Raw genomic sequence first — 113,065 nt, 5'->3', positions numbered from 1 at the left:
GAGATCTTGGTGTTGTCGTCGATGTCGAAACCGAAGTTGCCCTCGTGCGGATGGTTGATCCCGCCCGCCTGGTGCGGGGGAGTGAGCGTGTAGAGCTGCGAGTGCCACATGCCCGCACCGCGGATTGTGACATCGCGGATGCCCACCTGGTTGAACTGCCCCCGGTTGAGCGGGTCGTCGGTCAGGATCTTCTGCTCCTGACGCCACTGCCCCGCCGGAATCCACACGCAGGAGATGTCACCGTTCTGGTCGGCGGTCACCGCCTTCTGGATCGCGGTGGTGTCGTCGATCCCGTCGTTCGGGATCGCGCCGTACTCGGTGATCGAGGTGCACTCCGCGGGCTTGGACGCGGCCGGCGCCACCTGCTCGAGATCGATCAGGTCGACGATGTAGTACGCGGCGTCGTCACCGGCGTCGCGTTGGAGCCGGAACTTGGTGCCCGCGGGGTAGGTGTTCGCGAGCAGCGCGTGCGACTCGTCGAAGAGCCGGCGCGCGTCACCGCCCGGGGTGTTGGTCAGACCCTCCGGCTGGTCGGTGTTCCCGTACAGCCAGCTGTGCTTGGAGGAGAGCTTCACCTTCTGCACGAACTGGCCGTCCGCGTACAGGCTGAGCGTCTTCTCCTGGCCACCGCCACCGGGCGCGTCCGGGATCGCGTTCCGTACGACGATCGAGTTGGACGCGCTGGTGGAGGTGAACTCCACGTACTGACCGGTCGAGTTGAGCCGTACCGACTTGCGGCCGGAGGACTCCGAGGCGAAGTTGGTGTGGCCGAAGGTGCGCTCCGCGTCCGCTTCGAGCAGCGTGCCCTCGTAGCGGCCCTCCTCCGCCTCGTACTCGGCGTACGGGACGGCGGCGCCGCGGCCGACGACGATGGAGCGGGCGAAGACGTTGTTGTCCTCGTTGGTCTCGTCCACCGTGTCCGTGGCGTCGGCGGTCGCCGTGAGCGTGGCGCCGCCGCTGGTCGCGGTCCAGGTGCCGGTCAGTTCCACGGTCTCGGTGGCGCCCGCGGCGATGGCCGGTGCGGTCCCGTTCAAGGTCTTGTCGCCCACGGTCAGGCGGGTGACCGAACCCGCGCTCACGGCCGAGGTGCCGCGGTTGTGGACCTTCACGGAGAAGGAGACGTTCGAACCGACGGCGGGAGACGACGGGTTGGAGCTGATCCCGGTGACCTCCAGATCGGGGCCCGGGGTCTGTCCGACGGTGAGCTTGCCTTCGGCGGTGATGCTGTTGTTGTCGTTGTCCTGCTCGGCAACTGTGTCCAGCGGGTCGACCACCGCCGACACCGTGTAGCTGCCCTGCGCCCGCTTGCCGAGCGCGACATCGACCGGCGCGGACTCACCGGCGCCGAGCGCGGGCACCTGGGCGGTTCCGGCCACGGTGCCGCCGAGGCTCACGTCGACGGTGGTCGCCGTGGCGGCCGCGTTGCCGGTGTTGCGTACCGTCGCCTTCGCGGTGATCGCGTCGCTCTCGCTGGGAGCGGTGGGCGACCAGGTCAGACCGGAGACGGAGAGGTCCGGGTTGGGCGCGGGCTCACCGTTGACCTGGAACTCCGCGATCTGGCCGGCGTATCCGGAGGTGTTTCCGGTGATCTTCAGCTGGACGTCGGCGTAGCGCCCGGAGACCGGGATGCTGACGGAGTTCTGGTTCGCGGCGGGATCGAAGACATAGTCGGCCGCCGCCTTGACCGAGGTGAAGCTCTGCTCGCCCTGCTTGCGGGCGAGGACCTCGATGGTCTGGGTGCGCTTGGACCAGGCCGGGTCGGGGTTGAGCTTGAGGACCACGGAGGAGAGCTCGGCGTCCGCACCGAGCTTCACGGTCAGCGTCGACGGGTGAGCGCCCGCTTCCCAGTACGTGCTCGTGGAGTCGTCGTTGGCGTTGGTCGCGAAGTAGTTCTGGATCGAGGACGAGGCCTCGATCGGCTTGCCGACGGCGAGATTGGTGACCGCCGCGGCCTTCGCGGAGTGTGGGGCCTTCGCGGCGTGCGCGGCCTTGGGGGGAGCGGCCGCTGCCACGGCCGTCGGGGCGAGTGCGCCGGCTATCAGCCCGGCGCCGAGACATGCTGCAAGCAGCCGTCTGTTGCGTTGTCTTGCTCGCGTCATCTGCGGGTGCGCCTTCCTGATGGGGGGTTGGGGGAGGGGCGGCCCGGGCTCCTACGGCCGCACACTCAAGCAGCGCGGCCAGAGGAGCACAAGATGTCGGCGAGATATTGCAAATATTCGACAGCTCTCTGGAACATCGGATCACCGTGTGGAGCGGGCGTGATCTGTATGCCGCCGGCCGGGGATCCCTGCGGCGCCTTGCCGTCCGGTCATCCGAAGTGGCCTCGCAACTTGCGGGGCCGCCCACGCAATGACGCGACGGGGCTCGGTGCGAGAATTGCCTGATGGGGTGGCGATGGGGTGGATCAACTGGCCTGAAACAGGCCTTCGGCGGCGCGAACCTTGCCAAGGGTCAGGTCTGACGGCTCGTCACAGCGAGCGGCTCGTGACGCAGTCGTAATCTTGCAATCTTGGATCGAAATCTTGCGTACCCCTGCTCGTCGTCCTAATGTGACGCACCGATCAGGGCAGTGCCCTGGGCGTCACCCAGAGGAGCCGTAATGAAGCCCCGTAACCTCGCGATCTTCCTGATCTCATCAGGCCTTGTTCTCACCGCCACGGCTTGCGGCGGCGACTCGGAGTCCGATGCGGGAGGCGGAGTCACCATCACCGTCGCCTGCCAGCCGGCGAAGACCGCGCCGAAGACGCGCAAGGCGTGGGACGACGACGTCGCCGCGTTCGAGAAGGCGCACCCGGGCGTGAAGGTCAAGAGCACCGACCAGCAGCCGTGTTACGACCCGAAGACCTTCGCCGCGAAGATCGCCGGCGGTCAGATGGAGACCGTGTTCGTCGTGCCGGTCACCAACTACGCGGATGTCATAGCCAAGAAGCAGGCGAAGGACATCACGGGCGTCACCAACCTCGTGAAGAACTACGGTGACATCAAGCAGGAAGCCCGCGACATGGTCACCGAGGGCGGCAAGGTCTACGGCGTCCCCAACGTGAACTACAGCGTCGGACTCGTCTACAACCGGGCGCTCTTCGAGAAGGCCGGTCTCGACCCCGAGACCCCGCCGCAGACCTGGGACGAGGTCCGCGCCGCCGCGAAGAAGATCGCGGACCTGGGCGACGGCCACGTCGGATTCGGCGAGTACGGCGGCGGCAACACCGGCGGCTGGCACTTCGCGCAGTCCATCTTCAGCCGCGGCGGCGAGATGGTCGTCGACGGCAAGGCGGCGTTCAACAGCCCCGAGGGCAAGGCCGTGCTGCAGACCCTGCACGACATGCGCTGGGAGGACAACAGCACCGGCTCCAAGGTCCTCATCGGCTGGGAGTCGCTGATGCAGCAGATGGGCGCGGGCAAGACCGGCATGATGCTCGGCGCGCCCGATGTCGTCACCGACGTGGTGCAGAAGTTCCAGGGCAAGGTCGAGGACTACGGCATCACCGGCATCCCCGAGGGCAAGGCGTCGCTGACCGGCGGCGAGGCCTACATGATCAACCCCAAGGCGAACGCCGCCGAGACCAAGGCGGCCATGCAGTGGATCGACTTCCAGTTCAACACCCCGGGCAAGGGCCGGCACGACTACGCGCGCGGCAAGGCCAACGGTGACCCGGTGGGCGTGCCCAACAACGACTACATGGGCGACTCGCCGACCGGCAAGGAGATCATCAAGCTCCGCAACGACAACGCGAGCCTCCCGGTCGAGAACTACCAGACGTACATCGACAAGGCGACGAGCGTCACCCCGAAGCTCGAGCCGCCGAAGGCGCAGGAGCTGTACGCGGTGCTCGACGTGGCCATGTCGGCGGTCCTCACCCGTGAGAACGCGGACATCGACAAGTTGCTCTCGGACGCCGAGACCAAGGCCAACAAGATTCTTGCGCAGGGCTGACGTCGCGGATCAGGGGTGCCGCATCCGCTGTCGGCGGAGCGCGGCACCCCGCACCACGGGCGGGAACGGGAGATCACCATGGACACAATGACCCTGCAGGCGAAACGGCCGGCGAGGCCGCCACGTCGCAGGCCACCCTCGAAGCGGAAACGGGCGGTACGGACCAACATCACCGCGTACGGATTCCTGTGTGCGGCGCTGTTCTGCTTCGCGTTGTTCGCGTGGTGGCCGATGATCCGGCAGATCATCATGAGCTTCCAGGAGACCAATCTGGTCGACGAACCCAAGTGGGTGGGCCTGGACAACTTCCGTACGGTCGTGGAGGACCCGGCGTTCGGACAGGCCTGGAAGAACACCGTCGCCTTCACGTTCCTCGCCCTGGTCTGCGGCTATGTGATCCCGTTCGCGGTGGCGATCGTGCTCAACGAACTGCGGCACGCCCGCGGCTACCTGCGCTTCGTGGTCTATCTGCCGGTGATGCTGCCGCCGATCGTCTCGGTGCTGCTCTTCAAGTGGTTCTACGATCCCGGTCCGGGCCTGTTCAACTATGTGCTCGACGCCGTGGGCCTGCCGACGCTCGCGTGGCTCGACTCCACGGACACCGCGCTCATCTCCCTGGTGCTGGTCTCCACCTGGATGAACATGGGCGCCGGCGTACTGATCTACCTCGCCGCGCTGCAGAACATCCCCGGTGATCTCTACGAGGCCGCCGAACTCGACGGCGCCGGGATCTTCAAGCGGATCTGGAACGTCACCGTCCCGCAGACCCGCCTGATCCTGCTGCTCATGCTGATGCTCCAGATCGTCGCCACGATGCAGGTCTTCATCGAGCCCTACCAGCTCACCGGCGGCGGACCCGAGAACGCGACGGTCACCGTCGCCTTCCTGATGTACCAGTACGCCTTCGTCTACGGCGGCAACTACGGCGCCGGCAGCGCGCTCGGCGTGATGCTCATGATCGTTCTCCTTGCGGTCGCCGCAGTCCAGCTCCGGCTGACCCGCGACGAGAAGAGGTAGCCCCGTGGCCAACACAGCCGACACAGCCCGCACCTTGCACACGACAGCACAGCCCGAGGCGCCGGAAGGGCCCCGCAAGGCGACACCGCCCAGTGCCCACCGCAGGAAGAGGCGGCGCCGCGCCGCCTGGGCCGACGGGCACGCGCGCACGATCGTCTCGCCGCTGGAACTCAAGTCCCGTTGGGGGGCGAGGATCTACTGGGCCGTGCTCGCGGCCGTCCTCACCGTCTTCACCCTGGTCTTCGTCTTCCCGCTGTACTGGATGGTCACCGGCGCGATGAAGTCCGGCGAGGAGATCGCCCAGATGCCGCCGACGCTCTGGCCCGAGAACCCGGACTACTCCGTGTTCTCGGACGCCTGGGAGCTCTTCGACATCGGCACGCTCCTGCAGAACACCCTGTACTACGCGGTCGGCGCCTGGCTCTTCGCCCTGGCCGTCGACGTCACCGCCGCGTACGCCCTGTCCAAGCTCCGGCCGATGTTCGGCAATATGATCCTCGGCGCGATGCTGGCCACGCTGATGATCCCGCCGATCGTCGTGATGATCCCCGCGTACGTCACCGTCACCGATGTGCCGATCTTCGGCTGGCAGCTGCTCAACTCGCCCTGGGCGATCTGGTTCCCGGTGGCCGCCAACGGCTTCAACATCTTCCTGCTCAAGCGGTTCTTCGACTCGATTCCCGACGAGATCCTCGAAGCCGCCGAGATCGACGGCGTACCGCCCTGGCGGGTGCTCGTCTCGATCATCCTGCCGATCTCGCGGCCCATCCTCGGTGTGGTCTCCATCTTCACCATCGTGATGGTCTTCAAGGACTTCCTCTGGCCGCTGCTCGTCCTGCCGGACAGCGAGAAGCTGACGCTCAGCGTGGGTCTGTCGCAGACCGCGGGAGCCGTCTCGCAGAATCAGATCATGGCCGGTCTGGTGATCGCGAGCATCCCGATGATCATCGTGTTCTTCTTCTTCCAGCGCAGCATCATGGCGGGCCTCACGGCCGGCAGCCTCAAGGGCTGACCCGCACCGGCCGGCCCGTACCCTTCACCGCCCTGCCTCCATCGATAGAGCACTCCGCCGCCGGTCAGCACTTCCATGCCCCCGCTATGACCGGCGGCGGAGTCCCCACCTGCCCGAAAGGACCTCCCGTGGCAGTTGTTGAATCGTCCCGCACCGACGATGGGCCGTCCCGTACCGACGACTGGTGGCGAGACGCCGTCATCTACCAGGTCTATCCACGCAGCTTCGCGGACGGCGACGGCGACGGTACGGGGGACCTCGCGGGTGTCCGTGCGAACCTGCCGTATCTCGCCCAACTCGGCGTGGACGCCGTGTGGTTCACGCCCTGGTATCTCTCGCCTCTCGTCGACGGCGGCTACGACGTGGCCGACTACCGCACCATCGACCCCGCCTTCGGCACCCTCGACGAGGCCGAGAAGCTGATCTCGGAGGCCGCCGAGTTCGGGATCAGGACGATCGTCGACATCGTCCCCAACCACCTCTCCGACCAGCACCCCTGGTTCCAGGCCGCCCTCGCGGCGGGCCCCGGCAGCGCGGAGCGGGAGCGCTTCCACTTCCGGCCGGGACGCGGCGAGAACGGTGAACTGCCGCCCAACAACTGGCCGTCCCAGTTCTCCGGCGACACCTGGACCCGGGTGCCCGACGGCGAGTGGTACCTGCACCTGTTCGCGCCCGAGCAGCCCGACCTCAACTGGTCGCACCCCGAGGTCCGCCGCGAACACGAGGACGTGCTGCGCTTCTGGTTCGAGCGCGGCGTCGCCGGCGTCCGTATCGACTCGGCGGCCCTGCTCACCAAGCACCCGGACCTGCCCGACTTCACCGAGGGCGTCGACCCGCACCCGTACATCGACCAGGACGAGATCCATGACATCTACCGCTCCTGGCGGGCGATAGCCGACGAGTACGACGGCATCTTCGTCGGCGAGGTCTGGCTCCCCGACAGCGAGCGCTTCGCCCGCTATCTGCGCCCCGACGAGCTGCACACCGCCTTCAACTTCAACTTCCTCGCCTGCCCCTGGGACGCCGGCCGGCTGCGCCGCACCATCGACGACACCCTCGCCGAGCACGCGCCGGTCAAGGCCCCGGCCACCTGGGTCCTGTGCAACCACGACGTGACGCGCACGGTCACCCGCTACGGCCGCGAGGACACCGCGTTCGACTTCGACACGAAGGCCTTCGGCACCCCCACCGACCTGGAGCTCGGCACCCGTCGCGCCCGCGCCGCGGCGCTGCTCACGCTGGCCCTGCCCGGCTCCGTATACCTGTACCAGGGCGAGGAGTTGGGCCTGCCCGAGGCCGACATCCCACTGAGCCGCATCGAGGACCCGATGCACTTCCGCTCCGGCGGCACCGACCCGGGCCGCGACGGCTGCCGGGTGCCGCTGCCCTGGGTGTCCACCGAACCGCACAGCGGATTCGGCTCGGATACGGAGCCGTGGCTGCCGCAGCCCGCGTACTGGCCGCAGTACGCGGTGGACCGCCAGAGCGCCGACCCGGACTCGATTCTCAGCCTGTACCGCACGGCGCTCCGGCTGCGCCGCTCGGTGCCCGGTTTCGGCGACGGCCCGATGACCTGGCTGCCCGCCGACAACGGTGTCCTCGCCTTCGCCCGTACCGATGCGCTGGTGTGCGTGGTGAACCTCTCCGCCGCCCCCGCCGCCTTGCCGTCGCACGAGGAACTCCTGCTCGCCAGCGGCCCGTTGGACGCCGAAGGGCGACTGCCGGTCGATACGGCCGTATGGCTCCGCCGGTGACCTGACACCGGCGGAACGAGCCCGCCCCCTGCGCCTGGTGAAGAAGGGGCGCAGGGGGCGGGGCTCGCCGTATCCTTGTGCCGCTCTCGTAAAGCCCCTTCTGCAAGGCCCCTTCTGCAAGGCCCCTTCGAGCCCAGGCGGACCTCCATGAGCAGAGCTATCGAGTTGCGAGAAGTCAGCAAGAGATACGGCGAGGCCTACGCCGTGCGCCGGGTCTCGCTGACCGTGGAGCCCGGTGAGTTCCTGGTGCTCCTCGGCCCTTCGGGGTGCGGGAAGTCCACCGTGCTCCGCATGATCGCGGGTCTGGAGGACATCACCGAGGGCGAGTTGCTGCTCGGCGGCGAACCCGCGAGCGACATGGTGCCGCGCGAGCGGGACATCGCCATGGTCTTCCAGAACTTCGCGCTGTACCCGTCCATGACCACCCGCCAGAACATCGCGTTCCCGCTGCGCCTCAGGGACCCCTCGACCGACCACGACCAGGACGTACGGGCGACCGCGCGGATGCTCGCCATCGAGGACCTCCTGGAGCGCCTGCCCGCCCAGATGTCCGGAGGCGAACGTCAGCGCGTGGCAATGGGCCGGGCCATCTCGCGCCGGCCCTCCGTCTTCCTCCTGGACGAGCCGCTGTCCAGCCTCGACGCCAAGCTGCGCAGCCATCTGCGTGCCGAGATCGCCCGTATCGTCGCCGAACTCGGCGTCACCACCGTCTATGTGACGCATGATCAGGCGGAGGCGATGTCGCTCGGCGACCGGGTGGCGGTGATGCGGGACGGCGTGCTCCAGCAGGCGAGCGCGCCCCGTGACCTGTACGCCCGCCCGGCCAATGTCTTCGTGGCGGCCTTCGTCGGCACCCCGCGGATCAACCTCCTCGAGGGCGTGGTCAACGCCCCGCTGGACGGCCCCATGGCCCTCGACCTCGGCCGTCAACGCCTGCGTCTGCCGCAGCCGTTGACCACCGACCACCAACTGCTCCGTATCCAGCAAGGGCGTCCGGTGATCGTGGGCCTGCGCCCCGAGGCCGTACGGATCGGGCCGCCGAGCCAGGCGCGGCCGGGCGAGGCCGCGCTCGGCGGGATCGTGGAGCATGTGGAGTATCTGGGGCACGAGGTGCTCGTTCATCTGAACACCGGCTCGCGGCGGGCCGTCGTTCCCGACCTGGAATCCTCCCGGCCCGCCGCGGACGGCGGCGCGGTGCGCCCGTCCCGCAGACCCTGGCTCGACCGGGCGCTGCACCGGGTGAGCTCGCTCGCCGCCGCCCGGGGGTCGGCTTCAGCCGCACGGCCGGCGTCGGTGCCGGGGCAGGTCCCTGGCTGGGGCCCGGGCCGGGTCCCCGGTTCAGTGCCTGGGCCGGTCCCGGGCCCGGTGCCCGGTTCGATCCCGCCGGAGCACCGTACGACGGCGGCAGGCGATCTGGTCCTGCGGTCCGGCCCCGAACACCGCGTACGCGTCGGCGGCCACATCCCGCTCCTGGTGGACCTGGAACGGCTCTACGTGTTCGACCACACGGGGATGCGCATCTGCCCGGCCCCGGACCGGATGCCGGCGCTGCACACCTGAGACGGACTCAGCGCGCGGACCCCTGCGCCCCGATGAGCTCCGACACCCGTACGAACCGGTAGCCCTGCTTGCGCAGCGCGGGCACGATCGTGCGGAGCGCCTTCTCGGTCGCGGGCGCCGCGCTGCGCGTGCAGTGCATGACGACCACCGAACCCGGCTTGACCCCGCCGAGCACATCCGCGGCGACGGCGTCCGCGTCGGTCGCGAACGCGTCCCCGCTCACCACGTCCCACTGCACCGCGGTCACCCCGCCGGCCGCGAGGGCGCGCAGCGCGGTGCGGTCGTAACACCCGCCGGGGAAGCGGAAGTACGGCACCGCATCGTTCACCCCTGCCTTCTCGAAGGCCTTGAACGCCCGCTCCACATCGGCCTTCATGTCCTTCGGCGCGAGGGTCGGCAGCCCGTAGCAGTCCTTGGTGAAGGCGTAATGGCTGTACGAGTGATTGGCGACCTCGAAGAGCGGATCCGCGCCGATGGCCTTGGCCTGCGCCGGGTACTCCTCGGCCCAGCGGCCCGTCATGAACACGGTCGCCGGCACCTTGTACCGCTTGAGCGCGCGGATCAGCTCCGGATTGTCGAACCGCTCCCCGCGCGCCGCCCGCGCCCCCTGGTCCGCCGTCATATCGGCGTCGAAGGTCAGCGCGACCACCTTCTCGCGCCGCTCCCCGTTCTTGAACACCGGAGCGAGCCCCTGCGGACCGGGCGCGAGCGTAGGCGGCCGCGAGGTACCCGTCCCCGTCTCGGGGGAGGGTGTGGGGGCGGCCTTCTTCGGTCCGGCCTGCGAGCCGCAGCCGGCGACGGCGGTGGCGGTCGTGGTGGCGAGCAGGGCGCAGACGGCGAGCGTGCGTACGCGAGCGGTGAGGGTCGTCACGCGCAGACGTTAACCCGGAAAATCCGACAAACCGCTCATTTCGCCAATGGTGTCAGGCGGGCATCAACGGGTGCCGGACCGCCACCAAGGAGCCGCCGACCGCGCGATCACTCCGAGGCCAGCAGCCGCGCGCGACACTCCTCCACGTCGAAATCGCCCTTCGGGTACTGCGGGTCCAGGGCCTCGAGGTGTTCCAGGAGGAGCTTGCTGACGGCCCAGTTGCGGTACCACTTGCGGTCCGCGGGGATCACGAACCACGGCGCCGCCTCCGTCGAGCAGCGCTCCAGGGCGATCTCGTACGCCTCCTGGTACGCGGGCCACAGGGCGCGCTCCTCGATATCGCCCACGTTGAACTTCCAGTGCTTGTCCGGACGGTCGAGGCGTTCGAGCAGCCGGTCGCGCTGCTCCTCGTTGCCGATGTGCAGGAAGCACTTGATGACCGTGACGCCGTCGTGCGTCAGGGACTTCTCGAAGCGGTTGATCTGGCCGTAGCGCCGGCCGAGCTGGCTGCGCGGGACAAGCTCGCGGACGCGGGCGATGAGCACGTCCTCGTAGTGCGAGCGGTCGAAGATTCCGATCTCGCCGCGCTCGGGCAGCGCCTTCATGATCCGCCACAGGAACGGGTGGTTCTGCTCCTCGGGCGTGGGTGTCTTGAAGGCCTTGATCCGGCAGCCGGACGGGTTGAACAGGCCGATCACATGCTTGACCGTGCCGCCCTTGCCGCTGGTGTCCATGCCCTGCAGGACGAGCAGCACGCGGCGCCGGTCGCCCGCGGTGCTCGCCGCGTAGAGCCGCTCCTGGAGGTCGGCGAGACGTTCACCCATACGGGCCAGATCGGCGAGGGCCTCGGCCTTGTTCGCCGGTCCCGCGGGGGTGGCGCGGGTGTCGTACGTGGAGAGGTCGAGGCGTTCGCCCTCGGGGACGCGCAGCAGCTCGGAGAGCGCGGCCGTGGTCCTGGATCCACCGGCCTTGCCTGCCTTCGCCTTCGTGGGCTTGTCGGCCTTCGCGGAATTGTCGGCCTTCACAGACTTGTCAGTCTGCGCGGGCTTGTCCGCCTTCGCCTTCGCCTTCGCGGCCTTGACCTTGGCCTTCCCGGCACCGCTTGTCGCCTTGCCGGGCTTCCGGTCCGGCTTGTCCGACTTGGTCTTCGTCTTGGCCACGGCCTACCCCTTACGTCAGTCCACTCGATCCTGCGCCGGATCGGCGACGGCCGCGACCGCTGCGCACCCACCGCCCCGAAGGGCGGGCTGTCGTCCACAGCCCGCCCACGCCGGCGGCTACGAGTGCCAGGGCCCCGTCACCGCGAAGGTCGTGCCGGGGTTGTAGCAGTTGACGTACATCGTGTCCCAGTCCGGCGAGAACGTGCAGCCCGCGAACTCGCCCCACTCCGGGGCCTCGGGCGTCCCGATGTTCTGCCGGTTGCCGGCCATCGGATAGACCTCGCCGCGCCGGGTCAGGCCGTACACGTGCTGTGCGCCCTCACCGTCCTCGCACACCATCAGGCCGCCGCTCGGGGCGAGGCAGATGTTGTCCGGCTCCTCGCCGGGCAGCTGGATGTCCGTGTCAGGACCGAAGACGATCACCAGCGTGAGACGGCGCGACGAGGGGTCGTACCGCCAGATCTGGCCATAGTGGTCACCGGCCGAACCCTCGCGGCTGCGTGCGTAGCTGGACACGAAGTAGACCGACTTGCCGCCCCAGTAGCAGCCCTCCAGCTTCTGCGCGTGCGTGATGCCCTTCGGGCCGAAGTCCTGCAGCCGGATGGGGGTTTCCTTGGCCAGCGGGTCCGGGACGTCCACCCACTCGACGCCGTCGAAGCTCGCGCCCGTCTCCTGGACGGACGCCAGATCCGGTACGCCGGGCACGCGCATCGCCTGCAGCCGGCCGCCCGCGCGCAGCGAACCGCGGCCGCCCTCGGGCTTGTTGGGCAGGAAGCGGTAGAAGAGGCCGAACGGCTTCTGGAACGCGTCCTCCGTCTCGTAGACGATGCCGCGCTTCGGGTCGACCGCGATCGCCTCGTGCTGGAAGCGGCCCATCGCGGTGAGCGGCACGGCGCCCGTACGGCGCGGATCCACCGGGTCGACCTCGAAGATGAAGCCGTGGTCCTTGGTGTAGCCGTTGGTGCCGGCCTTGTCCTCGTTCTCCTCGCAGGTGAGCCAGGTGCCCCAAGGGGTGGGCCCGCCCGCGCAGTTGACGGCGGTGCCGGCGATGCCGACCCGCTCGTCCACGACATTGCCGCGGCGGTCGAGCGTGACGTTCGTACAGCCGCCCTTCGCGGCCGGGTCGTACGTCAGACCCTCGACGACCGGCACACCGATCTTGCCGTTGTGCCGGTTCTCGTGGTTGCGGACGAGGTGTGTGCCGCCGCGCTTTCCGGCGAAGGCGGCCATGCCGTCGAAGTTCGTGGGCACCTTCCCCTCGCCCGAGCGCAGCGGCTCGCCTTCGCGGGAAAGCACCTTGTACGTAAAGCCCTTGGGTAGATCGAGCAGACCGGCCGGGTCGGGCACCAGCGGCCCGTAACCGCCTCTGCCGTGCGCGGCGGCGGACCCTGCGAAGAGTTCGCTGAGCGAGCCGGCGAAGGCGATCCCGACCCCCAAGGCCCCGCCTCCGGCGAGGACTTGGCGGCGGGACGCGGACATACGTGTGTCGGTCATTCGGGCAACTCCCTGTTGGCGGACAGGAATGTGACCCGCCTGTGTGTACCACCTGATCCACGGCGCGGGAACCACGCGCGTAGCGTCGGCTCCCGCGTGTCCCCCTCGGAACCCGTGGTTCAGGCGCCTTCGACCAGCCGCTTCCCGTCCCGCGCAAGTGCGGTGAGGCGCGAGATCGCGCGGAAGTACTTCTTGCGGTAGCCGCCCTTCAGCATGTCCTCGCCGAAGATCCGGTCGAAGGGGAGGCCGGAGGCCACCACCGGCACCTCGCGGTCGTAGAGCCGGTCCGCGAGCACCACGAGCCTGAGCGCCGTCGACTGGTCGGGCACGGCGTCGACCCCGGTCAGGCAGACGGCCGACAGATCGTCGGTGAGCGCGCCGTACCGGCTCGGGTGCACCTTGGCGAGGTGGTCGAGCAGATGCGGGAAGTCGTCGAGGCTCGAGCCCTGAGTGGCGTACGCGGTCTTCGCGACCTGCTCGTCGCTGTACGGCGCGGGCGCCTCGGGCAGCCCGCGGTGCCGGTAGTCCTCGCCGTCGATCCGCAGCGCCTTGAAGTGCGCGGACAGACCCTGGATCTCGCGCAGGAAGTCGGCCGCCGCGAACCGGCCCTCGCCGAGCTTGCCGGGCAGCGTGTTCGAGGTCGCCGCGAGCGCCACGCCCGCGTCGACCAGCTTGCCGAGCAGGGTGGAGACGAGCACGGTGTCGCCCGGATCGTCGAGCTCGAACTCGTCGATGCACAGCAGGCGGTGGCCGCTGAGCGTGGTGACGGTCTGCTGGAAACCGAGCGCGCCCACGAGGTTCGTCAGCTCGACGAAGGTGCCGAAGGCCTTGAGCGAGGGTTCGGCCGGTGTCGCGTGCCACAGGGAGGCGAGCAGATGCGTCTTGCCGACGCCGTAGCCGCCGTCCAGGTACACGCCGCGCGGACCGGCCGGAGCCTGGACCTTCTTCTGGAACCAGCGCCGCTTGCCCGCCCCACTGGCGTGCGCCCCGCCGAGCGTGCCCGCGAACGTGCTCAGGACCTGCACGGCCTGCGCCTGCGACGGCTGGGAAGCGTCCGGTACGTACGTCTCGAAGCGCGCCTTCTGGAAGCGCGGCGGCGGCACCATCTCGGCGACAAGACGCTCGGCCGGGACGTGCGGCTCGCGCGCGCAGAGGGACTGGGGGGCCGGATCGGCTATCGGATGGCGGCCGGCGGCAGCAGGAGAAGGCGACACAGGTCCCCACTTTACGGGCCGTGGAAGACTGCGGGACATGCGCAGTCTTTTCCCTGTGACCGATGAGACAGCAGCCGGCGGCTCGGCCCAGGCCCGTCAGTGGAGCCTCGACGAACTCGCCGAGCGGTACGCGTATCCACCCGGGGGCACCCCGTGGCTGCGCGCCAACATGGTCTCCACGCTGGACGGAGCCGCCCAGCACGACGGCCGATCCCAGCCCATCTCGTGCGACACCGACATGCGGATCTTCGGCACCCTGCGGGCGCTCGCCGATGTCGTGCTCGTCGGTGCGGAAACGGTACGCCTGGAGGGCTACCGCCCGGCCCGCGCCCGCGAGGCGTTCGCCGCGCGCAGGCAGGCGGCCGGGCAGGGCCCGGCGCCGGCGATCGCCATCGTGAGCGGCAGCCTGGACCTGGACTTCTCGCTGCCCCTGTTCACCGAGCCCCTCGTGCCGACCCTGATCGTCACCGGCGCCGAGGCACCCGCCCACCGGATGAAGGCCGCCGAGCAGGCCGGTGCGCGGATCGTGGTGGCCGGGGACAGCGCACGGGTGGACCCGGCCATGGCCGTACGGGGTCTCGCGGACCTCGGCTTCACCCGGCTGCTCACCGAGGGCGGACCGCGGCTGCTCGGCCAGCTGGTCGCGGCCGGCGTCCTGGACGAGCTGTGTCTGACGGTTTCGCCCATGCTTGCGGCGGGTGACGCCCAGCGGATCGCGGGGGGACCGTACCTGCCGGTGCCCGAGCGGCTGGAACTCGCATCGCTGCTGGAAGAGGACGGGTTCCTGTTCTGCCGCTACCGTCGAACCTGACAATCAGCGGAATCTGTCGTTCCGTTTCCCGCTCCGGTGGGCACACTAAGACACGCAGACCCCGTGCGAACACGGGGAAGGATGGTTTCCGCAGGGGCCCTGGGCCCCGAGGATCCGCAGGTTCCGCAGGGGCCGGTAGGGCTCCAAAGGAGAAGGGCGCCGGACGTGTTCACGAGCGTATTGATGATCGAGAAGGCCCTGTCGGCCATCGACGTGGAGTTCGTCACGACCCTGCACGGAGACGACACGGTCTCCTTCGTCGTCCTCATGCAGCCGCGTGGTGACCAGGACCGGCTCCTTCGTGCGGTCGACGACGTGGCGCTCGGCGAACTGGAAGAGGCCGTCCACGAGGGCGACGTACCCGAAGGCGAGGACGCCGTGGGCCCCGCGCAGCAGGCGCTCGACCACTCGCTGGCCGCGCTGCGCGAGGCCGGCTGCGAGGCCGTCGGGCATCTGGTCGAGGACCACCCCCTGGACGTCCTGTCCTCGATCACCGAGCAGACCGGCGCGGACGAGGTGATCGTCCTGACGGCCCCGCACTATGTCGAGGAGTTCTTCCACCGGGACTGGGCCTCGCGGGCGCGGCACAAGGTCGGGGTGCCGGTCCTCAAGCTGTACGCGCACAGCGAGTAGGTTGCGGCTCGGCCCGGTGCACCGACGCCGGGCCCGCCGGGCTGACCGCCCGGTGCTCAAAGGGGCCCCGCACAGCACTTAGGCTGGGTCCCCGCCCCAGCACGCGACCCTCGGGAGACCTCGTATGACGCCCGGCATCCCCCCTGCCCTGGACCGACCGCACTTCATCGGCATCGGCGGCGCCGGAATGTCGGGCATCGCGAAGATCCTCACGCAGCGCGGCGCACAGGTGGCCGGCAGCGACTCCAAGGCCTCCCCGACCACCGACGCCTTGCGTGCCCTCGGCGCCACCGTGCACCTGGGCCACGACGCCGCCCACCTGGCCGAGGACGCCAGCGCGATCGTGGTCTCGTCCGCGATCCGCGCCGACAACCCGGAGCTGGCCGCCGCCAAGGAGCGCGGCATCCCGGTCGTGCACCGCTCAGACGCGCTCGCCGCGCTGATGGACAACCTGCGCCCGATCGCGGTGGCCGGCACCCACGGCAAGACGACCACGACCTCGATGCTCGCGGTCGCGCTCTCCAGCCTCGGCCTGAACCCCTCGTACGCGATCGGCGGCGACCTCGACGCCCCCGGTTCCAACGCCGAGCACGGCAGCGGCGAGATCTTCGTCGCCGAGGCGGACGAGTCGGACCGCAGCTTCCACAAGTACGCGCCCGAGGTCGCGATCGTCCTCAACGTCGAGCTCGACCATCACGCCAACTACGCCTCGATGGACGAGATCTACGACTCCTTCGAGACCTTCGCCGGCAAGATCGTGCCGGGCGGCACGCTCGTCATCGCCGCCGACCAGTCGGGCGCCGTGGAACTCACCCGCCGGCTGCGCGACGTCTCCTCCCTCAACGTCGTCACGTACGGCGAGTCCGAGGGCTCGGACGTCCGTATCCACAAGATCACCCCGCGCGGGCTGTCCAGCGAGGTCACCGTCCTCATCGGCGGCAAGCTGCTGACCTTCATGGTCTCGGTCCCGGGCCGCCACTACGCGCACAACGCGGTGGCCGCCCTCGCCGCGGGCGTCGCGATGGGTATCCCGGCGCACAACCTGGCCGGTGCGATCAAGTCGTACACGGGCGTCAAGCGCCGCCTCCAGCTCAAGGGCGAGGCGGCCGGCGTCCAGGTCATCGACTCCTACGCGCACCACCCCACGGAGATGACCGCCGACCTGGAAGCCATGCGCGCGGCCGCCGCGGACGCGCGCATCCTGGTGCTCTACCAGCCGCACCTGTTCTCCCGTACGCAGGAGCTCGGCACCGAGATGGGTCAGGCCCTGGCGCTCGCCGACTCCTCCGTGGTCCTCGACATCTACCCCGCCCGCGAGGACCCGATCCCCGGCGTGACCAGCGAACTCATCCTCGACGCCGCGCGCGCCGCGGGCGCGGACGTGACCGCCGAGCACGACAAGGACAAGGCCCCCGCCGTCATCGCGGGAATGGCGAAGCCCGGCGATCTGGTTCTCACCATGGGCGCGGGCGATGTGACGGACCTCGGTCCGCGCATCCTGGAGCACCTGTCCGCGCACACCGCCGAGTGAGGAGCTGAGGATCATGTCGTACGAGGTCGAAAAGCCGGACGAGCAGTGGCGTGCGGAGCTGACCCCGGCCGAGTACAAGGTCCTGCGCGAGGCGGGCACGGAGCCCGCCTTCGTCGGCGAGTACACGGACACGAAGACCAAGGGCGTGTACTCCTGTCGCGCCTGCGGCGCCGAACTCTTCACGTCGGGCGAGAAGTTCGAGTCGCACTGCGGGTGGCCGAGCTTCTTCGACCCGAAGGACACGGACGCGGTCGAGCTCCTGTCCGACACCTCGCACGGCATGGTCCGCACCGAGGTCCGCTGCGCGAAGTGCGGCTCGCACCTGGGCCATGTCTTCGAGGGCGAGGGGTATCCGACGCCTACGGATCAGCGGTACTGCATCAACTCGATCTCGCTGCGCTTGGAGCCGGATCAGCATTGAGTTGGCCGGGTTGGGTGAGTAAGGGGTCCGCGCGTACGTTGCGGACCCCTTACTTCCAGCCGCACGGAATGCCGTCATCGTTGCCCCGGGAACCCCCACGGCACATGGGGAGATGAGGCCGCTCGAGCCCGGCCCCGCACTGTGCCTTCCTCCGATTACGCGCCCCTCGTCCGGCAGCGGCTTTGGCCTGAAGCACATTGCGTTCGCAAGGACACTCGGTCCAGGATGATCGATACGGGTGGTTCGTATGTGCTGCATGCACCACATTGGGTGCGGGCGAGGTGAGTTCGCGCAGCTGTCGAGTGACGGGGTGGATTCACGCATGAAGTTCGACATGGGCGCCACGGTTCTGTCGAATCTGCGGTTGCAGTCGCAGGGTTCGAGTGATGATCTCGGGTCGTTGATCCGGCAGTTGATCGCTGCCGCGCAGCCGTTGGAGGGTCGTTTCAACGGCTCGGGCAAGGCGGCTTTCGATGCGTTCAAGAACAACTCGGACGAGATCACGGCAGCGTTGAACGGATCCCTGTCGGCGATCCTGGGCGGACAGTCCGGGATGGACTCGTCGTTCGCGACGGGTGATCAGGAGTCGGCGGACAATGCCCGCTCGAACATGGCTGCCGCGAACTTCGACGCCGCCCGCTTCGGCGGACGCTGACCCGGCCGACCTGCGGGGACTGGGGACTTCTGATGGCTTCGAATGCTGATCGTCGCTCGTACGACGTGGCCGCGTCCTCGGACGCGCAGGGCAACATCCAGGGCGTCATTGCCCGCCTGGAGCAGGTGATCACGGATCGGGATCGTGCGGTGAAGGCGGCCCTGGCCGACTTCCAGGCCGACGGCGTCTCGGACTCGTACCACGACAAGGAACTGCGCTGGAACCGCGCCTCCAACGAGGTCCGCACGATCATCCAGCTCCTGAAGACCACCTTGGAGAAGAACGACGGCACCGCGCAGCAGACCCTGTCGCGCGCGAAGGCCGCCGTCGACGCCGTCGGCTGAACAGAGCGTCGCAGGACAGCACGGGTGCACGTACAGGGCAGTTGCGGGGGTTGATCAATGTCGGGCTGGGACGTCTCGCCCAGCGGGGTGGAATCGATTCTGTCGCTTGTGGGGCTTGCGGCGGACGATCTGCAGAAGGACCTCACGGCGTACGGGAAGAGCGTGGAGAGTGCCGCGCTGTCGGCCGGCACGATCAGCGGCCCGTACTGCGGTACGTCGGCTCCGGTCGGGCCGGTGGGGATCGCGATCTCGAACTTCGCGAACGACACCCAACAGAAGATCCTTTTCATGGCCGCACGGACGAAGAAGACGATGGAGGGCACGGTCAAGGCCACCGTCGAGTACGTCGAGGGGGATCTGGCCATGGCCGCTGATGCGCAGCGTGAGGCCGCGAAGGCGCCGACGCCTGAGGAGCTGAAGGCGGCCGCCGGCAAGCCGGAGCAGGGCGGGGAGCAACCGCGATGATCGAACCGGGGATGATCCCGCAGTACCTGGGCAGCTTCGAGCAGTTGGGCAAGGACGCCTCCGCACTGCGCACCCAGGCGACCGGGATCCGCAACGGAAGCTTCGGACATCCACTCCCGCTTCCAGGCCGTCGGCGCCTACTACAAGGCGCCGGAAGACGAGCAACTGCTCTCTAGCACCCAGCCGGTGGCGGACACTGGCGACGAGTTCGCCGCGAACCTCGAGACCCTGGCTGATGCCCTGGACACGTTCATCGCCGAGGCCAAGCCGCATGCGGACCGCCTCAAGCAGCTGCGCGAGGACGCGTTCGCTTTCGTCGACAGCGTCAAGGGCGATGACGACTGGACCGACGACGAGGACAAGTCGAACGCCCACCAGGCGTTGATGGACGGTGTCGCCGCCGCGCAGGCCGGGTTCCAGGAGGCGGAGCGGAACGCCGCCAACAAGATCGACGCGATCAACAAGCTGGTGTGCCGCCCCAAGTGGGTTGTGGATGACGGCAGTCACGGTGCGGGCATGTACGGATACAGCGCCGACATGCTGGGCCAGGCCGAGGAGTTGCCCTGGGGCACGCCGGAGGAGCGCACGTATGAGACGTGGAGCCTGGACTGGTGGGGGCACGGCGCCAAGAGCTATGTGTGGGACGGCATCGTCGTCGACAACATCTGGGGTGGCATCCGCGGTCTGGGGACCTTCGTCGGCGTCGACGGCGCGGACGCCGCCGGCGAGGCGTGGGACCAGCTCGGCAAGACGTTCTCCGGGCTCAGCTACTACCTGATGACGCCGTACGACTGGGTCATGGACAAGACCCTCGGCCCCGAGCCGGAGACCACTCACGAGAAGGAGTCGAAGCAGGCCCTCCGCGACTTCCTCAAAGGTGCAGTCGCCTGGGACATGTGGGACGAGAACCCCGACCGCGCGGCCGGCACCGTCACGGTCACGGTCGGCACCCTCGGTCTCGGCGGGATCGCCGCAGGCGCGCGCGGCACCGGCGCCATGGCACGCGGTGCGGCCACCGCCGCGAAGGTCCTGGACTTCACCGACCCGATCAGCGCCACGCTCCGGGCCGGTAGGACGGTGGCGGGGATGCCGAAGATGTCCGAGGTCATCGCCGCGGCCGGCTCCCAGCTCGACACGTTCCGCCGGGCCGACAGTCCCCACACCCTGTGGCGCCTGGACAACGGCGCCGCCGTCCGCATCGAGGACGGCGAGTTCCACATCCTCGACTCCGATGGCAACCCCATCAACGACAAGCCCAAGCAGGAGAACGCCGACACCGACGCATCCGAGAACGCCACGAGTCGCGACCAGGAGCTCGTCGGCGTCGGGGGCCGCGGCGCAGAGTCTCATATCAACGGTAGCGATGGGCAACTGCCCCCACATGGTGATTCGGGCAGACGCACCGGTGGCAGCGACTTCACGTCGGCGCATGCCGCAGACTCGGACGCCGCATCGGGACGCGGGTCGGCTGGGGGCACTGGCACCGCTGACGGGAACGACACCGGCGCCGCAGCGCACGGTTCGGCGGACGGCGGCACGGGCGCGCCATCCGGTGGCGGTAGTGGTGCGGACGGCGGTGACGGGTCCGGTGGAGGCGCCGGCGATTCCGGCTCGGAATCACCTGGTGGCGAAGCTCAGCCCATGGTGCGCGGCAGCGACACTGAGCAGCAGATCCGCGACGCGATCAAGGGAATGCCCGGGAAGCAGAGGCCGAAGCCCGATGTCCTTGAGCGTGCCTTCGACCGGCTCGCGCAGGAGCCGAACGGCCGGCAGATGGCCGAGATCATCGCCTCTGGCCGCCTCAATCAGAGTGACCAATTCGGGAAAGTGGTTTCGGACCTGGGGGCCAGGAAGGTGGCCATGTACCAGCCTGCCTGCGACCAGATCATGTTCGCCGACGACCTTGTCCGGGCCGGCATACCCGCGGAGAACATCGATTTCGAAGTGAAGCATCCACCGGGGTCCGATATCGATGTGCGCGTCAGGGATGAGTCCGGGGTGTACGGCTACCAGCAGAAGCGCCTGAACGATCCGCAGGATCCCGTTTCTGAGATCACCCGGGGCAAGTACCTCCTCCAGCTCGCGCGGGGTGAGGCCGACCACAGGATCCTTCTGGTCGACGGCGCGAAGGGGACTCGCGACGACTGGATGGCCAACGGCTCCTTCGATGCCCTGATGGACACCAACCGAGGAGGAAGCGGGCCGAAGGGTGAGGGCATCACATTCGTCATCCGCCTGGAGGATGGAACACTTGTGATTCCGCCAGGCAGCAAGACCGACCCCAGGGACATGTTGTGATCACCACCGACCCCATCGGCGATTGGACATGGGAAGTCCAGACCGAAAACGCGCCTCCACTTCGTGGGGCGGAATACGCCGCCACCATCTGGAAGATTCTTGCTGACCTGGCGCTGGCGACTCCCACGACGGCCAGCTTTTCCGTCCGGTCGTCCCGTGACACGCGCAACGTATTCATGGACGTGCGCGATATCCCGGTGGGTCACGAAGCGCAGGCCGGTGCTCAACTGTCTGACGTTGCCGGGCGCGCGGCAACGCACGACGGCGACGTCGTGGTCGGCATCCGGATCCGGTGCCCTGGCTACTGGTGGGAATCCGGTGTTCGGCACCGTGCGGAACAGCTCTTCGTCATCCAGGTCGATATCTGGAAGGGCGCCCTCATGGCCGTCACGCTGGAAACGTATTCCGACGCGTGGCTGACCCTGGACACCCGGGAGCGCGAACAGCGCGCCGTGTATGAGGTGAATGCGCCCCGCCTCGCCAGCGCGCTGGAAGGGATTTCCGCCCTGCTGGGAATGAAGCCGACGCCAGGTGACGCCAACCGCTACGCGACCCCCACCGAGACGGGCTTCGAGGACGAGCGGGCCGAGGGGCCCGCCTTCGCCGATGCCTGGGGGACTTTCGAAGTACCGGCTCGCTCCCGCCGGCTGCGGGAGGGACTGCCTTCCTCCGAGGATGAGTACGAAGAGATCACTGATCACCCTGTCCGCTACTTCACCGTGCGCCGCGACGGCCAGGTCGTCGGATATGTCTGGGCATCCGTCGGCGACGATGCGGCGTGCTTCGAACCGCGCACCGCAGTCGGTGACATCGCCTTCGAAACCGGCCGGCAGTGGCTGCTGCGTCTGCGCAAGGCCCACGGCCGCGGACTCGCGCCTCTCGCTGCGCTGGACTGGCTTTCTCACCTGCCGCCGGAACCGGAGACGGGCGAGTTCAGCGAGGACACACCCAAGGAGTCTTCGACGCTCGACGCTCTGGAGGAGCTGTCAGGTCGGTACTGACCGCTCTCGGGTCGCAGCACCCACCGACCGGTCGTTTCGGCCTTCCCCCGGACAGAGTCAACGCGGCGGCGAGTTCCCACTTTCGCCTGAGAGGTAACACCGGTGCCCCAGGACATCATCGCCCTCACCCCGAAGATGCCCGACCAGCAGACGCTCCTGGCGAGCCTGTACGCCGGCGGCCCGGAGGCGATCCTCACCCAGGACCCGGATGGTGCGCACCTGCAGTTGCGGTCCCCGGAGGGGCAGGTCGTGGTCTCGCTGGAGGCTCCGCTGTACGTCCAAGTGCCCGGTGAGGTCGAGCGATTGCTCGGCATCGGGGCCGAGGCGGATGCGCCGGTGTGGTGGACGGAGATCCGCGCCACCGCCGGTGTCGAGGAGGCCCGGCAGCTCGCTGCTTCCGTGGCCGGGCGCCTGAAGGCGGTTCTCGGAGGTGCGAGTTGGCCGCCGGAGGTGACGCAGGTCGACGTCGTGCCGCCACGGACGGACACGTCGCGCGCGGACGACACAGTGCTGGATGTCGACATCCTCACCGAGGCAGCGGCGGTCGTCATCCAGAACCGGCCCGTCGTAGCCGCCACCACCTGGCTCATCGACGCCCTGCAGACCGCGGCCCGCAGCGGGCGCGAACTCCAACTCGTCACCCCGGCCGACGTCCGCCTGACCTTGCCGATGCGCTCCCTGCTGGGCCGTACGCCGTCACGATGGGTCGTACGCGATACCGCGTCCGGCTACTACGACGGTCTCACCGGCCTGGCCCTGGACTGGCAGGGAGAGATGTTCACCCCCGTTCTCGGTGCCGACGACGCTCCGCGACTCGCGGACGCCTACCGAGCCGGCACCGCACCGCAGGAACAGCGCCAACTCCTGCTCGCCTTCCGCGCTGTCCACCCGGTGAGCGAACACCTAGTCCTCGGCGAAGCGTTGGAGACCGCCTGGCGGACCCTTACGGGCAGGCCGCCGGCCGGCTGGTCCACCGCCGAGCCCGTCAACCTCCCATGGTCACCACGCCAGTTGACCGACCTCGCCCGCCGGCGCGCCCAGGGCGGCGCCAGCACCTGGCTCACCGCGGTTGGCCACCCCGACCAACCCGCGATCGCCACCACCCAGATAACCCACACCCGCGCCGGCGTCGAGGAACACACCACCCTCGCCCTCGGATACGCCGCCGCCCGGTCGCTGCCCCTTGACAAGCTGCCGGAGTTGGCCGAGGCACTCGCCACGCGGCATCACCTCGCGACCATGCTCACCCACGTCCGGACCGGTCGGTTCGACCTGACCGCGCCCGCCCACTTCGAACCGCCCGCCATCCCGGTCTCGTTGACCCTCGGCAGCGACGCTGTACGCGACATCGGCCTCGCCCAGGCGCGCCAGGCGCCGGCCACGTCAGTCGAGTTCGGCCCCGCCAGACAGCCGGCGTTGCACTACACGCTCGGCGACGGCACCGACCCTGCCGCGTGGCACGCACTGCAGCGCCTCGACCAGCACGTGAAGAGCACCAGGCACCCAAGGGCCCCGTCGGCCGCACGTAGGTAACGAGGCGGCGCCGTGGGATAACGGACGTGCTTCGAGCGGTGCGCGGATTGGCGCGCCCTGCAGCGGACGCGGCTGACGCTGCGTAGGCAAGAGGGGTGGGCGTACGGCGAGGGTGGCGGCGCTGGCCCTGGTCCCGGTGGATGCGCATGTGCTGGCGTCGGAGCAGCGTTTCTGGGTGCCGGAGCGGCTGTTGAGGTTGGGGTTACAGAAGGTACGGCTGGCCGAGCTTCTTCGACCCGAAGGGCACGGACGCGGTCGAGCTCCTGTCCGACACCTCGCACGGCATGGTCCGCACCGAGGTCCGCTGCGCGAAGTGCGGCTCGCACCTGGGCCATGTCTTCGAGGGCGAGGGGTATCCGACGCCTACGGATCAGCGGTACCGCGTCAACTCGATCTCGCTCAGGCTGGTGCCGGTCGGGGAGTGACCGGGCCCTCGTCCGGCGATATCTGGTCCCGCTCGGCCATCCTGCGGATGATGCCGGGCGGGATCGCCGGGTTCCGGGCGGCGGTTTCGGCGGTGCGGCCCTCGCGGAGGAGCGTGACCAGGACGTGGGCGGGGAGACGGGGGGAGCGGGTGGCGGCCCAGCGGACGGAGGAGTCGGGGTCGTCCAGGAGGCGGACCGCGCCCAGTCGGCTCAGGCGGGAGTCGTCGGCGGCACGGAAGCGGACCTCGCGGTGCGGGTCGAGGGTGAAGCGTTCGACGAGTTCGGGGGTGGAGTCCGGGTCGTCCAGGGCGAGTTGACGTAGCCGGGGGTTGGGGTCGTCGGCGTACTTGAGGAGATCCGTACGGGGGAAGTTGGGGTGGGTGCGGGGGCGGCCGGGGGAGGAGAGGCTGCCGTTCCACCAGTGCCAGACCTGGAGCAGCATCCAGGGCGGGGCGTCGTCGCAGGACTCGGCGAGGAAGAGGTGGACGACGCGGTCCTCGTCGTGGGCGAGGCGGTCGACGACGTCCGGTGGGAGGTGGCGGGCGCGGGCGACGGAGCGGCGGATCAGGGGGTGGGAGGAGGCGGCGAGGCGGCGCATGGCTTCGGGGTCGTTGTGCAGGGCCTGCACCCAGGGGAGGGTGCGGGAGCGGCTTGACGGGTCGAAGTCGTAGGAGATGGCGGTCCGTTGGGCCTCGGTGAGGTCCGGGCGGAGAGCGAGGGTGCCCCGGACGAAGGGATCGGGGTCCTCGGCCATGACGGCGATCAGGGCCCGGGACAGGTGAGGGTTGTCGGCGAGCGCGCGGCGCAGCGTGGCGTCCGGGTGCCGGGACAGATGGTGGGCCAGTCCCGGTTCAAGGGCGGAGTTGGTGATGACGCGGGTGGCGTCGCCGAGGTCGTCGCTCTCGAAGACGGCGCGCGAGACGGGGTGTTCGCGGTGGTGCAGCCGACGGGCGAGGGCGCGGACGCCGGAGTCGGGGTCGGCGAGGAGCGCGCGGCGCTCGTCGGCGTTCAGGTCCGGCCAGGCGACGGCGCAGGCGGACTTACGGACCCGGGGCTCGGGGTCGATGAGCAGGGCGCGGGCGACGGCGGTCGGCAGTCCGGTCAGCGAGGCGGTCTCGGCACGGATGCGCGGGACGGGATCGGCGGCGAGACGCTCGTAGGCGGTCGAGGTGAACGTCGCGCGGTAGCCGACGGCGATGCCGACCAGGGCCCAGCGGTGACGGTCGTCCTCTTCGGCGAGGACGAGGCGGGTCCACTGTTCCGGCGTCAGCTGGTTGGAACCGGTGTCGACCAGTGCGCCACGCACCTTCCAGTCCGGGTGGTCGATCAGTCGGTCGATCACATCGGCGGGCAGTTGGGGGCCGTAGTACCTCCCGGTGCGTACCACGAGGTCGAGCCGGAGGTCGTCGGGCAGAGAGGGGTTGGACAGGAGTCCGGTCGCCCACTGTTCTCGTGTGCGCGGTGGAATCCGGAGCCTGCTGAACAGCCCGTCCCAAGCAGCTTCCCGCTCCTCCTCGCTCTCTTCCCGCGCCAGCCTCAGAGCCCGTTGCTCCTGATACGCCGGGAGGTCGGCGACCACGATCAGCCAGATCCCGTACTCCTCGGTGGTGACGCCGATCAGCGTCTTCCCGTCCGGGGAGAGCGTCATGAACTCCGGGCAGCGGGGCTGATTCCGCAGGACCTCCGCGAGCCGCCACTCCTCCCCGAGCCGGACCCGGAACCAGCCGCCGTGTCCCAGCGTGATCAGGAAGCCCCCGTCCTTGCCGAACAGCCCGTGCGCGGTGGCCAGTCGGAACCATTCCGCGTCGGTCTCGGCGAACGGGTCGGCGGCATCCAGGGATATCTCAGAGGTCGGTACGGCGTTTCCCGCTGCGATGGGCCGCAGCGCGGCATAGGTGGGGAGGACATTGAAGCCGGCGCCCCAGCCGCCCGCGTACTCCAGTCCCGCCTCGGCGAGAATCGCGTCGGCCTTTTCCCTCGGCGTGATGGAGCGGCCGGCGTCCTGAGAGGCACTCATGACGTTGATTCTGGGAGCGTGGGGGCGCCCTGAACAAGCTTGCTGGGCTGTGCTGTTCGTCCTAGGCGAGGACACCCTTGACCTGGCATGATGAGTGTGCCATCACCTCTTGGGCCCTTCGTGGGACTCAAGCGCACCACCGTCGCCACCGGGCTGCTCGGCGTCACCGCGCCCGCCCTGCCGCAGGCGCGGGCCGCCACACCCCGGCCGTCGCCGGCCGGTCGGCGACGGCCGATCCTGGACGTGGCTCGCGATGCCTCGGGCTACGACTTGCCCTTGGTGGTGCGGGCGCCGTAGAAGTAGCCCCAGCGGTCGTGGATCCGGTCCTTGCCGTAGAACCAGACGTTGCCCTTGCCGTTGGTGACCTGACACGTGACCCACAAGTGGCCCGCGAAGTCGAGGTGGTAGCGCTCAGGGTAGGCCGCCGACGGGCCGGTGCGGACCCGCACACCCGCCAGATCGTCGACGGTGCGCCAGTGGTCGGCGATGTTCTTGTCGCAGTGCCCACTGCCGACGGCCTTGGCCATAGGTCTGGGCGCGGCCGTGCTCGGCGCCGCCAGGTCGGCGGGCATCGCCGTGGCCGCCACGGCCGCCACGGTCATCATCGTTCGCATACGCATGATCGGGTAACAGGCCGGGCGGGACTGCGTCACGGGGGCGGGGGCCACGGTACCGGGACGGAGGACGCGCATCAGTTCGGCCGTGTTCCCGTTCGCTCGCAGTCCCCGCGGGCTCCATTGCGTACGGGCGTTGGTTCTAGACTCGTCGGATGAGTCCGATGACTGACGGCGGGGCCGGGTACGGCGATCTGGACGTGCTCGGTGTGCTGAACGATCCGGTGCGGCGGCAGTTGTACCGGCATGTGGCGGCGGCGCCCGGCGACGTCGGCCGCGATGCCGCCGCCGAGGCGGTCGGGGTGTCCCGTTCGCTGGCCGCGCATCATCTGGACAAGCTGGTGGAGGCGGGGCTGCTCGCCGTGGACTACCGGCGCCTGAGCGGGAAGTCCGGGCCGGGGGCGGGGCGGCCCGCGAAGGTGTACCGGCGCGCGGCCGAGGAGTATGCCGTGTCGGTGCCGCCGCGCTCGTACGACGAAGTGAGCAGGGTGCTCGCGGATGTGGTGGAACGGGCCGGGCTCGACCGGGAGTTGCAGGCGGCGGCGCGTGGGGCGGGGGAGGCGTCGCAAGGGGATCCGGAGGCGGTTCTGGCGGCGCGCGGATATCAGCCGTTCTGGGACGGTGCGGTGCTGCGTCTGCGGAACTGTCCCTTCCGGGCGCTGTCCGAGGAGTTTCCCGCGCTGATCTGCGGCATGAACCTGGCGCTGGTGGAGGGACTTGCGGCGGGGGAGGAGTGGTCCGTGGAGATGGATCCGTGCGCGGGTGGGTGCTGTGTGTCGCTGCAGAGGGAGAGCGGGGGAGGCCGGCAGGGCGGCGGGGGCGGTGGGAGCGGCGAGAGTGGCGGGAGTGGCGGGAGTGGCGAGGGCGGTGGGAGCGGCGGAAGGGGCGAGGGCGGCGAGGTCTAAAAACAATATGCGTTGACGTTAGAAGTCGGTCCGGGCATGCTGAGCCCATGACCGATTCCTCGACGCATTCCTCTGCCCCTGTGTCTTCGTCATCGTCATCTGCTTCGCATGGATTCCAGCTTGCGCAGGTCAACATCGGACGGTTTGTCGCGCCGGCCGACAGCCCTGAAATCGCAGGGTTCGTCAGCAAGTTGGAGGAGATCAACGCGCTCGCCGACCGCTCGCCCGGCTTCGTCTGGCGGCTGGTCGACGGGAGCGGGATGGACGCGATGGGGCTCAGGCCCGACAGCCGGGACGACCGGCTCCAGATCAACTGCTCGGTCTGGGAGTCGATCGAGGCGCTGAAGGACTACGTGTACCGCTCGGCGCATCTGGCCATGCTGGCCCGCCGCCGGGAGTGGTTCGAGCGGCTGGGCGAGGCGCACCAGGCGATGTGGTGGGTGCCCGCCGGGCACCGGCCGACGGTGGCGGAGGCGATGGCGAAGGTGGCATGGATCCGCGAACACGGTCCGGGTCCGCAGGCGTTCGACTTCCGCGACCCGTACCCGGCGCCGACGGCCGTCACGGGTCTGGCGGGGTGAGACCAGGAGTCCCGCTCCTCGGGCGGCTGCGCGGCGGTGTACTCGTCCCAGGTGGTGAACGCTTTCGGCGGCGAGGGGATGACGTACCCCGGCGCCTCGCACCAGAAGCGGACGAGGCGCTCGGGAGCCGCGCAGAGTCTCGAAGGTGACCTGGACCTGCTTGACCCGGTTGGTCTGCGGAGCCTGAGTGACCGCGTGATCGAGGCATCGGCGCACCCTGGCAAGGGGCTGTCAGTGGTGCTCGATCAGGTCCGCAGGGCTCAGTGACGCCGGGCTCGCGTGGCCCGACAGGGCCAGGGTGAGGTCGAGTTCGGCGAGCAGGCAGCGGATGACATGCTCGACGCCCGGCTGGCCGTCCAGGCCGAGTCCATACGCGTACGGGCGGCCGATCAGGACCGAACGGGCGCCGAGTGCAAGGGCCTTGGCGATGTCGTCGCCGCTGCGGATGCCGCTGTCGAAGAGCACGGCCAGACGGTCGCCCACCGCCTTCGCCACTCCCGGCAGCGCGTCGGCCGCGCCGATGGAGCCGGCGACCTGGCGGCCGCCGTGGTTGGAGACGATCACGCCGTCCATGCCCGCCTCGGCGGCCTGCCGGGCGTCATCGGGGTGCAGGATGCCCTTGAGGACGATCGGACCGTCCCAGTGCTCCCGCAGGAAGGCCAGGTCGGGCCAGGTCTTCGCGGGGTCCGAGAACATGCCGACGAACCGCATCACGGCCGCGTTCGGGTCCTCGTTCACCGGCTTGGCCAGGCCCGCCTGGAACGCCGGGTCGGTGAAGTAGTTGGCGGTGCCGACCCCGTGCAGGAAGGGGAGATACGCCTCGTCGAGATCGCGTGGACGCCAGGCCAGCATGGGGGTGTCAAGGGTGACGACGAGCACCGAGAAGCCGGAGGCCTTCGCCCGGTCGAGGAAACTGCGGGCCACCTCCGGGTCCTTGGGCCAGTACAGCTGGAACCAGCGCTCGGCGTCCCCCATCGCGGACGCGACCTCCTCCATGGGGGTGCTCGACGCCGACGACAGGACGTAGGGGACACCCTGCGCGGCGGCCGCGCGGGCGGCGGCCTTCTCGCCCTCCGGATGCATGATCGAAAGGACGCCGACAGGCGCCAGTGCGAGCGGCGCGGGCAGGGTGCGCCCCAACACCTCGACGGACAGGTCCCGTTCGCTGACGTCCCGGAGCATCCGCGGCACGATCCGCCGGCGGTCGAGGGCCTCCCGGTTGGCGGCCGCGGTGGTGCCGCTGCCCGCGCTGCCGGCCACGTATCCGACGGCGCGGGGCGGGAGCCGGTGCTCCGCCAGCTCTTCGAGGCGCGTGAGGTCGGTGGGCAGCCGGGGTGTGGCCCCTGTCATCCCGTTGAGATAGATCTCGTACTGAAAGTCGGCCCAACGCTGTCCCATGGCGGTCCCCTCCGAAGGCGGTGCGGGCGGTTCTGCTGCGGGGTCGAGTCTGCCCGCGACGGGCGGTACTGGGGAGAGGGGTGCACGGGCCGAAGATGATCAGCTGGATTCGCGTACGAGGCGGTCGCGCGCAACGGATTCCGTAGGTCATGAGCCTCTTGACGACGGAATCAGTGATCACAAAACTGGCTCCCGAGCAGCGCCGCACCGACCACGCGGCGCCGCACCGACCCCTTCCGAGGAGCTCCCCATGACGGCCACCGCCCTGCGGCGCATGATCCTCAGCCAGCCCGAGGCGCTGGAGCGGATGGCCGGCCTTGATGTCGCTGCCGCCGCGGGGCGGCTCGCCGATGCGCGGCGGGTGCTGGTCGTCGGGACCGGGACCAGTCAGCATGCCGCCGAACTCGGGGCGATGCTGCTCGAAGGCGCCGGGTGCGATGCGCGCTGGCTGTCGGGTGCGCAGGCCGCGCGCTGGGCGGTCCGGCCGCGCGAGGGCGACGCAATGGTCGTGATCACCCACACCGCGCAGACGGCATACGCCCAGCGGGTACGGTCCGCCGCCCTGGAGGCGGATGTTCCGCTCGTGTCGATCACCGGGGTTGGGCGCGGCTGGCCGGAGGCGCTGGAGACGGTCGGGCCCGAGGAGTCGGAGACGTACAGCGTCAGTTACACCGCGACGCTGGCCGTACTGGCCCGGCTCGCCCATGAGTTGGGCGGGCCTGAGGGCTCACCCGAGCAGGTACGACGCGCTGCCTCCGCCGTACGGGACGTCATCGCGGACCCGCGGCTGGACGCCGTGGCCGTCCCGGCCCGGAGCCTCGCGCTGATCGGATGCGGGCCCTGGGGGGTCACCGCACGCGAAGGGGCCCTGAAGATCCGGGAAGGTGCGCGGATGCTCGCCGAGGGCTTCGAGTCGGACCGTTTTCTGCATGGTGCCGCTGTTCCCTACGGCCCGGCGGACGGGCTCGTCGTCCTCGAACCCGGCGCAGATGTCGACAAGTTGACCCCTGCGCTCGCCGGGGCCGCGGCGCGTGAGGGCATGACGGTCGCCACCCTGGAGGCGTTCTCGGGCCACGGCGACCTGCCGCCGTTCCTGGCGCAGATCCCCCTCACCGTACGACTGCAGCTGCTCGCCGACCGCTTCGCGGGGCTGCGGCGGCAGGATCCGGATACGGCGATCGTGGGGGCTTGGGCGGAGGCGGAGCTGTGGGACCTCGGCAAGCCGGGGGTGCGGGCGTCCTAGCGTCACGGGTGTGGGGTGAACCAGTGGCGGTCGAAGTGCTTGGCGAGTGAGAAGGGTGCGCGGGGATCGGTCAGGAGGCGGTGGAGGCATTCGGCGGTCGAGTCGGCCGCAAGGTCGAGATCGTCGTAGGTGTCGCCGCCCACCAGGACCGGCCAGCGGCCGGGGTCCGGATCGTTCAAGTGCCAGTAGAAGAGGCCGTTTTCATTACTCGCCCAGGAGAGCAGCAGCTTGCCCGGGGCGTCCACCAGGGCGGCGCGGGCGGAGGCGAGGTCGGCATGGTGGCCTACGTCGGGCCAGTCACCGTTGGTCTCGTGCAGAGTCAGGAATTCGGAGGCAAGAGCCACCCAGCCGAACGGCGGGAGGGGTGTGTGCAAGGTGAGGTCATCGTCGAACGCGCCCTTCCCGAAGATCTCCACGAGCTGCTTGTAGTCGGCAGGCAGCGGGGTGCCGAGGCCCGCTTCGATCTCCGCCCAGTCCACCGGATGGGCGCGGTCCATCGTCCACCCCACCAGCTCCACCACGCACTCCACATATGAGGCCTCGGGCGACGCCGGGGCGTAGCTGTCCGTCCGTGACGCGCGTTCGGCGACAGCCACGAAGACGCGCCGGCCCGGATCGGCGCCGGCTCCGATCCACGCCCGTATGCCGGGCCAGGCGCGCAGCACCTCCACCTCTTGGCCGTCGACCAGTTCGAGCAGCGGCGCTCCCGTGCGGTCGTCCGCCGTGGGGTCTGGCCCGCCGTCGAGGATCAGCGTGCGCGGCCGCCCGTACCGCTCGCTCAGGGCCTCCACCAGATCGGCGAGTTCAAGGTCCGGATCCCCGAGCAGCACCGGTGCGGGCGGCGTGGCCTTCGCCACGTACTGGAGCAGGTCCTCGAGCGAGTGGTGCATGGCGGGTGGTGCCTCCGGGCAGGGAGCGGTGGGCCCCGCGAGGGGGAACGGACATCTGCTTCAGCGCACTTGGCGCCATCGATGTCACTCTCGCCCGGCCGTCGGCCCGAAGAATCCTGAAAGGGCAGGGCCGGCTCAGGGCGCGCTGTCGAGCTTGGCGGCGATGTCCTGGCGGGAGCCGACGCCCAGCTTCGCCAGGATGTGCTCCACGTGCACATCGATGGTGCGCTTGGACAGGACCAGGTGTTCGGCGATCTCGCGGTTGCTGAGACCCTGGGCCACCAGCCGGGCCACCTCGCGTTCCCGACGGGTGAGGGGCTTCGGCGCCTTGCCGGCGGGGAGTTCGGGGGCGAGGCCGCCGCCCGCGGTGGCCCGCTCGACGACCGCGCCGACGGGGTGGGTGGCGCCGTCCTGCCAGCGTGCCGCGAAGCGCTCCTTGCCCAGGGACTCCCGGAGCTCGCGCTCGATGTCCAGATGCCGCTGCTCCATCACGGGGTTGCCGATCAGACGTCCGCCCAGACGCTGCCACTGGGCATCGGCCGCGCCCATGAGCCAGGCGGCGTTGTCGAGGCGCTCGGTGCGGAACGCGATCCACGCCAGCAGCTCCAAGTTGCTGGCGAAGCCCAGGATGTCGCCCATGACGTTCTCGATGCGCAGGGCGGCGACGGCCGAGACCGTACTGCCGGGGTAGTCGGCGAGTTCGAAATGGGAGAGGGCCTTGACGTAGTAGAGGGCCGCATGGAGCCACCCCGGATCGACGTCGTTGTCGGCCAGCCGCCGAAGGTTCCTCTCGCACATCTCCAGAGATCCGCGGGCATCTCCGCTGGCCACCTGGATGTACCCCTGCTGCACCTGCAGAGTCAGCGCCCCGCTCCGGTTGCCGGTGGCGTGCAGGGCGGCGGCGGCCTTCTCCACCGCGGCAAAGGCCTCCTGGAACCTGCCGACGGCGAGCGCGGCCATGTGCATCACCTGGTGCGCCCGGCCCTTGAGGTCCGGATCGTCGATCGCCGTGGCGATGGCCGCCGCCTCTTCGGCCAGCGGATAGGTCGCGGGGTCGGCCTGCGCCGCGGCCAGATAGGCGTTCGTGGAGAGCACCCAGGCCCGCTCCGCGGTGCCCGGCGCGAGGTGCTCGGCGATCCGGTAGCACCAGTAGCGTCCTTCGGTGTTCTTGCCGGGGATGATCCAGTACATCCACAGCGACCGGGCGAGCAGCGCCGCCTGGTGGTAGCGGCCCGCGTCGAGCGAGTTCTCCAGAGCCGCGCGCAGCTGGCCGTCCTGCTGGCGCAGCACGTTGTAGCGGGAGATCTGGCCGGCGGCGTCGAAGTCGCGGTCGAAGATGCGGGCCAGTTCGGTGTAGTAGAGGCAGTGCGCCTCCCGCAGGTCCTCCCGGCTGCCCGCCGTCTGCGCCAGCTCGATCCCGTACTCGCGGATCATGTCCAGCATCCGGTACCACTCGCCGTCGCGGATGAGCACGCTCTTGTCCACGAGTCCCGCCAGGGATTCCACGAGCTCGGCCGGGTCGAGGACGCCGCCGGCGCAGACGTACTGAACGGCGTCGAAGTCGAACGGGCCGGAGAACACCGAAAGCCGTTCCCACAGCACCTGTTCGGCCTCGGTGCACAGTCCGAAGCTCCAGTCGATGGCGGCACGCAGCGTCTCGTGCCGTGGTGTGCCGCCGCGCAGCCGGGCGAGCAGTGGGACCCCGTTCGCGAAGTGCTCGATCAGCACGGACAGCGGCAGCGCGCGCAGCCGCACGGCGGCGAGCTCGATGGCCAGCGGCATCCCGTCCAGGGAACGGCACAGCTTGACCGCCTGCTGCCGGGCCTCCTGGTCCATCACCAGACCGGGGACAGCGGCCTGGGCCCGTTGCACGAACAGCTCCAGTGCGTCACCGCCGTCCGCCCGTACGGGCAGCGGCTCGACGCTGAAGACATGCTCCCCGGACACGTTGAGGGACTGCCGGCTGGTGGCGAGTACGGTGACACCGCCCGCGTGCCGGAGCAGCGCCTGGGCCAGCTCCGCGCAGGCGTCGACGAGGTGCTCACAGGTGTCGAGGACCAGGAGCGAGCGGCCCGACTGCAGCCGTCGTACGACCGCTTCCAGGGCGGACACCGCCTCGCCCTGGGCCAGACCGAGCGCGGACGCCACGGTGTGCGGCAGCAGTCCGGGGTCGGTCAGGGCGGACAGCTCCACCCAGAACGCCTCCTGTCCGGAGGTGTCACGGGACCGGCGGGCGGCCCGCAGCGCGAGCCGGGTCTTGCCGACTCCGCCGGGGCCGGTCACCGTCACGAGACGCGACTGGGCCAACGCGAGCTCCAGGGAGGCCAGTTCTCCGCCGCGGCCCACGAAGTCGGTCGCCTCCAGCGGCAGGCCGCCCATCGGGCCCACACCCTGTTCTCGCGTCACGCGCCATCCCTTCGCCGGATCCGCACCGGCGAGAGGCGTCGAGCCGGGCTCGCGGCCTCAACTCCCCGGTGCCGTCCCCATTTTGGACGCGAACCTGCGGCGTCCGCTCAAAACCGGCGCACTTGGCCGAGACTCGCGGGGTCCCGCGCGACGATTCCCGAACGCCCGCGCGACGATCCCCGAACTCCCGCTCGACGACCGCCGGACTGTGCGCCGGACTGTGCGCCGGGCCGGGCACGGAAGGAACCGCCCGCCGGCCCTCCGGACTGATCGCGAACGCAACTGTGGCCCTGCCCCAGGGAGTTACCCCCGGGGCAGGGCCACAGCGCTCAGTCAGCGCACCTCAGCGGCGATGGCTCAGGCTCGGACGTCGAACCGGTCCAGGTCCATGACCTTGGCCCACGCGGCGACGAAGTCCGTGACGAACTTCTGCTTCGCGTCGTCGCTCGCGTACACCTCGGCGAGGGCACGCAGCTCGGAGTTGGAGCCGAAGGCCAGGTCGGCGCGGGTACCGGTCCACTTGACGGCACCCGAGGCGTCACGGGCCTCGAACTCGTCCTGCGCGGCGGACGTGGACTTCCAGGTCACGCCCATGTCGAGCAGGTTGGCGAAGAAGTCGTTGCTCAGCGTGCCGACCTTGTCGGTGAACACACCGTGCTTCGAGCCGCCCGCGTTCGCACCGAGGACACGCAGACCGCCGACGAGGACGGTCATCTCCGGGGCGGACAGGTTGAGCAGGTTCGCGCGGTCGAGCAGCAGGAACTCGGCCGGCAGGCGGTTGCCCTTGCCGACGTAGTTGCGGAAGCCGTCGTACTGCGGCTCCAGGGCGGCGAAGGACTCGACGTCCGTCTGCTCCTGGGAGGCGTCGACACGGCCCGGCGTGAACGGGACCTCGACCTGGACGCCGCCGTCCTTGGCGGCCTGCTCGACGGCCGCGGTGCCCGCGAGGACGACCAGGTCGGCGATCGAGACCGGCTTGCCGAACGAGGCCTGGATGCCCTCGAGGACGCGCAGGACCTGGGCGAGGTCGTCCGGGTTGTTGACCTCCCAGCCGCGCTGCGGCTCGAGGCGGATACGGCCGCCGTTGGCGCCACCGCGCTTGTCGCTGCCGCGGAAGGAAGCGGCGGCGGCCCAGGCGGCGGAGACCAGCTGCGAGACGGTCAGGTCCGAGGCGAGGATCTGCTCCTTGAGGGCGGCGATGTCCGCGGCCTCCAGGGCCGGGCCCTGCTGCGCCGGCAGCGGGTCCTGCCAGATGAGCTCCTCGGCGGGGACCTCCGGGCCGAGGTAGCGGACGACCGGACCCATGTCACGGTGCGTCAGCTTGTACCAGGCACGGGCGAAGGCGTCCGCGAACTCCTCCGGGTTCTCGTAGAAGCGGCGGGAGATCTGCTCGTAGACCGGGTCGAAACGCAGCGACAGGTCGGTGGTGAGCATCTGCGGCTTGTGCTTCTTCGCCTCGTCGAAGGCGTCCGGGATGATGTCCGGGGCGTCCTTGGCGACCCACTGGTGGGCGCCGGCCGGGCTCTGCGTGAGCTCGTACTCGTACTCGAAGAGGTGCTTGAAGAAGTCGTGGCCCCACTGCGCGGGCGTGGTGGTCCAGGTGACCTCGAGGCCGGACGTGATCGCGTCCTTGCCCTTGCCGCTGGCGTGGGTCGAGGCCCAGCCGAGCCCCTGGGCCTCGATCGGCGCACCCTCGGGGTCGGCGCCGACCAGGTTGGCGTCGCCGGCGCCGTGGGTCTTGCCGAAGGTGTGGCCACCGGCGATGAGGGCGACGGTCTCCTCGTCGTTCATCGCCATCCGGCGGAAGGTCTCACGGATGTCGCGGGCCGCGGCGACCGGGTCCGGGTTGCCGTTGGGGCCCTCGGGGTTGACGTAGATGAGGCCCATCTGCACGGCGCCGAGCGGGTTCTCCAGCTCGCGGTCGCCGGTGTAGCGCTCGTCGTCCAGCCAGACCTTCTCGGGACCCCAGTAGACGTCCTCCTCGGACTCCCATACGTCCTCACGGCCGCCGGCGAAGCCGAAGGTCTTGAAGCCCATGGTCTCAAGGGCGACGTTACCGGTGAGGATCATGAGGTCGGCCCAGGAGATCGACTGGCCGTACTTCTTCTTCACGGGCCACAGCAGACGGCGGGCCTTGTCCAGGTTGCCGTTGTCCGGCCAGGAGTTGAGCGGCGCGAAGCGCTGCTGGCCGGCGCCGGCGCCACCGCGGCCGTCGCTGATGCGGTACGTGCCGGCGGAGTGCCAGGCCATACGGATCATGAGCGGGCCGTAGTTGCCGAAGTCGGCCGGCCACCAGTCCTGCGAGGTGGTGAGCACCTCGGCGATGTCCCGCTTGACGGCCGCGAGGTCGAGGTTGTTGAAGGCCTCGGCGTAGTCGAAGTCCTCACCGAGCGGGTTCGCCACGGCGGGGTTCTTCGCGAGGATCTTCAGGTTCAGCCGCTCCGGCCACCACTGCTGGTTGCCACCACCCTGGGTGGGGTGCAGCGCGCGGTCTCCGTGCGCAACGGGGCAGCCCCCGGTGGGCGCAACGACTTCGTTGTTCTCGGACATGGAAATCCCTCCGGACGGGGCGGATCGCGGTGCTCACGTACTGCTCAAGAGCAGAGCTCTGTGTACTGCGTAAGAACTGTCCAAGCGGAACAGCGGGCGGACGGCAGCGCCACGCTGGTGGCCTCCGCACTCTCCGCCGAACTGGAACCTTTCAGGTCCCTTGGCTCTCATCGAGCCTGATCCTACAATGGACAGAGTCCAAGTCAAGAAACACGCTAAACCTTGCACCCGTGAATGTCCTGCCGACCGAAATAGGTGATCCGAGATGAGCGACCTCCTGGAGCGACTGCGCGGCCGCGGCTGGCGGATGACCTCGCAGCGCCGTGTCGTGGCGGAGGTGCTCGACGGTGAGCATGTGCATCTGACCGCGGACGAGGTGCATGTGCGGGCGGCGGCGAAGCTGCCGGAGATCTCGCGCGCGACCGTCTACAACACGCTCGGCGAACTGGTCTCGCTCGGCGAGGTCCTCGAGGTCGCCACCGACGGCCGCGCCAAGCGCTACGACCCCAACGCGCACCGCCCCCACCAGCACCTGGTGTGCTCGGGGTGCGGCGCGATCCGGGACGTGCGCCCGCAGGGCAATCCGCTCTCGGACCTGCCCGCCGAGGAGCGCTACGGCTTCACGGTCGAGGCCGTGGAGGTCACGTACCGCGGGGTGTGCCCGTCCTGCTCGGCCTGAACGACGTGCCGCGCCTCTTCGCGTACGGGGCGGTCTACAGCACCTTTTTCCGTACGAGCACCGAAAGCGCCAGCGCCCCCGGCAGCAGCGGCAGCCAGCCGCTGATCACCCGGTAGCCGATCACCGCGGCGGTGGCCAGGGCCATCGGCGTACCGAAGACGACCAGCGTGAACACCATCGCGGCGTCCACCGGCCCGATCCCGCCCGGTGCCGGCACCGCTCCGACCATCGCGCTCGCCGCGAGGTGGGCGAAGATCACGTGGGTCCAGGGCAGCGGTACGCCCAGCGACGCGGCGACCGCCGCGAGCGTCGCCGCCTGGAACAGCGGCAGCGCGGCCGCGCCACCCCACAGCGCGAGGACCCGGCTCGGCCTGCTGTGCAGCAGCCGCGCGTCGGTGAGCGCCGTGCCCATGAAGGTGATCAGCGGGCGGCGCAGCGGAGTCACGACCTTGAGCACCACCGCCACCGCCACGAGCGCCCCGGCCGCGCACCCGGCGACGATGAGGAAGGTCTCACCGTCCGGCAGCAGCTCGCCCACGGGCAGCGTGTCCGGGAAGGCGCCCAGGAACACGAGGATCAGGGCGAACTTCGCCACCGGCTTGACCAGCGAGTACAGCGCGAGGGAAGCGGTCGCCCTGGTCAGCGGGATCCCGCGGCCCTGAAGGAACCGCAAGGTGACCGCGTGCGCACCGAGCCCGGCAGGCAGCACATGGTTGGCGGCGCCCGCCGCGAACTGCGAGGCGAGCAGCTGTCCCGGCGGCAGACGCTCGGGGATCGCGCCCTGGCGGATGAACGAGGCGGCCACACTGCACAAGCCGGTGAAGACCACGGCGAGGAACAGCCACCCTGGATCGGCCGATGCGAGGCGGGCCGTGCCGTCGCGTACGGAGTCCCAGTCGACCGCCGCCCAGATCCCGATGAACAGGACGGGCAGCACGCTGAGGATCAGGCGGACCTGGCGGCCGCCGAGGGAGCCGAGGGAAAGGCGCTTGAGGGGAGCCGGGGAGGTGGACCCGGGCGCGGGCAGCTCTTCGAGCCGGAGCGGGGACACGGCGCACGTCATCCTTCCGCGTCGTGCCCGCCGCTGGGGGAGCTCAGGTGCGGGCCGGTTGGACACAGGGGGGTGGAGTCGAGGAAAGGGTTCCCTTTTTGAGCTGTTCCCATCCTTGATGACGAATCGGCATCCCGGGGAGAAATGCGCAGTTCTGTACATCACACCGTCAACTGTCGGATCGGGTGCACACGTTCATCCGTCACCCCTGTGAGTGACTGCGGCGCGGCAGGACCGGACGGACGGCCCCGCTGGGCGATCTTCGTTCCGTCACCCGTCTGTGTGCTGTGAAGGAGTGCGATGCCGGTCCATTCGGGATGGGGGGAGCCGTCCGCCCGCCGGCTCCTGGCCCGCCGCTGCCGGGAGATCACCGAGGCCCGCTGGTTCGCGGTCGCCGTGATGAGCCTGATCCTGGTCAACGCGGTGCTGCTCGGCCTCGAGACCTACTCCGGCTTCGCCGCCGAATGGCGCCACGCACTCCGCCTCGCCGAGCATCTGTGCCTGGCCGGTTTCACCGTGGAGATCCTGCTGCGGATCGCCGCCCACGCGGACCGGCCACGCGACTTCTTCCGCGACCCCTGGAACCTCTTCGACCTCGCCGTGGTCGCCTGTGCGTTCCTGCCGGTGGTGAGCGAGAACACCACCCTGCTGCGGCTGCTGCGCCTGGCCCGGGTGCTGCGCACCGCGCGCTTCCTGCCGCAGCTGCGGGTCCTGATGGTCGCGGTCGCCCGCAGTCTGCCCGGCACCCTCAGCTTCCTGCTCGTCGGGGCGCTGCTGCTCTATGTGTACGCGATGGTGGGCTGGCTCTTCTTCCACGAGTCCGACCCCGCACACTTCGGCTCACTCGGCCGTGCGCTGCTCACGCTGCTCCTGCTGATGACACTCGACGGGCTCGGGGACGCGGTGCACGCCGGGCTCGCGTACTCGCGCTGGACACTGCTCTATTACGGGGCGTATGTGCTGATGGCCTCCTTCGTCCTGGTCAATGTGCTGATCGGTGTCGTCATCAACTCCCTCGAAGAAGCCAAGGAGCTGGAACAGCAGGAGGAGCGGGAGCAGCAGAGGGAGCGGGAGTGCGGCGGACAGGCCGGTCGGGAGCTCCCGGAACTGCGGCAGCGCATCGTGGCCGCCCGCCAGGCCCTCGACGACCTGGAGCAGAGCCTGCCGGGCCCGGCGCGGGCGCAGCTGGCCGACGGTGGCCGGAGGTGAACACCGAGCGCGTTCATGGACGCGTGCCGTGTCATCCGGCGCGGTTCATCGTTTGATTCGTTTGATCGTTTGTTTCTGATCGTTCGTTGTGGGATCCCGGCGGCGCGGAACGAGGACTGCGGATGGCTGTGCTGTGTCTGGTGGGTCTGGGCGCCTTCGTCGCGCTGACCCCCGTGCAGGTCGCCGCGCAGGTGAGCGCCGATGCCGCCGGGGTGGTGCACGGGACGGTGTCGGGGGTGGTCGAGGTATGCCCGGCCGAGCCCGCGCCGCACTCGCCGCCGCCTCCGTCCGCCCCCGCGCCGTCCCCGCCCGCCGCGCCTCCCGGGGCACCCGCTCCCGAACGTCCCGCCGCCGGGCCTCCGCCCGCCGCCGGGCCGCCGGCACCCGGGCCGCCCGGCTTGCGGGAGCGGCCGGCGCGAACGGTGCCGGCTCCGATTGCCCCCGCGTCTGCGGTGCAACCTCCCGGGGTACCGGCCGCCGAGCAGCCCGCACCGGCCGAACTCACCCCGCCCCCGCCGCACATGGCGCCCGGGCCCACCTTCCCCGTACGCCCCTACCGTTCGGCCCTGATCAAACGCCCCGTACCCGGGGGCTTCTCGACCGTGACGCTGATGACCGTCGTCACCGCGCCGGCCGTCCTCGCGGCCGCGGCCCTCCGGCCCGGTGGCAGGGGCCGCTCGTCACGGGCCTGAGCGCTCTTCCGTCCGTCTGCACCCATGCCTCGAGTCCCGCCCGTACCCCTGGAGTTGCCCCGTGTCCGAATGGCTGGTCCTCGCTCTCGCCATGGTCTTCGTATGTGCCGTGGTCGTCGCCGTGCCCATGCTGCGGCACCGCAGCAAGCCGGCCGCCGAGGACGACACCTCGCAGACGCCCGATGTCATCGAGTACATGGTGATGATGGTCGGCGTGGTCTACGCGATCGTGCTCGGCCTCGCGATCGCCGGGGTCTGGGAGGCCAGGGGCGCCGCGGAGGACTCCGTACGGCGCGAGGCGCAGGCGCTGTACGAGGTGACGCAGCGGGTCGAGGTCTATCCGCCAGAGGTGCGCGACCGGATCCGCGACCAGGTCGCCGCCTATGCCGCGCACACCGTGCACAGCGAATGGCCCCGGCTGACCTCGGGCACCGCGCCCTCGGCGCACGGCGCCCAGCTGCTCTCGGAGGTACGCGGCGACATCACGCGTCAGGCACCGGCCTCCGAACTGCAGGCGCAGGCCTATCAGCCGCTGCTCGACCAGATCGCGATCGCCGACGACGCCCGGCACGTACGGGTGAGCGCCGCCGAACCGACCCTGCCGGGCGTGGTGTGGTTCGGTCTGGTCGCGGGCGGGGTGGTGATCGTCGGGCTGATCTTCACGCTGCAGATCCGGCGCTCGGCACGGGAGCTGCTGCTCGCCGGGGTGTTCAGCGCGCTGATCGTCTTCCTGCTGTTCCTGGTGTGGAACTTCGACGCACCCTTCGGCCGCTACGGGACCGAATCGGCGGAGCCCTTCCAGGAGTTGATCGTCGGCGTCTGACGCCGGCGCCGGGCCCTCGGACGAGCGGCACCGGCCCCTCAGGCGATCGGCGCCAGCCGCGGGGCCGCCGGAACCCTGTTCTTGGCGTGCACCGTGGAGCCCTTGCGCCACTTCTTCCAGGAGAGGTTCCAGTCGCCGTACCCGTTGTCGAACGGCGTCATGTCCTCGCCCAGGCTGTTGATCACCTGGACGATGTCGCCGGGGCGCACCAGGTCGAAGAACCACGCGGCGTTGGACATGCTCATCCCCGTGCAGCCGTGGCTGACATTGGCCACGCCGTGCGAACCGACCGACCACGGGGCGGCGTGCACGTACTCACCGCTCCAGGTGACGCGGGTCGCGTAGTTCACCTTGAGGTCGAAGTAGTCGCTGCTGCCGCGGGCGATGCCGATGCCCTCGCCGCGCATCCGCACAAGACGCTCCTTGGCGAGCACCGTCTTGATGCCGTTGCGGGTGCGGTAGCCGGCCTTGCCGGTGGTCACCGGGATGGTGCGGATCTCCTCGCCGTTGCGCAGCACGGTCATGGTGTGCGTGGACGCGTCGGTGATCGCCTCGATACGGTCGCCGATCCGGATGGTCAGCGGCTTGGAGCCCGCTCCGTACACCCCGTCGCCGATGTTCACGCCGTCGAGTGCGCTGCGCACCGTGATCTCGGTGTGCGCGGGCCAGAAGGAGCGCGGGCGGTAGTGCAGGTTCTGGTCGTCCACCCAGTACCAGGCACCCTCGACCTGCGGCGACGAGCTCACCCGCAGGGCCCGCTCGATGCGCGCGCGGGCGTCCGCCCGCTTGGCGGGTACGGGGCGGTTGAGGGTGGCCGTGACGGGCTGGCCCACGCCGTACGTACCGGCCTTCGGGCCGAACTCGGCGGTCAGGCGGCGGCCTTGGGGCGCGGCGGTACGGAAGTGCAGCGTCGAGACGACGGGCGCGCCCGACGGCGTCTCGGTCCGTACCGTCGCGCGGTAGCGGAAGCCGGCCGGCACAGCCCAGGTGGAGCGCCAGGTGCGGCCGTCGGCGCTGAGGCTTCCGCCGAGCGCGCCGCCGCGCGGGCCGGTCACGGAGACATCGGTGATGTGCCCGTTGGCCCGCATCGTCAGGGCGAGCGGGCCCGAAAGGGCGACCGGCTGCCGCACCGTCCTGCGGCCCTCGTGCATCGCCACGGTCCACGTGGCGGCGCCCGGGTGGCTGACCAGACAGACGCGGCCGCCGCCCGGTGCGCGGCACAACCCCTTCTTGTCCACGCCGAGTTGGGAGTCGCGGGGAGCCGACGCCCTGCTCAGGGCGTCGGCGGGGAACTGCGGGGCGAAGCCCGGGCCGCTCGGTGCGGCGCCGGTGCCGGGGGAGTGCGCGGCCGCCGCAAGCAGCAGTGCGGCGGTGGCCACGGAGACGGTGCCCAAGGTCCGGATACGTGCGCTCAACGTGACCACTCCTGACAACTCCGAAGGGCGCACGAGCAGCACCCGGTATGAAAGATCATCATTAATGACCGGCGGACGGGTGCGGCCCGAACGGGCGCGCGGCGCGAGTGGTTCAGCCCGAACGCAGTAACCGGGAGCGGATGTTGCCCGCGCTCAGCGCCCGCCGGGGATGACCAGGCCCGACTCGTACGCGGCCACGACCGCCTGCGTACGGTCGCGCAGGCCCAGCTTGGCCAGGACCCGGCTGACGTGCGTCTTCACGGTCTCCTCGCTGACGTGCAGCCGGGCCGCGATCTCCGGGTTGGACAGACCCTCGGCGATCAGCCGGAGCACCTGCGTCTCGCGCGGGGTGAGGGCCGCGAGGTCTGCGGCCGGGCGGGCCGAGGGGCGCAGCCGGGCGAACTCCGCGATCAGCCGGCGCGTCACGGTCGGCGCGAGCAGGGCCTCGCCGGCCGCGACCACCCGTACCGCGTCGAAGAGCTTCTCGGCGGTGACGTCCTTGAGCAGAAAGCCGCCCGCTCCGGCGCCGAGCGCGTCGTACACATGCTCGTCGAGGTCGAAGGTGGTGAGCATCAGGACGCGGATGCCGGTGTCGGCGAGCCGCGCCGTCGCCTCGATCCCGTCCATCACCGGCATACGGACGTCCATGAGGACCAGGTCGGGGGTGAGTTCGCGGCAGATGCGGACGGCTTCGGCGCCGTCCTTCGCCGTGCCGGCCACCTCGAAGTCCGGCTGGGTGGCGAGGAGCCCGGCGTAGCCGGCGCGGACGAGCTCGTGATCGTCGGCGATGACCAGGCGCAGGGGCTGCTCGCTCATGATGTCTCCTCGTCGAGAGCCTCTGCCGTGGACGGCGCCGGCAGCGTCACCGCGACATGGAAGCCGCCGCCGAGCGCCGGCCCGCACTCCAGCTTTCCGCCGACCATCGTGGCGCGTTCCCGCATCCCGGTCAGACCGTGGCTGCCCTGCGGGGCGGAGGCCTCAGGACCGGGTCCGTTGTCCCGGATGCGCAGCCGCAGTTCGCCGGGGCGGTAGTGGAGCGTCACATCGACGGCCGCGCCCGGCGCATGGCGGCGGGCGTTGGTGAGGGCCTCCTGCACGATGCGGTACGCGGTGAGCTCCACGCCCTGGTCCAGCGGACGGATCCGGCCGCTGACGATCAGCCGGGCCGCGCCCCCGCCCGCGTCACGGGTCTCGTCGACCAGTTCCGCCAGCTCCTGAAGGCCCGGCTGCGGCCGCCGCGTCGGCACGGCGCCCGAGTCCTCGCGCAGCACACCGAGCAGCCGGCGCATCTCGGTCAGCGCGGTGCGCGCCGTGTCACCGATCGCGAGCAGCCGCTCCGCGCCGGTCGGCGGCATACCGGCCGTGGTCAGCCGTGCCGTCTCCGCCTGGACGGCGATCATCGAGATGTGGTGGGCCACCACATCGTGCAACTCCCGTGCGATACGGGCCCGTTCCCCGCGGGCCGCATGCTCCTGGATCGTCTCCGCGATGGCCCGCTCGGTCGCGCTGTGCGCCCGAGCCTCGGACAGGGCCCGGCGCGCGAGACCCGTCGCCGCCGCGGCCAAGGCGCTCAGGCATACGAGCACCGTGACCTGACGGTCGCCGAGCCCTGCCACCGCGTATCCGAGGAAGGGCAGGGGCAGCAGCGAGGCGGGCAGGCGCGGGCCGTGGCGGCCCAGGGCGTAGAGGCAGACGAGGAGCGCGGGCAGGCCCCCGGCGGTGAACACGTGGTACGGGGCGAGCGCGATCAGCGCCGCCGCCGAGGCGACGAGCGCCGCCCAGAAGGGCTGCACACGTACGGCGGTGAGCGACAGGGTCGTCGCGAGGGCGAGGATCAGCGCGATCGGCAGCCGGTCGGGATAGCCCCGTACGGCGAGCTCCACCGTGGCCGCCGCCGCGAGCACGGCAGCGGTGAGCTTCGGGGCGGCCGGTGCGGCGGACAGGGCCCGCAGCTTCCGGGCCGGTATGGCGTTCACCTGGTCATTGTCACCGAGAAGGGGGCGCGAGGAGTCCCTCACGTGGGGGATACGAAGACTGCTCCATGGCGTGACGACCCTCGGCCGGGCCGTCCCTAGCCTCATTGCTCATGGACAGCAATGACGGCACCGTCCAGGTGCGCGGACTGCACAAGCGGTTCGGGCCCGTCACAGCACTCGACGGGCTCTCCTTCACGGTCACCCCGGGTCAGGTCACGGGGTTCGTCGGGCCGAACGGCGCCGGCAAGTCGACCACCATGCGGATCATGCTCGGCCTCGACGCGGCCGACGACGGCGAGGCGCTGATCGGCGGCCGGCGCTATCACGCGCTGCGCACCCCGCTCCACGAGGTCGGCGCGATGCTGGACGCGGCCGCCGTGCACCCCAGCCGACGCGGCCGCGACCACCTGCTGTGGCTCGCGCACTCGCACCGCATTCCGGTACGGCGGGTCGACGAGGTCCTCGAACTGGTGGGCCTCGCCTCCGCCGCCCGCCGCCGCGCCGGCGGCTACTCGCTCGGGATGCGGCAGCGGCTCGGGATCGCGAGCGCACTGCTCGGCGATCCGCCCGTGCTGCTCTTCGACGAGCCCGTCAACGGACTCGACCCCGAAGGCATCCGCTGGATCCGCGGCTTCCTGCGCTCGCTCGCCCGCGAGGGGCGCACGGTCCTGGTCTCCAGCCACCTGATGAGTGAACTCGAGGACAGCGCCGACCACTTGGTGGTGATCGGACGCGGCAGGGTCATCGCCGACACCAGTGTGCGCGAACTGCTCGCCGCCGCGTCCGCGGACCGGGTCGCCCTGCGCACGAGTGCCCGTACGGAGGCGATGACCGTGCTCGCCGCCGCGGGGGCCACGGTCGCTGCGACCGGACGGGAAACGCTCACCGTGTCCGGGCCCGACGCGGAGAAGGTGGTGCGACTGCTCAGCGGGGCGGGGGTGCCGTTCTCCGAGATCTCGGCGCACCGGGCCACGCTCGAAGAGGCCTATATGGAACTGACCGGGGACGCCCTGGAGTTCGCGGCCGCGCCCCTGGACCAGGCCGACGAGGAGGGCGTGCGATGACCGCCACACGGACACCGCCCGTCGCGCCGTACCGCTCCAGTGCGGTGCCGGCGGGCCGGGACGGGTTCGCGCAGCTCCTTCGTGCCGAGTGGACCAAGCTGCGGACCGTGCGGCGGTGGAATCTCACGCTGCTCGGCGCGGTGCTCGTGACCGTGCTCATCTCCCTGTTCACCGCGAGCAGTTCGAGCGTGCAGCTCGGCGGCGGCGACCGGCCGCCCGCGCCCACCGGGCCCGGCGGCGAACAGATCCTCGACTCGTTCCGCTACGTCCACCAGGACCTGCCCGCCGACGGCACCATCACGGTCCGGATCGCGGACTTCGGTACCGACACCCCGGTCACGCCCGAGTGGGCCAAGGCGGGGGTGCTCGTCAAGAAGAGCGAAGCCCAGGGGGCCTCGTACGCCGCGATGATGCTCACGCCGGAGCACGGGGTGCGGATGCAGTACGACTTCGTGCACGACACCTCCGGCGGCGCCGCCTCCGTGGACGAGCCGCGCTGGCTGCGGCTGACCAGGGACGGCACGAACCTGACCGGGTACCAGTCGGCGGACGGCAAGGAGTGGACGAAGGTCGCCACCGCTCAGGTGCCGGGTCTGACCGGGACGGTGCAGGTCGGCATGTTCGTCGCCTCTCCGACGGTCACCGAGCTCGACCGGCAGTTCGGCGCGGCCTCCATCGGCGACCGGCCCACCCGGTCCACCGCCAAGTTCGACCAGGTCTCCGTCACCGGCGCCCAAGGCGGCTGGCAGCACACCGACATCGGCGAACCCCCGGCCGGCGAGAGCGAGTCGGGCGAGTCTGGCGGCACGTTCACCGTCACCGGCTCCGGGGACATCGCGCCCGCGACCCAGCACGGCGACCTCGCCATGATGAGCCTGAGCGGCACACAGCTCGGCCTCGTCCTCATCGGTGCACTCGGCGTCCTGTTCATCACCGCCGAGTACCGGCGCGGCATGATCCGTACGACGTTCGTGGCGAGCCCGCGGCGCGGCAGGGTACTGATCGCCAAGGCCGTGGTCGTCGGCGTCGTCACCTTCGTCGCCGCTCTGGTCGCGACCGTGGTGTCCTTCCTGATCGCGCAGCCGATCCTGCGGGCCAACGGCCACAAGCCACCCCAGTTCCCCGAAGTGAGCCTGACCGACGGGCCGGTGCTCCGTGCCGTCGTCGGCTCGGCCGTGCTGCTCGCCCTGATCGCGGTGCTCGCGCTCGGGCTCGGTGCGCTGCTGCGGCACACCGCCGCGGCGATCGCGACCGTCGTGGTCCTGTTCGTGGCGCCGCTGATCCTGGTGACCGCGCTGCCGATCGGGTTCGCCCAGTTCCTGCAGCAGGTCACCCCGCTCGCCGGCTTCGCGATCCAGGAGACCTCGACGCGCTACGACCATGTGGCAAGCATGTGCCTGCCCGAGGAAGGCTGCTATCCGCAGGGCCCCTGGCTCGGCATCGCCACTCTGTTCCTGTACGCGGTGGCCGTGCTCGCGCTCGCGATCTGGCGGGTACGGAGGCGGGATGTCTGAGGCCCTGGTGACCGCCGGGGCGCCCGTGACCGGCCGAGGTGCGGCGCGGATGACCGACACGGTGCGCGCCGAGTGGACGAAACTCCGTACGCTGCCCAGCACTTGGTGGCTGCTGATCGCCATCGCCGTATGTACGGTCGGCGTCGGGGCGCTGACCTCCGGGGCGCTCTCGGTCGGCGACTGTCTGCAGCGGCGCACCTGCGACGAGGACACGGTAGAGCTCAGCCTGACCGGGGTCTGGGTGGGGCAGGCCGCCATGGCCGTGTTCGGGGTGCTCGCGGTCACCTCGGAGTACGGCACGGGGACCATCCGCCCGACCCTCACGGCGATACCGTCCCGGCTGCGGATGCTCGCCGCCAAGGCCGTGGTCGTGGCCGGGCTCGCGGCGCTCGCGGGAGCGGTCTCGGTGCTCGGGTCGCTGTACGCGGGCCGGATGCTGATCCTCGACGCCGGGTTCACCACCGGGACCGGCTATCCGCCGATCAGCCTCGCGGACGGGCCCACGCTGCGGGCGGCCGTCGGGGCCGTCCTGTACTTCGTGCTCGTCGCCCTGATCGGTCTCGGCCTCGGCGCGGCGCTGCGGGACACGGCGGGCACGCTCACCGCGGTCCTCGTCCTCCTCTACGGATTCCCTCTGGTGGCCGGCATGTTGGCGGACCCGGACTGGGTGGAGAAGGCCCAACGCGTCTCGCCCACGTCCGCCGGCCTCTCGGTCCTCGCGACCCGCAACCTCGACGCGCTGCCGATCGGTCCCTGGGCGGGCCTCGGGGTGGCGGCGCTGTGGGCGGCCGGGATGCTCGGGTTGGGGTGGGGGGTGCTGCGGGGGCGTGATGCGTGAGGCGGGTGCTCGGCCGGGCGGGGTTGTGGGGCGCCCGGCCGGGTGCGGCAGTCGGTGTCGTACTCCCCGCCTAGCATGGCCGTTCGAGCCACACGACGGAGGTGCTGGAGTGCGGGAGCTGTTCGTACGGGATGCCGGGGCATGGATGCGCTGGATCGAGCTGAACCCGGCCGCGGGGGAGTCCGGTCCGGCCCGGGTCTACATCCACGGCATCGGCTCCAGCGCCGCCTCCGACTTCGCCGAGACCGCCACATGTCCGCCCCTCGCGGGCCGCCGGAGCCTCCTCGTCGACCTGTTCGGCCACGGCTACAGCGACCGTCCCGCGGACTTCGGCTACCGCATGCGCGAGCAGGCCGACGCGGTCGCCGCCGTCCTCGAGCACACCGGCCTGCGCGATGTGGAACTGATCGGACACTCGATGGGCGGCGCGGTCGCCATCGAACTGGCCGCCGCGCGCCCCGACTTGATCGCCAAGCTGGTGGTCGCCGAACCCAACCTCTTCCCCGGCGGCGGCTTCGTCAGCCGCGTCATCGCCGAGCAGGACGAGGCGGCCTTCGTCGCCGAGGGGTTCGCGCGGATGGTGGCGGGCGAGAAGCTCCCCGACTACGCGGCCCGCCTCCGCCTCGCCGACCCCCGCGCCCTGCACCGCAGCGCCACGGCCCTCGTCGAGGGCACGGACCCGAGCTGGGGCGCGCTGCTCGTGGACCTGGACCGGCCGCGCGCCTTCGTGGTGGGGGAGCGGACCCGGCCCGACGCGGAGACGGATCTGATGGCGGCGGCCGGGGTACCGGTCGTGGATGTACCGGGCGCCACGCACAACATGATGATCGACAACCCGGGCGGTTTCGCTGAGGCGGTGGAGCAGGCGCTCGAGCTGGCCGAGCCGGGAGCGTAGGGCTGCCTGTTCCGTGGATCGGGCCCAGGGCCGCCCTACGCGCTCGAACCCGCCTGACCCGTACTGCCGGTGAGGCCGCCCAGGCGTGTGTGGAGTCCCGTGGCCTGGGTGTTCAGCTCGCGCGATACGGCCTGTGCACCCACTCCTCGGCCGTGGTCCTCGAGGCCGCTGTCCCGCAGGGTCGTCGCCCAGGCCCGCAGATGCGTGACCGCTCCGGCGACATGACCCTCGGCGTCGTGGAGCGGGATGGCCGCCGCGCCCGTCGGATCGTCCAGTGCGTCGGCCGTCTCCATGCGCAGCCGCTGCACCTGCCGGGCGAGTTCCTGCCGGGTGTCGGCGGGCAGGTCGTGCGCACGGGCGATCAGCCTCAGAAGGCTGTCGCAGGAGTTGACGACAGCCCGCAGCAGCCGGAAGTCGTGGTCGAGGGGCGTCCGGCCCCTGGCCAGGGCAGGCACCCGCAACGCCGGGCTGTACGGAGTGATCGGCACCGCGTCCTGGGCCCTGAGGGCCTCCCGGAAGCAGGGGTGGATCTCGAACTCCCTCTCGTCCGCCTGCAACGGCCGGTCGAACCCGCCCGCGTAGACGACCTCGTCCCCGCGGCGCACGCCGAGGAAGCCGACCGTATGGAGAATGTCGATCACCGCCTCCGGCGTGAACGATTCGGTGTACGCGGGGAAGCGGCGTTCCAGATCCCCGCAAGCCTGGGCGAGCAGGCTCGCCACGGCCGGCCGCGTCACCACGTACCCACCGTTGGCGAAAAGTCCGAGGAGCGATTCGAGGAACGGGTGGGCGACAAGGTATTCCTGCGCCAGATCCTGCAGCTTCCAGACCGAGAACTGCCGTCCGGCCTCGACCACATCGGCCTCGGTGATCTGCGTCCGACCGTTGTGGACCGCACGGTCCCGGCACAGATTGAGGTACTGGATGGCGTCCCTCGGCCTCGGCAGGGCCCGTGTGAAGAGATACGAGGCGGTCTCCTCGCCCTCGACCTGGCGCGGGAAGACCTGCTGCCACAACTGCGTCTCGTCGAGCCCGGACCCCGCCGATGCCTGGGCACGGGACAGCGCGAGCCGGCGCAGCTGGGGCACCGGCCAGTCGATCCGCATCTCGTAGCTGCGGAACTTGTCGCCCTCGCCGAAGGTCAGTGAGTCGTAGATGTCGGAGCGCAGAAAGACCAGGCAGCGCACCGCGCCCGGGTATTTCACCGCGACGTCCTTCGCCGCGAGCAGCAGGCCGATCACCATGGAGTTGGCGTCCGCCTGACCTGACCAGACCTTCTCCAGCTGGTCCACGAGCAGCAGCAGGGGCGGATGCGCCGCGGCGCAGTCCAGATCGCGGAAGGCGAGCGCCACATGGTCCTCGAGCACTTCCAACTGGCGCCCCGCCCGGGCGCCTTCGGTGGCCGTATGCCCGAGATCGACGCCGATCTGGAAGCCGAACGCCCCGAGCTGCAACCCGTTGGTCTGCAGCCGTTCGCGGCCCTGTGCCGCGAAGTCGGCGAGCCGTGTGCCCGGCAGCTCACCGTTGTCCCGCAGGAACTTCCGCAGGTCCTTGACCGAATCCGGCTCGCGCCGGCCATGGGCCTCCCGCGCATGCGAGGTCAGATGGCGCGCCGCGTGCACCGCGAACACATACCGCCAGATCAGCGACTTGGCGGTGTCCCCGGCTAAGCCCTGCAGCTCGAACCGCCGGATCTCGTCGCCGGCCGCGTCGTCCGGCGTGATCGTGACCGTGGCACCGGCGTGCCCGCCCTCCGCACCCAGATGCACACAGATCGCGCTCTTGCCGGACCCCTTGCGCCCGATGATCAGCATCTTGCGCCCGGACACGGCGGCGTCATACGCGGCGGTCTGCAGAAAACCCGCCCGCAACAGGCCGTTTGCCATGTCCTGTTCGGCCTCGTCGTGGCCGAAGTACAGCCGTTCGACGACGGACGGTTCGGTCATGTGTCCCCCTGCGCTGTGACGGCTCGTCACTCGTTCGTGAATCGTCCCGCGGCGGCCCGCAGGGTAGAGCATTCCGCGGAGGCCAGCCATGGAACAGACAGTGTTGCGACCCAAGCCGATGCCCGGCCGCGCACCCGCGCCGGGACACCGTCCGCATGCCGTACGGCGGCGTGCCAGGCGGTTCAGAACCGTACTCGGTGCGACCGTGATCGCGCTCGTCCTCGTGCTCGCGGGGATCGGGCTCGGGACGGTGGGCGCCACCGTGATCGGCATGAGCAAACTCGCCGATCTGCAGAAGCAGGCGGCTGCGCAGGGACCGCCCCCGTCCGCGTCCGCCGGCAAGAAGGGCGGTGCGCCGCCCACGCGGACCCAACCCCAGGGCGGCCAGGGCGAGTCGGTCGCTCCCGCGCCCGCGACGATCGGGGTGGAGGCGGTGGATCCGGCCTCGGGCGAGGGGGCCCGCCTGGTGGGCGTACACCAGCCGGGGCCCGGCTACAGCGCGGGCCTTGTCCGCGGCGATGTGGTCACGGAGTTCGCGGGCAAGCCGGTCGACTCGGCCCAGGGCCTGGCCCGCGCGGTCGCCGCCGCCCGGCCGGGCAAGGAGGTGGCCATCGGCGTACGGCATGAGAACGGCAACCGCCAGGTCCTGGCCGTCATCCCGGGAGTGGTCACGTAAGCGGTGCCCTTCGGGGACGGTCCCGTAAGCGAGCCGTTTGGGGCTCGTCACCCGAGGGGCGCCCGCACGCTGCGGAAGTGCGTGGTCAACCGGCCCTCGTCGTCCAGGACATGGAGTGCGAAACCGGGATCGGCGGCGCGGTCGGCCACCGCGTCGCCCTCCCAGGGCAGCCGCAGCGTCCAGGTCACGCCCGGACCGACGGCCACGGGACGGCCGGCGAAGACCGTGGCGGCCGGGGTGTGGGCATGGCCGGTGATCAACGCCCGGATCCGCGGCCGCCGTTCGAGCAGCTCCGCGAGGCGCTCGGGCTCGTGCAGCGGATACGAGTCGGGCAGCGGGGCGTGCAGCGCGACCGGCGGGTGGTGGAACGCGAGCAGAGCCGGGACGTCGGGGCCGAGAGCGTCGAGCGTGCGCTCGATCCAGTCGTACGTCTCGGGCGAGAGCAGTCCGTCGTCCTGTCCCGGGATGCTCGAGTCGCACATCAGGACCGCGGTCCCGTGGATGACCTCGACGCTGTTCACGGGCGCGTCCGAGGCGGCCTGCCCGAGCAGCGCCTTGCGGTAGGCCTCGCGGGCATCGTGATTGCCGGGGCAGGTCAGGACCGGATACGGCAGGCCGGCAAGGAGCCCGGCGGCCTCCTCGTACTCGGCGGCGGCGCCGTGGTCCGCGATGTCCCCGGTCACCAGGAGGGCGTCCACGGGCATCTCCCGCAGCCGCGCGATCACGCGCGCGGCGCGCTCGCGGGCACGGTCCGTTCCGTCGAGGTGCAGATCGCTGATCTGGGCGAGGACGAGCACGAGGCCTCCAAGTCGCTTAATGGTTGAGATCGATCTAACCGTTAACCCAGGGGGGAGTGCAAGGGGTCCGCACGAGAGCCCGCCGCTCGCTTCGTACGGAAACGACGTGGCGATGGGGCGCTCGGTCCGGGCACGATGGCCCCATGCTGAGCACCCTCCTCGCCTTCCTCGGCGCCTGCACCCTGATAGCCGCGTCCCCCGGCCCGAGTACCGTGCTGATCATCAAGAACTCGCTGCGCAGCCGCCGTTCCGGCTTTCTGACCGTGCTCGGCAACGAGACCGGCGTCTTCGTCTGGGGCGTCGTCGCCGCCCTCGGCCTCACCGCCCTGCTGGCCGCCTCGGAACTCGCGTACGACGTGATGCGCATCGTCGGCGCCGTGGTCCTCGTGGTCTTCGGCGCGCAGACACTGTGGGCCGCCAGGAAGCGGAAGAAGGACGGGGGTGAGGCCGAGGGCTGGGAGGCGCCGGAGCGGTCCGGCTGGTCCTCGTACCGGGGCGGGCTCCTTCTCAACCTCGCCAACCCCAAGGCCGCGATCTTCGCGATGTCCTTCCTGCCGCAGTTCGTCCCGGCCGGCGCTCCCGAACTGCCCGCGATGATCGCGCTCGCCGCCATCTGGGCCGTGTTCGAGGTGGGCTACTACGGCGTGTACGTGTGGTGCGTGGGCCGGATGAAGACCTATCTGTCGCGGGCCCGGGTACGCCGGCGTCTGGAACAGATCTCCGGCGGAGTGCTCCTCGCCCTGGGCGCGCGGCTCGCGCTCGACGGCTGAACGGGCCGATTCCCGCTCGCGCCTCCTCGACCACGGGAGGGAGGATGGGTCCGTCGAAGCCCACACGCATCGAGGAGCCCGCGATGTCCACCGCCCCCGCGCCGTTCACCGCCGACGACTACCAGGCCCGGATGGAGCGCGCGGCGCAGGCCGCGGCCGATGCGGGTCTTGCCGGGGTCCTGATCGCGCCCGGACCCGACATGGTGTGGCTCACCGGGTACCGGCCGCCCGCCGAGACCGAGCGGCTCACGATGCTGGTCCTCGCGGCCGGCCAGGAGCCCGTGCTCGTCGTCCCGACCCTCGAAGCGCCCGACGCCGAGAAGGCCGCGGGCGCGCCCGCGCTGACGCTGCGCGACTGGACCGACGGCAAGGACCCCTATGCCGTGACCGCGCCGCTGCTCGATGTCGACGGCCGCTTCGGCGTCAGCGACAACACCTGGGCGCTGCATCTGCTCGGCATCCAGGGCCAGCTCCCGGGCACCACGTACACCCCGCTGACCGCGTGCCTGCCGATGCTGCGCGGCGTCAAGGACGCCCACGAACTGGAGCGGCTCGCGGCCGCGGGCGCCGCCGCCGACGCCACGTACGAGGAGATCAAGAAGGTGCGGTTCGCGGGCCGGCGCGAACTGGAGGTCGCGGGTGATCTCGCTGATCTGCTGCGGCAGTTCGGGCACGAACAGGTCGACTTCACCGTCGTCGGCTCGGGGCCGAACGGTGCCAACCCGCACCACGAGGCGGGCGAGCGGGTCATCGAGCACGGCGACATGATCGTGCTCGACTTCGGCGGTCTGATGCACGGCTACGGCTCGGACACCTCCCGTACGGTCCATGTCGGCGAACCCACCGACGAGGAGCGCAAGGTGCACGACATCGTGCGCCGGGCGCAGGAGGCCGGGTGCGCGGCGGTCCGGCCGGGGATCGCCTGCCAGGAGGTGGACCGGGCCGCGCGTGCGGTGATCGACGAGGCCGGATACGGCGAGTACTTCATCCACAGGACCGGGCACGGCATCGGTGTCACCACGCATGAACCGCCGTACATGATCGAAGGCGAGGAGCAGCCGCTCGTGCCCGGGATGTGCTTCTCGGTGGAGCCCGGGATCTATCTGCCGGGCCGCTTCGGCGTACGGATCGAGGACATCGTGACCGTCACGCAGGACGGCGGGCGGCGGCTCAACGCCACCGAACGGGAGCTGGCCGTCGTCGAGTAGGAGCCGGGGCGTCGGTTCGAGTGGGAGCCGGGCCCCTCAGTCCAGCGGCGCGACCGTGAAGTGCCGTACCTCGAGCGGTGCGGTGAGGTACTCCTCCTCGCCCGGCAGCGTGATCGGCTCGTCCCGCCAGTTCTCCCCTGCGTAGTCCGCCAGGTCCTGCTCGCCGCGCCAACGGCTCACATAGAGGAGCGAGTTCGGCGGCGCGAGCAGGACCTCGTGGCCGATCATGCCGGGGTAGCGGTCGGGCCAGTCGCGCACCATGGTGACGATCCAGTCGCGGAAGGCGTCGAAGCGCTCGGGACGTACGCGGGCCTCGCTCACTCTGATGATCACGGCTGTCAGCGTGCCACAGGGCTGGAGTGGTGTCCCTGTTCCGCGTCACAAATCCTAGGCGGGCGCCAGGAGTACGCAGGATTCCGGCGCAAGCGTCAGCACCCCGTCCGCCCCCGGCGCCTCGACCGGCTCCCATGCCGCGAGCACCCGCGAGGCACCGCCCTGGAGCGGGATCCGCGCCGGCTCCTTGCCGAAGTTGACCGCGATCCGCAGATCGCCGCGGCGCAGCGCCAGCCAGCGTCCCTGCTCGTCGAACGCGGCCCGCAGCGCCGCCAGATCCGGGTCCTCCAGATCGGGCAGCGAGCGGCGCAGCGCCACCAGCTCCTGGTACCAGGCCAGGACGCGGGCGTGGTGTCCCGTGCTCGGCTCCGACCAGTCGAGACAGGACCGCTCGCGGGTCGCCGGGTCCTGCGGGTCCGGGATCTCCATTTCCGCCCAGCCGTGGGCCGCGAACTCCCTTCTGCGGCCCGTCCGTACGGCCTCGGCGAGCTCCGGGTCCGTATGGTCCGTGAAGTACTGCCAGGGCGTGGAGGCCGCCCACTCCTCGCCCATGAAGAGCATCGGCGTGAACGGCCCGGTCAGGGTCAGCGCCGCCGCACAGGCGAGCAGGCCGGGGGAGAGGGAGTCCGAGAGCCGGTCACCGAGCGCGCGGTTGCCGATCTGGTCGTGGGTCTGGCTGTAGCCGACAAGGCGGAAGGCCGGAACGCGGGCGCGGTCCAGGGGCCGGCCGTGGGCGCGGCCGCGGAAGGAGGAGTACGTGCCGTCGTGGAAGAAGCCGGACGTGAGCGTCTTGGCGAGCGCGGCGAGCGGAGCTTCGGCGAAGTCGGCGTAGTAGCCCTGGGATTCGCCGGTCAGGGTGGAGTGCAGGGCGTGGTGGAAGTCGTCGTTCCACTGTGCGTGGAGCCCGAGCCCGCCCTCGCCGCGCGGGGTGATCAGGCGTGGATCGCAGAGGTCGGACTCGGCGATCAGGAACAGGGGGCGGCCGAGCTCGGCGGCCAACTCGTCGACCGCCGTGGACAGTTCCTCGAGGAAGGGCAGCGCGCGGGAGTCGTGCAGCGCGTGCACCGCGTCGAGCCGCAGCCCGTCGAGCCGGTAGTCGCGCAACCAGGCGAGCGCGCTCTGCAGGAAGTACGCGCGGACGTCGTCCGAACCCGGTGCGTCCAGATTGACGGCCGCGCCCCACGGGGTGTGGTGGGTCTCCGTGAAGTACGGGCCGTACGCGGGCAGGTGGTTGCCGGACGGCCCGAGGTGGTTGTGCACCACGTCGAGCACCACACCGAGCCCGAGCTCATGCGCCGCGTCGGCAAAGCGCTTCAGCGCCTCGGGCCCGCCGTAGGGCTCGTGCACGGCCCACGGCGCGACCCCGTCGTAACCCCAGCCGTGCCTGCCGGGGAACGAGCACAGCGGCATCAGCTGGACATGGGTGATCCCGAGCCGCTTGAGGTGGCCGAGCCGGGCGGCCGCGGCGTCGAGGGTGCCCTCGCGGGTGTACGTGCCGATGTGCAGCTCGTAGAGCACGGCGTCGCGCATCCCGAGTCCGGGCCAGTCGTGGCGCCAGGTGTACGCGGTGGGGTCGACGACCGCGCTCAGGCCGTCCGGACCGTCGGGAAGGCGGCGCGAGCGGGGGTCGGGAAGCACCGGCCCGCCGTCGAGCAGGAACCCGTAGCGGTCGCCGTCGGAGGCCTCGGCTTCGGTGATCCACCAGCCCGCACGGGTCGGATCCGGGTCCAACGCCCGCTCGACGCCTTGGAGTTGCAGCGTCACCTGCTGGGCATCGGGTGCCCACACCTCGAACAGCACGGACGATTCCCCCTCGTCGTCGTACGCCTCGTATGTCGCGCGGGACCATCGTGCTGCACAAATGATCGTGATGCCGGGGGTTTTCGCGGGTCCGGCACACAACGTCCAAAAGCGTGCGCCGGACCCGCTCCACTGTCCTGGGGCCCGTCTTGTGGATCAGGCCCTAGGGACGTGGGAGGAAACCGCAAGGCCTCACACGAGGTTGATCCGCTTCTGCACCACGGGGTACCCCACCTTGGCGAAATGAGCTGCCATCGGGAAGTTGCCTTCGTCGGTGGCCCCCACGACGACCGTCGCGCCCTTGTCGACCATGAAGTGGGTGCACTCGGCGAGCAGATCGAAGGCGTACCCGTGCCCGCGCTGCTCGGGCAGGACGCCGATGAACCCGGCCGCGAAACCGGACGGGATACGGACCGGCAGATGCATTCCGACCAGCTCGCCCTCGGCGTCGTACGCGAGCTGCGGCCAGGCCTCGGGGCACCAGTGGATGTAGTCCAGCTCCTCCTGCGCCGCCTTGTCGAGATCGTGCTCGGCGGCCGAGCGCAGCGCATGGGCGTCAAGGGTCGCCGAGTGGATACGGCGCAGGATGCCGAAGAGCACGGCGTCGTCGCGCTCCTCGCGGAACGTCAGACGGTCCGGACGCGGCGGCAGACCGCACTCCGGGGTCCACCGGTAGTGATAGCGCTCCACGAGCATCTTCATGCCGGCGGCCTCGGCCGCCGCGATCCGCGCCTGCCCGGCGGCAAGAGTCTCGGGGCGCTCGCGCCAGTCGGGCGGGAGCATCAGCTCGTACTCGACGTCGAAGGGCGCACGGCGCAGCAGTTCGGTGCCCGCGTCCTGCTCGCCTTCGGCGAAGTCGAACCAGTTGAGCAGGACCGGCTTCTCGTTGCCCTCGGCGCCCCACCAGGCCGCGCGGGCCACGACGCGGTCGTCGCGCAGGGCCACGTAAGTCCAGTCGGGGCGGTAGTCGCCGCCTTCGGCGAACGTGGCGTACTCGATGCCCGCGATGGCGCGGCCCACCAGGCCGGGATCGTCAAGGGAGTCGAACAGAGCGGCGTCGCTCTCGTTGAGCGCGCGGATGACCAGCTCGGTCATGGATTTCCTTCCGGAGGTGATGGATCTGATCGCTCACCCTCCCGGCCGGACGCGGTCCTTCAGGACCGGGACGCTGTGCGGTCGCGGCGGGAGCGGCGGGCGGTGTTCGCATGGGTCGTGTACGTCATCGCACTCGCCTCCCTTCCGTGATCCAAGGCGTCGGTACGAGACTAAGTTCGCAGTACGTGGTCTGTCCACGGGTTTGGGCAGGGAGCATGGCGGGCCTGCTGAACCGGCCCTTGGATCAGCGGTTTTCTGGACACCCACGGCCCGCTGGCCGACAATCACGTACGTGACGTCCTCCTTCGAGTTCCCGACCTATCCCGCACGGGTGTCGGACGCCGAGCGTGACGAGGTGCTGGCCGCACTGCGCGACGGCGTGGCCCAGGGGAGGCTTTCGCACGACACCTTCGTGCGCCGGATGGAGCTCGCGCTGGTGGCGCGCCGCCCCCATGAACTGGCCCGGCTCACCGCCGATCTGCCCACCGCCGAGGGCGGCCGGATGGTCAACGCCCTGACGGGCGCGATCGGTGCCGTCTCCGCGTTCACCGTGCGGGTGCGCCGCGCGTGGGAGGCCGAACGGCTGCCGAAGCTGCTGCTTCCGCTGCCCGGACCGTTCCCGCTGCGGATCGGCCGCGATCCCGCCAACGGGCTGCGGCTCAGCCACGAGACGGTCTCGCGCAGCCACGCCGAACTGGTCCTCCAGGGCGGTATCTGGGTCCTGCGCGACCTCGGCTCGACCAACGGGACCTCCGTCAACGGGCGTCGGGTCGTCGGCGCGACGGTGGTGCGCGAGGGCGATCACATCGCGTTCGGGTCGATGCGGTTCCGGCTGGCCGCGCAGTAGGGCGCATGCCCGGCCGGCACGCGGTAGAGCGCATGCCCGGCCGGCACGCGGCAGGGCGCGAGTTCCGGTCGGCACGCAGGAGGGTGCAAGAGGGCCAACCGGCGGACACCAAACCCTTTCTGCAGCTCCCGTTCGAGTGAGTGGGGGTGATCGCGAGGTCCTGTGTGCCGATGCATGCCCCATGACGATCATGACGACCGCAAGCAAGGGCCTGTTCGCGGCGGTGGCCGCGGGCGCGCTCCTCGTCGGCGGCGCGGGCGGCGCCTCGGCGTCCTCCGGTGCCGACCACGACACCGAGCGCCGGGCCACGGGCCGTGCGCTGCCGGGCAACTGGATGTACCTCGGCGTGATGGAGGGCGACGGCGCCTTCGGCGATCTGCAGGCCCGCCTGCTCCGCTGCCCGCCCGGCAAGGGCAACGGCCACCCGAACGCGGGCGCCGCCTGCCGCGCGCTGACCAGGGCCAAGGGCGAGATCGGCAACATCAAGCCGCAGGACGTCGGCTGCCCGATGATCTACAAGCCGGTCACAGCGGTCGCGTACGGCATGTGGGACGGCACCCGCCGCATCTACGCCAAGAGCTTCTCCAACGACTGTGTGATGGGCGCGGCGACCGGCAAGGTCTTCGAGCTCGCCGAGTAACTCCCGGGCATCACCGAGCGGGCTGCACGCGATGCGTGCAGCCCGCTTTCGTATGCCTCGGCGCAGGTGTTAAGCGGCATCCGCGGCCACGCGCGCATACTGCGCCGCCGTGAGCACGGTGCGCGCCTGGTGCTCGACCTGGTGCTCGAGCGGCACCCACCGCGCGCGGAACGCCGTCGCGAACTCCTCGCACCAGCGCGTCACCAGGTGGTCGAGCTCCGGCGCCGTGGGGTCGCCTGCCGCCTTCAGGACCCTCAGGAGCATCGCCGCGGCCCGTAGCGGAAGGCGCCGGCCGAACGCGTCGATGCTGGAGACATACGTCATGGTCGCGTCGGCGGGCGGCGGAAGGAGCCAGTCGTCGGCAAGGCCCGGCACGAGGTCGAGCGCCCAGCGCGTGGCGCGCAGCAGCGGTGCCAGCGGGTGCGGCGGCTCCAACGGGCCGCCGGTATCCGTGTGGGCGGCCGCGTACCGCTCGGCCGTCCTGGCGCGGGACAGCACCTGCTCCACCTGCGCGGCCTGGGCCCGCAGCCGCCGCGACACATGCTGCAGGGCCGCCCCCGGATCGGGGTGGGCATGCGTGTCGTCGACGAGATCGCTGGCCCACATGGGCACTTCGACGATCGCGGTGAGCCCCCCGTAGCGGTGGGCGTGGTACCACGTGGAGCGGGTCACGTCCTCGGGCAGGCTGGGGAAGGGCACTTCGGACCCGGGCTGCGGCATCACATGCACCCCGGGACCGGTGACCGGCCAGCCTGCCGCGTCCGAGGTCCCGGTCTCGATGGGGATGTGCAGCTGCGCGGCGGACTTCGCGAACGGCTCGGCGAGACCCGGTATCTCCCGGGTCAACTGCACCCAGGTGCCGCCCAGATCGGTGCCGTGCAGCGACACCTGCAGATACGGCTGCAGCTCGTCGATCAGCCGCAGCAGGGTGCGCGCCTCGGGCGGCAGCCGGTCCGGCGGGAGCACCGACGGCGCCCACTCCGGCTGCTCGGGCCCGGCCGGCCGGAAGAAGTGCCGGTGGTAGTCGAGCAGCGAGGCCGGTGTGAGGGAACGGTGCAGACTCGCCCCGTCGGGGTCGGCGCAGAGCAGGAAGTGCCAGGAGGTGTGGGTGCGAAGGCGGGGGTCGGCGGCGACCTGACGGGCCAGGTGCAGCGCCGTGGGGCCGCCGACCGGTTCGTTGGAGTGCGCCCCCGCCACCACGAGGACGGTACGGGTCGCGTGGCCCACCGAGAGCAGGTGCAACGGGCGTCCGGCCCGCGAGGTGCCGACGCGGCGCAGTCGGCACAGCCAGGGCTGCTCGGCCACCAACACCCGGGCGGACAGGACGAGTTCATTGACGCTGGGGTAGTGCTGTTCCGTCAGGTGACTCACCCCCGTTGTGGGCCTGTCCGGCGGAGCAGGCCTGCTGTCGGGCCACCGTGCACCAGGCCCGATCCGCCGGACGGGCCCTGGTCCGTCCGGCGTGCGCACCCGCAGTACCCCATGTGCCGACCCTGCTGTCAAGGTGGCCGAGAACCGTCCGGGGCACCGAGTGCCTACTGCTGATGCAGACCGCGTCCGGCGAGGGTGAGGAAGGCTTCGCCGACCGCTTCGGAGAGGGTCGGATGGGCGTGGATGTGCCGGGCCACATCGGCGGGTTCGGCCTCCCAGCCGACGATCAGCTGGCTCTCCGCGATCATCTCCGAGACATGCGGTCCGACCAGGTGGACTCCGAGCACCTGCCCGCCGCCCTGGACGGCCACGACCTTCACCATGCCGCCCTGCCCGTGCACCATGCCCTTGGCCACGGCCGTCAACGGCAGGGTGTTCACCTCGACTTCGTGCCCGCGCGCCCGCGCCTCGGCCTCGCCGAGCCCGACGGAGGCCGTCTGCGGTGCGGAGTACGTGACTCGGGGGACGGCGGCGTAGTCGACGGGCCCCGAGGGCAGACCGGCCAGTGTCTCGGCGACCAGGAGCCCCTCGGCGAACGAGGCGTGGGCGAGGCCGAGCGAGGGCGGCGGCAGCAGATCACCGACGACATGGATACCGGGAACGGACGTCTCGAGCCTGTCCCAGTCGGCGGGCGCCACGAAGCCGCGCTCGTCGGTGACCAGGCCGGCGGCCGCCAGGTTCAGGCCGTCGGTGACCGGCACCCGGCCCACGGCGACCAGGAGCCGCTCGGCCTCCAGGGTGCGCAGCTCACCTCGGGCGGTGCGGACGGTGGCGCGTACCCCGTCGTCGAGGACCGCGGCGCCTTCGAGGCGCGCGCCGGTCTGCACATCGATGCCGCGCTTCTTCAGACCGCGCGTCAAGTGCCGGCTGACATCGGCGTCTTCCAGCGGTACGAGCCGTTCCGCGGCCTCGATCAGAGTGACCTCGGCGCCCATGGAGCGGTGGAACGAGGCGTACTCGACGCCGATCGCACCCCCGCCGAGAATCAGCACCGACTGCGGAAGTCCGGGCGCGAACAGGGCGTCGTCACTGGTCACCACGCGCCGCCCGTCCGGCTCGAGACCCGGCAGCGTACGCGGCCGCGAGCCGGTCGCCAGGACGATGCCCCGGCGCGCGGTGTACGTCCGGCCGCCGGCGCGCACGGTGCGCGGCCCTGCCAACTCGGCGCTCTGACGGACCACATAGACGCCTCCGTGCCCGAGATGGGCCTCGACGCCTTTGTGGTTGCGGGACACGATGTCGTCCCTGGTCGCCACGAGCGCCGCCCAGTCCACCGACTCGAGGCTCGCCTTGACGCCCCACCGCTCCCGCGCCTCCGCGATCGAGTCGACGAGCTCGGCGGCGTGCAGCATCGCCTTGCTGGGGATGCAGCCGCGGTGCAGACAGGTGCCGCCGACCTTGTCGCGTTCGGCGAGGATCACGCTGAGGCCGAGGTGCGCGGCGCGCAGTGCGGTGGAGTAGCCACCGGTGCCGCCGCCGATGACGATGACGTCCGCTTCCTGGGGTGCTGCCGTCGTGCCCTGGGGTGTTGCCGTCGCGGTGTTCATGATCCGTAGCCTGCGGCCGGGGCTTGATCCGCGTCCAAGGCAATGTTCTTGTGGGATCCATGCACGGTGCTTATGGGGAGGGCCGGCGGTGCCTTCGCGGGGGTGGTCGGCGATGAGTCTTCGGCAGATGGAGTACTTCCTGACGGTGGTGGAGGAGTCGTCCTTCACGCGCGCCGCCGAGCTTCTGCACGTCACCCAGCCCGCGCTCTCGCACCAGATCAAGGCCCTGGAGAAGTCGGTGGGCGGTGCGCTCCTGGAGCGGATGACCCGGGGCGTGGGCCTGACCCCGATGGGCCGGGCGTTCCTGCCGCACGCCGAACTCGCCGTCCGCAGCGCCGCCCGGGCCCAGCGCGCCGCCCGGGCGGCGGCCGGCGCGGAGGGCGGTGAGCTGCATATCGCCGCGATGCACGCCGTCGCCGTCGGCCTGCTGCCCGAGGTCTTCGCCCGCTGGCGCCGCGCGCACCCGGGCGTACGGCTGCTCCTGCACGAGTACGGCACGACGGAGCAGCTGGAGGAGCAGGTCGAACGGGGCGTCGCCGACCTCGCGATCGGCCCGCGGCCCTTGCACTGGACCGGTGCCGTCACCGGCGTCGGCGAGGAGGAGATCGTTCTCGCCGTGCCCTTCGACGACGGGCTCGCGGGCCGCACGCGGGTCGAGCTGGGCGAACTGGCCGAACTCGCCTGGGTGCGGTGCGCGATGGAACCGGTCGTCCACGGCCGGCGCTTCCTCGACTGGGCCTGCGCACAGGCCGGCTTCTCGCCTCGTACCGCCGTATGGACCGAGCACACCTCGACGGCCGTGCGGATGGCCGCGGCCGGCGTCGGGATCGCGGCGGCGCCCGCCCATGTCGTACGGGGAGCGGTGGGCGAGGACTGTGCGGTGCTGTCCGTGGAGCCGGCGTGGCGGCGTGAACTGACTGTGTTCACACGGTCGGAGCCGGCCGGGGTGCTCGGTGCGTTCGTCCGGACGGTGACCGAGGTGCTCGCCGTGCACACCCGATGAGCACGGAGATGCTCGCCGTGCACACCCGATGAGAGGTGACCCCCGGCGCACCTGTCACGGGTGGGGTACGAGAAGCGCCACCCCCCACGGCCCGGTCACGTCCGCAAGCCGCACCCGCCCTTCGTGCACCCGCTCGTCGGACGCGAGCGCGTCCACGTACCGCCCGGGCGGCAGCGCCAGTGTGGTGTCGCGCCAGCCGCCCGCCTCCAGGAGCCGCAGGGAGAGCCGGGTCGTGACCGTGATGGCCATCGAGGCGATCCCGGTGCGCGCGAAGGCCACGCAGTGCTCGGCCGCCGGGCCTTCGGCGGTGAGCGGCACATAGCCGCCGAACTCGCCGTAGCAGTCCACGAGTTCCCGCCGAAGGCGCAGGGCCGTCATGGTGAGGAAGAGCTTCCTGCGGTCGAGATCCCAGCGCTCCCGCTCCTCGTCGAGCCCCTTGAAGCGGGCTTCCTGGAACGTCACCGGCCGCCGGTTGTCCGGGTCGACCAGCGCCAGATACCGGAGCTCCGTGCCCTGATACAGATCCGGCACCCCGGGCATCGTCAGATGGATCAGGGCCGCGGCGAGCACGTTCGTGCAGCCGTGGTCCGACAGGGGGCGCGCGAACTCCGAGACCCTGTACGCCGCGGGCCCGCCCGGCCCGGCGTCCATGAACTCCTCGACGGCCGCTTCGTACACCGGATCGGGTTCCGTCCAGGACGTGAAGAGGCTCGCCTCCCGCGCGTGCTTGAGCAGGGTGGCCCGCATCCGCTCCTGGTGCGGGAACTCGATCCCCAGGAGTGTCTGCCAGGCGGCCCAGGCCAGTTGTGCGTCGGGCGCGGGCGCCGCGTCGGCCATGGCGGTGACAGTGGCCAGCAAGTCGGCCCAGCGGTCCGGGCATTCGGACAGCAAAGCGATGAAAAGGCGTACATCGGCGCTGCGTTTCGTGTCGTGCGTGGAGAGCGCGGTGCCGCCCGTCGGCCAGTCGCGCTGCATCCGCGTGCAGAAGGCATGGAACTCGGCCGGGCCGATCGCCGGACGCCCCGGATCGCCCCCGACCTCCGCCGCGGAGAGCAACGGGGTGTGGCGGTAGCAGGCCGTGTCCTCGACGGCCTTCGCGCGCAGCGCCGAAGCGGTCTGCGCGAACCGTGTGCGCAGCTCGGTGTGCGCGGCGTCGCCGGCCGGATCGAGCAGCAACTCCCGCACGCAGTCGACCGCGTCGGCCTCCTCGGGCACGGTGAACGCGGTGCGCGCCCCGGCCGCCGCCTCGTCGGTGAGCACCCGCCGTACCGACTCACCGGTGCCGTACGGACGGTAGACCGGCATCCGCACCAGGAGCTCGCGCAGCGCGGTGCGCAGCGCCCACGGCGCGTGGTCGCGCTGCCCGGGCAAGGTCGCGCAGCGCTGCACCGCGCGCACCAGACGGTCGACCTCGGCGGCCAGTTCATGCGTGACCACCTTGTACGCGGCCCGGCGCACCGTCGCCTCCCAGTGCCCGCCGCGGTCGGCCGGCGCGTCGGTGAACCGCCGGTACTGGCCCAGGAGTTCACCGGCACCTGCGGGGTCCACGAACAGCCCGTCCACATGCCGCAGCGCGTCATAGCCGGTCGTGCCCGCGACCGGCCAGCCCGCCTCCAGATGCTCACCGTCCGCGAGGATCTTCTCCACGACCGTCCAGCGCCCGCCCGTCGCCTCGTGCAGCCGCCGCAGATACGCCCCGGGGTCCGCAAGGCCGTCGGGATGGTCCACGCGCAGCCCCTCCGCGACGCCCTCGGCGAGCAGCTGGAGCAGTTTGCCGTGGGTGGCGTCGAAGACCTCCGGGTCCTCGACCCGCACCCCGATGAGATCGGAGATCGTGAAGAACCGGCGGTAGTTGAGCTCCGTGCGGGCGAGCCGCCACCACGCGAGCCGGTACCACTGCGCATCGAGCAGCTCGGGCAGCGGCCGGTCCTCGGTGCCTTCCCTGAGCGGGAACTCCAGGTCGTGGTAGCGCAGGACGCCACCGTCCACCCGTAAGTCCGCGAGCTCCTGCCCGACCCGGCCGCCGAGCACCGGCAGCAGCACCTGGCCGCCGCCCGCCTGCCAGTCGATGTCGAACCAGCGGGCGTACGGCGACTGCGGACCGTCCTTGAGAACCTCCCACAGCGCGCGATTGTGGCGCGCGGAGGCGGCCATGTGATTGGGCACGATGTCCAGGACCAGACCGAGGCCCTGCGCCCGCGCGGTCGCCGACAGGGCCCGCAGCCCGTCCTCGCCGCCCAGTTCCTCCCGTACCCGGGAATGGTCCGTCACGTCATAGCCGTGCAGCGAGCCGGGCACGGCCTCGAGCACCGGCGACAGATGCAGATGCGAGACGCCGAGCCGCGCCAGATACGGCACTGCGGCCTCGGCGGCGGCGAACGGGAAGTCGGGGGTCAGCTGCAGCCGGTACGTGGCGGAGGGGGCGGCGAACGAGGTTCCGGAGGAAGCGGCGAACGGCACGGTCGTCATGCGAACGTACGTACCCTGCTGCGCGGCTTTTGTGTCATCGGCTCATGCACCCGCTTCGGCGGGCGTGGCTAGCGTCGGATGATGACCAAGGGGAGTTGGGGTTCAGAAGGGACATTCGGTGCTTATCGCCAGGTGATCGGGCTGACCGGGGCGTTGCTCCCGGCCGTCTCGTTCCTCGGGCGACTCCCCACCGCGACCATCCAAATGGGCAGCGTGCTGCTCGTCGCCGAGACCAGCGGTTCGCTCGGCACGGGAGGCGCCGTCGGCTGCGCCCTCGCGCTCGGCCAGGTGGCCATGGGCCCCTGCCTCGGGCGGCTCGCCGACCGGCGCGGACAGCGGCCCGTGGTGCTGCTCTTCGCGCTGGTCAACGCGCTCGCGATCACCGTGTTCACGCTGGCCGCGCTGTCCGGCCTGCCGACCGGTGCGCTGATCGCGCTCGGTGTGCTCGCGGGCGCCACCCAGCCCGGGATCGGACCGCTGGCCCGCTCCCGCATCGTGGCGCTCGCGCGCGGCCGGGGCGCGGACGACCGGCTGGTCGACACGGCGCTCTCGCTGGAGGGCACGATGGACGAACTGTCCTTCGTGCTCGGACCCGCACTCGTCGGCATCGCGGCCGTGGCCGGCCATCCCGCGTACGCCTTCGCCCTCGCGGCGCTTCTGGTGGCCGGGTGCGGGACGGCCTTCGCGCTGCACCCCTCGGCTCGTGCGGTGCCTTTGGCCCTACGGGGCACGGGCGCCCGGCCGCGACGCCGGATGCCTCCCTCGGTCCACGTGGTCCGCGCCGGCCTCGTCTTCCTCGGCGTCCTGCTGGGCGCGTGCGGAGCCGGAATCACCGCGCTCACCCAGGAGTTGGGACACGCGGGCCAAGCGGGTCTGGTCTACGCGGCGATGGGCGTGATGAGCGCCGTGGTCGGCCTGTCCATGGCGGCGCTGCCCGCCCGCTTCGGGCTGCGGCTGCGCTGGCGCATCGCCACGGCCGCCGCGGCCGTACTCTCGCTGCCGCTGATCTGGACCGGGTCCATGACAGCGCTGTACCTCGTGGTCACGGTCTTCGGCGCGATCTACGCACCGAACCTGATCACCGGGTTCGGCCTGACCGAGCGGGCCGTGCCCAAGGACCGGCTCTCCGAAGGCATGACCTTCGCGGTCAGCGCCTTCGTCGGCGGGCAGGCGGTCACGCTCGCCGTCGCGGGACGGCTCGCCGAGGCGTACGGGGCACACGTGGCGTTCGCCCTCGGCAGCGCGGCCGCCGTCTGCGCGTTCCTCGTCTCCCTCGCCGTACGGGAGCCTTCCGGTGCGGACGTACCGGAGAAGGACCTCAAGCCGGCCGCTGCAGCACCGTGAGACTGCGGTCGGCGAGCCGGAGCCGGTCGCCGGCCCGCACCTTCGGGCCGTCCTCGCCGGGCACCCCGTCCTCGGCGGACGTGTCGAGCACGACCTGCCACTGCCGTCCGTGGTTCAGCGGCACCACGAACTCGACCGGCTCCGGCGCGGCGTTGAACATCAGCAGGAACGAGTCGTCCTGGATGCGCTCGCCGCGCGCGCCCGGCTCGGAGATCGCGTTGCCGTTGAGGAAGACCGACAGGGCGCGGGCGTGCGAGCGGTCCCAGTCGCGCTGACGCATCACCTCGCCCGCCGGGGTGAACCAGGCGATATCGGTCAACTCGCCCTGTGAGCCGGTCGGTTCCTCCACGGGACGGCCATGGAAGAAGCGCCGCCTGCGGAACACCGGATGCTCCCGCCTGAGCCGGGCGGCCGCCCGGGTGAACGCCAGCAGACCATCGTCGTCGTCCTGCGGCCAGTGCACCCAGGCCAGCTCGCTGTCCTGGCAGTACGCGTTGTTGTTGCCGTGCTGGGTGCGGGCGAACTCGTCGCCGTGACTGAGCATCGGCACACCCTGCGACAGCAGCAGCGTGGCGATGAAGTTCCGCAGCTGCCGGCCGCGCAGCGCGAGCACCTCGGGGTCGTCGGTCTCGCCCTCCACCCCGCAGTTCCACGAGCGGTTGTGGCTCTCGCCGTCGTTGTTGTCCTCGCCGTTGGCCTCGTTGCGCTTCTCGTTGTACGCGACCAGATCATGCAGTGTGAAACCGTCATGGCAGGTCACGAAGTTGATCGAGGCGAGCGGCCGGCGCCCGTCGTCCTGGTAGAGGTCCGAGGACCCCGTCAGGCGCGAGGCGAACTCGGCCAGCGTCTGCGGCTCGCCGCGCCACAAGTCCCGTACGGTGTCGCGGTACTTGCCGTTCCACTCGGTCCACAGCGGCGGGAAGTTCCCCACCTGGTAGCCGCCCTCACCCACGTCCCACGGCTCGGCGATCAGCTTCACCTGACTGACCACGGGGTCCTGCTGCACCAGGTCGAAGAACGACGAGAGCCGGTCCACCTCGTGGAACTGCCGCGCGAGCGTCGCCGCGAGATCGAAGCGGAAACCGTCCACATGCATCTCGGTGACCCAGTACCGCAGCGAGTCCATGATCAGCTGCAGCACGTGCGGCGAGCGCATGAGCAGCGAGTTCCCGGTGCCGGTCGTGTCCATGTAGTACTGCGGATCATCCGTGAGCCGGTAGTACGAGGTGTTGTCCAGGCCGCGGAACGAGAGTGTCGGACCCAGATGGTTGCCCTCGGCCGTGTGGTTGTAGACCACGTCGAGGATCACCTCGATCCCCGCCTCGTGCAGCGCCCGCACCGCGGACTTGAACTCCAGGACCTGCTGCCCTCGATCGCCCCAGGACGCGTACGCGTTGTGCGGGGCGAAGAAGCCGATCGTGTTGTAGCCCCAGTAGTTGCTCAGCCCCATGTCGACCAGACGGTGGTCGTTGACGAACTGATGCACCGGCATCAACTCGAGCGCGGTGACGCCCAGTTCGGTGAGATGGTCGATGACCGCCGGATGCGCGAGCGCCGCATACGTACCGCGGTCCTCCTCGGGAACCGCCGGATGCAGCATCGTCAGACCCTTCACATGGGCCTCGTAGATCACCGTCTGGTGGTACTCGGTACGCGGCGGCCGGTCGTCGCCCCAGTCGAAGTACGGGTTCACCACCACCGAGCTCATCATGTGCGGCGCCGAGTCCAGATCATTGCGCCGCTCCGGGGCGTCGAAGTGGTAGCCGTACACCTCCTCGCCCCACTCGATATGCCCGCTGATCGCCCGCGCGTACGGATCGAGCAGCAGCTTCGCCGAGTTGCAGCGCTGACCGTGCTCGGGCGCGTACGTGCCGTGCGCGCGGAAGCCGTAGCGCTGACCGGGCATGATGCCGGGCAGATACGCATGCCGCACAAAGGCATCGGTCTCCCGCAGCTCCACCGCGGTCTCCGAGCCGTCGTCGTGCAGCAGACAGAGCTCGATGCGGTCGGCGGCCTCCGAGAAGACCGCGAAATTGGTCCCGGCACCGTCGTACGTGGCGCCGAGCGGATACGCCTGTCCAGGCCAGACCTGCATGGGTCGAATCTTCCACTTCCGGCCGTGAGGCCTGAGGCGACTTCGGGAAGAGTTCCCCCATAGTGAGGCAACCACCCCTCGATCCGCCCCGTCCTACAGGCCGACCACACATACTCGGAATGTCTGCACCCGCAAAGGGGACAGGGGCAGGCAGGTGAGGACATAGGGGGAACAGTGCGCACACTCATGCACCGCCACCTGGGCAAGGTGGTGGCCGGTGCGGCCGTCGCGGTCACGGGGACCGCGGTGATGGTCGGCATCACGCTGCCGGGGACGGCGGAGGCGGGGGCGGGCAGAGCCGCAACGGCCGGACAGCAGAAGGAAGTTCCGGCGCTGCCGCCCGCGCAGGTCGAGGCAGCTCCCGAGGAGGGGGACAAGGGGGTCGGGCGCGACCCGCTCACCGACGGCGAACTGCGGCGGGCCCAGGAGATCGCCTCGGGGGCGGCCCAGCTGACCGGGGGCCGCGATGTCGAGGGGGGCCGCGGGGTCCAGCATCTCGCCACCAACCTCGGCGAGTTGAGCCCCGACGAGGCGGCCGGGGCGTCGGTGCCGCGCCGCGCCGAGCTCACGTATTACGACTACAAGACCGACGCGCTCATCACCAAGACCGTCGATCTGGCGGCCGGTGAGGTCGTGGCCACGGATACGCAGAAGGGCGTCCAGGCGCCCGCGAGCCGCGAGGAGAACCGCGAAGCCGTCGAGCTGCTTCTGAAGAGCCCGCTCTCCGCGGACCTCAAGAAGGACTACAAGGACGCGACCGGGAAGGCCCTGACCGAGGCCGGCCAACTGCAGGTGCACAGCATGATCTTCCGCTCCGCCGCCGAGGCTCCCGCGCCGGGTGCGCTGGCGGAGTGCGGCAAGCACCGCTGCGTACGCCTCTTCCCGAAGGTGGTCAACGGGCCCTGGATCGACGCCCGTGACCTGATCGTCGACCTGAGCTCACGCTCGGTGGGCCGCCTTTCCTGACGCCGTGGCAGCAACTCCGGCTCCCTGGGCGCCTGTTGCGCCGGAGCCGTGGAGCCACCCCCCACTTCTGTACGAGGGAGCACTTCACCATGCACGTGAACAGAGCACGCCGCGCGCGTAGCCGGTTCGCCGCCCTGAGCGCCGCCGCCGTCCTCGCCGGCACGGCCCTGGCAGCGGGGCCCGCCAACGCCGCGGCACCCGCGAACCCTGCGGCCGGCACCGCCGCCGGCACCCCGGCGGCCCCCGCACCGGCCGCCGACTGCAGCGCCGCGTACCGCATCGAGCAGACGCTGTCCGGTGGGACCACCTGGCGGATGTGCTGGCACTACGAGACCGCCGCAGGCCTTGTCCTCGACAAGATCTCGTACCAGCCGAAGGGCGAGGCGGCCCCGATCCCGGTCCTCACCACGGCCAAGCTCGCACAGATCCATGTCCCCTACGACGACGGCTCGGTGGAGTACGACGACCTCACGGGCGCCGGCTTCGGGCAGGGCCTGATGCCGATGAATCCGGGGGAGTGCCCGGGCGGCACCATCAAGAAGGTGAAGGTCCCCGAGGCCTGGAACCCCGAGCAGGCCAATGTGAACGGCCTCTGCGTCACCACGCGCGCCCGTGGCCACGCGTACCGCATGAGCGAGGTCCAGGAGAACGGCTCGGTCAAGATCCGCCAGACACAGGGCAAGGACCTGCTCGTGTACGCGGTGAACCAGGTCGGCTGGTACGAGTACATCACCGAGTGGCGCTTCCAGGACGACGGCACCATCCAGGCCAACGTGGGCGCGACCGGCTCGCTCTCCTCCGGTGACTACGACGCGGGCGACGGCCGGGGCTGGCCGATCGGCAAGGGCGCCAAGGACTATGCGACGAGCCACAGCCACAACGTGTTCTGGCGGCTCAACTTCGGCCTGGACGGCTCACCGAAGGCGAAGGTCGAGCAGTACGACTCGAAGATCAGCCCGCCCGCGCGCGGCAGCTCCGCCCCGAGCAACAAGACCACGCGTACCAAGGTGACCAAGGAACTGGCCGCGGACGCCAGGACGATGCGCTGGTGGCGGGTGGTGAGCACGGCCGGCAAGAACAAGGACGGCCATGCCCGTTCGTACGAGATCGTCCCGGGCGCGCAGGCCAAGTACTCGGGGCGTCCGTTCACCAAGCACGACGTGTTCTTCACCAACTACAAGAAGTGCGAGCAGTTCGCGAGCAACAACATCCCGAACTGCGGTGCGGGCGGCGGCAAGAGCGTCGACAAGTGGGTCAACGGACAGACCCTCACCCACCCGATCGTATGGGTCAACATGGGCTTCCATCACGTGGCGCGGGACGAGGACCAGCAGCCGATGCCGGTGCACTGGCAGGGCTTCTCGCTGGCCCCGCGTGATGTGACCGCTATGAATCCGCTCACTCCCGCGGACCTCGCGGACCAGAACGGCCAGCCGGATCAAGGGAGTTGAGAAAGCAGCCTGTCCATCCTGCTGCACCGCCCGCCGCTCCCGGAGTACCCTTCCTTGATCGTTGAACGGGGTCCGGGCGCTGCTCGGCCCGGAGGCCCGTTTCGTCAACGCGACAGGGTCCCAGGGGGAGCGGAAGGCGGTGCACGGGTGAGCTCGGGAGGTCTTGAGCTGCCCCCAGGCGACTCGGGTCGCGATGAGGGAGGCTCCACGGACACCCCGCCCTCAGCGGTGTCCCTGGCACGACCTGTGGACACGGGCTCCCAGATCGGACCGGAACTGAACTGGGGCGCCGACGCCTGGCGCGAGGTGCGCACCCGCGCACAGCGCGCCGGGCGGGCCTATATCTGGCTGAATCTGGTCGAGCAGCGGCTGCGCGCCGTGGTCGCCGCCGTCCTGCGCCCCATCTACGAACCCGTCCACGGCGACGACTGGGTCGTGGCCGCCGCAGGTCCCGCCGGACAGGAGTGGGTGCAGCGGGCGGTCGCCGTACGGGAAGTGAGCCGCCGCAAGGGGTACTTGCTGGACCCGGCCGACGACAATGTGCTGAGTTTCCTCACGCTGCCGCAGCTGCGCGAACTGATGGTCCAGCACTGGCCCTGCTTCGAGCCGTACTTCGACGACCGGCGCGATGTGGAGCTCGCCCTGGACGAGCTGGAGGTCACGCGCAATGTGGTCTCCCGCAACCGCGCCCTGTCCGAGACGGTGCTCGCGCAGGCCGAGCGGGCATCCTCCCGTCTCCTTGAGATATTGGGCGGTGACGCGGAGGTGCCGTCCGCGCGCCGACTGCCGGTGGACGCGGTGGAGGACATCGTCGGGGACCGGTACGCGGACGTGGTCGGGGTGCATCCGGACCGGGTCCGTCTCCTGCGTCAGTTTCCGGCGGAGGATCTGTTCGGCGGCGCCCGCCGCCTCGACGCGATCGGCATAGGGCTCAATCTCCTGGTGCAGAACTTCTCGGGCCGCCGGCTGATGCGCCTCGCGGAGGCGGGCGGGCGCGTGCGGCTGCTCTTCCTGAACCCGGCGAGCAGCGCGGTGAAACGGCGCGAGCGGGAACTGGGGCTGAAGCGGGGCGAGTTGAGCCGCTCCGTCGAGATGAACATTTTGCATATGCGACGGGTGCGCTCGCGCCTGCGCGACCCCGGCGCCTTCCAGATCCATGTCTTCGACGAGACCCCTCGCTTCACCGCGTACCTGGTCGACGGGGACGGGGCGGACGGGGTCGCGGTGATCCAGTCCTATCTGCGCCGCGCGCGCGGCATGGAGGCGCCCGTCCTGGTGCTGCGCAGCGGCTCCCGGGTGGTCAAGGCGGACGAGGCGCGGGGCGGGGAGCACGGCCTCTTCGAGACGTACCGGGAAGAGTTCGAGTCGGTGTGGGCGGATTCCCGGCCGGTGTCGTGAGCTCCGGGTGCCGTGATCTCCGGGGGCGTGTCGGCGGGCGCCTTGATCCTCGGGGGTCGTGTTGTCGGGTGCCGTGATCCCCGGGGCCTCGCGGGCCCGTACCCCGGAGCGGACCCCGGGCGGACCTCGTTGTCAGTGCCGCATGCGATCGTGTGACCACACGGGGGAACCGCAACGAAGGAGGCGCCACGCATGGGCTGGCACCAGGAGCTGCTGATCGGCTTCGACCTCGAGACCACGGGCACGGACCCGCGCGAGGCGCGCATCGTGACCGGCGCGCTGATCGAGGTCAGGGGTGGGAAGCCGATAGGGCGCAGGGAGTGGCTCGCCGATCCGGGCGTGCCGATCCCCGCCGAGGCGGTCGCGGTGCACGGCATCAGCAGTGAGCGCGCGGCGTCCGAAGGCCGTCCGGCCGGGGAGGTCGCGGATCAGCTGGCCCGGGCCCTGGTGGGGTACTGGGACACGGGCGTCCCGGTCGTGGCGTACAACGCGACCTTCGATCTGACCCTGCTCTCCGCCGAGTTGCGGCGCCATGGCCTGCCTTCGCTGCGGGAGCGACTGGGCGGACGCGAGCCGGCGCCCGTCATCGACCCGTACATCATCGACCGCACCGCAGATCGCTACCGCAAAGGCAAGCGCAATCTCGAGGCGGTCTGCACCGAGTACGGGATCGTGCTCGACGACGCGCACAATGCGACGGCCGACGCACTCGCCGCGGCCCGGCTCGCGGGCGCGATAGCCGACCGCTACCCGAAGATCGCCACCCTTGGCCCGGCCGCGCTGCACCGTCAGCAGATCGCCTGGTACGCGGAGTGGGCGGCGGACTTCCAGGAGTTCCTGAGGGCGAAGGGGGATGCGTCGGCGGTGGTCGAGGCGAGCTGGCCGTTGAGGGAGCTCGATATCAACTCCGGGGTGTGAAGGGTCCGGCGGAAGCCCTGGATTGCGGGGGCGGGTGAAGCCCTCGGTTCGGGAGGCGGAGGGGAGCGGCGGGCGCGGGGTCGCGGGATCGTCGGTGGTATAGACCTTGCTCCCGGGGCGGGGTCATGGTCAACATGAGCGGTGCCGAGGCTCGGCAAGAGCCGTGTCGATCGCTTGTGTTGGGGTGGGGCGTGGGACCCGTGGGTCGTGCTGGGGCGGAGAGCGTGCCGAGCGGTGCCGTACGGCGGGCGGGTGGCGGTCCGCGATGACGGACACGACCCGGGCGGCGCCCGCGACGGGCGAACCACCGCTTCCCGCACCGCCGTTGTGGACCCGCAACTTCACCCTCTACTTCACCGCCCGTATCGCCTCGCTGCTCGGTGACGCGATGCTGCCCGTCGCGCTGTCGGTGGCGATGCTGGCCCTCGGGTACGGAGTGAGCGCGGTCGGGTATGCGCTGGGCGCCTGGATGGGGGCGTTCGCGCTCTTCGTGGTCTTCGGCGGGGTGCTCGCGGACCGGATCCACCCGCGGCCGCTGATGATCGGGGCGGACGCGGTGCGCTGCGCCCTGATCGGGGTGACGGCCCTGGCCTTCGCCTCGGGGCGGCCCGGACTGTGGTTCCTGATCGGTGTGACGGCGCTCGGCGGTCTGGCCACCGCGATGTTCCAGCCGGGTGTGAACGGCCTCGTCCCACAAGTCGCCGTCGATGCGCAGAAGGCCAACGGGGTGCTGCGCGTGGCGCAAGGCATCTCGACCATGGCCGGACCCGCGCTCGCGGGACTCCTCGCGGCCTTCTCCCCGGTGTGGGCCTTCGCGGTGACCGCGGGCACGTTCGGGGCGAGCGGTCTGTGCCTGCTCGCGCTGCGGCTCGGGGCGTACACGGTCGACGGTTCCGCCTCGACCCTGGAGAACCTGCGCGAGGGCTGGCAGGAGTTCCGCTCCAGATCCTGGCTGTGGGCGGTGATCCTCATCTGGTGGGTGCTCGGCGTGTTCGTCTGGGGTCCGGTCACTCCGCTCGGCGCGGCCTCGATCACCGGGGAGCACGGGAGCGCCGCCTTCGGCTACGCAGAAGGCGCGTTCGGCGCCGGCTGCGTGCTCGGTGGCCTGCTCGCGATCCGGATGCGCCCCGCGCGGCCGCTGCTCGGCGGGGCGGTGGCGATGTTCCTGTTCCCGCTGATGCCGCTCGCCGCGGGGCTCGCCCCGGACATCTCGCTGCCCATGGTGTTCCTCGGCTACGCGCTGAGCGGCGTCGGCTGGGCGTTCTGGGGCGTGCAGTGGGCGACGACCGTGCAGACCCGGATCCCGGCGGACAAGCTCAACCGGATCTCCGCGTACGAGATCGCGGGGTCGATCCTGGCGGTCCCGCTCGGCCAGGTGGTCTCCGGACCGGCAAGCTCGGTCCTGGGCGTACACGAACTGCTGTTGCTCGCCGCCCTGATGAGCACCGGGTGCGCGGTGGCACTCGTCGCCACCCGTCCGATCCGGGGGCTGCGACGTTCGGAGCCTGTCCTCGAAACCGTGTAGCCCGCCCGGTACGCACACGCGTCCCCGCGGCCGGACCTCACGCGGGACGTCTCGGCCTCCCGGAACGGGACCTTCAGCCGCTCAGAACGGATACCACCGCACCGACGGATCCCCGTCCCGCAAGGACGCCACCCGCCGCTCGAACTCCGCCAGCGCCTTCGGGTTGGTGGGCGCGTGCTGCGCCACCCACGCACAGCTCGCCGTCTCCCGCGCACCCCGGAGCACCGCACACCCCTCCCACTCCCGGACATCCCATCCGTAGATCCGGACAAAGGAGTCATACGCGGCGGGGTCGAGCCCGTACCGGTCGCGGGACAGGGCCATCACCACGAGATCGTGCTCGCGGAAGTCGGACGAGAACGTCTCCAGATCCACGAGCACCGGACCGTCCGCCGTCACCAGTACGTTCCGCGGCAGTGCGTCCCCGTGGATGGGCCCCTTGGGCAGATGCGGCGTCAGCTCCTGCACCTCCCGCGAGAAGGCGGCCCGCCGCGCCCGCAGAAACTCCACATCCGCGGGATCGATCGCGTCACCGGCGAGCCGCAGCCAGCGGTTGACCCCGCCGAGCAGTTCACGGCGCGGCAGCACGAAGGACTCCGCGGGAGGGGAGGGCAGTTGATGCACGAGCCGGATCAGCGCGGCGAGATCCGCCGGCTCCGCGGGCCGCACCGACTCGCCGAGCCGCTGCCACACCGTGACCGGATGCCCCTCGAACACACGGGGCTTGGGCTCGGCGGCCCGCACCGCCGGCACTCCCGACTCCGCGAGCCATTCGGCGATCTTCACCTCGTGGCCGGCCCGTTCGATCAGTCCAGGAGCAGAGCGGCCGACCTTGGCGACCAGATCACCGAGTGCGAACACCGCGTTCTCACCGAGCGAGAGCAGCCGCGCATCCCCGGTGAGCCCCACGCCGTCGAGCACCTGACGTGCCCTTGCCTCGTCCATCCGCCGCCTCCCTACGTTCCGGTCGCACCTGCCGCGGTGCCGTTCCGTTTCCCGGCCGGCGTCCGCGGTCGGGGATCAGTCTTGCATTCGCACACCGCGTAACCCCTGCGAGGTCGCTTGACGTATCAGGTCCACGTCAGCACGATGACTTAGCCGTCTAGGGCGGCCGTACCCCCACGTACCCGCCCGAAGGAGCCGATTCCGTGACATTGGCGACCGCGACGAAGTCGAAGCGGTCAGCGAAGAATGCGCCCTCGCGCAGACCGGCCGACCACGGAGCCTGGTTCCTGGTCCTGCCGGCGCTGATTCCGATTCTGGTCCTTAGCGTCGGGCCGCTGCTCTACGGCATCGCGCTCGCGTTCACCGACTCCCAGTCAGGACGTACCGAACCCACCCAGTGGATCGGGCTCCTCAACTTCCAGGACCTGCTGCACGACACCCTGTTCTGGGACTCGTTCCGCATCGGTCTGCTCTGGGCGGTCGGCGTCACCGTTCCGCAGTTCTTCCTGGCCCTCGGCCTGGCGCTGCTGCTCAACCAGAACCTGCGCTTCCGCTGGCTGGCCCGGGCATTGGCGATCATCCCGTGGGCGATGCCCGAGGTCGTCGTCGGCATCATGTGGCGGCTCGTCTACCACCCCGACGCGGGCGTGCTCAACGAAACGCTCTCCAGCCTGGGTCTGGGCGAGGGCCGCGACTGGCTGACCGGCACGGCGACCGCGCTGTTCGCGGTGATCGTCGTCGGTATCTGGGCGGGTATGCCGCAGACCACGGTCGCGCTGCTCGCCGGACTGCAGAACACCCCGCGCGAGCTCCATGAGGCGGCCGCGATGGACGGCGCGGGCGCCTGGCGCCGGTTCCGCACGGTCACCTGGCCGGCCATCAAACCGATCGCGCTCGCCATCTCGGCGCTCAACTTCATCTGGAACTTCAACTCGTTCGCCCTGGTCTATGTGCTCACCCAGGGCGGCCCGGGCGGCCGCACCCGCCTGCCGATGCTCTTCGCTTACGAAGAGGCTTTCCGGTACGGGCAGTTCGGGTACGCCGCGGCGATGGGCTGCGTCATGGTCGCGGTGATCTCGGTGATCCTCGCGTTCTATCTGGTCGGCCGTCTGAAGGGAGGCGACGAGTAGTCATGCGTACGAAAAAATCCGCACGCGCCGCGCAGTACGTGGCCCTGCTCGCCTATCTCGTCTTCCTGGCCTTCCCGTTCCTGTGGCTGATCTCCACGGCGTTCAAGCCGGCCAAGGAGCTGGGGAGTCTGGATCCGACCTGGATCCCCGAGAACCCCACCCTGCAGAACTTCCGGCAGGCCTTCGACGAACAGCCGCTGCTCCAGGCCGGTCTCAACTCCCTGATCGTGGCGCTGAGCGCGGCCCTGGTCGCGGTGGTGATCGCGACACCGATGGCCTATGTGATGGCCCGTCACCGCAATCGCCTGTCCAAGGCCGCGACCGGCTGGGTCGTGGTGAGCCAGGCGTTCCCGTTCGTGCTCATCATCATCCCGCTGTTCCTGATCCTGAAGAATCTGCATCTGATCAACGCCCTGCCCGGCCTGATCCTGGTGTACGTGGTCTGGTCGCTGCCCTTCGCGCTCTGGATGCTCGTCGGCTACGTACGGGCCGTGCCGGCCGAGCTCGAGGAGGCCGCGGCGGTCGACGGCGCGAGCAAGCTGCGGACGTTCGTCTCGGTGGTCGCACCGCTGCTCGCACCCGGCATCGTGGCCACCGCGATGTTCGCCTTCATCACGGCGTGGAACGAGTTCTTCTTCGCGCTCGTCCTGCTCAAGACCCCGGAGAAGCAGACCTTGCCGGTCATCCTGAACCGCTTCATCGGCACGGAGGGCGTGGCCGACCTCGGTCCGCTCGCCGCCGCCGCGTTCCTCGCCACCATCCCCTCCCTGGTGATCTTCGCGATCATCCAGAAGCGGATCACGGGCGGCATGCTCGCAGGGGCGGTGAAGAGCTGATGTGCTCGATCAGGGCCTTCAAGGTCATCGGCCTGCTCGCGGCCGCGCTCATGACGGTGCTCACCGGCTGCAGCGGCGACGAGCCCGACAAGGACGGGAAGATCACCCTCCAGTTCCAGTCGCTCGCCTGGCAGGCCGAGTCCGTCGAGGTGAACAAGGAACTGGTCAAGGAGTGGAACGCCGCCCACCCCGACGTCCAGGTCAAGTACATCCAGGGCAGCTGGGACAGCGTGCACGACCAGCTGCTCACCTCCTTCGAGGGCGGTGAGGCGCCGGACATCATCCACGACGCCTCCGACGACCTCGCGGACTTCGCGTACGGCGGCTATCTCGCCGATCTCTCCGAGCTGATCCCCGCGCGCCTGAAGTCCGACATCCCGCGCAACAGCTGGGACACGACGACCTTCGACGAGGGGATCTACGGCGTCCCGTTCCTCCAGGAGCCGCGGGTCATCATGGCGAACGCCAAGTGGCTCAAGGAGTCCGGCGTACGGATCCCGACGCCGGACAAGCCCTGGACCTGGGAGGAGTTCCGCCGGATCACCAAGGAGTTGAGCGGCGACGGCAAGTACGGAGTCGCCTGGCCCCTGAAGGAGCCGGTCTCCGCCACCCTCAACCTCTCGCTCTCCGCGGGCGGTCAGCTCTTCCACCGGGAGCCCGACGGCAAGGTCGACATCCGCTTCGAGGAGGGCGACGGGGTCGTGCCCGGCACGATCCACGACCAGGTCAACACCGACCACAGCGCGTCGAGCACGACGCTCGGCATGGGCGGCTCGGACACCCTGCCCGGCTTCTTCGGCGGCAAGTACGCGATGGTGCCGCTCGGCTTCTCGTACCGCCAGCAGATCGTCCAGCAGGCACCGGACGGCTTCGAGTGGCAGGTGCTGCCCGCACCCGCCGGCGCCGACGGGCTCACGCAGGGCGTCTCGCCGCAGACCCTGTCGATCTCCGAGGACACCGAGCACAAGAAGGAGGCGATGGAGTTCATCGACTTCCTGCTGCAGCCGGACAACATGGTGCGCCTGGCCAAGGGTGACTGGATGCTGCCCACGGGGACGGAGGCGCTCGAGGCGCCCGCGCTGCACGCCGAGAAGGACGGCTGGGCCACCGGCACCGCCCTGGCCTCGCATCTGACCTCGGCCCCGGCCCAGTCCGTACGCGGCTATCCCGAGTGGAAGGACAAGGTGGCCACACCCGCGCTGCAGGAGTATTACAGCGGGGCGATCGACGCGGCCGAGCTCGAGAAGCGGATTGTGAAGGACGGAAACCTGGTACTCAAGCGCTACCAGAGATAGCCGTCCGCGCTCCCGATCCGTCGAGGGGCCCGATCCGCCGAGGGATGGTCCGTATGCGCAGTGTCGGGGTGGAAGAGGAGTTGCTCCTCGTCGACCAGGAGAGCGGGGAGCCCACCGCGCTCTCCCAGGCCGTCCTGGCGATGGCGTCCCGCGACGGAGACCCCGACGACGCCTTCGAGGCGGAGCTCCACCGGCAGCAACTGGAGTTCGCCACCAGCCCGCAGGAGGAGATGTCCGCGCTCGCGCGGGAGATCGTGCGGTGGCGGGAGGCCGCGGCGCAGCACGCCGAGACACTCGGCGCCGCGGTCGTGGCGCTCGCCACCTCACCCCTTCCGGTGAACCCCACCATCGGGACCGGACCGCGCTACCAGTGGCTGGAGGAGCAGTTCGGCCTCACCACGCAGGAGCAGCTCACCTGCGGCTGTCACGTCCATGTCTTCGTGGAGTCCGACGAGGAGGGCGTGGCGGTACTCAACAGGATCCGCCCCTGGCTTTCGGCGCTGCTCGCGCTGAGCGCCAACTCCCCTTTCTGGCAGGGCAGGAACACCGACTACCACAGCTATCGCAGCCGGGTCTGGGGCCGCTGGCCCTCGGCCGGGCCGGTGGAGCTCTTCGACGACGCGGCCGCGTACCACGAGCAGACCCGCGCCATGGTCGCCACCGGCGCCCTCCTGGACAAAGGCATGGTCTACTTCGACGCCCGGCTCTCGGACACGTATCCGACCGTCGAGGTGCGCATCTCCGACGTCTGCCTCGAACCGTCGATGACGGTGCTGGTCGCCATGCTCGTACGCGGTCTCGTGGAGACGGCGGCACGTGAGTGGCGCGCGGGCGAGGCGCCCGTACCGCACTCCGTGGCCGTGCTCCGTCTGGCCTCCTGGCGCGCGGCCCGCTCGGGTCTGGCGGACGAGCTCGTCCACCCTCTGCTGATGGAGCCCGCGCCGGCCCGTTCCGTGGTGGAGGCGCTCTTCGCGCATGTGCGTCCCGCGCTCGAGGACACCGGCGATCTGGAGACGGCCCGCTCGCTGCTCGACCGGCTGCTGCGGGACGGCAACGGAGCGAGCGTCCAGCGCGCGGTCTTCGAGCGCGACGGCAATCTGCGCGAGGTGGTCGACGAGTGCGTACGGCGCACGGCCCGCGGTGTGTGATGGTCCGGGTGCCGGGTCCGGGTCCGGGTGCCCTGTCGCGACGGCCCGCCAGTGAGCCGTACGCCTCCTGCGATCACTCAGCGTGAAACCTGCGCCTGACCTGTCCGTCCGGTCACTCCACCGGCCGGGACGAACACGACCGCACGGCCGCCCGGTGTGACACTGCGAGAAGGCAGTGAGCTGCCTGGACGACACGGCAGTACCGACACGGGAGCGGCGGTGTGACGGCAGCGCAGGACGCGGAGGACACGGACGGCCTCGATGCCCGACTGACCGCCTTTCTCGCCGGCGGCCAGATCGCGGAGCTCGATCTGGCCATGGTCGTCACCCTGGCGGCCGAGGCCATGGACCTGGCGCCTGTCCAGGCGTATCTGGCCGACCTGCAGCAGCGCCGGCTGATTCCGCTCGGGTCACCGGCGGAGCCGCTGGCCGTCGACGACTCCGCCGGCGGCTGGGCGTACCGGAAACAGGATCTGCACATCGAGGAGGACGGCCGCGCCATCACGGTCTGGCTGCCGCTGATCGACGGGGCGGAGCGGCTCGGGGTGCTTGCCGCCTCGACACCGGCCATGGACTCCTCGTTCCTGGTGCGCTGCCGGGCCCTGGCCGCCCTGCTCGCCCCGGTGATCACCTCGAAGCGCGCCTACAAGGACTCCGTGGTGCAGCGCACACGGACCGAGCCCATGGGGCTGCCGGCCGAGATGCTCCGCGCCCTGCTGCCGCCGCGCACCATCGGTACGCCACGGATCGTGTCCACCGCGGTGATGGAGCCCGCGTACGAGATCGGCGGCGATGCGTACGACCACGCGCTGACCCCGACCACCCTGCATGCCGCCGTGGTGGACGCGATGGGCCACGATCTGTCCTCGGGCCTCACCGCCACCGTCGCGATGGCCGCGTGCCGCAACGCGAGGCGGACCGGCTCGGATCTGACCGAGCTGACGACCGCCGTGGACACAGCGCTCGGCGAGTGGCTGCCCGACCAGTTCTGCACCGCCGTCCTGGCCCAGCTGGACCTGGCCACGGGAGCGCTGCGCTGGATCAACTGCGGCCATCCGCCCCCGCTCCTGGTGCGCGGCCAGCGCCTTGTGTCCGAGGCCATGGAGCGCGAACCGGACGTTCCGATGGGGCTGCCCGCCCTGCTCACGGACGCTTCCCGGGAGGTCCACCAGATCGCGCTCGAGCCGGGGGACCGCGTACTGCTGCACACCGACGGCATCACCGAGGCCCGCCTCGCCGACGGTGCCGAGTTCGGCGCCCATCGGTTCGCACAGGCGGTGATCCACGCCGCCTCCACCGGGGAGCCCGCCCCGGAGACGCTGCGCCGTCTGATCCACTCGGTGCTCGACGCCTCCGAGAACAGGCTCCGCGACGACGCCACGATCCTGCTGCTGGAGTGGAACCCTCCGCTGTCGTGATGTCTCGGGCGTGTGAGGTCCCAGGTGTCGTGATGTCTCGGGCGGTGTGAGGTCCCAGGTGCCGTGACGTCTCAGGCGGAGCCGCCGCTGCGCGCGGCCTCTCGCTCCGCCATGTTCTTGAACTGGCCCAGGTCGTAATTGGCCAGGGTCTTGTCGAGGTTCGTCAGGGCGCCCAGATGCTCCACGAAGCCCTTCGGGTCGTATTCGACCTGCAGCGTCACGCGGCTGCGCGTGTCACTGAGCCGGTGGAAGGTGACCACGCCCGCGTGTTCCACGCCCTGGGTGGTATGCCAGGCGATGCGCTCCTCGGGGACGACCTCGGCGAGTTCCGCCACGAACTCCTTCTCGGCGCCCGGCAACGAGAGCTGCCAGGCGAAGGTGTTCGGGTCGATGCGCTTGACGTGTTTCACATGGCTGAGGAAGGAAGGCCAGCGTTCGACGTCCTTCCACAGCGCCCAGCTCACCGAGACGGGCGCTTCGACGTCGACGGCTTCGAGCAGTGAGGACGACATGGGTTTCTCCTCCTCTTTCGTACGTACGAGAGGTGCGTGCGCGTCAGGCGCCGGCCAGCGAGCCGCCGGCCCTACGGGCGTCCGGGACCAGCGGGCCGTCACCCGTGGGGGCATCCGGCACCAGCGAGTCGTCGCCCGGACGCGCACCCGACAGCCGGTGCCGTGCCGCGATCAGGGCCATGTCGACATCCCGGGTACCCGTGGCGATACACAGCGTGTACGCCACGTCCTCCAGTCTCCGCTGCACCTGAGGGGTCCCCTTCTCGGCTTCGAGGATCTTCAGCGCCGCGTACTCGTCCATCAGGTCGAGCAGCACGGCCGGGTGCGCCATCAGCATTCGAACTCCCCCTTCGTCTGTCCGCCCGAACGGGCCCGTCGCTTCCGGTCCCCCGTGTTCCCGGGATGACCTCGGCCATGCCTCTCCGGGGCGAGACCGTGACGGTGCGCGGTCGTGAACCGGTCCGTTTGAACTTGTCCGTTTGGCGGCGGAGCGTCAGGGCATGCGAGTCCACGTGCTTCGGACCGGAGGCGCAGCCGCAGGGGCGGTCTGTCCGGTTCCGGATGCACGGTGGCCCGACGAACGGCCCCTCACTGCGGTCGAGCTTGATGACTCCACGGCGAAGGGATTCGTATGTCTGCGCATATCCACACCAGGAACATCCGCCCCGGCCACCCCACCTCGTCCACCTCTCGACGCGTGCGTCACCCGCACGATGACGCACCGGACACCGCGGCGCAGTTCGCGCGGCTGGTGAACCTGGACGAAGGACCGGAGCGTGAGCTTCTGAAGGAAGAACTCGCCGAGGCCTGGCTGCCGATGGCCCACCGCATCGCGGGGCGTTTCGGCCGGCGCGGTGAGGAACTCGACGATCTGCGCCAGGTCGCCGCGCTGGGCCTGGTCAAGGCGATCGATCATTACGAGCCGAGCCGCGGGGCGTTCGAGAGCTACGCGGTGCCCACGATCACCGGCGAGATCAAGCGGCACTTCCGGGACCGGTCCTGGGCGCTGCGCGTCCCGCGCCGCGTACAGGAGCTGCGCAACCGCATCCGCGCTGCGCACCGTGAGCTGTCCCAGATGCCCGGCGCCCATGAACCTCAGATCGAGGAGATCGCCGCACACCTCGGCCTCACCGAGGACGAGGTGAAGGAGGGCATACAGGCACTGCACAGCCACAGCACGCTGTCCCTGGACGCCCAGCTGTCCTCCGCCGACGACGGCTTCAGCCTGGCCGACGCGCTCGGCGACCCCGACCCCGCCTATGACACCGTGGTCGACCGCGAGGCGGCGAAGGAGGGGCTTGCGAAGCTGCCCGAGCGCGAGCGCACGATCCTTTATCTGCGCTTCTTCGAGGACAAGACGCAGCAGGCCATCGCCGATCAGCTGGACATCTCCCAGATGCATGTGTCCCGGCTCATCACGCGCAGCTGCGCCAAGGTCCGCGCCCAGGCCCTCGGCGCCGACGAGCAGGATCTGCCCCGCGCCGCATGAGGACCTCGCGGCGGCGCCGCCCCGGCACTGCGGCGAGGGGCTTACGCCCCTCGCGGCGGGAGCAGGTCGGGGCGGCGCCCGAGGGCGTGCAGGAACTCCAGGGCGTCCCGCACCAGGGTTTCCTCGTACCAGGCCAGCCAGCGGCCGGCCTCGTGGCCGATCCTGGTCAGCAACGCCGACTGGTTCGCGGCCAGTTCACCGGAGGGGCCGGACAGGTGGGCCGACACCATGCCCACGCACGCACCGTCCGCGCCGATCAGCGGAACACTGTGCACGGACCGGCTGCCCGCCTGCAGGATCGTGCGCCGTGCGCCGTCGGTGAAGACGGGGTCGACGGCCACGTCGCGCACGGTGCGCAGCGCGAGAGCCGCGGCGGCCTCGCCGCAGGCCGTGCCCTTCTCGCCGACGAAGGCGAAGTAGTCCACGAAGTCGTCGCTGTGACCGGTGTGGTGTTCGAGGCGCAGGCCGCGCGCCGCCGGGTCGGCCAGCTGCACATTGCCCATGTCGGTCCCGGTGATGGCGAGAACCTGGGAAAGGACCACGCGCAGCACGCCGCTGCGGTGCGCCGGCGCATCGCCGTCGAGGTCCAGGGCCGGCAGCAGGGGAGGGTGCTGCCTGACCCTGCCGGGGAACCACAGCTCCCTCATGCTGTCGGGGCATGCGGTGGTGAGCACCGCGTCCACCAGGGAGCGCATCTTCACGTTGAAACGCTGGGAGGTGTGGCGCAGCAGGACGAACGCCTCGTCGGCGTCCCGGAGCCGGTAGCGCTCCATCAGCATGCCCTGGGCCATCGCGACGGCCGGCCGGCTGCGATCACGGGCCCGCAGGTGCCGGATCTCCTCGGTGGTGCGGGCGAGTCGGTCGCGTAGCGCTTCGACGTCACCCTGCTCAGGCTCCTGTGCGACGTGCATGCGGGTTCTTCGGTCCATGCGTTCCCTTCTCCTGCTCCGGTTTCAGGCCGTCGTCCCGCTCGTACGGCGGGGGCGCGGAATCGGCCGGGGCATACGTACGGCGGCGCCGCCGGCTGTTTTCTCAACCGGGCGACGCCTGACCCACGGTGCGCTCTGACAGATCTGCCCATGGGGTGTCTCTGCACGTATCCCGTCAGGCCGGACGCAAACCACGCTCACAGACGTCCGCCGCTCCATCGCGCCACCGGCCCGCGGCGGTTGCGCTCGGCGCGGCGTCCCGCGCCATAGGTGGCCAGGCCGAGTGCGGTGATCCCGGCCGCCGAGAGAGCCGCGATCAGTTTGCGGTTCTTGAAGGCCGCCCACGCCGTCAGGGCCGCCGCACCCGCCCGTCCCGCGGTCGCCGTCACGGCCTTGCGGCCGGACTCGACGCCGTCGAGCGCACCGGTGAAGACACGGCCCGAGGCGCGGGCCGACTTCTCGGCCGCCTCGCCGCCGGCGTCCGTCACTGCGCCGGCTGCCTTTGCGGCCATGTCGGCCGGCTGCTTGCTGTCGGTCCTGCTGTGTTGGTTCGTCATGCCGTTGCGGATGACCCGGTCTTCGCGGCGCAAACGCGGTGTGGTCCCGGAGTGGAGCCGAAGTGCCCGAGAGGTGTGCGCCAGGTGACCCCAGGACATGAGGGCCCGCCCGCGGGGCACTCGCCAGGAGCGGTCGTCGGGTGCTGGGCCCGCGGCGCACGGCGGCCGAGGAGGCAGGCGATGACGGATGCGGGACGAGGGGCCACGGCGCAGGGTGTGTGGGAGTTCGACCCGCGGGGAGCCGTCGATCCGCGGGCCCGCGACCGTTTGATCAGTGACATCGGGGACAGCGGCGCGCGTGATGTCCTCGTGCTCGCGCACGGCTGGAACAACGACCCCGCCGTGGCAGGGGAGTTCGACGCGCGCTTCTTCGCACTCATACGGGAGGCCGCACCTGGCGGCCGCATGGCACAGGTGGGCGTGCGCTGGCCCGCGATGCGGTTTCTGGACGAGTCCGCTCCGCATGTGCCCGAGGAGCAGCGCCGCGCCGCCCTTGACGCGTTGCCCGCGCTGGACGCGGCTACGGCCCGCGCGCTGGTGAACGCCTTCCCGGCCAGTGGCGACGTGGTGCACGAGCTGTGCGACCTGCTGGCGCGGCGGCCCGCCGGCGGTCTGGCGCTCGACGACTTCGGCACGCTTCTGCGCCGCCTCGTCGAGCTGCGGCTGACAGACGCCCGCGCCGAGTTCGCCTCGGACGCCGAGGACGATCTGCTGCCGCAGCACGATCCGGTGATGCTCTTCGACGACACCGCCGGCGTATGCGGGGAGTTCGCCTCCGCACTCGACGAGGCGCGCGAGGCCGTCGAGGCCACCCACCACCGGCCGGAACGCACCGAACAGCACAGCGAGGAGGAAGCGGCCGACGTCTCGCACCACGGCACCCACGCGGAGTCCGCGGTGATGGGGCCCCGTGCGCCGGACGCTCCCAGCCCCCGCCTCGAACAGGGCGGTCCGGTGCAGACCGCGGGCGGGTTCGGCGCCGAGCGCTTCGCCACGGGGCATGACGAGTTGTGGCGCGGGGCGCACGAACTGCTTCGTCAGGTCGCCGGGCACACCTTCCGCCGGCGCGCGGGCGTCGTGGGTACGTACGGCCTCGCGCCCGTTCTGGCGCTGCTGGCCCGGAGCGTGCCCGGCGTGCGTATCCACCTGGTGGGGCACGGCTTCGGGGCGCGCCTGGTCGCCTACGCGTTACGCAGCCAGGCCGAGGGCTCCCGCACGGTGGCCTCGATGGTGCTGCTGCAACCGGCCCTGTCCCATTTCGCGTTCGCCGACCACATGCCCCACCAGATGCGCGGCGGCGGCGCGCTGGCCGGGTGCGTGGAGCGTCTGGCCGGTCCGCTCGTGTGCTGCTACTCGCACAACGATCTCGAGCTCGGCCTGATGCACCCGCTCGCCACCCGCATGATCGGCGACTCGGCCTCACTGTCGGGCATCGACCGCAAGTGGGGAGCCCTCGGCCATGACGGAGCCCAGGCCGCGGCGTCGTTCACCGCGGTCGGCCTCGACGAAGTCCTGAGCCGCGGCATGGGCGACCGGCAGTGCCTCAACGTCGACGTCTCCGCTGTCGTACGTGAAGGAGACCCGCCCGCCGGTGCGCACAACGACGTGTTCCACCGGGACCTCGCCCGGCTCGTCGTCGAGGTCGCCGGGATCGGCCGCGAGGACTGAACCCTGCCCGACCCTGCGAGACGCCCGGCCCTGCCCCGACGAGACGATACGTCTTGCACGAGACGTCTCGTCTCGCCTAAGGTGATCGCATGACAGCTCACAAGCCCGCGCACATCGCCATGTTCTCCATCGCCGCTTCCGGGCATGTGAATCCCAGCCTGGAGGTGATCCGCGAGCTCGTCGCCCGCGGCCACCGCGTCACGTACGCGATCCCCGCGTCCTTCGCCGACAAGGTCGCGGCGGCCGGCGCCGAGCCCAAGGTCTGGGACTCGACGCTGCCCACCGACGACGATCCGGACGCCTGGGGCACGGAACTGATCGACAACATCGAGCCCTTCCTGACCGACGCCCTCCAGGCGCTGCCCCAGCTCGAGAAGCTCTACGAGGGCGATGAGCCGGACCTCGTCCTCTACGACATCACCGCGTACCCGGCCCGCGTCCTCGCGCACCGCTGGGGTGTGCCGATCGTGCAGTTCTCGCCGAACCTCGTCGCCTGGAAGGGATACGAGGAGGAGGTCGGCAAGCCGCTCTTCGATCCCCTGAAGGAGACCGGGCGCGGCAAGGCCTTCTTCGACACCTTCGCCGGGTGGATCGCCGAGAACGGCATGGACCTCTCCGTCGAGAACTTCATGGGCCGCCCCGACCGCTGCCTCGTGGTGATCCCCAAGGCGCTCCAGCCGAACGCCGACCGTGTCGACGAGTCCGTCTACACCTTCGTCGGCGCATGTCAGGGGGAGCGGGCCGAGGGGGAGTGGGTCCGGCCCGAAGGCGCCGAGAAGGTGCTGCTCGTCTCGCTCGGCTCGACCTTCACCAAGCAGCCCGGCTTCTACCGCGAGTGCGTGAAGGCCTTCGGCGAGCTGCCGGGCTGGCATGTCGTCCTGCAGATCGGCAAGCACGTCGAGGCGGCCGAACTCGGCGAGATCCCGGCCAACATCGAGGTGCACCACTGGGTGCCGCAGCTCGCCATCCTGCGCCAGGCGGACGCGTTCATCACGCACGCCGGCGCAGGCGGCAGCCAGGAGGGCCTGGCCACCGCGACCCCGATGATCGCGGTGCCGCAGGCGGTCGACCAGTTCGGGAACGCGGACATGCTCCAGGCGCTCGGCGTCGCCCGGCACATCCCGACCCAGGAGGCCACGGCCGAGGTGCTGCGCGAGGCCGTGCTCACGATCAGCGCCGACCCGGAAGTCGCCCGCAGGCTGGCCGACTTGCAGACACAGACCGCGGCCGAGGGCGGCACCAAGCGGGCGGCCGATCTGATCGAGGCCGAGCTGCCCGGCACCTGATCGCCGTGGGTGCGGCCGCCGGTTTCCCGGCGGCCGTGCCGGCGTCCTTTTTGCGGCCGCCCGGGAGCGGTGTGCGCGCCGGGAGCAGTGCGCGCGCCGGGAGTTGTCAGTGCGGGGGCTTATCGTCTGCCGCATGACGAAGACGTACGCGGCGCTCCTTCGCGGTATCAATGTCGGCGGTCGCGCCAAGGTCCCGATGGCCGAGCTGCGCACCCTGCTCACCGGCCTCGGATACGGCGAGGTCCGCACCCATCTGCAGAGCGGCAACGCGTTCTTCAGTGCCGCGGAGGGCGACGAGCGGAGCCTCGAGGCCGACCTCACGTCCGCGATCGAGCGGCACTTCGGCTTCCCCGTGGCCTGCCTGGTCCGCGACCACACGTATCTGAAGGCTGTCGCCGAGGCCTGTCCCTTCCCGGCGGCGGACCTGGAGCCCAAGCAGCTCCATGTCACGTATCTCTCGCAGCAGCCGGACCCCGGGCGGTACGCCGAGCTCGACCAGGCGGGCTTCCTGCCCGAGGAGTTCCGGCTCGGCGACCGGTGCGTCTATCTCTACGCTCCCGACGGGCTCGGCCGCTCCAAGCTGGGGGAAATCCTGTCGCGCCCGCGGATGACCAAGGGCATGATCGCTACCACGCGTAACTGGAACACCGTCACCAAGCTTGTGGAGCTGACCGATGTCTGAGCAGTCCGCCGCCGTCAGCGCTGCCATCGAAGGGGAGCTGCTGCTGCTCGACCCGGAGGTGCGCCGGGACGCGGAGCGCGTCGGGGCGCTGCTGCACGAGGAGTTCACCGAGTTCGGGGCGTCCGGGCGTTTCTGGGACCGGAAGTCGATGCTGGCGGCCATCGCCGCGACGGATTTCGACGGCGGAACGCAATTTGTCGCTTCGCATATGCGCGGAGTTCAGCTCGCCGACGACCTGGTCCAGCTCACCTTCGACACGGACAACGGCGGACGCTGCGCCCACCGCAGTTCTCTGTGGCGCCTCACTCCCGAGGGCTGGCGGCTCTGGTTCCACCAGGGGACGCTGTTCACGCCCGAGGCGTAAGAGGGGCGAGTCACCCCTGCGGCGTGAGCCCGTCAAGGCGCGCCAGTTCCTCGGCGCTCAGCCGCACCGCCCCCGCGTCCAGGTTCTCCTCCAGGTGCGCGAGCGAGCCCGTGCCCGGAGTCGGGCAGAGCACGGGGGAGTGGTGCAGCAGCCAGGCCAGGGCGATCTGGCCGGGCGTCGCGTCATGGGCGCGCGCCACCGAGGCGCACACCGGATCCTCGGTCAACGCCCCGTTGCCCAGCGGGAACCACGGCAGGAACGCGATGCCGTGCTGCTCGCACAGCTTCAGGAGCGCGTCGGAGGAACGGTCCTGGAGGTTGTAGCGGTTCTGGACCGAGGCGATCGGGACGATGTCCAGGTCGAGCGCCCGCGTCAGATCCTCGGCCGTGATCGTGTCCAGGCCGATATGACGGATCTTGCCCTCGGCCCGCAGCCCGGCCAGCGTGCCCAACTGGTCCGCGAGCGGCACCTCCGGGTCGAGACGGTGCAACTGGTAGAGGTCGATCCGGTCGACCCGCAGCCGTCGCAGACTCTCCTCGCACATCGTGCGCACCGAAGCCGGCCGCCCGTCGATGTGCCAGGCGCTCGAACTGGTCCGCACCACCCCGCCCTTGGTGGCGACCACCAGGTCCGGGGGATACGGGTGGAGCGCCTCGGCGACGAGTTCCTCGGCGAGGGCCGGGCCGTAGTTGTCGGCCGTGTCGATCAGGGTCACACCGCGCTCGACGGCCCGCCGCAGTACCGCCACGGCGTCCGCGGCCGGTCCGCGCGGGCCCCAGTAGCCGGGTCCGGTGAGCTGGGCCGTGCCGTAGCCGAGCCGCCGTACGTCCAGGTCACCACCGAGCTGAAAATGATCGATCATACGCGGACGCTATCCGACCCCACCCTGTGCGTGAGCAGCTGGGTCGTACTGCCGTCGTCCTCGCGGACGTCCTTGGTGTGCACGAAGCCGATCTTCTTCAGGACCTTGAGCGAGCGCGCGTTCTCCGCGTTCACCGTCGCGTGCACCTCGGTGAGGTGGAGAGCGTCATGGCCGTACGCCGTGAGCGCGGCGGCCAGTTCGGTGCCGAAGCCGTGTCCCCAGCTGTTCGCCGTGAGGCCGTAGACGATCTCGTGGCCGTTCAGCCAGGACTCGGGCGAGGGCTTGACCTCCGCGTGGCCGATGAAGCGGCCCTCGTGGCGCACCGCCCACACGGGGAAGCGGTCCTCGGCGTAGATCATGCTGAAGATCCGGCCGAACAGGGCGCGGTCCTCGGCGGCGGGGCGCCGTTCGGGGCCGTCCCAGAACCACTGTCCGGACGCCGCGTCCTGGAAGAGGCCCACGAAGTCGTCTTCGTCCGCCGGGACATACGGGGTCAGGACCAGGCGTTCGGTCCGCAGTTCAGGAGTCACCTGGCCGACGCTAGGCAAACCGTCGCGTCTCGGCAACCAGGTTCCGGACATGAGCCGTCACGCGGTGAGCGCCGGCTGCAGGGGCAGCGCCGTCCGGCACTCGTCGTACCGGGCGAGCAGCAGCCGCGCCACCTCGGGCGCCGGGCCGAGCACATCGGCCAGGACGTCCGCGCCCGCCTCCCGCGCACCCCGCGCGATCCGGTCCGGCAGAAAGCCCGGCGCGAGGACGTACGGAGCGACCGCGATGTTCCGTACGCCCTCGGCGCGCAGTTCCCGTACGGCGTCTTCCGTACGGGGCAGAGATGCGGAGGCGAACGCAGGCCGCACGGCACACCAACCGGTGCGCCGCCACTCCCGCGCGATTTCTGCGATCACTGCGATCGCCTCCGGGTCCGAGGAGCCCGCCGAGGCCAGGACGACCCCGGTCGAGCCGCGTTCGCCGGGGCGCACCCCGGCTTCGTACAGCCGCCGCTCGAGAGCCGAGATCAGGAGCGGCGACGGGCCCAGCACGGGCGCCTGCCGCACGCTGAGCCCCGGCAGCCGGACGGCCGCCTCGTGCAGTACGGCGGGTATGTCGGCCTTCGCGTGGAAGGCGTGCGTGAGCAGCAGCGGAAGCGCCACGACCTCCCGGGCGCCCTCGGCGGCGAGCCGCTCCAACACCCGTGGAACAGCGGGGGCGTTGAAGTCCAGGAACCCCGTCTCCACGCGCAGCCCGGGACGCTGCGCACGCACCCGGCGGACCAGGGCGTGCACGGTCCGGGCATGGCGCGGGTCGCGGCTGCCGTGGGCGATGACGAGGAGCGTGGGACCGTGAGCGGTCGTCGGGCGCATGGCGGATCAGCTCTTGGTGAGGAGGCCGCGGCTGCGCAGGACGCGGCGTTCGATGGGGGCGAAGAGCAGCAGCTCGATACCGATGCCCACGATCAGGATCAGCAGGATCGCGCTGAGCACCCAGGACATGTCCTGCAGTTCACGGCCCTGTTCGAGGAGCTGGCCGAGTCCGACGCCCAGGTCGGCGGCGTTCACGATCAGTTCCGCCGCCATCAGGGAGCGCCAGGAGAAGGCCCAGCCCTGCTTGAGGCCCGCGATGTAGCCGGGCAGCGCGGCGGGCAGCAGGACATGGCGTACGCCGTTGAGTCCCGTCGCGCCGATCACCCGGCCCGCCCGCAGATACAGCGGCGGCACCTGGTCCACGCCGGCCACCAGACCGTTGGCGATCGACGGGACCGCGCCGAGCAGCACCACCGCGTAGATGGTGGCGTCGCTCAGGCCGAACCAGATGATCGCGGCCGGCACCCAGGCGACGGAGGGCAGGGACTGAAGCCCGGAGAGGATCGGCCCGATCGCGGCGCGTACGACCTTGACGCGGGCCACGATCAGACCCAGCGGCGTACCGATCGCGACGGAGATCAGGAAGCCGAGCGCGCCACGCGACAGCGAGGTCCACACGTAGTCGAGCAGCGTGCCTTCGAGCCACTTCTCCTGGAGTGTGCGCCCCACGTCCGCGGGGCTCGGGAGCAGATAGTGCTCCTTGACCTTGAAGTGGTACGCGAGCTGCCACAGGGCGAGGACGAGCCCGATGGCCACCAGGGGAGGCAGTGCCTTGGAGAGGAACTTGCGGCCCCACGCGGTGCGTTGGGCTGTCTGTGTCTCCAGCGCGTCGAGGCCCGCCTCCAGACCGGCGAGGTCGGAGGAGTCCTTGCCGCTCTTCGTATCCGGCGTATCGGAAGTGGTCTCAGTGCTGGCCATGTCGGCGGATCTCCCCCCGCAGTTGTTCGGTGATCTCGATGGAGAGGTCGGCGACCGCGCTGTCCTCGATCCGGCGCGGCTGCGGGATCCCGACCTCCCACTCGCGGGCGATGCGCCCGGGGCGCGAGGAGAGCAGCACGACGCGCTCGGCGAGCCGCACCGCCTCGCGCACGTTGTGCGTGACGAACAGGACCGAGAGCTGTGTCTCGCGCCAGATGCGGGTCAGCTCGTCGTGCAGCACGTCCCGCGTGATCGCGTCGAGCGCGGCGAACGGCTCGTCCATCAGGAGCAGTTGGCTGTCCTGTGCGATGGCACGCGCCAGCGCGACCCGCTGACGCATACCGCCGGACAGCTCGTGCACCCGCTTGCCGTACGCGCCTTTGAGGCGGACGATCTCGAGCAGCCGTTCGGCCTCGTCGCGCCGCTCGGCCTTGGCGAGACCGCGCATCTTCAGGGCGAGTTCGATGTTCTTGCCCGCGGTGAGCCACGGGAAGAGGGCGTGCTCCTGGAACATCAGGGCGGGCCGGCCGCCCGGCACCTCGATCTCGCCGGCGCTCGGCTTGTCGAGGCCCGCGACCAGGTTGAGCAGCGTGGACTTACCGCAGCCCGAGGCCCCCAGGAGCGTGACGAATTCACCCGGCGCGACATCGAGGGTGATGTCGTCGAGCACCAACTGCTGGGCGCCCGGCCGGCCGAAGGACTTGGAGACGTGCGAGAGCCGAGCGGCGTACGAGCCGTCAACAGACGTCGACTTGTCCACTGCGGCCTCGGTGAGCGTGGCTGCCATGACCGTCACCTCCTGGGGTCTCGTGAAAGGGACTGGCTTACAAGGACTGGGGCTACAGGGACTGGGCTTACTTGGCGCCGAGACCGGCGTCGTCGACCGAGGGCTTGCCCGCGGCGCTCAGGACCTTGTTGAGCGGCCGCAGGTCGTAGATGCCGTCGAGCAGCGGGTCCTTGAGCAGTCCGGCCTTCACCGCGTGCTGGGCCTCGTCACGCAGGGTCGAGGCCAGCGGGTCGTCGAGGAACTCGACGTTCTTGAAGGCAGGGTCGAGGATGTCGGCCGGCAACGGCTTGCCGGTCTCCTCCTTGAGCACCGCGTTGATGGCCTTCTTGGCCTCGTCCGGGTTCTTGCTGATCCACGCGTTGGTGTTCACCGAGCCGCGCAGGACCGCCTCGACGACCTTCGGGTGCTTCTCCAGGAACTTCTGGCGGACGATGATGTTCGTGATCACGAACTTGCCGTCGTCCCACAGCTCGCGCTCGTCGAGCAGCACCTTGCCGCCTTCGGCGACCAGCTTGGACGCGGTCGGCTCGGGCACCCAGGCGCCGTCGATATCGCCGCTCTTGAAGGCGATCGGGGTGACCTTGTTGTCCGTACGGGCGATGTTGACGTCGCCCTTGCCGCTGGTCGCGTCGACCTTGTAGCCCTTCTCGGCCAGGTAGTTGAGGAGCGCGACGTCCTGGGTGTTGCCCAGCTGCGGGGTCGCGATCGTCTTGCCCTCGAGGTCGTCGAGCGACTTGATCTTCTTGGGGTTCACCACGAGCGAGACACCGCCGGACGCGGAGCCCGAGACGATGCGCAGGCTCTTGCCCTGGGACTTGGTGTAGCCGTTGATGGCCGGCGAGGGGCCGATCCAGCCGATGTCGATCGCGCCGGAGTTGAGCGCCTCGATCTCGGCGGGGCCCGCGTTGAAGACCTGGGACTTGACCTTGGTGCCGCCCAGTTCCTTCTGGATCAGGCCGCCTTCGCCGAGGCCGACGAGGGCGGTGCCGTGCGTGACGTTGGCGAAGTACCCGATCTTGACCTCGGAGAGGCCGTCGATCGCCTTCCCCTGGGCGACGGGCGAGGCCTTGTCGCCGCCCTTGTCCTCGGCGTTGGAGCCGTATCCGCAGGCCGTGAGGGCGAGCATCGGCAGGGTGATCGCCGCGACGGCGATGCGCTGACGTGCGGTGTTACGGGTGGAACGGGATGAACTGATGGCAGGCACGGGAGGTGATTCCTCTCGGAGGCCCGGTTCTTACGTCCCCTTGAAGTCCGGGTACGCGGCCGGGAGTTCGGCAGGTCTTCGATGTCGTCGTACGGCGAGGGCGGCGGCGCGCAGGGCGCTCGTGCGGGTCAGCGCACACATCGCGCGACACCCCCGGTACCGGCGCCCAGGGCGCCGCTGCCGACTCGGCCGCCCTCCTTCGCGAAGGTCGCGTACACGTCGATGGCCATCAGAAATCCCAACCCTCTTCGTCAGGGGCGGACTTGGTCTCGGAGCCGGACTCGTCGGGCTGTGCGAACGCCTCGCCGGACATGCCGGCCGCGAGCGTCGTCCCGTCCGCCGGGTCGATCAGGAGGAAGGACCCGGTGCGCCGCGAATCGGCGTACGAGTCGAGAGCGAGCGGTTCGGCGGTGCGGACCTTGACCCGGCCGATGTCGTTGGCGACCAGCTGCCCGGGCTCCGGGTGCTGGGAGAGGTCGTCGAGCGTGAGGCGCGACGGGATCTCCTTGACGATCGCCTTGACCGTACGGGTGGTGTGCTTGAGCAGCACGCGCTGGCCGACGGAGAGCGGCTGGTCGGCCACATGGCAGACCGTCGCCTCGATGTCCTGGCTGGTGGCCGGGGCGTCATGGGCGGGCACGATCAGATCGCCGCGCGAGATGTCGATGTCGTCCTCCAGGAGGAGCGTCACCGACTGCGGGGTCCAGGCCACGTCCACGCTCTTGCCGAGCAGGTCGATCGCGGCGATCTTCGAACTCCGCCCGGAGGGCAGGACCTTGACCTCCTCGCCGACACGGAACGTACCGGCGGCGATCTGTCCCGCGTATCCGCGGTAGTCGGGGTGCTCGGCGGTCTGCGGCCGGATGACGACCTGGACGGGGAAGCGGGCGTGGCAGGTGGCCAGGTCGTGGCTGACCGGGACGGTCTCCAGGTGCTCCAGGAAGGTGGGGCCCGGGTACCAGTCCATGTGCGCGCTGGGCTCCACCACGTTGTCGCCGGCGAGCGCGGAGATCGGGATCGCGGTGATCTCCGGGACGCCCAGCTCCTTGGCGTACGTGGTGAACTCCTCGGCGATGGCCGCGAAGACGGACTCCTCGTAGCCGACGAGGTCCATCTTGTTCACCGCGAGCACCACATGCGGCACGCGCAGCAGCGCGGCGATCGCGGCGTGGCGGCGGGTCTGCTCGACGACCCCGTTGCGGGCGTCGACCAGGATCACCGTGAGTTCGGCGGTGGAGGCCCCGGTGACCATGTTCCGGGTGTACTGCACGTGCCCGGGGGTGTCGGCCAGGATGAAACGGCGCTGGGCGGTGGCGAAGTAGCGGTAGGCCACATCGATGGTGATGCCCTGCTCGCGCTCCGCCCGCAGCCCGTCGGTGAGCAGCGCCAGGTCGGGAGCGTCCTGCCCGCGGCTCGCGGAAACCCGCTCGACGGCCTCCAGCTGGTCGGTGAGGACCGACTTGGAGTCGTGCAGCAGGCGGCCCACGAGGGTGGACTTGCCGTCGTCGACGCTCCCCGCCGTGGCGAACCGCAGCAGGGTCGTGGCCGAGAGACCTTCGATATCCGTCAACTGCTCGGTGGTGCTGGACATTTAGAAGTACCCCTCGCGCTTGCGGTCTTCCATCGCGGCCTCGGACAGCTTGTCGTCGGCGCGGGTCGCCCCTCGTTCGGTGAGCCTCGACGCGGCGATCTCGGTGATCACGGCTTCGAGCGTGGTGGCGTCGGAGTCGACGGCGCCGGTGCAGGACATGTCGCCGACGGTGCGGTAGCGCACAAGGCGCTTCACGACCGGTTCGTTGTCCTTCGGGCCGCCCCACTCACCGGCGGTCAGCCACATGCCGGAGCGCGAGAACACCTCACGCTCGTGCGCGAAGTAGATCTGCGGCAGCTCGATGCCCTCGCGGGCGATGTACTGCCACACGTCCAGCTCGGTCCAGTTGGACAGCGGGAAGACCCGCACGTGCTCGCCCGCCGCGTGCCGGCCGTTGTACAGGTTCCACAGCTCGGGCCGCTGACGGCGCGGGTCCCACTGCGAGAACTCGTCGCGCAGCGAGAACACCCGCTCCTTGGCGCGGGCCTTCTCCTCGTCGCGGCGCCCGCCGCCGAAGACCGCGTCGAACTTCTCCGCCTGGATCTTCTCGGTGAGCGGCACGGTCTGCAGCGGGTTACGGGTCCCGTCGGGGCGTTCGCGCAGCTTGCCCGCGTCGATGTACTCCTGCACCGAGGCCACATGCAGCCGCAGCCCGTGCTCGGCCACCACACGGTCGCGGTACTCGATGACCTCGGGGAAGTTGTGCCCGGTGTCCACGTGAAGGAGCGAGAACGGCACCGCGGCCGGCGCGAACGCCTTCAGCGCCAGATGCAGCATGACGATCGAGTCCTTGCCGCCGGAGAACAGGATCACCGGCCGCTCGAACTCACCCGCCACCTCACGGAAGATGTGCACCGCCTCGGACTCGAGCGCGTCCAGATGCGACAGCGCGTACGGGCTGTCGGTCTCCTCGTTCAACGAAACCACCGTCGTCACGCCAGGCCCCTTTCCCGCAGCAGCCCCAGAAGGGCCGCCGCCGACTCCGCCACGGACTGCTCATGCGCCTCGATCCGCAGATCGGGCGACTCCGGCTCCTCGTACGGGTCGTCGACGCCGGTCAGACCGGCGATCTCACCGGCCGCCTGCTTGGCGTAGAGCCCCTTCACATCGCGTTCCGAGCACACCTCGACCGGTGTGGCGACATGGACCTCGAGATACGCCGTGCCCTCCTTCTGGTGGCGTCGGCGCACCGCGTCACGGCTCTGCGCGTACGGAGCGATCACCGGGACGAGCACCAACACGCCCTGGGAGGCGAGCAGTTCGGCGACGAAGCCGATGCGCTGCACGTTGGTGTCGCGGTCCTCGCGGCTGAAGCCGAGGCCCGCGGAGAGGAACTCGCGGATCTCGTCCCCGTCGAGCACCTCGACCCGGTGGCCCTCCGGGCGCAGCAGCCCGGCCAGCTCGTAGGCGAGCGTGGTCTTGCCGGCGCTCGGCAGACCGGTGAGCCAAACAGTGGCCCCTGTCACGTCGTTCACCTCTGAAGTCGTCATCCGTGCAGCCCGCATTCCGTCTTGTTCCGGCCGGCCCAGCGGCCCGAGCGCGCGTCCTCGCCCTCGGCGACCCGGAAAGTGCAAGGCGCGCAGCCGATCGACGGATAGCCGTCCATGAGAAGCGGATTGGTCAGGACGCCGTGCTCGGCGATGTACGCCTCCACGTCGTCCTGCGTCCAGCGGGCGATGGGCGAGATCTTGACCTTCTGCCGCTTGGCGTCCCAGCCGACGACCGGGGTGTTCGCCCGGGTCGGGGACTCGTCGCGGCGCAGGCCCGTCGCCCAGGCCTGGTACGAAGTCAGGCCCTGCTCGAGCGGCTTGACCTTGCGCAGCGCGCAGCACTTGTCCGGGTCGCGGTCGTGCAGCTTCGGACCGTACTCGGCGTCCTGCTCGGCCACGGTCTGTACCGGGGTGAGCGTGATGAGGCTGACGTCCATCACCGCACCCACCGCGTCCGCGGTGCCGAGGGTCTCGGGGAAGTGGTAGCCGGTGTTCAGGAACACCACGTCCACACCGGGCATGGCGCGGGACGCGAGATGCGCGACGACCGCGTCCTCCATCGAGGAGGTGACGCAGAAGCGCGGACCGAAGGTGTCCGCCGCCCACTTGAGGATCTCCAGCGGGGTCGCGTCCTCCAGGTCGCGTCCTGCCTGCTCGGCGAGCTCCTTGAGCTCGTCGGTCGTCCGTTCTTTCTGAGCCGTGGTCATATCTCGTCCCCTCCAACGGAGTTGACTGCCTTGTCGGCGGGTCGCTGGACTCCCCGGGCGAGCAGCCCGAGGAACTTCAGCTGAAAGGCGCGGTTGCAGCTCGCGCATTCCCAGGCGCCGTGACCCGTCTCGTTCGGACGCAGGTCCTCGTCGCCGCAGTAAGGGCAGTAGAAGGGCGCGGCTCGCTCGCTCATGAGAGGTCCGCCTCCGAGGCACGGCCCGCCCAGGTGGCGAACCGCTCGCCGTCCTCGCGCTGCTCCTGGAAACGGGTCAGCACACGCTCCACGTAGTCCGGCAGCTCCTCCGAAGTGACCTTCAGACCGCGGACCTTGCGGCCGAATCCGGCCTCCAGACCGAGCGCGCCGCCCAGGTGTACCTGGTAGCCCTCGACCTGCTCGCCCTGGTCGTTGAGGACCAGCTGCCCCTTGAGACCGATGTCCGCGACCTGGATACGGGCGCAGGCGTTGGGGCAGCCGTTGATGTTGATGGTGAGCGGCTCGTCGAACTCGGGGATGCGGCGCTCGAGTTCATCGATCAGGGAGGCGCCACGCGCCTTGGTCTCGACGATCGCCAGCTTGCAGAACTCGATCCCGGTGCAGGCCATCGTGCCGCGCCGGAACGGCGAGGCGTTGACCTTCAGATCGAGCGCCTCCAGAGCGGACACCAGGGACTCGACCTGCGACTCCTCGATGTCGAGCACGATCATCTTCTGCTCGGCGGTGGTCCGAAGGCGCCCCGAGCCATGGGCCGAGGCGACCTCGGCGATCTTCGTCAGGGTGGTGCCGTCCACGCGTCCGACGCGCGGCGCGAAGCCCACGTAGAAGCGTCCGTCCTTCTGCTTGTGCACACCGAGGTGGTCGCGCCAGGTGCCGGAGGGCTGCTGCGGGGCGGGCCCGTCGATCAGCTTCCGCTGCAGATACTCGTCCTCGAGGATCTGGCGGAACTTCTCCGGACCCCAGTCGGCGAGCAGGAACTTCAGGCGGGCGCGGGTGCGCAGGCGCCGGTAGCCGTAGTCGCGGAAGATGCCGATGACACCGCCGAACACGTCCGGCACCTCGTCGAGCGGCACCCAGGCGCCGAGTCGCTGCCCCAGCTTCGGGTTGGTGGAGAGACCGCCGCCGACCCACAGGTCGAAGCCGGGTCCGTGCTCCGGGTGGTTCACGCCGACGAAGGCGATGTCGTTGATCTCGTGCGCGACATCGAGCTGGGGCGAGCCGGAGACCGCGGACTTGAACTTGCGCGGCAGATTGGAGAAGTCCGGGTTCCCGATGAAGCGGCGCTGGATCTCGTCGATGGCCGGTGTGCCGTCGATGATCTCGTCGGCGGCGATCCCCGCGACGGGCGAACCGAGGATCACACGCGGGGTGTCACCGCAGGCCTCGGTCGTGGACAGGCCGACCTCCTCGAGCCGGCGCCAGATCTCGGGCACGTCCTCGATACGGATCCAGTGGTACTGGATGTTCTGCCGGTCCGTGATGTCGGCGGTGCCGCGCGCGAACTCCTGAGAGATCTCGCCGATCACCCGCAGCTGCTCGGTGGTCAGCCGGCCGCCGTCGATCCGGACGCGCAGCATGAAGTACTTGTCGTCCAGCTCCTCCGGTTCGAGGATGGCCGTCTTTCCGCCGTCGATCCCGGGCTTGCGCTGGGTGTACAGACCCCACCAGCGCATCCGGCCGCGCAGGTCATTGGGGTCGATCGAGTCGAAACCCGTCTTGGAGTAGATCGTCTCAATACGTGTCCGCACATTGAGACCGTCGTCGTCCTTCTTGAACTGCTCGTTCCCGTTGAGCGGCGTGAAGTGACCGACGGCCCACTGACCCTCGCCGCGGTGGCGTCCCGGCCGGCGGCGAGGTGCAGGTGCGGGCTTCTCGGGGGTGGCGGCCATGGGTGTCGTCCTTCAGTACAGGGTGAGCGGCTCTGACCTGCGCAATCGCGGACATTCAGGCGTACGGAAGTACGCGCGCGTCATTGCGCCAGGTCATCAAGAAGAGGTGGAGCGTGGGGAATTGCGGCGTCGTGCTGAGAGCGTCAGCGCGCCGGACAGATGGCGCTGGACACGCGGCCGAGGTCGACGTGACGCCGACTTACCAAGGCAATTCCAGCTCGAGACATGACGGAAGCGTGGCACGGGACTTTGGACCCAGTCCAGCATCGTCCGCTATATGGACATGGTTGTCCTGGATCGTGAGACAGTGTGGCCCGGGTCACCCGCAGTGCATCTGCGCAGGTCACCCGGGCCACATCGGCGCAGATCACCACTCTTGCGACGGGCGCTCGGCCTCCTCGGCGACCTTCGTGTCGAACAGGCGGAAGCCGCGTCGCGTGTAGTTGTCCATGGCGTGCTCGCCGTCCAGGCTGCAGGTGTGCAGCCACACCCGCTTCGTCGGGGCGCGGTCCGGCCAGCGGTCGGCCAGGTCCCAGGCGCGCGCGGTGCCGTACGACAGCAGATGGCCGCCGATGCGCCGGCCGCGGAAGGCCGGGAGCAGACCGAAGTAGACGATCTCCACGGCCCCCTCGTCCTGCGGATCGAGCTCCACGTAACCGGCCGGCGTCCCCTTCTCGTACGCGACCCAGGTCTCGACCCCCGGCCGCTCCAGATACCGCTGCCACTCGGCGCGGTCGAGCGACAGGCGGTCGGTCCATGCGATGTCGCCGCCGACGGAGGAGTAGAGGAACCGGCTGAACTCGGCGGACGGCACCTCGGCGCGCACGATCCGCACATCGCCCTCGGGCTCGCGCGCCGGGCGCAGATCGGCGGGGGAGGTCTGCTCCAGGGACCAGGTGGTCACAGTGATGCTCATGGCGCACAGCGAACCATGGGCCGGGCCGCTGTCCCAAAAGGGGGACGCCCGGTCCGCCAGTCGGACACTCAGTCCACTTCTCCCCGGCGCGCCCGCACCACGGATTTCGCCGTCGACTGCGGCAGCAGATCCGCGGGGTCGTGCGGCAGCATCACACGTACGTCGGTGTCCTCGCGGAAACGATACGGCCGCCCCTCCAGCAGCCCTGCCAGATAGCGCCGGACCCGGGACAGCTCGGCGCGCACGGTCACCGCACGGCCCGGGTCGCCGAACAGCTCCCCGGCGAGCGAGGACGCCGTACGCCCCGCCGGAGCCACGGCGAGCAGATAGAGCAACTCGGCGTGGCGAGGGGTCAGTTCATGGGTCCAGCCGCCCGTCTCACCGGTCACGGAGACCGTCCAGCGGCGCGGACTGCTCAGGTCGAGCACCACGACGGCGGACGCGTCGAAGGCCGCCTCGCCGGAGTCGTCCGGCCGCAGCAGCCAGCCGCCCGGCAGCGGCTCGACCCGGCACTCGCCAAGCGACGGCAGCCAGGCGCGGCCGGGCCCGAACGACTTGGGCAGGGCGAGGCGGTCGGTCGGGGCCATGCCCGTGACAGCGGCGGTCCAGCCGTTGGGGTCCACGACCACGGCCCGCCCCTTGATCCCGGCGAGCAGCGGCAGGGCGGTGGTGCGCAGCCGGTCGAGCGTGCTCAGGTGCCGCGTGCGCAGCTCGGCCTCGGCGAGCCGGGTCACCGAGTGGACCAGGGCGAGCGTCGCCGGGTGCATGGTGTCGAGCGGTCCGCTGACATCGACCACACCGATGAGACGCCCGTCCCGGGGATCGGTCACCGGGGAGCCCGCGCAGGTCCAGCTGTGGTGGGTGCGGACGAAGTGCTCGGCCGAGAACACCTGGACGGGACGCCGCGCGACCAGGGGCGTACCGACGCCGTTGGTGCCGACGGTGGACTCCCGCCAGTCCGCGCCCAGTTCGAAGCCGTGGCCGTCCGCCAGGCGCAGCACGGCCGAGGCGCCCTCGCGCCACAGGATCCGGCCCTCCGTGTCCGCGACCACCATGATGTGCTGCGCCGCGTCCGCGATGGACACCAGGCCGCGCCGCAGCTCGGGCAGCACCTCGGCGAGCGCGGAGGAGCGGCGCCGCTCCTCCAGTTCCTCCAGGGGGAGCAGTCGCGCGCGCACATCGCGGTCCGGATCCACTCCGCGGCGCAGCACCCGGCTCCAGGACTCCTCGATCACCGGCCGGGGTTCGACGGCAGGCCGCTGTCCCGAGAGCGCGGCATTCCGCACCCCCTTGAGCACCCGGGCCGCCTTGACGGAATCCATCGCCGCCAGTCCGACCAGGTCGATCGTTGCCTTCGTCACCGGAGCCTCCCACAACGCCAGTGCGCATCGTGCCTGGACCCATCGTCCACCCGTTCCCCCCGAACGAGGGGACCGGATGCGGGTTACCGAGACGATGCAACCCCTTGCAACTCTCGCGAACAAGCGCGCGGATGACCGAAAATGAACTGGCCGCCGCTTCTGCGGCGTTCATGCCCTCCTGACTTACGGGGCTATGAGGGCGGGGGTGGTGCCGTGTCGGCGCAGCACCACCCCCGTCAACTGAACCGCCCGTACCAGGTCAGGGGCGTGGGCGGGTCCTAGGCCACGGGCCGCGCCCGTTCGACGACCGCCTGCAGATCCAGCGTGTGCGGCAGGGTCCCGAAGGTCGATCCCCAGTCACCGCCGAGCCTCGACGCGCAGTACGCCTCCTCCACGTACGAAGGCGCGAACCGGACGAGCAGCGAACCCTGGAGCACGACTGCCATTCGTTCCACCAGCCGGCGTGCCCGTGCCTCGATACCGCTCAGATCGGCAAGTTCGGTGAGCAGCGCCTTGATCGCCGCGTCGAGCCGGTGATCGGCCCCGCGCGCAAGGCCGACCTCGCGCAGGAACGCGTCGAACGCCGCCGGTTCGCGCTGCAGCACCCGCAGCACGTCGAGCGCCTGGACGCTGCCGGCGCCCTCCCAGATCGAGTTGAGCGGGGATTCACGCAGCAGCCGGGGCATGGGGGACTCCTCGACGTACCCGTTGCCGCCCAGGCACTCGAGCGCCTCGGCCACCAGGGGCGTACACCGCTTGGTCACCCAGTACTTGGCGACCGGTACCGCGATCCGCAGAAAGGCCCGCTCCCGCTCGCCGCTGTCGTCGTAGGCGGCGGCGAGCCGCAGCGCGAGCGTGGTCGCCGCCTCCGACTCGACCGCCAGATCGGCCAGGACATTGCGCATCAACGGCTTCTCGATCAGCACCCCGCCGAACGCGCTGCGGTACGAGGTGTGATGGACCGCCTGCGCCACGGCCTGCCGCATCAGCGCCGCCGAGCCGGTCACACAGTCGAGCCGGGTCGCCGCGACCATCTCGATGATGGTCCGCACCCCGCGCCCCTCCTCACCGACCCTGCGCGCCCACGTCCCGGCGAATTCGACCTCGGCGGACGCATTGGACCGATTGCCCAGCTTGTCCTTGAGCCGCTGGAGCGCGAACGGATTGCGCGTGCCGTCCTCGAGCACCCGGGGCACCAGGAAGCTCGTGAGCCCCCCGGGAGCCTGGGCAAGGACCAGAAAGGCGTCCGACATCGGCGCGGAGCAGAACCACTTGTGCCCGGTCAGCGCATACGTCCCGGCCTCGGCGAGCGCCTCGGCCCGGGTCGTGTTGGCGCGTACGTCGCTGCCGCCCTGCTTCTCCGTCATGCCCATGCCGACGAGCGCACCGGCCTTCTGCGCCACGGGCCTGAGCCCCTGGTCGTACACGAGCGAACCGAGCTTCGGCTCCCACTCGGCGGCTAGCGCGGGATCGGTGCGCAGCGCCGGGACGGCCGCGTGCGTCATCGACAGCGGGCATCCGTGCCCCGGTTCGACCTGCGTCCACACCAGAAAACCGGCGGCCCGCCGCACGTGACCGTGCTCACGCGTCCAGGCCCCGGTCAGACCGGCCCCGACCCCCTTCGCGAGCAGCCGGTGCCAGGCCGGATGGAACTCCACCTCGTCGATCCGGTGCCCGTAGCGGTCGTGCGTGCGCAGCCGCGGCGGGTTGCGGTCGGCCTGAACGCCCCACTCCTGGGCCTGCGTCGAACCGGCCGCACGCCCGAGCTCGCTCAGTTCCTCCCGAACGGATGCGCGGAGCCCCTCGGGCAGGTGCCGTTCGACCCCCTCCGCCAGAGCGCGGTCGGCGGCGAACACGTCGTATCCGACCAGCGGCTCGGCCTGGTTGGTGACGGTGTGGATGGGTGCGTTCATGCGGATACGGTAAGGACGTGCACCAGGCAAAAGAAACACCCGAGCGGCCGTCGGGGCGGCTCCTGCACCGGGCACGCGCCGTGTACCGGAACGTGTCCAAGCGCAGGACCGCCTGGCTGCTCCTGAAGGACACGGTCAACTCCTGTATCGAGTACCGCATTCTGGGCCTGGCAGCCGAGGCCGCGTTCTTCACGCTGCTCTCCGTGCCGCCGCTGCTGCTCAGCCTGGTCGGTCTGCTCGGGTACGTGGACGCCTGGACCGGCGCCGAGACCATCCAGTCGGTCCGCGACAACATCCTCGAAGCCGCCCGCACCGTGCTCTCCGACAAGGGCGTCACCGACATCGCCGAGCCGATCCTCGAGGATGTGCTGCACGGCGGCCGGCCCGATGTGATCTCGCTCGGCTTCATCTTCGCGCTGTGGTCGGGCTCGCGGGCGGTGACCGTGTTCATCGACACCATCACCGTGATGTACGGCCTGGACGGTGTGCGCGGGATCGTGAAGACACGGCTGCTCGCGTTCCTGCTGTTCGTCGTGGCGCTGGTGATCGGTTCGGTGGCGCTGCCGTTGATGGTGGCGGGCCCCGACGCCATTCTGCAGATCCTGCCGATGCGCGACACCGTGGTGCAGGTCCTGTACTGGCCCGTGGTCATCGTGCTCGGCATCGTCTTCCTGACCACGCTCTACCACGTGTCGGTGCCGGTGCGTTCGCCCTGGATCGAGGACGTGCCCGGCGCTCTGGTGGCACTCGGGATGTGGGTGCTCGGCAGCTTCCTGCTGCGGATCTACCTCACCAGCACCGTGGAGGGCCCGACGATCTACGGCTCGCTCGCGGCCCCGGTCGCGGTGCTCCTGTGGATCGGTGTGTCCGCCTTCGCGGTCCTCGTCGGCGCCGCCGTCAACGCGGCGATCGACCGCGTCTGGCCGTCGATCGCGACCGCCGCGGCTCGCGAGGCCAATGAGCGCATAAGGGAGGCCAAGGCCGCCGAGATGGTGGCGCGGGCCGCCGCCGCGCGGGCCGCTCAGGAGGACGACGACCCGGACGATCCCGATATGCCCTCGGAATTCCCCGAGCGCTGGGCCCAGTTCCTTCCGCCGGACGATCTCTCCTCGCGGCTGCGCACCCACGCCAAACGGCACAACGAGCAGCGCTCCCCCAAGCAGCCGCCCGCGAAGGAGTCCTCCACGAAGCAGCCGCCGGGGGAGCGCGGCCGGCCCTGAGCCCCGCTGTGGTCAGGCCTTCCACGTCCCGGCCGCCGCGTGCTCGCGTACGAAGTCCTCGAAGGTGCGCGGCTCGCGTCCGAGCACCCGCCGGATCCCGTCGTTGGTCTGCGCGTTGTGCCCGTCGAGCATGGTGTCGAAGAGCTCCACCAGGAACGCCACCTCCGGTTCGGGCAGCCCCATCTCGACGAGGATCTCACCGAAGGCCCGCCCCGGCACCGGGATGTACGGGATCTCCCGTCCCGTCGCTGCGTTGATCTCCGCCACGGCGGTACGGAACGAGTGCAGCCTCGGCCCGGTGACGTCGTACGCCTTGCCGATGTGGGCGCCGTCGGTCAGGGCGGCCACCACCACATCGGCGATGTCCCGTACGTCGATGAACGGTTCGAGCGTCTCGCCCGCCGGGAAGGCCAGCTCCCCGGTCGCCTGCACGCCCTCGTACAGATCCCCCTCACTGAACATCTGCATGAACCACGCGGCCTGCACGATCGTCCAGTCCGCCCCCGACTCCCGCAGCGCCCGCTCGGCCGGCTCGGCCTGCGGCTCACCGCGTGCGGACAGCAGGACGATCCGTCGTACTCCCTTCTCCAGCGCCTTGCTCGTGATGGCCGCGATGTCCTCGGCCGTACCCGGTGCGCCGATGTCGACGTAGTGCGCGAGGTATACGGCGTCCACTCCGTCGAGCGCCGCGTTCCAGGTGGAACGGTCCGCCCAGTCGAACGGAATCGTCGCGGACCGCGATCCGCGCCGTACCTTCAGACCCGCCTGCTCGGCGGCCTCCGCCACGACGCGTCCGGTCCTGCCGGTCGCCTGGGTCACCAAAACGGTCTGATCACTGAGGTTCTTCTTCGTCTCTGTCATGACTCAAGTGAACGGCCGTGAGGGGGTGCCCGGCCATCGCCGAAAGCCTCAGCACCATAAGCAGGAGTCTCAACTCGCCTTGCCGCATACGCTGCTTTGCATGGACGCTCTCGCAGGCTTGCTCGAAGGCCCCCGTGCCAAAGGCGCGTTCCTGATCCGGGCCTGTTTCGACCCGCCCTGGTCGGTACGGATCGAGGACGAGGCACCGGTGAGCGTGATGGTGATGCTGCGGGGCGACGGCTGGCTGATCCCGGACGTGGGCGAGAAGCTGCGGATGCGTCCCGGCGAGATCGCGATCGCCCGCGGACCCGACCCGTACACGTGCGCCGACGACCCCGGCACCGCACCGCGCGCGGTGATCCACCCCGGTGGCCGCTGCGCGGCGCCGGACGGCAGCGAGATGAAGGACTACATCGACCTCGGTACGCGCACCTGGGGCGGGCGGACCGACGGGGAAGCGGTCATGCTGGTCGGCACGTATCAGATGCAGGGCGAGATCAGTGCGCGGCTCCTCGACGCGCTGCCCCCGCAGTTGGTCCTGACCAAGGACATCGTCGACTGTGCGCTGATCCCCCTGGTGGCCGACGAGATCGTACGGGACGAGCCGGGCCAGGCCGTCGTCCTCGACCGGCTGCTCGACCTGCTGCTCATCGCGTCCCTGAGGGCCTGGTTCGCCCGCCCCGAGGCCGAGCCGCCCGCCTGGTACCGAGCCCTCGGGGACCCGGTCGTGGGCATCGCGCTGCGGCTCATCCAGGACGAGCCGGCGTACGCGTGGACGGTCGCCGAACTCGCCGCCAAGGCGGGCGTCTCGCGTGCGGCCCTCGCCCGCCGGTTCACGGAACTGGTCGGCGATCCGCCGATGGCCTACCTCACCGGCTGGCGCCTCGCGCTGGCCGCGGACCTCCTGCGTGACACCTCGCTCACCCTCGGTGCGATCGCCCGGAAGGTCGGCTACGGCAGCCCGTTCGCGCTGTCGACGGCGTTCAAGCGGGAGTACGGGATGAGTCCGCTGGAGCATCGGGAGGGGTAGGTGGGGTGGTGGGCCGGTCCGGCCGGGCGGGCCTTGCCGTGGGCGGCAACTGGGCGCTGCGCGCCCAGGGTGCTCCGCCGCTCCGCGGCGGTGGGTTCTGTGGGGGCTGACGCCCCCACACCCCTGGTGTGGCGCTGCGTCGCGGAGCTGTGCTTCGCGCCATCGGTGGCTGTTGCGGGGGTTCTGCCCCCGGTACCCCCGGAAGCGGGAGGGGCTTCGTTGCGTCGGTGGCTGTAGCGATGGCCCCCCGGTACCCCCGGGGGCGGGTGGTCGGGGCTTGTGCACGGCCGTGGATGCTTTCGCCTCCGGTATCCCGGGGGCCTTGTGCGGCCGGTACTCCCGGGTGTGCACAGCGGGTAGGGCCTACCCTCGAGGTATGTACAGCGAGCGGCCCTCGACGTACCCCGGTGCCGTCGTCTGGACCAACACTCCTGGTGGGCCGGGCGGTGTGTATCCCGTGCTGCCCGACGGCTGTATGGATCTGCTGTGGTCCGAGGGGCGGCTGCTCGTCGCGGGCCCCGACACCAAGGCGTACCGGCCGCAGGGCGGAACCGGCCGTTCCGTCACGGGTATCCGGTTCGCGCCGGGCACGGCCCCCGAGCTCCTCGGCGTACCGGCCCATGAACTCCTCGACCGGCGTGTCGAGTTGGCCGGCCTGTGGCCGGCCGCCCGGGTGCGCCGGCTGGCCGGACGGGTCGCAGCGGCCTCCGATCCCCGTACGGGACTTGAGGAACTCGCCCGCGCCGCCCACTCCGCGCCCGCCGATCCCGCACTCCAGTACGCGGTCCGACGACTCGGCGAAGGGGCCGCCGTCGCCGAGATCGCGGACGAGACCGGGCTCGGTGCTCGGGCGCTGCACCGCCGCTCCCTCGCGGCCTTCGGCTACGGCCCCAAGGCCCTTGCCCGGATCCTCCGCCTCCAGCGCGCCCTCGCCCTGGCCCGTTCGGGCCTGCCGCCCGCCGACACCGCCGCGGCGGCCGGATACGCCGACCAACCCCATCTCGCCCGCGACGTACGGGACTTGGCGGGCATGCCCCTCACCGCGCTGCTCGGCCTGGACCCCTGAGACCTCTCGGCGCCGAACTCCTGAGGACCCTCGCCGCGCCGAACCCCTGAAGCCGGGCCCTCGCTCACCTCCGGAGGTGAGCAGATCGACAATCCTCCGCTCACCTCCGGAGCAGATCGACCATCCTCGCCGTTCCCTCCTCGTCGGCTGCCTCGGCCGCGGAGTCGACGGCGCGCCGCATCAACTCGTAGTAGGGAAGGAGGAGTTCCGAGCTGATGCCCTGACCCTCCGCCGTGTCGAGCAGGGTCTGGTTTCCGGCGGACTGCATGGCCAGGTTGGACGCCACCCCCGTCGTGTAGTCGCCGCTCTTCAGGTGCTCGGCGGTCTGGTGCGTCGCCGGGGCCATCGCCACGAGCCAGTCGCTCAGCAGCGCGGCGAACGCCGACGGATCGATGTTCTCCTGGCGGATCAGGGCGAAGGCGTGGGTGATCCCGGCGAACATCCCCGACATGGCGCTCAGGAGCGCCACGTCATGCAGCGCCGCGAACCCCGCGTCGTCGCCGACATAAGTGGCCCCGGTGGGGACCGCGAGCGTCTCCCGGTGCTCGTCGAACAACTCCTGCGATCCGCTGTAGAAGACGTACCCGCCGGATTCCGGGACACCGATCATCGGCGGTACGGCCATGATTCCGCCGTCCAGATAGCGTGCGCCGCGCTCACGGGCCCACTCGGCACGGGCCCGCGCCTGTGCGGGGGTGCTGGTGATCAGGTTGACCACGTCCTTGCCCGCCAGGTCGGCGCCGCCCAGTGCCTCCTCCACCGAGGCGTCGTCCAGGAGGACGACGACGACCAACTGGTTCGCGGCCACCGCGGCGGCGGCGCTGTCGGCGACCTTGGCGCCCTCGGCGGCCAGCGCCTGCGCACGAGCGGCCGTGCGGTTCCAGACGGTGAGCGGATGGCCTTCGGACAGCCAGGTACGGGCGAGGGCGGTGCCCATCGCTCCCAGGCCGAGCAGGGTCACGGGGGTCTTCGCCGGTGCTTCAACAAAGTTCTCTGTCATGCCGTCAGCCTCTCCCCGGCCCGAAAGGTGATCAAGTACGCACTTGGGAGTGGGTGGTTACCCTGTGGTGAGCGAGCAGGTGGGAGGGGTGGGGCATGACGACGCTGAACCGGCCGGGCAAGCCGGACGGACACGTGTGCGGGATCGACACCGCGATGGAGGTGATCGGCGGCAAGTGGAAGGTGCTGATCCTCTGGGCCCTCCACGACCAGCCGCACCGCCGCTTCGGCGAGCTGCGCCGCCTGGTGCCGGGCGTGACCGAGAAGGTGCTCGCCTCGCATCTGCGCGAGATGGAGGAGGACGGCATCGTGCGCCGCGTCTCCTACGACGAGGTGCCGCCCCGCGTCGAGTACTCCCTGACGGAGGACGGCACCCGCCTCAACAAGGCCCTCGAGCCGCTGGGGGAGTGGGGCCGCGAACGGGCCGCCGGCTAGGCCGGGCTCCCGACTGGGACGCCGGCCAGGCACGGCTCCCGACCGGACCGTCGGCTAAGCCCGGCCCTCGAGCGGCGCGAACAGATCCACGCCGTTGCCGTCGGGATCGAGGACGGTCGCGTACCGCTGACCCCAGAACGCGTCGAACGGTTTGAGCTCCGTGCCGGCCCCGGCCGCCGTCAGCGCCTCGAACTGCGCGTCGACGTCGGCCGCGTCCGCACACAGGAACGCGAGCCCGATGCGCCCGCCCCCGGCCGGCGGCTGCCACTCGGGCATGAAGGACCGGATCGTGGCCTCCGTGTCCAGGGCGAACCGGAGCCCGCCCGGCAGCGTCACCTCCACATGCGGCTCCTGCTCGGCCCCTTCGGCGAAGTCGAGCCCGAGCTTCCGGTAGAAGGCCACGGACGCGGCCATGTCCGAGACGACGATGCCGATCATGTCGAAACGTGGTGTGGGTGTGGTGTGCGTAGTCATGCCTCGACCGTAGGGCGGGCCGGCCCCCCGCGTATTGAACGAATCGGACACGCGCCTGTCCGGTCCCGTCGATCCACGGTTCTGGCCTGTCGGACGGGCCCGCGCTCGCCCGGCGCGTACGCGCCGGGCGCGCCCCTTCTCCCACCAGCGCACTTCGCAGGCCCCTGCGCACGTCACCTGCGGGGGCATGCGCCTGGGCATTGATCGGCATTTCGTCAACTATGGCTTTACATGATGCTGTTGTCGGTATACCGGACGGAGTTTCATATGTCCTCTGCCAGCCCCTACGCCACGAGCTGGGAAACCTACTGGGCGACAGCGGAAGCCGAAGGTCACGCCTCCTTGTGGGACACCGAGCCCGAACGGGCCAGCGCCCAGGACTGGCCGCACTTCGCCGGACTGCTGCCCGCCGGCCGGCCCCTGCTCGACCTCGGCTGCGGCAACGGGACCCAGACCCGCCACCTCGCCCGCCACCACGACCACGTCATCGGCGCGGACATCTCCGCCGCCGCGATCAGGACCGCCCGGTCCCTCGACCCCGGCCGCACCTATCTGGTGCTCGACCTCCTCGACCCGGACGCCGTGACCGCCCTGCACGAGAAGCTGGGCGACGTCAGCATCTACATGCGCACCGTCCTGCATCAGATCCACCCGGACCACCGGCCCGCCTTCGCCGCGGGCCTGCGCACCCTGCTCGGCGCGGACGGCGTGCTCGCCTGCACCGAACTCGCGCCCGCCGCCGAGCCCTACCTCCACCGACTCGTGGAACGCCATGGCCCACCGCCCGGGCTCACCCGGGTCATGGCCACCGGAGTGCGCCCCGGCAGCGTGGGGCGCGACGAAGTGCTCGACCTGCTCGGTGCCGAGGACTTCGCGGTCCTGGCCGAGGCGGACACCGCCATCCCGCTGAGCCACCGGCTCTCCACCGGTGAACGCCCCCAGGTCCCCGCCTACTTCGTGGCCCTGCGCCGCACCTCGGCGCGCCATTAGAGTCGACCGGGTGATCGATACCAGCCCGTTCGGCACCGCACCGCTGCCGACCGCACCACCCAAGGACCCCGAGGTCTGGGCCGTGCGCGGCCTGGCGGGGTATGCGCCGGTGCTCGACGCCCATGAGCACCGCAGAGCCGCGGCCTTCCGTCGTGAGGCGGACCATGAGATCTATGTGGCCGCGCACACCGCACTGCGGGTGGTGATCGGTGCCTGTCTGGGCGAGGACCCCCTGGCCGTGCGCTTCACCCGGGAGGACTGCCCGGGCTGCGGCGGTCCGCACGGCAGGCCCGCGCTCGCCGGGGCGGACGAAGGTCACGAGGCCGCAGGCCCGCAGGCCCGCCCCGGGTCCGCCGCGCCCCCGCTGCACTTCTCGCTCTCGCACACCCACGGCCTGGCTCTGATCGCTTTGGCTCCGACCCCGGTGGGCGTCGATATCGAGGCCCTTCCCGGAGTACGGACCGTGGCCGATGTGGCGAGCACCCTGCACCCGGACGAGCGCGGGTTCCTCGCGCAACTCCCCGCACAGGAACGCCCGTTCGCGTTCGCGCGCTGCTGGACCCGCAAGGAGGCCTATCTCAAGGGCACCGGGGAGGGACTGGGCGGCGGGGGTTTCGCGCGGACCGTGGTGGGAGCCGCCGCGCATCCGCTGCCGGTACCCGGCTGGACGCTCACCGACGTACGGGTGCCGCACGGGTACGCGGCCGCCGTCGCCGTACGCGACTGATGCGTGCCGTCTCCGTAGGGAACTGACACGCGCCGTCGCCGTACGCGAGCGACATGCGCGCCGTACCCGACCGGCACACGCCGTACAGTGCTGACCCGTCCCACCGCGCCGGACCCCCGCTGGAGCGCCCATGCCCCGCGTCCTGCTCTGCACCCGCACCACCGACTACCGCCACGACGCGATCCCCTCGGCGGCCGCGGCCGTGACCGCGCTGCTCGCCGAGCAGGGCAGCCGGGCCGACCTGACCGAGGACCCGAGCGCGCTCGAAGGGGACCTCGACGGCTACGCCTGCATCGTCTTCCTGCTCACCAGCGGGGACATCCTCACCCCTGCCGCACGCGGTCGCCTGCGGGCCTACGTCGAGGGCGGCGGCGGATTCGCCGGGGTGCACTCGGCCGCCTGCACCGAGTACTCCTGGCCGTACTACGGCGCCCTGCTCGGCGTCCGCTTCACCCGCCACCCCGCGTACCAGCCGGGCCGCGTCGACGTCGTCGACCGCACCCATCCGTCGACCCGTCACCTGCCGCGGCACTGGGACTTCACCGACGAGTGGTACGACTTCGACCGCCGTCCCGCCGGCGCGCGCGTCCTCGCCCACGCGGACGAGTCCTCGTACGACAGCGAAGGCGGCGGCATGGACGGCGACGGGCATCCGCTGGTGTGGTGCCGGGAGCAGGGGGCGGGGCGGGTCTTCTACACGGCGCTCGGGCACGCCGAGGAGGCCTACGCGGACGACAGGTTCCTGGCGCACCTCTCGGGCGGGCTGGCCTGGGCGGCCCGGCTCGCATGAGCGGCCCGGACGGCCCGGACTCAGCGCCCCTGCGCGCCGCCCGCCCGGACTCAGCGCCCCTGCGCGC

General features: G+C 70.5%; 104 protein-coding genes and 2 pseudogenes (1 of these 106 cut by a window edge). 57 read left to right on the top strand and 49 right to left on the bottom strand.

Features of this window, described 5'->3' with window-relative positions; genetic code table 11:
• Nucleotides 1–2,099, bottom strand: the 5' portion of a protein-coding gene (locus ABT367_RS03010) for a CARDB domain-containing protein (RefSeq protein WP_352248936.1). The gene continues 934 nt to the left of window position 1, outside the view; the window shows 2,099 of its 3,033 coding nt (coding positions 1–2,099); the start codon lies at nt 2,097–2,099; its stop codon lies off the left edge, out of view.
• A gap of 500 nt (nt 2,100–2,599) precedes the next feature.
• Between ABT367_RS03010 and ABT367_RS03005 the strand changes: the two genes are divergently transcribed.
• The 5 genes from ABT367_RS03005 to ABT367_RS02985 all read left to right on the top strand — a co-directional run bounded on the left by ABT367_RS03005 (nt 2,600) and on the right by ABT367_RS02985 (nt 9,277).
• Complete coding sequence (locus ABT367_RS03005; RefSeq protein WP_352248934.1) at nt 2,600–3,934, top strand: ABC transporter substrate-binding protein; 1,335 nt, start codon at nt 2,600–2,602, stop codon at nt 3,932–3,934.
• 78 nt (nt 3,935–4,012) lie between these two features.
• A complete protein-coding gene (locus ABT367_RS03000; protein ID WP_434975385.1) occupies nt 4,013–4,951 on the top strand; it encodes a carbohydrate ABC transporter permease in 939 nt (312 codons plus the stop codon).
• Between the two features lie 151 nt (nt 4,952–5,102).
• Complete coding sequence (locus ABT367_RS02995) at nt 5,103–5,963, top strand: carbohydrate ABC transporter permease (RefSeq protein ID WP_352248996.1); 861 nt, start codon at nt 5,103–5,105, stop codon at nt 5,961–5,963.
• 128 nt (nt 5,964–6,091) lie between these two features.
• Nucleotides 6,092–7,717 (top strand): glycoside hydrolase family 13 protein, encoded by a 1,626-nt coding sequence (locus tag ABT367_RS02990; RefSeq protein ID WP_352248932.1) that lies wholly within the window; start codon nt 6,092–6,094, stop codon nt 7,715–7,717.
• A gap of 147 nt (nt 7,718–7,864) precedes the next feature.
• Nucleotides 7,865–9,277: an ABC transporter ATP-binding protein gene (locus tag ABT367_RS02985; protein ID WP_352248930.1), complete on the top strand. Its 1,413-nt coding sequence runs from the start codon at nt 7,865–7,867 to the stop codon at nt 9,275–9,277.
• A gap of 7 nt (nt 9,278–9,284) precedes the next feature.
• Here ABT367_RS02985 and ABT367_RS02980 read toward each other — a convergent pair whose 3' ends face one another.
• The 4 genes from ABT367_RS02980 to zapE all read right to left on the bottom strand — a co-directional run bounded on the left by ABT367_RS02980 (nt 9,285) and on the right by zapE (nt 14,016).
• Nucleotides 9,285–10,148, bottom strand: coding sequence for a polysaccharide deacetylase family protein (locus ABT367_RS02980; RefSeq protein WP_352248927.1), 864 nt, complete (start codon nt 10,146–10,148; stop codon nt 9,285–9,287).
• 107 nt (nt 10,149–10,255) lie between these two features.
• A complete protein-coding gene (locus tag ABT367_RS02975; RefSeq protein ID WP_434975388.1) occupies nt 10,256–11,173 on the bottom strand; it encodes a polyphosphate kinase 2 family protein in 918 nt (305 codons plus the stop codon).
• Nucleotides 11,174–11,425: 252 nt separating this feature from the next.
• On the bottom strand, nt 11,426–12,802 hold the full coding sequence (locus ABT367_RS02970; protein ID WP_352248925.1) for an alkaline phosphatase PhoX: 1,377 nt from the start codon (nt 12,800–12,802) through the stop codon (nt 11,426–11,428).
• A gap of 119 nt (nt 12,803–12,921) precedes the next feature.
• Nucleotides 12,922–14,016, bottom strand: coding sequence for a cell division protein ZapE (zapE, locus tag ABT367_RS02965; protein WP_352248923.1), 1,095 nt, complete (start codon nt 14,014–14,016; stop codon nt 12,922–12,924).
• Between the two features lie 37 nt (nt 14,017–14,053).
• Between zapE and ABT367_RS02960 the strand changes: the two genes are divergently transcribed.
• The 11 genes and pseudogenes from ABT367_RS02960 to ABT367_RS02910 all read left to right on the top strand — a co-directional run.
• Entirely contained in the window at nt 14,054–14,827 is a 774-nt protein-coding gene (locus ABT367_RS02960) for a pyrimidine reductase family protein (RefSeq protein WP_352248921.1), read from the top strand.
• A gap of 165 nt (nt 14,828–14,992) precedes the next feature.
• Nucleotides 14,993–15,460 (top strand): indole-3-glycerol phosphate synthase, encoded by a 468-nt coding sequence (locus ABT367_RS02955; protein WP_352248919.1) that lies wholly within the window; start codon nt 14,993–14,995, stop codon nt 15,458–15,460.
• A gap of 124 nt (nt 15,461–15,584) precedes the next feature.
• On the top strand, nt 15,585–16,991 hold the full coding sequence (murC, locus tag ABT367_RS02950) for a UDP-N-acetylmuramate--L-alanine ligase (protein ID WP_352248917.1): 1,407 nt from the start codon (nt 15,585–15,587) through the stop codon (nt 16,989–16,991).
• Between the two features lie 13 nt (nt 16,992–17,004).
• Nucleotides 17,005–17,412, top strand: coding sequence for a peptide-methionine (R)-S-oxide reductase MsrB (msrB, locus tag ABT367_RS02945; protein ID WP_352248915.1), 408 nt, complete (start codon nt 17,005–17,007; stop codon nt 17,410–17,412).
• Between the two features lie 322 nt (nt 17,413–17,734).
• Nucleotides 17,735–18,067 carry a hypothetical protein gene (locus ABT367_RS02940; RefSeq protein WP_352248913.1) on the top strand — a complete coding sequence of 111 codons (333 nt, stop codon included), beginning with the start codon at nt 17,735–17,737 and terminating at the stop codon, nt 18,065–18,067.
• 32 nt (nt 18,068–18,099) lie between these two features.
• Nucleotides 18,100–18,411 (top strand): pore-forming ESAT-6 family protein, encoded by a 312-nt coding sequence (locus ABT367_RS02935; protein WP_352248911.1) that lies wholly within the window; start codon nt 18,100–18,102, stop codon nt 18,409–18,411.
• A gap of 57 nt (nt 18,412–18,468) precedes the next feature.
• On the top strand, nt 18,469–18,876 hold the full coding sequence (locus tag ABT367_RS02930) for a DUF6507 family protein (RefSeq protein WP_352248909.1): 408 nt from the start codon (nt 18,469–18,471) through the stop codon (nt 18,874–18,876).
• A 186-nt stretch (nt 18,877–19,062) separates the two neighbouring features.
• Nucleotides 19,063–21,174, top strand: coding sequence for a hypothetical protein (locus tag ABT367_RS02925; RefSeq protein ID WP_352248907.1), 2,112 nt, complete (start codon nt 19,063–19,065; stop codon nt 21,172–21,174).
• The gene (locus tag ABT367_RS02920) at nt 21,171–22,175 is read left to right on the top strand and encodes a hypothetical protein (protein ID WP_352248906.1); all 1,005 of its coding nucleotides are present in this window, start codon (nt 21,171–21,173) and stop codon (nt 22,173–22,175) included. The genes ABT367_RS02925 and ABT367_RS02920 overlap by 4 nt, the downstream gene beginning before the upstream one ends.
• Nucleotides 22,176–22,277: 102 nt before the next feature.
• Nucleotides 22,278–23,708, top strand: coding sequence for a DUF6177 family protein (locus ABT367_RS02915; RefSeq protein ID WP_352248904.1), 1,431 nt, complete (start codon nt 22,278–22,280; stop codon nt 23,706–23,708).
• A 215-nt stretch (nt 23,709–23,923) separates the two neighbouring features.
• Nucleotides 23,924–24,133, top strand: a pseudogene (locus ABT367_RS02910) (peptide-methionine (R)-S-oxide reductase); the annotation flags it as partial.
• Here the strand turns inward: ABT367_RS02910 and ABT367_RS02905 are convergent.
• Complete coding sequence (locus ABT367_RS02905; protein WP_352248902.1) at nt 24,108–26,150, bottom strand: PE-PGRS family protein; 2,043 nt, start codon at nt 26,148–26,150, stop codon at nt 24,108–24,110. The pseudogene ABT367_RS02910 and the gene ABT367_RS02905 sit on opposite strands and share 26 nt — an antisense overlap.
• A gap of 96 nt (nt 26,151–26,246) precedes the next feature.
• Here ABT367_RS02905 and ABT367_RS02900 point away from each other — a divergent pair, with 96 nt between their 5' ends.
• On the top strand, nt 26,247–26,447 hold the full coding sequence (locus tag ABT367_RS02900) for a hypothetical protein (protein WP_352248899.1): 201 nt from the start codon (nt 26,247–26,249) through the stop codon (nt 26,445–26,447).
• Here the strand turns inward: ABT367_RS02900 and ABT367_RS02895 are convergent.
• A complete protein-coding gene (locus ABT367_RS02895; RefSeq protein ID WP_352248897.1) occupies nt 26,414–26,764 on the bottom strand; it encodes a hypothetical protein in 351 nt (116 codons plus the stop codon). The genes ABT367_RS02900 and ABT367_RS02895 overlap by 34 nt on opposite strands.
• 155 nt (nt 26,765–26,919) lie before the next feature.
• Here ABT367_RS02895 and ABT367_RS02890 point away from each other — a divergent pair, with 155 nt between their 5' ends.
• Nucleotides 26,920–27,669: a helix-turn-helix transcriptional regulator gene (locus tag ABT367_RS02890; protein ID WP_352248895.1), complete on the top strand. Its 750-nt coding sequence runs from the start codon at nt 26,920–26,922 to the stop codon at nt 27,667–27,669.
• 80 nt (nt 27,670–27,749) lie between these two features.
• A complete protein-coding gene (locus tag ABT367_RS02885) occupies nt 27,750–28,250 on the top strand; it encodes a DUF3291 domain-containing protein (RefSeq protein ID WP_434975384.1) in 501 nt (166 codons plus the stop codon).
• Nucleotide 28,251: 1 nt separating this feature from the next.
• Here ABT367_RS02885 and ABT367_RS41425 read toward each other — a convergent pair.
• Nucleotides 28,252–28,384: pseudogene (locus tag ABT367_RS41425) on the bottom strand (VOC family protein); the annotation flags it as partial.
• Between the two features lie 97 nt (nt 28,385–28,481).
• The gene (locus ABT367_RS02875) at nt 28,482–29,648 is read right to left on the bottom strand and encodes a lactate 2-monooxygenase (protein ID WP_352248891.1); all 1,167 of its coding nucleotides are present in this window, start codon (nt 29,646–29,648) and stop codon (nt 28,482–28,484) included.
• Nucleotides 29,649–29,898: 250 nt separating this feature from the next.
• Here ABT367_RS02875 and ABT367_RS02870 point away from each other — a divergent pair, with 250 nt between their 5' ends.
• Nucleotides 29,899–30,891: an SIS domain-containing protein gene (locus ABT367_RS02870; protein WP_352248889.1), complete on the top strand. Its 993-nt coding sequence runs from the start codon at nt 29,899–29,901 to the stop codon at nt 30,889–30,891.
• 2 nt (nt 30,892–30,893) lie between these two features.
• On the opposite strand, the gene ABT367_RS02865 is transcribed toward ABT367_RS02870, so the two are convergent.
• From ABT367_RS02865 to katG, 3 genes are all read right to left on the bottom strand, one after another.
• Nucleotides 30,894–31,781 (bottom strand): SMI1/KNR4 family protein, encoded by an 888-nt coding sequence (locus ABT367_RS02865; protein ID WP_352248887.1) that lies wholly within the window; start codon nt 31,779–31,781, stop codon nt 30,894–30,896.
• Between the two features lie 135 nt (nt 31,782–31,916).
• Nucleotides 31,917–34,187, bottom strand: coding sequence for an ATP-binding protein (locus ABT367_RS02860; protein ID WP_352248885.1), 2,271 nt, complete (start codon nt 34,185–34,187; stop codon nt 31,917–31,919).
• 357 nt (nt 34,188–34,544) lie between these two features.
• Entirely contained in the window at nt 34,545–36,737 is a 2,193-nt protein-coding gene (gene katG, locus ABT367_RS02855) for a catalase/peroxidase HPI (protein WP_352248883.1), read from the bottom strand.
• Nucleotides 36,738–37,002: 265 nt separating this feature from the next.
• Between katG and ABT367_RS02850 the strand changes: the two genes are divergently transcribed.
• On the top strand, nt 37,003–37,416 hold the full coding sequence (locus ABT367_RS02850; RefSeq protein WP_352248881.1) for a Fur family transcriptional regulator: 414 nt from the start codon (nt 37,003–37,005) through the stop codon (nt 37,414–37,416).
• A gap of 34 nt (nt 37,417–37,450) precedes the next feature.
• Here ABT367_RS02850 and ABT367_RS02845 read toward each other — a convergent pair whose 3' ends face one another.
• The gene (locus ABT367_RS02845) at nt 37,451–38,467 is read right to left on the bottom strand and encodes a lysylphosphatidylglycerol synthase transmembrane domain-containing protein (RefSeq protein ID WP_352248879.1); all 1,017 of its coding nucleotides are present in this window, start codon (nt 38,465–38,467) and stop codon (nt 37,451–37,453) included.
• A gap of 300 nt (nt 38,468–38,767) precedes the next feature.
• Here ABT367_RS02845 and ABT367_RS02840 point away from each other — a divergent pair, with 300 nt between their 5' ends.
• The 3 genes from ABT367_RS02840 (at nt 38,768) to ABT367_RS02830 (ending at nt 41,191) form a co-directional block, all read left to right on the top strand.
• Nucleotides 38,768–39,676 (top strand): ion transporter, encoded by a 909-nt coding sequence (locus ABT367_RS02840; protein WP_352248877.1) that lies wholly within the window; start codon nt 38,768–38,770, stop codon nt 39,674–39,676.
• 122 nt (nt 39,677–39,798) lie between these two features.
• Nucleotides 39,799–40,368 (top strand): hypothetical protein, encoded by a 570-nt coding sequence (locus tag ABT367_RS02835; protein ID WP_352248874.1) that lies wholly within the window; start codon nt 39,799–39,801, stop codon nt 40,366–40,368.
• A 61-nt stretch (nt 40,369–40,429) separates the two neighbouring features.
• Nucleotides 40,430–41,191 (top strand): hypothetical protein, encoded by a 762-nt coding sequence (locus ABT367_RS02830; RefSeq protein WP_352248872.1) that lies wholly within the window; start codon nt 40,430–40,432, stop codon nt 41,189–41,191.
• 38 nt (nt 41,192–41,229) lie between these two features.
• On the opposite strand, the gene ABT367_RS02825 is transcribed toward ABT367_RS02830, so the two are convergent.
• The 3 genes from ABT367_RS02825 to ABT367_RS02815 all read right to left on the bottom strand — a co-directional run bounded on the left by ABT367_RS02825 (nt 41,230) and on the right by ABT367_RS02815 (nt 44,582).
• Nucleotides 41,230–42,606 carry a L,D-transpeptidase gene (locus ABT367_RS02825; RefSeq protein WP_352248870.1) on the bottom strand — a complete coding sequence of 459 codons (1,377 nt, stop codon included), beginning with the start codon at nt 42,604–42,606 and terminating at the stop codon, nt 41,230–41,232.
• 153 nt (nt 42,607–42,759) lie between these two features.
• Nucleotides 42,760–43,422: a response regulator transcription factor gene (locus tag ABT367_RS02820; protein WP_352248868.1), complete on the bottom strand. Its 663-nt coding sequence runs from the start codon at nt 43,420–43,422 to the stop codon at nt 42,760–42,762.
• Entirely contained in the window at nt 43,419–44,582 is a 1,164-nt protein-coding gene (locus ABT367_RS02815; protein WP_352248866.1) for a sensor histidine kinase, read from the bottom strand. The genes ABT367_RS02820 and ABT367_RS02815 overlap by 4 nt, the downstream gene beginning before the upstream one ends.
• A gap of 110 nt (nt 44,583–44,692) precedes the next feature.
• Between ABT367_RS02815 and ABT367_RS02810 the strand changes: the two genes are divergently transcribed.
• The 4 genes from ABT367_RS02810 to ABT367_RS02795 all read left to right on the top strand — a co-directional run bounded on the left by ABT367_RS02810 (nt 44,693) and on the right by ABT367_RS02795 (nt 48,893).
• Nucleotides 44,693–45,646 carry an ABC transporter ATP-binding protein gene (locus ABT367_RS02810; RefSeq protein WP_352248864.1) on the top strand — a complete coding sequence of 318 codons (954 nt, stop codon included), beginning with the start codon at nt 44,693–44,695 and terminating at the stop codon, nt 45,644–45,646.
• Nucleotides 45,643–47,160 carry an ABC transporter permease subunit gene (locus ABT367_RS02805; RefSeq protein ID WP_352248862.1) on the top strand — a complete coding sequence of 506 codons (1,518 nt, stop codon included), beginning with the start codon at nt 45,643–45,645 and terminating at the stop codon, nt 47,158–47,160. Before ABT367_RS02810 ends, ABT367_RS02805 begins: the two co-directional genes overlap by 4 nt.
• A complete protein-coding gene (locus tag ABT367_RS02800; RefSeq protein ID WP_352248860.1) occupies nt 47,153–47,998 on the top strand; it encodes an ABC transporter permease in 846 nt (281 codons plus the stop codon). Before ABT367_RS02805 ends, ABT367_RS02800 begins: the two co-directional genes overlap by 8 nt.
• A gap of 109 nt (nt 47,999–48,107) precedes the next feature.
• Complete coding sequence (locus ABT367_RS02795) at nt 48,108–48,893, top strand: alpha/beta fold hydrolase (RefSeq protein WP_352248858.1); 786 nt, start codon at nt 48,108–48,110, stop codon at nt 48,891–48,893.
• A gap of 35 nt (nt 48,894–48,928) precedes the next feature.
• Here ABT367_RS02795 and ABT367_RS02790 read toward each other — a convergent pair whose 3' ends face one another.
• Nucleotides 48,929–50,839: a P-loop ATPase, Sll1717 family gene (locus ABT367_RS02790; protein ID WP_352248856.1), complete on the bottom strand. Its 1,911-nt coding sequence runs from the start codon at nt 50,837–50,839 to the stop codon at nt 48,929–48,931.
• Nucleotides 50,840–50,927: 88 nt separating this feature from the next.
• Here ABT367_RS02790 and ABT367_RS02785 point away from each other — a divergent pair, with 88 nt between their 5' ends.
• Nucleotides 50,928–51,515, top strand: coding sequence for a PDZ domain-containing protein (locus ABT367_RS02785; protein ID WP_352248854.1), 588 nt, complete (start codon nt 50,928–50,930; stop codon nt 51,513–51,515).
• A gap of 47 nt (nt 51,516–51,562) precedes the next feature.
• On the opposite strand, the gene ABT367_RS02780 is transcribed toward ABT367_RS02785, so the two are convergent.
• Nucleotides 51,563–52,312: a metallophosphoesterase gene (locus ABT367_RS02780; protein WP_352248852.1), complete on the bottom strand. Its 750-nt coding sequence runs from the start codon at nt 52,310–52,312 to the stop codon at nt 51,563–51,565.
• A gap of 143 nt (nt 52,313–52,455) precedes the next feature.
• Between ABT367_RS02780 and ABT367_RS02775 the strand changes: the two genes are divergently transcribed.
• Nucleotides 52,456–53,082: a LysE family translocator gene (locus ABT367_RS02775; RefSeq protein ID WP_352248850.1), complete on the top strand. Its 627-nt coding sequence runs from the start codon at nt 52,456–52,458 to the stop codon at nt 53,080–53,082.
• A gap of 83 nt (nt 53,083–53,165) precedes the next feature.
• Nucleotides 53,166–54,290 (top strand): aminopeptidase P family protein, encoded by a 1,125-nt coding sequence (locus tag ABT367_RS02770; protein WP_352248848.1) that lies wholly within the window; start codon nt 53,166–53,168, stop codon nt 54,288–54,290.
• Nucleotides 54,291–54,326: 36 nt separating this feature from the next.
• Here ABT367_RS02770 and ABT367_RS02765 read toward each other — a convergent pair whose 3' ends face one another.
• From ABT367_RS02765 to ABT367_RS02755, 3 genes are all read right to left on the bottom strand, one after another.
• Nucleotides 54,327–54,623, bottom strand: coding sequence for an antibiotic biosynthesis monooxygenase (locus ABT367_RS02765; RefSeq protein WP_352248846.1), 297 nt, complete (start codon nt 54,621–54,623; stop codon nt 54,327–54,329).
• Nucleotides 54,624–54,677: 54 nt separating this feature from the next.
• Nucleotides 54,678–56,423: a malto-oligosyltrehalose trehalohydrolase gene (gene treZ / locus ABT367_RS02760; protein ID WP_352248844.1), complete on the bottom strand. Its 1,746-nt coding sequence runs from the start codon at nt 56,421–56,423 to the stop codon at nt 54,678–54,680.
• A 192-nt stretch (nt 56,424–56,615) separates the two neighbouring features.
• Nucleotides 56,616–57,518, bottom strand: a complete 903-nt coding sequence (locus ABT367_RS02755) for a GNAT family N-acetyltransferase (protein ID WP_352248842.1) — start codon at nt 57,516–57,518, stop codon at nt 56,616–56,618.
• Between the two features lie 292 nt (nt 57,519–57,810).
• Here ABT367_RS02755 and ABT367_RS02750 point away from each other — a divergent pair, with 292 nt between their 5' ends.
• Together ABT367_RS02750 and ABT367_RS02745 are read left to right on the top strand one after the other, a co-directional pair.
• Complete coding sequence (locus ABT367_RS02750; protein ID WP_352248840.1) at nt 57,811–58,365, top strand: DUF1707 and FHA domain-containing protein; 555 nt, start codon at nt 57,811–57,813, stop codon at nt 58,363–58,365.
• A 190-nt stretch (nt 58,366–58,555) separates the two neighbouring features.
• A complete protein-coding gene (locus tag ABT367_RS02745; RefSeq protein WP_352248838.1) occupies nt 58,556–59,005 on the top strand; it encodes an SSI family serine proteinase inhibitor in 450 nt (149 codons plus the stop codon).
• Nucleotides 59,006–59,074: 69 nt separating this feature from the next.
• Here the strand turns inward: ABT367_RS02745 and ABT367_RS02740 are convergent, their stop codons facing one another.
• Both ABT367_RS02740 and lpdA read right to left on the bottom strand, forming a co-directional pair.
• Nucleotides 59,075–60,376, bottom strand: a complete 1,302-nt coding sequence (locus ABT367_RS02740) for a M14 family zinc carboxypeptidase (RefSeq protein WP_352248836.1) — start codon at nt 60,374–60,376, stop codon at nt 59,075–59,077.
• A 164-nt stretch (nt 60,377–60,540) separates the two neighbouring features.
• The gene (gene lpdA / locus ABT367_RS02735; protein WP_352248834.1) at nt 60,541–61,983 is read right to left on the bottom strand and encodes a dihydrolipoyl dehydrogenase; all 1,443 of its coding nucleotides are present in this window, start codon (nt 61,981–61,983) and stop codon (nt 60,541–60,543) included.
• Nucleotides 61,984–62,095: 112 nt separating this feature from the next.
• Between lpdA and ABT367_RS02730 the strand changes: the two genes are divergently transcribed.
• Nucleotides 62,096–62,986, top strand: coding sequence for a LysR family transcriptional regulator (locus tag ABT367_RS02730; RefSeq protein WP_352248832.1), 891 nt, complete (start codon nt 62,096–62,098; stop codon nt 62,984–62,986).
• A gap of 54 nt (nt 62,987–63,040) precedes the next feature.
• On the opposite strand, the gene treY is transcribed toward ABT367_RS02730, so the two are convergent.
• On the bottom strand, nt 63,041–65,455 hold the full coding sequence (treY, locus tag ABT367_RS02725; RefSeq protein ID WP_352248830.1) for a malto-oligosyltrehalose synthase: 2,415 nt from the start codon (nt 65,453–65,455) through the stop codon (nt 63,041–63,043).
• A gap of 132 nt (nt 65,456–65,587) precedes the next feature.
• On the opposite strand from treY, the gene ABT367_RS02720 reads away from it, so the two are divergent.
• Nucleotides 65,588–66,799, top strand: coding sequence for an MFS transporter (locus ABT367_RS02720; protein WP_434975383.1), 1,212 nt, complete (start codon nt 65,588–65,590; stop codon nt 66,797–66,799).
• On the opposite strand, the gene glgX is transcribed toward ABT367_RS02720, so the two are convergent.
• On the bottom strand, nt 66,774–68,894 hold the full coding sequence (glgX, locus tag ABT367_RS02715; RefSeq protein WP_352248826.1) for a glycogen debranching protein GlgX: 2,121 nt from the start codon (nt 68,892–68,894) through the stop codon (nt 66,774–66,776). The genes ABT367_RS02720 and glgX overlap by 26 nt on opposite strands.
• Before the next feature lie 186 nt (nt 68,895–69,080).
• Here glgX and ABT367_RS02710 point away from each other — a divergent pair, with 186 nt between their 5' ends.
• The 5 genes from ABT367_RS02710 (at nt 69,081) to ABT367_RS02690 (ending at nt 75,152) form a co-directional block, all read left to right on the top strand.
• Nucleotides 69,081–69,860 (top strand): Tat pathway signal sequence domain protein, encoded by a 780-nt coding sequence (locus tag ABT367_RS02710; RefSeq protein ID WP_352248825.1) that lies wholly within the window; start codon nt 69,081–69,083, stop codon nt 69,858–69,860.
• Between the two features lie 89 nt (nt 69,861–69,949).
• Nucleotides 69,950–71,311 (top strand): copper amine oxidase, encoded by a 1,362-nt coding sequence (locus ABT367_RS02705; protein ID WP_352248823.1) that lies wholly within the window; start codon nt 69,950–69,952, stop codon nt 71,309–71,311.
• Nucleotides 71,312–71,458: 147 nt separating this feature from the next.
• Entirely contained in the window at nt 71,459–72,709 is a 1,251-nt protein-coding gene (locus ABT367_RS02700) for an SAV2148 family HEPN domain-containing protein (protein WP_352248821.1), read from the top strand.
• A 192-nt stretch (nt 72,710–72,901) separates the two neighbouring features.
• Complete coding sequence (locus ABT367_RS02695; RefSeq protein ID WP_352248819.1) at nt 72,902–73,627, top strand: 3'-5' exonuclease; 726 nt, start codon at nt 72,902–72,904, stop codon at nt 73,625–73,627.
• A gap of 265 nt (nt 73,628–73,892) precedes the next feature.
• The gene (locus ABT367_RS02690) at nt 73,893–75,152 is read left to right on the top strand and encodes an MFS transporter (RefSeq protein WP_352248817.1); all 1,260 of its coding nucleotides are present in this window, start codon (nt 73,893–73,895) and stop codon (nt 75,150–75,152) included.
• An 81-nt stretch (nt 75,153–75,233) separates the two neighbouring features.
• On the opposite strand, the gene ABT367_RS02685 is transcribed toward ABT367_RS02690, so the two are convergent.
• Nucleotides 75,234–76,097 (bottom strand): phosphotransferase enzyme family protein, encoded by an 864-nt coding sequence (locus ABT367_RS02685; protein WP_352248815.1) that lies wholly within the window; start codon nt 76,095–76,097, stop codon nt 75,234–75,236.
• Nucleotides 76,098–76,300: 203 nt separating this feature from the next.
• On the opposite strand from ABT367_RS02685, the gene ABT367_RS02680 reads away from it, so the two are divergent.
• The 5 genes from ABT367_RS02680 (at nt 76,301) to ABT367_RS02660 (ending at nt 81,924) form a co-directional block, all read left to right on the top strand.
• Entirely contained in the window at nt 76,301–77,227 is a 927-nt protein-coding gene (locus ABT367_RS02680; RefSeq protein WP_434975382.1) for a carbohydrate ABC transporter permease, read from the top strand.
• Between the two features lie 2 nt (nt 77,228–77,229).
• Entirely contained in the window at nt 77,230–78,063 is an 834-nt protein-coding gene (locus ABT367_RS02675; protein WP_352248813.1) for a carbohydrate ABC transporter permease, read from the top strand.
• Nucleotides 78,063–79,358, top strand: a complete 1,296-nt coding sequence (locus ABT367_RS02670; RefSeq protein WP_434975381.1) for an ABC transporter substrate-binding protein — start codon at nt 78,063–78,065, stop codon at nt 79,356–79,358. The genes ABT367_RS02675 and ABT367_RS02670 overlap by 1 nt, the downstream gene beginning before the upstream one ends.
• Before the next feature lie 53 nt (nt 79,359–79,411).
• Nucleotides 79,412–80,506 carry a glutamate--cysteine ligase 2 gene (locus ABT367_RS02665; RefSeq protein WP_352248811.1) on the top strand — a complete coding sequence of 365 codons (1,095 nt, stop codon included), beginning with the start codon at nt 79,412–79,414 and terminating at the stop codon, nt 80,504–80,506.
• A 221-nt stretch (nt 80,507–80,727) separates the two neighbouring features.
• Nucleotides 80,728–81,924, top strand: coding sequence for a PP2C family protein-serine/threonine phosphatase (locus tag ABT367_RS02660; protein ID WP_352248809.1), 1,197 nt, complete (start codon nt 80,728–80,730; stop codon nt 81,922–81,924).
• 71 nt (nt 81,925–81,995) lie between these two features.
• Here ABT367_RS02660 and ABT367_RS02655 read toward each other — a convergent pair whose 3' ends face one another.
• Nucleotides 81,996–82,436: an SRPBCC family protein gene (locus tag ABT367_RS02655; RefSeq protein WP_352248807.1), complete on the bottom strand. Its 441-nt coding sequence runs from the start codon at nt 82,434–82,436 to the stop codon at nt 81,996–81,998.
• A gap of 43 nt (nt 82,437–82,479) precedes the next feature.
• A complete protein-coding gene (locus tag ABT367_RS02650; RefSeq protein WP_352248805.1) occupies nt 82,480–82,773 on the bottom strand; it encodes a DUF5133 domain-containing protein in 294 nt (97 codons plus the stop codon).
• A gap of 294 nt (nt 82,774–83,067) precedes the next feature.
• Between ABT367_RS02650 and ABT367_RS02645 the strand changes: the two genes are divergently transcribed.
• Complete coding sequence (locus ABT367_RS02645; protein WP_352248803.1) at nt 83,068–83,925, top strand: SigB/SigF/SigG family RNA polymerase sigma factor; 858 nt, start codon at nt 83,068–83,070, stop codon at nt 83,923–83,925.
• A 41-nt stretch (nt 83,926–83,966) separates the two neighbouring features.
• On the opposite strand, the gene ABT367_RS02640 is transcribed toward ABT367_RS02645, so the two are convergent.
• Entirely contained in the window at nt 83,967–84,854 is an 888-nt protein-coding gene (locus ABT367_RS02640; protein WP_352248801.1) for an ANTAR domain-containing protein, read from the bottom strand.
• Nucleotides 84,855–85,051: 197 nt separating this feature from the next.
• Nucleotides 85,052–85,411 (bottom strand): hypothetical protein, encoded by a 360-nt coding sequence (locus ABT367_RS02635; RefSeq protein ID WP_352248799.1) that lies wholly within the window; start codon nt 85,409–85,411, stop codon nt 85,052–85,054.
• A 180-nt stretch (nt 85,412–85,591) separates the two neighbouring features.
• Here ABT367_RS02635 and ABT367_RS02630 point away from each other — a divergent pair, with 180 nt between their 5' ends.
• The 4 genes from ABT367_RS02630 to ABT367_RS02615 all read left to right on the top strand — a co-directional run bounded on the left by ABT367_RS02630 (nt 85,592) and on the right by ABT367_RS02615 (nt 89,411).
• On the top strand, nt 85,592–87,079 hold the full coding sequence (locus ABT367_RS02630; RefSeq protein ID WP_352248797.1) for a serine-threonine protein kinase: 1,488 nt from the start codon (nt 85,592–85,594) through the stop codon (nt 87,077–87,079).
• A gap of 89 nt (nt 87,080–87,168) precedes the next feature.
• Nucleotides 87,169–88,365 (top strand): macrolide-inactivating glycosyltransferase, encoded by a 1,197-nt coding sequence (gene mgt / locus ABT367_RS02625; RefSeq protein WP_352248795.1) that lies wholly within the window; start codon nt 87,169–87,171, stop codon nt 88,363–88,365.
• 133 nt (nt 88,366–88,498) lie between these two features.
• Complete coding sequence (locus tag ABT367_RS02620) at nt 88,499–89,047, top strand: DUF1697 domain-containing protein (RefSeq protein WP_352248793.1); 549 nt, start codon at nt 88,499–88,501, stop codon at nt 89,045–89,047.
• Nucleotides 89,040–89,411 carry a DUF4440 domain-containing protein gene (locus tag ABT367_RS02615; RefSeq protein ID WP_352248791.1) on the top strand — a complete coding sequence of 124 codons (372 nt, stop codon included), beginning with the start codon at nt 89,040–89,042 and terminating at the stop codon, nt 89,409–89,411. Before ABT367_RS02620 ends, ABT367_RS02615 begins: the two co-directional genes overlap by 8 nt.
• Nucleotides 89,412–89,421: 10 nt before the next feature.
• Here ABT367_RS02615 and ABT367_RS02610 read toward each other — a convergent pair whose 3' ends face one another.
• From ABT367_RS02610 to ABT367_RS02535, 16 genes are all read right to left on the bottom strand, one after another.
• On the bottom strand, nt 89,422–90,273 hold the full coding sequence (locus tag ABT367_RS02610; protein ID WP_352248789.1) for an aldo/keto reductase: 852 nt from the start codon (nt 90,271–90,273) through the stop codon (nt 89,422–89,424).
• The gene (locus ABT367_RS02605) at nt 90,270–90,803 is read right to left on the bottom strand and encodes a GNAT family N-acetyltransferase (RefSeq protein ID WP_352248787.1); all 534 of its coding nucleotides are present in this window, start codon (nt 90,801–90,803) and stop codon (nt 90,270–90,272) included. Before ABT367_RS02605 ends, ABT367_RS02610 begins: the two co-directional genes overlap by 4 nt.
• A gap of 57 nt (nt 90,804–90,860) precedes the next feature.
• On the bottom strand, nt 90,861–91,634 hold the full coding sequence (locus ABT367_RS02600; protein ID WP_352248785.1) for a sirohydrochlorin chelatase: 774 nt from the start codon (nt 91,632–91,634) through the stop codon (nt 90,861–90,863).
• 6 nt (nt 91,635–91,640) lie between these two features.
• Nucleotides 91,641–92,552 (bottom strand): ABC transporter permease, encoded by a 912-nt coding sequence (locus ABT367_RS02595; RefSeq protein WP_165330453.1) that lies wholly within the window; start codon nt 92,550–92,552, stop codon nt 91,641–91,643.
• Nucleotides 92,539–93,339: an ABC transporter ATP-binding protein gene (locus ABT367_RS02590; RefSeq protein ID WP_352248783.1), complete on the bottom strand. Its 801-nt coding sequence runs from the start codon at nt 93,337–93,339 to the stop codon at nt 92,539–92,541. Before ABT367_RS02590 ends, ABT367_RS02595 begins: the two co-directional genes overlap by 14 nt.
• A gap of 67 nt (nt 93,340–93,406) precedes the next feature.
• On the bottom strand, nt 93,407–94,465 hold the full coding sequence (locus ABT367_RS02585; protein ID WP_352248990.1) for an ABC transporter substrate-binding protein: 1,059 nt from the start codon (nt 94,463–94,465) through the stop codon (nt 93,407–93,409).
• A gap of 307 nt (nt 94,466–94,772) precedes the next feature.
• Nucleotides 94,773–96,134: a sulfate adenylyltransferase subunit 1 gene (locus tag ABT367_RS02580; protein ID WP_352248781.1), complete on the bottom strand. Its 1,362-nt coding sequence runs from the start codon at nt 96,132–96,134 to the stop codon at nt 94,773–94,775.
• A complete protein-coding gene (cysD, locus tag ABT367_RS02575) occupies nt 96,135–97,070 on the bottom strand; it encodes a sulfate adenylyltransferase subunit CysD (RefSeq protein ID WP_352248779.1) in 936 nt (311 codons plus the stop codon). It lies immediately after the preceding gene.
• Entirely contained in the window at nt 97,067–97,639 is a 573-nt protein-coding gene (gene cysC / locus ABT367_RS02570) for an adenylyl-sulfate kinase (protein WP_434975380.1), read from the bottom strand. The genes cysD and cysC overlap by 4 nt, the downstream gene beginning before the upstream one ends.
• Nucleotides 97,621–98,331, bottom strand: a complete 711-nt coding sequence (locus ABT367_RS02565) for a phosphoadenylyl-sulfate reductase (RefSeq protein ID WP_352248775.1) — start codon at nt 98,329–98,331, stop codon at nt 97,621–97,623. Before ABT367_RS02565 ends, cysC begins: the two co-directional genes overlap by 19 nt.
• Complete coding sequence (locus ABT367_RS02560; RefSeq protein ID WP_352248773.1) at nt 98,328–98,525, bottom strand: hypothetical protein; 198 nt, start codon at nt 98,523–98,525, stop codon at nt 98,328–98,330. The genes ABT367_RS02565 and ABT367_RS02560 overlap by 4 nt, the downstream gene beginning before the upstream one ends.
• On the bottom strand, nt 98,522–100,216 hold the full coding sequence (locus tag ABT367_RS02555) for a nitrite/sulfite reductase (RefSeq protein WP_352248771.1): 1,695 nt from the start codon (nt 100,214–100,216) through the stop codon (nt 98,522–98,524). Before ABT367_RS02555 ends, ABT367_RS02560 begins: the two co-directional genes overlap by 4 nt.
• 143 nt (nt 100,217–100,359) lie before the next feature.
• Complete coding sequence (locus tag ABT367_RS02550; RefSeq protein ID WP_352248988.1) at nt 100,360–100,443, bottom strand: putative leader peptide; 84 nt, start codon at nt 100,441–100,443, stop codon at nt 100,360–100,362.
• 140 nt (nt 100,444–100,583) lie between these two features.
• Nucleotides 100,584–101,132, bottom strand: coding sequence for a GNAT family N-acetyltransferase (locus ABT367_RS02545; RefSeq protein ID WP_352248769.1), 549 nt, complete (start codon nt 101,130–101,132; stop codon nt 100,584–100,586).
• A 68-nt stretch (nt 101,133–101,200) separates the two neighbouring features.
• Nucleotides 101,201–102,454 carry a GAF domain-containing protein gene (locus ABT367_RS02540; protein ID WP_434975387.1) on the bottom strand — a complete coding sequence of 418 codons (1,254 nt, stop codon included), beginning with the start codon at nt 102,452–102,454 and terminating at the stop codon, nt 101,201–101,203.
• Nucleotides 102,455–102,771: 317 nt separating this feature from the next.
• Nucleotides 102,772–104,406 carry an acyl-CoA dehydrogenase family protein gene (locus ABT367_RS02535; protein WP_352248765.1) on the bottom strand — a complete coding sequence of 545 codons (1,635 nt, stop codon included), beginning with the start codon at nt 104,404–104,406 and terminating at the stop codon, nt 102,772–102,774.
• A gap of 17 nt (nt 104,407–104,423) precedes the next feature.
• Here ABT367_RS02535 and ABT367_RS02530 point away from each other — a divergent pair, with 17 nt between their 5' ends.
• Complete coding sequence (locus tag ABT367_RS02530; RefSeq protein ID WP_352248763.1) at nt 104,424–105,626, top strand: YihY/virulence factor BrkB family protein; 1,203 nt, start codon at nt 104,424–104,426, stop codon at nt 105,624–105,626.
• A gap of 12 nt (nt 105,627–105,638) precedes the next feature.
• On the opposite strand, the gene ABT367_RS02525 is transcribed toward ABT367_RS02530, so the two are convergent.
• Nucleotides 105,639–106,487: an NAD(P)H-binding protein gene (locus tag ABT367_RS02525; protein ID WP_352248761.1), complete on the bottom strand. Its 849-nt coding sequence runs from the start codon at nt 106,485–106,487 to the stop codon at nt 105,639–105,641.
• A gap of 100 nt (nt 106,488–106,587) precedes the next feature.
• Between ABT367_RS02525 and ABT367_RS02520 the strand changes: the two genes are divergently transcribed.
• Both ABT367_RS02520 and ABT367_RS02515 read left to right on the top strand, forming a co-directional pair.
• Entirely contained in the window at nt 106,588–107,517 is a 930-nt protein-coding gene (locus ABT367_RS02520) for an AraC family transcriptional regulator (RefSeq protein WP_352248759.1), read from the top strand.
• 376 nt (nt 107,518–107,893) lie between these two features.
• A complete protein-coding gene (locus tag ABT367_RS02515; protein ID WP_352248757.1) occupies nt 107,894–108,583 on the top strand; it encodes a helix-turn-helix domain-containing protein in 690 nt (229 codons plus the stop codon).
• Between the two features lie 100 nt (nt 108,584–108,683).
• Here the strand turns inward: ABT367_RS02515 and ABT367_RS02510 are convergent, their stop codons facing one another.
• Nucleotides 108,684–109,583 carry an NAD(P)-dependent oxidoreductase gene (locus ABT367_RS02510; protein ID WP_352248755.1) on the bottom strand — a complete coding sequence of 300 codons (900 nt, stop codon included), beginning with the start codon at nt 109,581–109,583 and terminating at the stop codon, nt 108,684–108,686.
• A gap of 95 nt (nt 109,584–109,678) precedes the next feature.
• Here ABT367_RS02510 and ABT367_RS02505 point away from each other — a divergent pair, with 95 nt between their 5' ends.
• Nucleotides 109,679–110,017 carry a winged helix-turn-helix transcriptional regulator gene (locus ABT367_RS02505; RefSeq protein WP_352248753.1) on the top strand — a complete coding sequence of 113 codons (339 nt, stop codon included), beginning with the start codon at nt 109,679–109,681 and terminating at the stop codon, nt 110,015–110,017.
• A 54-nt stretch (nt 110,018–110,071) separates the two neighbouring features.
• On the opposite strand, the gene ABT367_RS02500 is transcribed toward ABT367_RS02505, so the two are convergent.
• Nucleotides 110,072–110,491 carry a VOC family protein gene (locus tag ABT367_RS02500; protein WP_352248751.1) on the bottom strand — a complete coding sequence of 140 codons (420 nt, stop codon included), beginning with the start codon at nt 110,489–110,491 and terminating at the stop codon, nt 110,072–110,074.
• A 267-nt stretch (nt 110,492–110,758) separates the two neighbouring features.
• Between ABT367_RS02500 and ABT367_RS02495 the strand changes: the two genes are divergently transcribed.
• From ABT367_RS02495 to ABT367_RS02485, 3 genes are all read left to right on the top strand, one after another.
• Nucleotides 110,759–111,481, top strand: coding sequence for a class I SAM-dependent methyltransferase (locus ABT367_RS02495; protein WP_352248749.1), 723 nt, complete (start codon nt 110,759–110,761; stop codon nt 111,479–111,481).
• Between the two features lie 10 nt (nt 111,482–111,491).
• Nucleotides 111,492–112,208 carry a 4'-phosphopantetheinyl transferase family protein gene (locus ABT367_RS02490; protein ID WP_352248747.1) on the top strand — a complete coding sequence of 239 codons (717 nt, stop codon included), beginning with the start codon at nt 111,492–111,494 and terminating at the stop codon, nt 112,206–112,208.
• Between the two features lie 130 nt (nt 112,209–112,338).
• Nucleotides 112,339–112,998 (top strand): ThuA domain-containing protein, encoded by a 660-nt coding sequence (locus tag ABT367_RS02485; protein ID WP_352248745.1) that lies wholly within the window; start codon nt 112,339–112,341, stop codon nt 112,996–112,998.
• The last annotated feature ends 67 nt before the right edge of the window (nt 112,999–113,065 follow it).

The organism is Streptomyces mesophilus, assembly GCF_040300965.1.
Classification (GTDB): Bacteria; Actinomycetota; Actinomycetes; order Streptomycetales; family Streptomycetaceae; genus Streptomyces; species Streptomyces mesophilus_A.
The sequence above is the reverse complement of the archived record's forward strand: the minus strand, read 5'-3'. Positions and strand labels throughout refer to the sequence as shown.

Bases quoted from the DNA above. Each gene is read 5' to 3' on its own strand.
- ABT367_RS03005 (WP_352248934.1), top strand. From the start codon at position 2,600: ATGAAGCCCCGTAACCTCGCGATCTTCCTGATCTCATCAGGCCTTGTT.
- ABT367_RS03000 (WP_434975385.1), top strand. From the start codon at position 4,013: ATGGACACAATGACCCTGCAGGCGAAACGGCCGGCGAGGCCGCCACGT.
- ABT367_RS02985 (WP_352248930.1), top strand. From the start codon at position 7,865: ATGAGCAGAGCTATCGAGTTGCGAGAAGTCAGCAAGAGATACGGCGAG.
- ABT367_RS02970 (WP_352248925.1), bottom strand. From the start codon at position 12,802: ATGACCGACACACGTATGTCCGCGTCCCGCCGCCAAGTCCTCGCCGGA.
- ABT367_RS02960 (WP_352248921.1), top strand. From the start codon at position 14,054: ATGCGCAGTCTTTTCCCTGTGACCGATGAGACAGCAGCCGGCGGCTCG.
- murC (WP_352248917.1), top strand. From the start codon at position 15,585: ATGACGCCCGGCATCCCCCCTGCCCTGGACCGACCGCACTTCATCGGC.
- msrB (WP_352248915.1), top strand. From the start codon at position 17,005: ATGTCGTACGAGGTCGAAAAGCCGGACGAGCAGTGGCGTGCGGAGCTG.
- ABT367_RS02940 (WP_352248913.1), top strand. From the start codon at position 17,735: ATGAAGTTCGACATGGGCGCCACGGTTCTGTCGAATCTGCGGTTGCAG.
- ABT367_RS02935 (WP_352248911.1), top strand. From the start codon at position 18,100: ATGGCTTCGAATGCTGATCGTCGCTCGTACGACGTGGCCGCGTCCTCG.
- ABT367_RS02930 (WP_352248909.1), top strand. From the start codon at position 18,469: ATGTCGGGCTGGGACGTCTCGCCCAGCGGGGTGGAATCGATTCTGTCG.
- ABT367_RS02905 (WP_352248902.1), bottom strand. From the start codon at position 26,150: ATGAGTGCCTCTCAGGACGCCGGCCGCTCCATCACGCCGAGGGAAAAG.
- ABT367_RS02895 (WP_352248897.1), bottom strand. From the start codon at position 26,764: ATGCGAACGATGATGACCGTGGCGGCCGTGGCGGCCACGGCGATGCCC.
- ABT367_RS02890 (WP_352248895.1), top strand. From the start codon at position 26,920: ATGAGTCCGATGACTGACGGCGGGGCCGGGTACGGCGATCTGGACGTG.
- ABT367_RS02875 (WP_352248891.1), bottom strand. From the start codon at position 29,648: ATGGGACAGCGTTGGGCCGACTTTCAGTACGAGATCTATCTCAACGGG.
- ABT367_RS02870 (WP_352248889.1), top strand. From the start codon at position 29,899: ATGACGGCCACCGCCCTGCGGCGCATGATCCTCAGCCAGCCCGAGGCG.
- ABT367_RS02865 (WP_352248887.1), bottom strand. From the start codon at position 31,781: ATGCACCACTCGCTCGAGGACCTGCTCCAGTACGTGGCGAAGGCCACG.
- katG (WP_352248883.1), bottom strand. From the start codon at position 36,737: ATGTCCGAGAACAACGAAGTCGTTGCGCCCACCGGGGGCTGCCCCGTT.
- ABT367_RS02850 (WP_352248881.1), top strand. From the start codon at position 37,003: ATGAGCGACCTCCTGGAGCGACTGCGCGGCCGCGGCTGGCGGATGACC.
- ABT367_RS02840 (WP_352248877.1), top strand. From the start codon at position 38,768: ATGCCGGTCCATTCGGGATGGGGGGAGCCGTCCGCCCGCCGGCTCCTG.
- ABT367_RS02835 (WP_352248874.1), top strand. From the start codon at position 39,799: ATGGCTGTGCTGTGTCTGGTGGGTCTGGGCGCCTTCGTCGCGCTGACC.
- ABT367_RS02820 (WP_352248868.1), bottom strand. From the start codon at position 43,422: ATGAGCGAGCAGCCCCTGCGCCTGGTCATCGCCGACGATCACGAGCTC.
- ABT367_RS02810 (WP_352248864.1), top strand. From the start codon at position 44,693: ATGGACAGCAATGACGGCACCGTCCAGGTGCGCGGACTGCACAAGCGG.
- ABT367_RS02805 (WP_352248862.1), top strand. From the start codon at position 45,643: ATGACCGCCACACGGACACCGCCCGTCGCGCCGTACCGCTCCAGTGCG.
- ABT367_RS02800 (WP_352248860.1), top strand. From the start codon at position 47,153: ATGTCTGAGGCCCTGGTGACCGCCGGGGCGCCCGTGACCGGCCGAGGT.
- ABT367_RS02790 (WP_352248856.1), bottom strand. From the start codon at position 50,839: ATGACCGAACCGTCCGTCGTCGAACGGCTGTACTTCGGCCACGACGAG.
- ABT367_RS02785 (WP_352248854.1), top strand. From the start codon at position 50,928: ATGGAACAGACAGTGTTGCGACCCAAGCCGATGCCCGGCCGCGCACCC.
- ABT367_RS02775 (WP_352248850.1), top strand. From the start codon at position 52,456: ATGCTGAGCACCCTCCTCGCCTTCCTCGGCGCCTGCACCCTGATAGCC.
- ABT367_RS02770 (WP_352248848.1), top strand. From the start codon at position 53,166: ATGTCCACCGCCCCCGCGCCGTTCACCGCCGACGACTACCAGGCCCGG.
- ABT367_RS02755 (WP_352248842.1), bottom strand. From the start codon at position 57,518: ATGACCGAGCTGGTCATCCGCGCGCTCAACGAGAGCGACGCCGCTCTG.
- ABT367_RS02745 (WP_352248838.1), top strand. From the start codon at position 58,556: ATGACGACCGCAAGCAAGGGCCTGTTCGCGGCGGTGGCCGCGGGCGCG.
- lpdA (WP_352248834.1), bottom strand. From the start codon at position 61,983: ATGAACACCGCGACGGCAACACCCCAGGGCACGACGGCAGCACCCCAG.
- ABT367_RS02730 (WP_352248832.1), top strand. From the start codon at position 62,096: ATGAGTCTTCGGCAGATGGAGTACTTCCTGACGGTGGTGGAGGAGTCG.
- treY (WP_352248830.1), bottom strand. From the start codon at position 65,455: ATGACGACCGTGCCGTTCGCCGCTTCCTCCGGAACCTCGTTCGCCGCC.
- glgX (WP_352248826.1), bottom strand. From the start codon at position 68,894: ATGCAGGTCTGGCCTGGACAGGCGTATCCGCTCGGCGCCACGTACGAC.
- ABT367_RS02710 (WP_352248825.1), top strand. From the start codon at position 69,081: ATGCACCGCCACCTGGGCAAGGTGGTGGCCGGTGCGGCCGTCGCGGTC.
- ABT367_RS02705 (WP_352248823.1), top strand. From the start codon at position 69,950: ATGCACGTGAACAGAGCACGCCGCGCGCGTAGCCGGTTCGCCGCCCTG.
- ABT367_RS02695 (WP_352248819.1), top strand. From the start codon at position 72,902: ATGGGCTGGCACCAGGAGCTGCTGATCGGCTTCGACCTCGAGACCACG.
- ABT367_RS02690 (WP_352248817.1), top strand. From the start codon at position 73,893: ATGACGGACACGACCCGGGCGGCGCCCGCGACGGGCGAACCACCGCTT.
- ABT367_RS02685 (WP_352248815.1), bottom strand. From the start codon at position 76,097: ATGGACGAGGCAAGGGCACGTCAGGTGCTCGACGGCGTGGGGCTCACC.
- ABT367_RS02675 (WP_352248813.1), top strand. From the start codon at position 77,230: ATGCGTACGAAAAAATCCGCACGCGCCGCGCAGTACGTGGCCCTGCTC.
- ABT367_RS02670 (WP_434975381.1), top strand. From the start codon at position 78,063: ATGTGCTCGATCAGGGCCTTCAAGGTCATCGGCCTGCTCGCGGCCGCG.
- ABT367_RS02665 (WP_352248811.1), top strand. From the start codon at position 79,412: ATGCGCAGTGTCGGGGTGGAAGAGGAGTTGCTCCTCGTCGACCAGGAG.
- ABT367_RS02655 (WP_352248807.1), bottom strand. From the start codon at position 82,436: ATGTCGTCCTCACTGCTCGAAGCCGTCGACGTCGAAGCGCCCGTCTCG.
- ABT367_RS02650 (WP_352248805.1), bottom strand. From the start codon at position 82,773: ATGCTGATGGCGCACCCGGCCGTGCTGCTCGACCTGATGGACGAGTAC.
- ABT367_RS02645 (WP_352248803.1), top strand. From the start codon at position 83,068: ATGTCTGCGCATATCCACACCAGGAACATCCGCCCCGGCCACCCCACC.
- ABT367_RS02640 (WP_352248801.1), bottom strand. From the start codon at position 84,854: ATGGACCGAAGAACCCGCATGCACGTCGCACAGGAGCCTGAGCAGGGT.
- ABT367_RS02635 (WP_352248799.1), bottom strand. From the start codon at position 85,411: ATGACGAACCAACACAGCAGGACCGACAGCAAGCAGCCGGCCGACATG.
- ABT367_RS02630 (WP_352248797.1), top strand. From the start codon at position 85,592: ATGACGGATGCGGGACGAGGGGCCACGGCGCAGGGTGTGTGGGAGTTC.
- mgt (WP_352248795.1), top strand. From the start codon at position 87,169: ATGACAGCTCACAAGCCCGCGCACATCGCCATGTTCTCCATCGCCGCT.
- ABT367_RS02620 (WP_352248793.1), top strand. From the start codon at position 88,499: ATGACGAAGACGTACGCGGCGCTCCTTCGCGGTATCAATGTCGGCGGT.
- ABT367_RS02615 (WP_352248791.1), top strand. From the start codon at position 89,040: ATGTCTGAGCAGTCCGCCGCCGTCAGCGCTGCCATCGAAGGGGAGCTG.
- ABT367_RS02610 (WP_352248789.1), bottom strand. From the start codon at position 90,273: ATGATCGATCATTTTCAGCTCGGTGGTGACCTGGACGTACGGCGGCTC.
- ABT367_RS02600 (WP_352248785.1), bottom strand. From the start codon at position 91,634: ATGCGCCCGACGACCGCTCACGGTCCCACGCTCCTCGTCATCGCCCAC.
- ABT367_RS02595 (WP_165330453.1), bottom strand. From the start codon at position 92,552: ATGGCCAGCACTGAGACCACTTCCGATACGCCGGATACGAAGAGCGGC.
- ABT367_RS02590 (WP_352248783.1), bottom strand. From the start codon at position 93,339: ATGGCAGCCACGCTCACCGAGGCCGCAGTGGACAAGTCGACGTCTGTT.
- ABT367_RS02585 (WP_352248990.1), bottom strand. From the start codon at position 94,465: ATGCTCGCCCTCACGGCCTGCGGATACGGCTCCAACGCCGAGGACAAG.
- ABT367_RS02580 (WP_352248781.1), bottom strand. From the start codon at position 96,134: ATGTCCAGCACCACCGAGCAGTTGACGGATATCGAAGGTCTCTCGGCC.
- cysC (WP_434975380.1), bottom strand. From the start codon at position 97,639: ATGCGGGCTGCACGGATGACGACTTCAGAGGTGAACGACGTGACAGGG.
- ABT367_RS02565 (WP_352248775.1), bottom strand. From the start codon at position 98,331: ATGACCACGGCTCAGAAAGAACGGACGACCGACGAGCTCAAGGAGCTC.
- ABT367_RS02560 (WP_352248773.1), bottom strand. From the start codon at position 98,525: ATGAGCGAGCGAGCCGCGCCCTTCTACTGCCCTTACTGCGGCGACGAG.
- ABT367_RS02555 (WP_352248771.1), bottom strand. From the start codon at position 100,216: ATGGCCGCCACCCCCGAGAAGCCCGCACCTGCACCTCGCCGCCGGCCG.
- ABT367_RS02550 (WP_352248988.1), bottom strand. From the start codon at position 100,443: ATGTCTCGAGCTGGAATTGCCTTGGTAAGTCGGCGTCACGTCGACCTC.
- ABT367_RS02545 (WP_352248769.1), bottom strand. From the start codon at position 101,132: ATGAGCATCACTGTGACCACCTGGTCCCTGGAGCAGACCTCCCCCGCC.
- ABT367_RS02540 (WP_434975387.1), bottom strand. From the start codon at position 102,454: ATGGATTCCGTCAAGGCGGCCCGGGTGCTCAAGGGGGTGCGGAATGCC.
- ABT367_RS02535 (WP_352248765.1), bottom strand. From the start codon at position 104,406: ATGAACGCACCCATCCACACCGTCACCAACCAGGCCGAGCCGCTGGTC.
- ABT367_RS02525 (WP_352248761.1), bottom strand. From the start codon at position 106,487: ATGACAGAGACGAAGAAGAACCTCAGTGATCAGACCGTTTTGGTGACC.
- ABT367_RS02520 (WP_352248759.1), top strand. From the start codon at position 106,588: ATGGACGCTCTCGCAGGCTTGCTCGAAGGCCCCCGTGCCAAAGGCGCG.
- ABT367_RS02515 (WP_352248757.1), top strand. From the start codon at position 107,894: ATGTACAGCGAGCGGCCCTCGACGTACCCCGGTGCCGTCGTCTGGACC.
- ABT367_RS02510 (WP_352248755.1), bottom strand. From the start codon at position 109,583: ATGACAGAGAACTTTGTTGAAGCACCGGCGAAGACCCCCGTGACCCTG.
- ABT367_RS02505 (WP_352248753.1), top strand. From the start codon at position 109,679: ATGACGACGCTGAACCGGCCGGGCAAGCCGGACGGACACGTGTGCGGG.
- ABT367_RS02500 (WP_352248751.1), bottom strand. From the start codon at position 110,491: ATGACTACGCACACCACACCCACACCACGTTTCGACATGATCGGCATC.
- ABT367_RS02495 (WP_352248749.1), top strand. From the start codon at position 110,759: ATGTCCTCTGCCAGCCCCTACGCCACGAGCTGGGAAACCTACTGGGCG.
- ABT367_RS02485 (WP_352248745.1), top strand. From the start codon at position 112,339: ATGCCCCGCGTCCTGCTCTGCACCCGCACCACCGACTACCGCCACGAC.